Raw genomic sequence first — 115,343 nt, 5'->3', positions numbered from 1 at the left:
AATTTCAATAAACTCACCGTTTTTAATATCTTCAAACCATAAATTAAAAAGTTTATTCAAAAACTCAAAATAGTTATTGCTATCCAAATAATAATCGGAAGCTGATTTTTTTGACTCATTGTATTTAAAATCTTTAATACAAGGTATAAACTGAAGGTATTTGAAATCATTATCCTTATAAAAAGAGTAAATTTCATTAATATGTTTTGAACTTTGTTTAGTCACAACGCACAATATATTAAAATCAACATTATATTTTTTTAATAAATCAATACCATTGATTACTTTATCAAAAGTACCATCTTTATTATAATCAACTCTATATAAGTCATGAATATCTTTAGGTCCATCTAAAGAAACTCCAACCAAAAAGTTATTTTCTTTAAAAAATTTAGCATAATTTTCATCTATATTTATTCCATTTGTTTGTATTGAATTTATTATTTTAATATTTTTAGTATTAAACTCTTCTTGAAGTAAAATTACTTTTTTATAAAAATCAAGACCTACTAATGTGGGTTCGCCTCCCTGAAACATAAAATTACAAGTTTTTATATCTTTATTTAATGAACTTTCAATAATCTTTTTCAATGTACTTTCATTCATAAAACTATGGCTGAAAACATCTCTATTTTTAGATGAATCCTTGTAAAAACAATAGTTACAGTCAATATTACAACTACTTGAGCTAGGCTTAATTAGTATTGTCATGTTCATAAAATCCTCCCCAATAAAACATTCTAATTAGACTATAACATACAAATAATACCAAAATCTATTTAATACAAAAAAACAAAACGTAAGAACAAAATTGCAAATACATATCCATTACAAAAATATACAATAGGAGTATAAAGGTTAATAAGGGGGCAGACATTAATGGAAAAAGTAATAGAAAAATTATTAGGTATAGAAGTTGAAAAATTAGAGGAATGCAAAGGTTTAAATACAGCTAAAGAAATAGTACAACAACCAGATGCATGGAGAGAGGCTGTAAAAAATTTAGTAGATAATAAAGATGCAATAAAGTCATTTATGGATAAATTTATGGCAAAAGATAATTTTAGAATAATATTAACAGGTGCTGGAACTTCAGCATTTGCAGGTGAAACTTGTGAACCATACTTAACAAGTATTATAAATAAGAGAGTAGAAGCAATAGCTACAACTGATTTAGTTGCAAGTCCTAAAAACTATTTTATAAAAGATATACCAACACTTTTAGTCTCTTTTGCAAGATCTGGAAATTCTCCTGAAAGTGTGTTTGCAGTAGAATTAGCAAATCAATTAGTAGATGACATATATCAAGTAGTAATAACTTGCAATGAAGAAGGAAAACTTGCTAAAAATACAAGAGAAGATGAAAAAAGTTTATTACTTTTAATGCCATCTCAAACTAATGATTTAGGATTTGCAATGACAAGTAGTTTTACAACAATGGTTATGAGTGCTATGGCAGTATTTAATATAGATAATATAGAAAATTATGCAAAGGATGTTGAATTATTAGCATCTTCAGTAGATAAATTTTTAGAAGAAAATGCTAATAAAGTAAATGAACTAGTAAGTGAAAAGTTTGAAAGAATAGTATATCTAGGTTCAGGAACTTCTAAAGGTATAGCAAGAGAAAGTGCCCTTAAAGTACTTGAATTAACAGCAGGAATTGTTAATGCAAATTACGATACACCACTTGGATTTAGACATGGTCCAAAGTCAGTGATAGATGATAGTACAGTTACTATTATTTATATATCAAATGATGAATATACTAGAAAGTATGATTTAGATTTAACTAAAGAAATGATACATCATAGAAAAGAAGACAAAGTAGTAGTTGTTGGATCAAATATTGATAAGGAAATACTAAATAAATCAAATTATAACTTTGATTTAGAAAAAATAAATTATAGTGTTAAAAATGAAGCATTACTTCCACTTCAACAGATAATGTTTGGACAATTATTATCATTCTTAAAGTCAGTTAACTTAGGAATAACGCCAGATAATCCATGCCCAACAGGTGAAGTAAATAGGGTAGTTCAAGGGGTAATATTACATGAATTAGATAAATAAAATTAGTTATTAGCATTTAATCAAGTTATTCAAATGATCTATAAAAAAGGTCCATTGCTAAAAAATTATAACACACAGGGGGATTTAAAAATGAGTTTAATATCAACAAAACAAATGTTACTTAAGGCACAAGAAGATGGATATTCTATTCCAGCCTTTAATATACACAATCTAGAAACTATACAAGTAGTACTACAAGCTGCAAGTGATTTAAAATCACCAGTAATACTAGCAGCAACTCCATCAACTGTAAAATATGCTAATGAAAATTATTTATTAGCAATAATAGAAAAAGCAAGTGAAATAAATGATATACCTGTAACGTTTCATCTAGATCATCATGAGAATGTAGAAGATATAAAAAGAATAATAACACTTGGATGCAAGTCGGTTATGATAGATGCATCTAAGTATGAGTTTAATAAAAACGTTGAAATAGTTAAAGATATAGTAGACTTTGCTCATAAATATGGTGCAACAGTTGAAGCGGAATTAGGTAAATTAGGTGGAATTGAAGATGATTTAGTAGTAGATGAAAAAGACTCTTATCTTACTGATCCCAATGAAGCAGTAGAGTTTGTAAAATTAACAGGAGTTGATTCACTAGCCGTAGCAATAGGAACTGCTCATGGATTATATAAAAGTGAACCAAAATTAGATTTTGATAGATTAGAGAAAATAAGATCTATGGTAGATGTACCTTTAGTACTTCATGGAGCATCAGGTGTTCCTTATGAAGCAGTGCAAAAGGCAACAGATCTTGGAATATGTAAAGTAAATATAGCAACAGAACTTAAAATACCATTCTCTAGTGCTATAAGAGAATATTTTAAAGAAAATCCAGGGGCATCAGACCCAAGACAATATTTAGTTCCAGCTAAAAAGGCTATGTATGATGTAGTAGTTGAAAAAATAAAAATGTGTAAGAGTGAGAACAAAGCTTATGCTTACAATAATAACATTTAATCCATCAATAGATAGACTATATAAATTAGATACATTTGAAATTGGGTCTGTACAAAGGGCTAATTTTGTAAATCCTACTGCTGGAGGAAAAGGTTTAAATGTTGCTAAAGTTGTAAAAAAATTAGGGGAAATACCAACTTGTCTTGGTTTTTTAGGTGGATTTAATGGAAATTATATAGAAAGTGAAATAGAAAAAATAGGTCTTAAAAATGAGTTTACAAAAATAGATGGAGAAACTAGAATCTGTTTAAATATTATAGATAAAAATGGAGTAAGCACAGAAGTTTTAGAAAAAGGGCCTACAGTTAATGAGAAAGACATAAAGATATTTGAAGATAAATTAGAAGAAGTTTTAAAAGATACAAAGGTATTAGTTGCATCAGGAAGCCTATTAGATGGTTTACCTAAAGAATATTATTCAAAGATTGGTAAATTATGCAATGCTAAAGGCATAAAGTTTATATTAGATACCAGTGGGCAGTCTTTAGAGCTAGCCATTGATTATAATATATATTTAGTAAAACCAAATCAATATGAACTAGAATATTTAACTAAATCAAAAATAAACTCTAAGGAAGATGCAATAAATGCAGCTAGAAATTTAATAGATAGAGGTATAGAAAATGTATGTGTATCTATGGGCAAAGATGGAATGATTCTTTTAAATAAGGATAGTGTATATGAAGTTGAAATACCAAAAATAGATGCATTAAATCCAGTTGGAAGTGGAGATTCATCAATAGCAGGATTTGCATATGGAGTAATTAAAAATTATGACTTAGAAAAATGCTTAAAATTAGCTAATGCATGTGGAATGTCTAATGCACTTTATATGGAAACTGGAAATATAGAACTAGATGATATTAAAAATTTTAAAAGTTCTATAAAAATAAATAAATATAAAAATAGTGGATTCAATGTATAAAAATAAGTCATCGATATGTGATTCAAGTAAAAATAGTTTATAAAGTAGCAAATATAGTACATAAAGTCTTAATAAACATATGTATTATATTTGCTAAAATTATATTATAGTGATTTTAAATTAATACAAAAGATTTTTATAAATAGGGGGAATTTTATGTATTATATAGGCATTGATGGTGGAGGAACTAAGACAAGTTTTACATTAATAAATAAAGATGGATTAAAGTTAGGTCAATATATTACAGGAACAACACACTATGAACAAATTGGTTTTGAAGGTGTAGAAAATGTTTTAAAAGAAGGTTTTGATTTATTAATATCAAGTTTAGATATAGATAGAAAAGATATAGATGCAATATTTTTAGGAATTCCAGGGTATGGAGAAGTAAAAAGTGTTAAATCAAAACTTGATAAAATAGTTGAAAATTTATTTGAAGATATAAAATTTAAAGTTGGAAATGATGTTGAAGTAGGACTTTGTGGATCTCTTGCTGGAAAATATGGGATAAATATTGTAAGTGGAACAGGATCAATTGCACTGGGGAAAGATTCTAAAGGAAACTTCACTAGATGTGGTGGATGGGGAGATTACGTAGGAGATGAAGGATCTGCCTATTGGATAGGTAAAAAAACTTTAGAGTTATTTTCAAAAGAATCAGATAAGAGAATTGAAAGAGGGGATCTTTATAATAATATAAGAGAAACATTAAACTTAAGTGATGATTTTGATATAATTGATTATGCAATAAATACTTTAAAGAAAGATAGAACAAAGATAGCTGAGTTTTCAAGTATTTGTTGTGAAAGTGCTAAGGCAGGAGATAAAAATGCCATAAAAATATTTGAAGATGCAGCTTATGAACTAGGTTTATTAGTAAAAATGATAATAAATGAATTGGACTTTGAGAATGAAGTATTAGTATCATACTCAGGTGGAGTATTTAAAAGTGATGAAATAATATTAAACCCATTAAAAGAAGAATTAAAAGAGTATAATGTAAAACTTATGAAACCTGTACTAGGTCCAGATGAAGGGGCGTGCTTACTAGCATATAAATTAGGCGAAAATGTAATAAATGAAGGTATAATAGGAAATTTAAGTAAAGATATAGTGTCACAAACTGTATAATATAATAAAAAGAGGAGTAAGTTTTATTAAAAAGCTTACTCCTCTTTTTATTATTCATAAATAGATTTTGAGTACTCAGTAGGTGAAACTCCAAAGCTTGATTTAAATTTCTTAGAAAAATAATGTATTGATGAAAATCCAAGAATTTCTGAAATTTCACTAAGTGTATATGTAGAGCTTTTAATAAGTTCTTTACTTTTATTAAGTTTTAGTTCATTTATATAATTTTTTACAGTATTATTCATATTCTTTTTAAATAAAGAATGAAGCATAGAAGTACTTATACAAAAATGAGTGCACAAAGTATCAATAGATATTTTTGAATCAATATTATCATATATAAATTTAATAATATCATTTAATAATTGATTTTCATAAGTTTGTTGCATATGAGTAGTAGGCCTTGATTGAGAATAGGAATTTTCTAATCTAAGAGTTTGTATTATAAGCTGCTTTAAATAACAAAGGGCTAAATCATTAGAATATATACTATCATTAGATAGCTCTTTTATAAGATTACTAACTACAGAATAAGATTCTCTTTGAAGATTAAATACCTTATTACACAACAACTCATGATGATTAAAATCCATATTAAAATTAATTGTTAAATAAGAACTACTATTTTTGTCTAATGTAGACTGAGTATGAAACTGTAGTGGGGCATAGAAAATTAAATCTCCTTGTTTTAGTTCATAATCTTTACCATCTACAGTAGTTGATAATACACCTTTATCAACGTAGGTTAGTTCCCAGTAGGGATGAGTTTCACCAGGAAAGTTATAATTAATGCCTTTCTCTTGATAAAACTTAGTATATATTTCATTTATATTTAAAGATGAAGATATAGACGAATATGTATACTCCTCTTCTAAATCAACCAATGGAAATTCATTACAACGTGATGAAATTAAAATTTCTGCTTCATCTGATATAGAAATAAAATTAAAATATACACCTTTTTTTATAGTGATATTTCTATTTATTATAAAAGATTTCATACTACTAATATCAAGTGACACTAAAATCATGACAACACCTTTTGAAACACTAATTATTGTATCATCGTCAGTTATAAGCTTAAAATTTTTAATATTTTTATTACTAAATTTATAATAAGTTGAAGTATTTAAATCTAATTCTTTATAAGTAATACTACCAAAGTATTTAAAACTAGGACTAGTTGTTTTATTGAACACGAAATTATCACCCCCTAAAAAATCCAATTTTAGTATATTTAAATTATATCTATATACCATTAATAAACTCAAGCAAATAATTACAATTAGCTCAAATTTTATTTAAAAAACAAGTAAAGTATGTCCTATAGGACAAAGAATACATATTTAGGAAAATGTTTATTTAAAGCACTTTAGCTTATAAATGTAAAAATTTTCTATATAGGGGTAAGATTAATCTATTTTAATAGAGAATAAATGGGACTACTATTATAGTATAGAAAATTAATTAACTTATAAGAGGGGGAATATATGTGGACGCAAAAACAGTAACACCAAAAAAGCCACAAAATAAAGAGCCTAAATTTAGTAAAATATTAGGAAAAAGTAAAAAACAAAGAAGCCAAAATTTATTTATATTGTGTTGTGTAGCACCAACTGTTTTATTGTTTTTATTATTTAAAATATATCCTATGTTAAATGCAGCTAAAATGTCATTTTATAGATCTACTGGACTTAGTAGTAATCCTACATTTATAGGATTTGAAAACTTTGTAACATTATTTAATGACCCGGTATTTTGGAAGTCATTAGGAAATACGTTCTTTATATTAGGATTATTTCCAATAATTACTATGTTGCTTGCACTATTCTTTGCAGTAATACTTACACAAGGAAAAATATTCGAATGGGAGAAAACGTTATACCGCTTAGTATTCTTTTTACCAAATGTATTATCTATGGTAGTTATCGGTATGTTATTTATGTATATATATGACTTTAATTTAGGTATATTGAACTCATTCTTAGACTTTATAGGAATGGGAATGTTAAAGAGAACTTGGCTTGGAGAAAGTAATACAGTATTATGGGCATTAGTATTTACAATGGTATGGCAAGCCACAGGTTATTACATGGTAATGTATATATCAGGAATAAATAGAATACCTCAAGATTTATATGAGGCAGCAACACTTGATGGAGCAAGTAAAATAAAACAATTCTTTATAATAACTCTTCCATTAATATGGGAAGTAGTGAGGGTTACAATTACATTCTTTATAACAGGTGCATTTAATTTAAGTTTCATATTTGTAAAAGTAATGACAAAGGGTGGACCTGATAATGCATCATCAACATTATTAAATCAGATGGATACTCAAGCATTTATGAATGCAAATTACGGATATGCTATGGCAATATCAGTGGTAGTATTTGTTATAGCGATAGCACTTGCTTTAATAGTTAAAAAGATTACAGAAAAAGAAGTAATTGAATTATAAAGGAGGGGACAAACATTGGTTAGAGATAATAAATTTACAGTAAAAAATGTATTTACAGGAGCAGTTCTTAGAATAATATTAATTTCATTTTTATTTATGGTATTAGTTCCTCTACTTTGGACAGTAATGCAATCATTTAAAACATCACAAGAATTCTTTGCTGATCCATGGGCTCTTCCAGGAGCATATAATATGACAAATTACATAAGTGCTTGGAATAAAGCAAATATGTCAGGATATTTTTTTAACTCAGTATATGTAACACTAGTATCTACAGTATTTTTGATGTTACTAGCAGTTCCTTGTTCGTATTGTTTAGCTAGATTCAAATTCTTTGGAGCAGAGCTTATAATGCTTGCTATGACATTAGGTTTATTTATACAACCAACGTATATATTAGTACCATTATTTTTACTAGTAGCAAAACTTAATTTACTAAATAACCTAACAGCATTAAGTTTAATATACTCAGTGATTCAATTACCTTTTGCAATATTTATCTTAACAGGATTTATAAAAGGAGTTTCAAAAGAATATGAAGAAGCTGCTGTAATAGATGGATGCACAAGACTTCAAACTATAAGACATGTTGTACTTCCAATGATAAAACCAGGAGTACTTACAGTTTTAATATTTAACTTTATGGGGTTTTGGAATGAGTATGCAATGGCATTTACACTACTTACAGATGATACTAAAAAGACGTTACCAGTTGGTCTTCAAAACTTAATGGAAGTTCAAAGATTCTCTACTGATTGGGGTGCATTATTTGCAGGTATGGTAATAGTAATTATACCAACAGTAATAGTGTATGCATTACTTAATAAGAAGCTTACAGAAGCAGTTAATGTTGGAGGTCTTAAGGGATAAATATGAAAAAGTCAAATATAATAGTATTTTTTTCAGACCAGCAAAGATTTGATACAGTTGGATGTTATGGGCAAAAATTAGATATAACGCCTAATCTTGATTATATGGCAAGTGAAGGAGTAAAATTTGAAAATGCTTTTACTTGTCAACCTGTATGTGGTCCAGCTAGAAGTTGTATGCAAACAGGAAAATATGCAACGCAAACAGAATGTTTTATAAATGATATAGGACTTAAAGAAGATGAAACTACAATAGCAAAATTATTAAGTGAAGAAGGTTATGAAACTGCATATGTAGGGAAGTGGCATCTTGCATCAACTAAAGATGAATGTGATTTTTCAACTTCTCCAGTTCCAGAAAATAAAAGAGGTGGATATAAGGATTATTGGATGGCATCAGATGTACTAGAATTTACATCTCATGGATATGATGGATATGTCTTTAATAAAGATATGGAGAAGATAGAATTTGAAGGTTATAGAGCTGATAAAATAACTGATTTTGCTCTAGATTATCTAGAAAATAGAAATAAAGAAAAGCCATTTTTATTATTCTTATCACATATAGAGCCACATCATCAAAATGATAGAAAAACATATGAAGGACCAGAAGGATCAAAGGATAAATTTAAAGAATATATCCTTCCACAAGATTTAAAATCTATAGAAGGTGATTATAAGGAAAATTATCCAGATTATTTAGGATGCTGTAAATCATTAGATAATAATCTAGGAAGAATAAGAGAAAAGCTTAAAGATTTAGATATAGATAAAGATACAGTGGTAATTTATACAAGTGACCATGGTTGCCACTTTAAAACTAAAAATAAAAACTTACCTAAAGGTGGAGCAGACGATTATAAGAGAAGTTTTTATGAAAATACTATAAGGGTTCCATTAGTAGCTTATGGTCCAGGATTTGAAGGTGGAAAAGTAATCCATGAATTATCAAGTTTAATAGATATACCTAAGACTATAATAGATATAGCAATGGGAAGTAAACCTGAGTTTATGGTAGGTGTATCTTTACTTGATCTAGTTCATGACAAAACAAATAGAGATGATGTATTTATACAAATAAGTGAAAGCTATGTAGGTAGAGCTCTTAGAACTAAAAAATACAAATATTGCATAATAGATCCAAATAAACACCCTTATGAAGATAGCTATAGCTTAGAATATGAAGAATGCTATCTTTACGATTTAGAGAAAGATCCATTAGAAAAAGTAAATTTAATAGATCATAGAGGTTATGAAGATATTAAAGAAGAACTTAGATTAAGAATAAAAGAATATATAAAAAATATTGAACATATAGATATTAAAATTACAAATAAGAAGTAAAAAAATCTCCCATAAAATTGGGAGATTTTTTATAGACAATGTTAAATTTATTTAACATTGAATTCATTCACCGATTACATCCCCTATTAATATAATAGGTAGATAAAGTTAAACTAATTAAAAAGGGGATGTTTACATGGAATCTTCTATACAAACAATTGCTAGTAATAACTTACTAGTAATTTTTGCGATAGTAGCAGTTACAGGAATAATTTGTTCTAAATTAAGTGAGGTTTTAAAAGTACCGGATGTAGTACTTTTTCTAATAGCAGGTATCCTGGTTGGACCTTCCGTTTTAAAGTTTTTCGACATAAGTCAATATGAAGTTGAAAATCAACTAATATTAACTTTTGGTTCGGCATTTATACTATATTTAGGTGGAAAAGAAATTAGCTTGAAGGTGCTTAAGAATGTAAAGATAAGTGTATTTTTATTATCCACAATAGGGGTATTAATATCAGCATTTATAGTAGGTCAAATAGCTGGAGTAAGTTTTGGGATATCATCAATGACTGCTTTATTAATCGGATCAATAATAGCATCAACAGATCCAGCAACTTTAGTTCCAATTTTCAATCAAGTAAAAATAAAAGATAAAGTAAAACAGACAGTTATAAGTGAATCAGCTTTTAATGATGCAACAGGAGCGATACTTACATCAGCTGTAATTGCTATAATACTGTCTGGAAAATTCTCTTTAACAGAAAATTTATATGAGCTAGGTATAATGGTTGTAGTTGGAGTTTTAGTAGGTGTAGTAACTGGTATAGTTCTTTTAAAACTAGTTAATGATGAACCTTATGGAATTTTTAAAGACTTTGCTCCAATTATATCTATATTATCTGTAATAATAGCATATGAAGTTGCAACTAAATTTGGCGGAAGTGGATATATGGCATGTTTTATAGTAGGTATAATAACAGGTAATAAGAAAAACTTTAAAATATGGCTGTCACAAACATCATACGATGCAGATTGTAATGTTGCAGAAACTTTAGGGACAATTTGTCGTATGTCAATATTTATTATTTTAGGAAGCCAAGTTAATATTCCCATGCTTATAAAATACTTTATACCATCATTAATTGTTGTATTAGGTTTAATGTTTATAGCAAGACCAATATGTGTTTTAGTATGTGTATTATTTGATAGAAAAGCAAAATGGAATAAAAAAGAAATATTATTTATGATGTGGGTTAGAGAGACTGGAGTTATACCAGCAGCACTTTGCGGTATAATAACAGCTATGAAAGTACCTGGATATGAAATAATATCTTCAGTAGTATTTATGACAGTACTAGTTACACTTATTATACAAGGAAGTACGACTAAATTAGTTGCTAAAAAACTTGGAGTTTTAGAAGAACTAGATAAAGACGACAAAATATCTCTATAATAAAATTTATACATTAAGTATAGTCATTAAAATAAAAAATAATTAATTTTTATAATAAAATGCACATATACTAGGAGAAGTAGTAAAAAATAAATAAAAATTAATTTTATTTTTAACCATATTAAAAAGATGTATAAATAAAGGAGATAATTATGCAAAATATAAATCTTATAGGAAAAGCAAAAAATACAAAACTAGAAGATTCTATAAATGAAGTACTTAATAATGAAATTTATTACGCAGCAACACTATCAGCACTTAGTAATATATGTAAAAATGAAAATTATGAGGACACAGCTACAAGCCTAGAAGAAATGGCAATGGATAAAATAAGGAGTGCAGGTAGATATGCTTTACTTAATGGAATGGTTAGTGATGATATAGTTAAAAGCTTATATAAACTTTTAGAACATGAGAAAAATTCATTAGACTTAGTTAATTCTTTAGCTAATAAATCTAAAGAATTAGGACTAAAAGATATAGAAAATGTTATAAACGAGGAATTTATTGCAGAAAAAAACTATGTTAATGATTTAAAAGAACTTATAAGTAAGCATGACAAAAAACTTAGCAAATACTTACTACAAAGGTCAAGATCAGATTACCAATATTAGTATTTAAACTATATATAAATAAAAAACTATAGCTATTTTAAGCTATAGTTTTTTTATGGGTTATAACCTTTAAATAGTGTATAATGAGCGCTATAAAGAATTTTATAAAAGTAATCGGAGTTGAGTTTATGTTTGTTTTATAAAAAGCAACAGATAAAAATTTTATTATAGGAGATATAAAAATGATTAGAAAATTAGAAAATAGAGATATAGAAGTTATTATGGATATATGGATAGATTCAACTATAAAAGCGCATGATTTTATAGAGGAAAGTTACTGGATAAATAATTATAGCGTAGTTAAGGATGTATATATACCTATGTCTGAAGTTTTTGTATATGAAGAAGATAATAATATATATGGATTTATAAGTATTATAGAAAAGAAATTTATAGGAGCATTGTTTGTAGATATTAATAAACAAGGCTTAGGTATAGGAAGTAAATTAATAGAATTTGCATTAGATAAATACATACAGTTAGATTTAGCTGTTTATAAAGATAATAAAGAATCAGTTGAATTTTATAAGAAAAAAGGATTTGAAGTAATTTTAGAACAAGAAAATGAAGATTCTAACTTTATGGAGTATACAATGAGATATAAAAAATAATTATTAGTATGGTTAATTTTAATACAGAATTGTTTATGACCTTTGCGTTCTAGAAGTATAGATGATATAATTTTTGTGATATGCTTTAAGCATAATATAAAAATATAAATTATTAAAATAATATAAACTATTAATATAAAGGAGGCTATTTATGCAAAATAAACCAGTGCTAGTTATTGTTTCTGGCTCCGTGCAAAGACTGTAATACATATACAGAACTAAACTTTGTTCGGAGCCGAAATTAAATTCGGTTAAGTTTTTTTGTGCAGTCTTTGCTTCATTATTTACGAACTAAAAAGTAGATAGGAGCGAGAATTATGAAATATGAAAAAGCACAAAATATATTACCTGAAGATGTTATTGAATTAATTCAAGAATATATAGATGGTGGATATTTATATATACCTAGAAAGTCTAGTAATAAAAAATCTTGGGGAGAAAGTAGTGGAACTAAGAATGATTTAAAGAAAAGAAATGTAGAGATTTTTAACAAATATAAAGAAGGTATATCTGTTAAAGAACTTACTAAGCACTACTACCTTACTGAAAATAGTATTAGAAGAATTATTAGGCAAGAAAAACAAATAGTATAAATAAAAAGTGCCTCAATATTATAATATTGAGGCACTTTTTATTTATACTATCATTATACTAAAAGTCTATATTAATAATTAGAAAAAACTACGTTTTTTTCAATAATCCCTAGGTGGAAAAGTTATATAGCATAATACTATCAAATAAGAGTCAAGAAATTTATTTATAAAAATTATTGTCTCTAAGCATCTGAGCACATTTACGGTTAGTTAAAAATTGCTTCAATTCAGTTAAGCACAAAAACAAAATAGCTCTATTCTCAAATTCCATTCTGTTTATAGGTAGTGGTTGATTTTTCATATTTAGCATTAGTCTATCCAATTCTTCAAGAAGTAAATTTACAGTTTCAGCTTCAAATGCAGTATGACCTATTTTATGTATAAAAGCAGACAGAATATGAGCTTGTGGCGGTGCACAACTTAATTGTGATACATGACTATACAAGTTTTCTAAGATATCTCGTTGGCTTTTTATAATATCCATATGGTCTAAGAAAAATCTAGTGTCACTTAATAAACTATTGTTAATATTATCATAAGCTTCGGAAATACTACTATCAATAAGTAAGTTTAAGGTATGTAAATCCTTATTATATCTATTTTCATTTTTAGGATTTACAATAAGATCTGCAATATCTATAAGTACAGTGCTTACTTCTTCTTGTAACTTTTTTTGACCCTCATATATTTTATTTATATTTGTTGGAATATACATATTTATTATGACGCCTATTCCAGCACCTATTACAAATATTCCAGCTTCGTTTAAAATCCATCTAGCAGATATTTCTCCTTGAAGGAAGTAATGGGATGCAATAACTACACACATAGCAATAACATCTTGGATTTTTAACAAGAAACAAAGAAATATAATTATAAATATAAATATTGAAAATGAAGTCAAATGGTATCCTAAAATATTAAAACATAAGTAGGAAAAAATAGTGCATAAAAGAAAACCATAAACCTTTCCGATAGTACCTTTAAGAGTTTCTTTTTTAGTATTTTTTACTGTAAGTAAGACTATAACTCCAGCAACCATTGAGTATTCTAAGTTTAATAACCAAGCAATAAATATAGCAAGGGAACTTCCAAGGGATAATTTTATTACTTTAAGTGCATTAATTTTATTCAAGCATAAACCTCCTATAGATAAATATAATAATGACAATTTTACCATAAAACTTATATGGTTTAAAATAGAGTTAGATATATTTTACCATTTTTTACAATCACCTAGTTATATAAAATCAATGCTAAAAATCTAAGTTGGATTATGTCCAATTTATACTGTGAATCGTCTCCCACATTGAAATTCATGGAAAACTTATTAGCTTTTATTGCTTAATTCTGGTACACTTAAATAACATGAATTAAAGAAAGAGGTGTTTGTCATAAATAATTATAAAACAACAGAAAATAAGTATGAAACTCAAGGTTCAGTTACCCTTATAACAATACTTAAAAAAAATAATACTGAACTTGTGGCTAAAATAGATACTGAAGATTTAGAAAAAGTACAAGCAATGGGAATTTGGTTTGCTGAGTGGCACAAAGACTTTAATAGCTACTTAGTTCAAAACTTAACTATAACTAAAGAGAATAAGAAAATAAAAAGTACTAAGAGAAATCTTCAATCAGTAATATTAGATACGCAAGCATCAGCTCCAATCAGACATATAAATGGAGATACATTAGACAATAGAAAATGTAACTTAGAACTTGTTGATACAAAAGAAAAAAATGCATATGAAGTTATAGACGATGAAACTATAGCTGTAATATTAAGAGACAAATATGGTAAAATTCAAGAAAAAGCTTTAGTATCATTTAAAGATTTAGATAGAGTAATAAATAAGAGATATACATGGATTTGCCACAAGGGTTCTAAGCAACCTCAAGTAATAGCTCATACTCCAAATGGTAAGGTTCACATGGCAGATGTTATAATGAAGCCAGGTGAAGATGAGAGAGTTTATCATATAAATCTAAACCCATTAGATAACAGAAGAAAGAATTTAGAAAATAAAAGTAAATAATTGAAATCCATAAATATCTATATCCAAAGGATATGGGTATTTTTATATGTTTAGGATTTAGTAAATTATTACTACCTTACTGAACATAGTATTAGAAGAATTATTAGATAAGAAAAACAAATAGTATAAATAAAAAGTGTCTCAAGTTAATTTTATAATTATTGAGATACTTTTTATTTATGAGGATACTATATTTAGAGTCTATATTACTACAGAAATATTTGTAAACTTGGATATTATATTCTTAAATGATATGATTTAAACATGAAAAGTCAAAGCAAGAAATGAGGAATGAAAATGAGTATTTTAACAGTTGAAAATATGAGCCATGGGTTTGGGGATAGAGAAATATTTAAAGGTGTATCATTTAGATTATTAAAAGGAGAACATGTAGGGCTTGTTGGAGCAAATGGGGAAGGTAAATCAACTTTTATGAATATAATTACCGATAAAGTAATACCTGATAGCGGAAATATACATTGGAATAGCAAAATAAGTGTTGGATATCTAGATCAACACACTAACCTAAAAGAAGGAAAATCTATAAGGGATACTCTAAAGGAAGCATTTTCTGATTTATTTTGTATTGAAACTGAACTTAATAATATGTATAATCAAATGTCTTTTATGGATATAGAACAAATGAATAAAACAATTGAAAAAACTACTGAATTACAAGATTTTTTAATTAATAATGAATTTTATAGTATAGATTCAAAAGTAGAATCAGTTGCACTTGGTTTAGGTCTTAGAGATATTGGATTAGACAAAGATGTTTCAAAGTTAAGTGGAGGTCAAAGGACTAAGGTATTATTAGCAAAATTACTTTTAGAAAAGCCAGACATACTATTGTTAGATGAACCTACAAACTATTTAGATGAAAATCATATAGAATGGTTAAAAAAATATTTACAAAATTATGAAAAAGCTTTTATATTAATATCTCACGATTTAGATTTCTTAAATAGTGTTGTAAATGTAATATGTCATCTTGAAAGTAAATCACTAACAAGATATGTTGGTGATTATGAAAGTTTCATAAAGGTATATGAAACAAATAAACTTCAATTAAGGGCAGCATACAATAGACAAGTAGAAGAAATTTTAAAGCTTGAAGAATATATTGCAAAAAATAAATGCAGAGCATCAACAAGTAAAATGGCAAAATCTAGACAGAAAAGATTAGATAAAATTGATAGAATAGAAATATCCAAACATAAGCCAAATCCAAAATTTAAATTTGTAGAGTCTAAGGAATCAGGAAAGGTTATATTTGAGACAAGAGATTTAGTTATAGGATACGATAAACCTTTAAGTAAGCCTATAAATATAAAAATGGAAAGAGGGCAAAAGATTGCTATAATTGGTTCAAATGGAATAGGAAAAACAACATTATTAAAAAGTTTAATGGGAATTAATAAGCCTATAAGTGGAGAAGTAAAAATTGGAGAGTATCAAGAAATAGGATATTTTGAACAAGAAACAAAAATAGAAAATGATAATACTGCTTTAGAAGAAATATGGAATGAATTTTATAAATGTAATAGATATGAAATTAGAAGTATGCTAGCTAGATGTGGACTAACTAACGAGCATATAGATAGCAAAGTAAACATATTAAGCGGTGGAGAACAATCAAAAATTAGGCTGTGTAAGCTTATAAATAAACCAAGTAATATATTAATTTTAGATGAACCGACAAATCATTTAGATATAGATGCAAAGAATGAATTAAAAAAGGCATTAAAAGAGTATAAAGGAAGTTTGATTTTAGTATGTCATGAGCGTGATTTTTATAAAGATATTGTAAGTGATGTATTAAACTGTGAAAACTTAAAAATATAAAAAATACCCCCTAGTTAATAACTTATACTATGGGGTATTATTATATTGTAAACAAATAAGAAAACATAAAAGGATGTGCATTATGAATAAAAGGCTAATAGTAATAGACTTTGAAGTTCTATCAAATGCTAACTTCTGGATGTGCTGTATGAAAGATGTAAAAAGTGGATTAGAACATACAATAGTTAATGATAGAAATGAATTCTTAAGAGTGTTTAATAAAAATAGAAATAATATATGGCTAGGGTACAATATAAGAGGGTATGATCAATGGATCATGAAGGCTTTACTGGCTAATCTAAACCCTTGTATGGTATCAGATAAAATTATTAAAGAAAAACTTTCAGGATGGCAGATAGATAGATCTTTAAATAGCCAGGAACTATTCTTCTTTGAATTAGGAGATGGATTTAAAAGTCTTAAAGAGCTAGAGTTATTTATGGGTGAGAGTATAGTAGAAAGTAGTGTATCTTTTGATCTAAAAACTTATCCAAGCAAAGAAGAAATAGAAGAATTAACAAGTTATTGCCTACATGATGTTAGAATGACATTAAAGGTTTTTAATGAATTAAAACATGAATATGAAGCTCAAGAAGCATTAATAAATTATTTTAACTTAGAAGAAAGCTTTTTTAATAAATCAAAAGCTCAATTAAGTAGTTCAATACTAGGGGCTAAAAGACCAAATTTTGAAAGAAACGATGAATTTGATTTTAATATAATAGATACATTAGAATTTAGTAAGTATGATTTTGTAAAAAAATGGTATGAGGATTTTAATAATAGAGATTATAAAAAAGGTCTAAAAATAAATGTATATAATGTAGAAACAGATTTTGGTTGGGGTGGACTTCATTCTGCTAGAAAAAAATATAATAAAGATGGATTTATTGTAAACAGTGATGTAAGTTCATTTTATCCATCAATAATAATTAACTATAATCTATTAAGTAGGAATGTATCAAAACCTGAAAAATATAAACAAATAAGAGATACTAGAATAGAGCTTAAAAAAAATAAAGACCCTAAAGAGTATCCATTAAAAATAGTCTTAAACTCAGTTTTTGGAGCATCAAAAGATAGAAATAATGATTTATACGATCCTCAAGTTGGAAATGCAATATGTGTAAACGGTCAATTATTATTACTTGACTTAATTGAAAAAGTTGAACTTGAATTTGAAGATAATGCAGAGTTTATACAGGGAAATACAGATGGTGTTATGTTTAGATTCAATAGTAAAGAAGATGTAGATAAATATTTAAAGATTTGTGAAGATTGGTGTAGTAGAACAAAAATGGACTTAGACCATGATATGATAGAAAAAGTTATTCAAAAGGATGTTAATAATTATATATTTATACAAAAAGATAAAAGAGTAAAGAGTAAGGGAGCCTATGTTAAAAAATTAAGTTTACTAGATAATGATTTACCAATCGTTAATAAAGCATTAAAAGAATATTTGATTAATAATGTAAGTATAGAAGATACTATATTAAATTGTAATAGTCTAATAGACTTTCAAAAGTGTATCAAAATAACTGGTGCTTATAAACATGCTTTATATGGACAGGAGAAGATAAACTTAAAAGTAATAAGAGTATTTGCAAGTAAATTAGCAAGCGATCCTTGTATAATGAAAGTTAAAGAAGATTTTAAAAATCCTGAGAAAATAGGGAATACACCAGATAGGGTATTTATAGTAAATGATAATATAATGGATATGAAAATACCTTCTAAACTAGATAAGTCTTGGTATATTAATTTAGCGAAGAAAAGATTAGAAGACTTTGCACCTGAGCCAGAGATAACTTTATTTGATTTATTAAATTAAATAAATATAAACTACCTGTAAAATAAGCGTATTAAAATTTATTTTACAGGTATCTATTTTAAAGTTAACTTTCTTCTATAGCTTTATTTTTATCATTGTGTTTATTATTTAAAATTGATGGAAAAAGTGAAGCTATAGATCCTAAAATAATAAATATAATTCCAAGAATCATATTAAAAGGGATAGATTCATGTATAAGTAAAAATGCAAGTATAGGAGATAAAACAGGTTTAAAGAAAAATACTAATGATGCTGTATTAGCAGAAGTTTCTTCCATAGCTTTAAAATAAAGAGCATAACCAACCCCTGTAATAAATACAAAAATGTAAATTACATAAAGGGTATTACTTAATGTGTACCCTGTAAAGAATGGAATATTTGAAAATACTCCTAAACTATTAGAATTAAGTAAGCTTGAAACAAAGTCAAATTTAGTTAAGAGAGAAAGAATTATCATTTCTAAACTACCAAATATAAAACTAAAGCAAGTAACAGCAAGTCCACCAAATTTTATGCATTTCTTTTTACCTAAAACCCCGTAAATAGCAAAAGTTATAGCAGATAATAAAGTTAATAACACTCCATTTAGATTTAAGTTTGTATGAAGAGGATTTATTATAATTAAAATTCCTAAAATCTCTAAAATTAAGGATAAAATATTATTTTTATGAATATCTTCTTTTAATAATATATATGCAAAAAACATTACAAAAACAGGGTTACAACTAAATAATACAGCAACTACGGAAGCTTTACTTGTAGATACCGCAAGTTGATAAAAAGTCATACTTACAACTACACACATAAATCCTAAAAATGAAAAATATTTTAAATCAGATAAATTTAAAGAAACTGATTTTTCTTTTAGAGATTTCAAAGCAAAAGGAAGTAAAACTATGCCTCCTACTAAAAAACGAGTCATAGATAATTGTATTGGGTTAAAACTAGATCCCACTGTCTTTAGCGCAATCTCCATAGTACTAAATAAAAAAGTAGATAAAGCTATATATACATATCCCTTTTTCATAAAAACACCCCCTAATAACTATACTAATACTGTTTATATAAATATGTGATAGTGATTAATCTATATTAGTTAGAAATTTAAATAACAATCTTAAAATGTAATAAATATAAATAAAAATTATTGAGTAATATATAAGTAAATGATACACTTTAAATTAGCGACCGACTGGTCGGTCGGAAAAATTATTAGGGAGAATTTTATATGTTTTCAAAATTTAGCGTAAAAAGGCCTTTTACAGTTTTTGTATCAGTAATACTAGTTATTATTTTAGGAGCAGTATCTTTTACAGGAATGACAACAGATTTATTACCTAAAATAGATTTGCCATATGTTATTGTAATGACAACATATCCGGGAGCAAGTCCTGAAAAAGTAGAAGAATCAGTAACAAAACCATTAGAAAAAGTTTTAGCAACAACTAATGGTATCGAGGATATTAATAGTGTATCGAGTGAAAATTCAAGTATGATTATGCTTGAATTTAATCAGGGTATGAATATGGATAGTGCAATGATTGATTTAAGTGGAAAAATAGACTTAGTAAAATCACAATTATCTGATGAAGTAGGTACACCTACACTTATGAAAATGAATCCAGATATGATGCCTATAATGGTAGCAAGCGTGGATATAAATAATCAAGATATAAAAGAAATATCTAGTATAGTAAAGTCAGATGTAATACCAACTTTTGAAAGAATAGATGGGGTAGCTTCAGTTGATGCAACAGGATTATTAGAAGAAAGTATAAAAATAACTCTAGATGATAGCAAAATTGAAAATCTTAACAATAAGTTAAAGAACTCTATTGATTCAAAAATGGCATCATCTAAAGCTGAATTAAATAGTGCAAAGAAAAAAATAGCTGATGGTAAAGTTCAATTAGAACAACAAAGTAAAGATAAAAATCAAGAACTTTCAAGTGGAAGTAGTGCAATACAGGAAGGTAAGGTAAAACTTCAAAGTGCGCTTAGCCAATTACCTACTGCACAAAAAGAATTAGAAAATCAAAAGAATCAGTTAATAAGTCAAAAGAATTCATTAGAAGAAATAATTAAGAAGCAAGAAGAAAATAAAATAGAAATAAGTGATAAACAAAAAGAAGCTTTATTACAGCTTGAATCCGGAATTAAAGTTTTTGATGAAAAACTAAACGAAATTAATTCTCAAAAGTCATCTTTAGAAAAACAACTAAAAGAATTAAATGATAAAGAGAAACAATTAGAAGCTGGTAAAGCTACCTTAAACTCAGAACTAAATAAAGCATCAGCTACACTTGCAACTAGTGAAGCAGAGCTTGAAAAGTCATCTAAAGAACTTGAAAAAGCACAGGAAGAAGCTTATAAAAATGCAGATTTAGGAAAGAACATAACAAAAGAAAATTTAAGCCAAATACTAGCAGCTCAAAACTTTTCAATGCCAGCAGGTTATATTAGTGAAAATGAAGAGCAATACATAGTTAAAATAGGAGATAAAGTTTCAAATATAGAAGATTTAAATAAATTAGTACTACTTAATATTGATGGAGTAGGAGAAATAAAAGTTGAAGATGTAGCCAATGTTACCCTTACTGATAATGCAGATAAAATGTATGCAAAAATTAATGGTAATGATGGAATAATACTATCTTTCCAAAAGCAAAGTACATCATCTACATCAGAAGTTTCCAAGAGAATTAATGAAAATATAAAAAAACTTACAAGTGAAAATAAAGATATGCATATAACTCCCCTACAAGACCAAGGTGTATATATTGATATAGTTATTAAATCAGTTTTAAGTAATCTTGTATTAGGTGGATTGCTTTCAGTAGTTATACTATTTGTATTCTTAAAAAGTATTAGACCAACAATAATAATAGCATTTAGTATTCCAATAAGTGTACTATTTGCAATTACTATGATGTATTTTAGTAACGTAACAATGAACATTATATCTCTGTCAGGATTAGCACTTGGCGTTGGAATGCTTGTTGATAATAGTATAGTAGTAATTGAAAATATATATAGATTAAGAAATGAAGGTATGAATGCTGTAAAAGCTTCAGTAAAAGGAGCAAATCAAGTTGCAGGAGCAATATTTGCATCAACACTAACAACAGTATGTGTATTCTTACCAATAGTATTTACACAAGGATTATCTCGTCAGCTATTTACAGATATGGGTCTTACAATTGCATGTTCATTAATAGCAAGCTTAATAGTGGCACTTACATTAGTTCCATCAATGTCATCAACAATGCTTAAATCAAATATTCAAAAAGAACATAAATTATTTGATAAGTTTGTAAATTTATATGAAAAATTACTTAAAATAAGCCTTAAACATAAATTTATAGTACTAATAGGATCTTTAGTTTTACTTATAGGAAGTGCAGTTTTAATTATATCTAAAGGAACTATATTAATGCCTGAAAGTGATAGTACACAATTATCGGTTACTTTAGAAATGCCAAAAGGGTCAAAAGCACAAGATACAAGAGATATGAGTGAAGTTATAATTGATAGGATTACAAAAATTGAAGATGTAGATACAGTTGGAGCACTTCAAAGTAATGGAGAATTTTCTATGTTTGGAGGAGGTAAAAATAGTGTATCTTTCTATGTTTTATTAAAAGAGGGTAAGAAATTATCAAGCCAAGAAGTAGCAGATATAATAACTAAAGAAACATCAGACTTAAAAGCAGATATAAAAGTTAATTCTTCAAATATGGATATGTCAGCATTAGGCGGCTCAGGAATCCAAGTAACAGTAAAAGGAAATGATTTAGATAAACTAAAAGATATAGTTAAAGATGTAACTGATATTTTAGAAAAAACAGAAGGTACAACTGAAATAGATAATGCTTTAGGAGATGGAAATAAAGAAACAAAAATTACTGTAGATAAAGAAAAGGCTATGGCGTATGGTCTGACAGTAGCTCAAGTTTACCAAGAAGTATCAAAGGCATTAAAAAATGAGAACACTGCAACTACATTAAATGTTGGTTCAGATGAATATTCAGTAATTGTAGTAGATGATAAAAAAGATACATTAAGTAGAGAGAGCTTATCAGGATATAAAATAAAAACTGGGAAAGAGAATAAAGAAGTTGAAATTAAATTAAGTGACATAGCTACAATTAAAGAAGTAGAAAGTCTTGAATCTATAAAGCATGAAAGACAGGTAAGAAATATAGAAATAACTGCATCAATAGATAAAAAACATAATATTGGATTAATAAGTAAAGAAGTTGACTTAAAATTAAAAGAGTATAATTTGCCTAATGGATATAGTATAGAAATGGGTGGAGAAAAAGAATCTATGGATAGCGCTTTTGGTGATTTAATTAAAATGATTACATTAGCCATAGTATTTATATACTTAATAATGGTAGCACAATTCCAATCATTATTATCTCCATTTATAGTATTATTTACAATTCCACTTGCATTTACAGGAGGATTTTTAGGACTTTTAATAACAAATTTTGAACTAAGTATGATATCCATGTTAGGTTTTTTAATGCTTGCAGGTATAGTAGTTAACAATGGTATAGTATTTGTTGATTATGTAAATCAGTTAAGACTTACTGGAATGGATAAGAAAAAAGCATTAATAGTAACAGGAAGAACAAGAATAAGACCAATACTTATGACAGCACTTACAACAATACTTGGGCTTTCAACTTTAGCACTAGGAATAGGAACAGGAGCTGATATGATTCAGCCAATGGCAATAGTTACAATTGGAGGGCTTAGCTATGCAACAATTTTAACACTATTTGTAGTTCCGATTATGTATGATATACTTAATCGTAAAGAGTTAAAACCAATCATAATAGATGAGGAGGATATGTAGTGGAAAATAACACTCACTCTGAAAAAGAAATACTGATTTTCAATGCAGTAACTAAGCTTATGCATGAAGGTATTAAACTTCATACAGTTAAAGTAGCTGATATTGCAAAGGAAGCTGGTATTGGTAAAGGCACTATTTACGATTACTTTAAATCTAAAGAAGAAATTTTAGAAAAAGCATTACTCTATAATATGAATATAGAACTATCTGAAACTTTAGAAAAGATTAATGAAAAAGATGGTTTTAAAAATAAATGTTATATTGCTTTAGATATAGTTGCAAAAGGTGCAAGAGATTACAGCTCTGCTACAAATATATTATTTTCTAATTTAAGCCATCATGAGTTTAAAGAAATCCTAGAAAATAATAAAGAATATATTAATAGCAGATATAATTTGTTAAAAGGAACAATAGAAGATATAGTGTCACTTGGGGTATCAGAAAATATAATTAAAGAACAAGAAGATAAAGAATATCAAATTATGGTATTTGAAAGTGTAGCTATGGGATTTGGAAATACTATGTGTATTAACAAAGAAGAAGATAAAGAAAAAATTGAAAAAGCTAAATATAGGGCATATAAACTACTTCTAAAGGGATTAAATTAATAAAAAATCGTATCTTAACAGATACGATTTTTTTGTATTAATTTTAAAGATTATATTGTATAATGTATTAAGGGGACTTATATGTTTAGCTTTACATATATTTGAAGTCTCTTTTTTTATATAATAAAAATAAGATAAAATTAAATATAAAGCTTAAAGGAGAAACAATGCTATTTAAAGATTTAGATATAATAGAGCCTATTAAAAAGGCATTAGAAGAAGAGGGATATAAAAAACCAACACCAATACAAGAAAAGTCTATACCATATTTATTACAAGGACATGACTTACTTGGATGTGCTCAAACAGGTACAGGAAAAACAGCATCTTTTGCTATTCCAATATTACAAAATATATATAAAGATAAAAATTCATCAAAAGGGATAAAAGCAGTAATATTAGCACCTACTAGAGAACTTGCCATACAAATAGAGGAAAACTTTGAAATTTACTCAAAGTATATGAATATAAAGAACCTAGTTATTTTTGGTGGAGTATCTCAAAATCCTCAAACAAAGGCATTAAAAGAAGGGGTAGATGTATTAATAGCTACTCCGGGTAGAATGCTTGATTTATATAATCAAAAGTTTATAGATTTAAGAAATGTAAAATACTTTGTACTTGATGAAGCAGATAGTATGCTTGATATGGGTATGATTCATGATGTAAAAAGAATAATAAAGCACATGCCGACTAAGCGTCAAAATATATTTTTCTCAGCAACTATGCCAAAAGAAATATCAAAACTAGCAGATTCTATATTTAAAAAACCTAAAAAAGTAGAAGTTGCACCAGTATCATCTACTACTGAAACTGTTGACCAAAGTATATACTTTGTAGGTAAAAAGCAAAAGAAAGATTTACTTATAGACTTATTAAAAGATAAATCTATGGAATCTGTATTAGTATTTTCCAGAACAAAGCATGGAGCGAATAAAATTACAACACAACTTATAAACTCTGGTATACAATCATCTGCTATTCATGGGAACAAGTCTCAAAATGCTAGACAACTTGCTTTAAATAATTTTAAAGAAGGTAAAATAAGAGTATTAGTAGCAACAGATATAGCAGCAAGAGGAATTGATATAGATGAACTATCTCATGTAATAAACTATGATTTACCAGAAGTTTCTGAAACTTATGTTCATAGAATAGGTAGAACAGGAAGAGCTGGTAAAAGTGGAGTAGCTATTTCGTTTTGTTCTATGGAAGAAAGAGATCTTCATAAGTCAATAGAAAAGCTTATAAAGAAAAAAATAAGAGTGATAAAAGACCATTCTCAAAGTGCAAGCGCAAATGATGTTTCAACAAATGATAAAAAGAAAGATAATGATAGAAATAACAATAAGAAAAGCACTACTAGTAATAAAAAAAATATTTCTAACAAAAATAATAAAAATTGGAAGCAATATAGAAAGAAGGATGTTAAAAAAGTTAGTGGCAAATAATATATTTTGCATAGGTATTATGTAAAATATTACAAAAGTGAAAATAGTCATATTTTATTCTACTATATTTATAGAAAAAAAAATCCCTTTTATTTAATATATATAATATAAAGTATATTAATAAAGGGGATTTTTATTATGATAAATAGAATAGTTTTAAATGAAACATCTTATCATGGATCAGGAGCTATAAAAGAAATAGTGAGTGAGGTAAAAGGTAGACGTTTAAATAAAGCGTTTATATGTACTGACCCAGATTTAATTAAATTTGATGTATCAAAAAAAGTTACATCTATATTAGATGAAGCTAATCTTACATACGAAATATACTCTGATATAAAAGCAAACCCGACAATAGAAAATGTACAATCAGGTATTAAGGCTTATAAAAATTCAGGAGCAGATTATGTTATAGCTATTGGTGGTGGGTCTTCTATGGACACTGCAAAAGCTATAGCTATAATTATAAATAATCCTGAATTTGAAGATGTAAGAAGTCTAGAAGGTGTTGCTCTTACTAAAAATAAATGTGTACCAATAATAGCAGTTCCAACAACAGCAGGTACAGCAGCAGAAGTTACTATAAACTATGTAATAACAGATGTTGAGAAAAATAGAAAATTTGTATGTGTAGATACTCATGATATACCAGTAGTGGCAATAATTGATCCAGAGATGATGGAAAGTATGCCCAAAGGTCTTACAGCTGCTACAGGAATGGATGCTCTAACTCATGCAATCGAAGGATTTACAACGGCTGCTGCTTGGGAAATGACTGATATGTTTCATATAAAGGCTATAGAGATAATAGCTAAAAGTTTAAGAGGCGCAGTTGAAAATACTAGAGAAGGCAGAGAAGGAATGGCACTTGGTCAATATATAGCAGGTATGGGATTCTCAAATGTTGGTTTAGGAATAGTTCACTCTATGGCACATCCTTTAGGTGCATTATATGATACACCTCATGGTGTAGCAAATGCGATATTACTTCCTACAGTTATGAAATATAATGCTGAGGCAACTGGAGATAAGTATAAGTACATTGCATCAGCTATGGGAGTTGAAGGAACCGAAAATATGAGTATTGAAGAATATAGAAAGGCTGCAATAGATGCAGTTAAGAAACTTTCTAGTGATGTTGGAATACCTCATAATTTAAAAGAAATAATCAAAGAAGAAGATATTAATTTTTTAGCAGAGTCTGCATATGCAGATGCGTGTAGACCAGGAAATCCAAAAGATACATGTGTTGAAGATATAGTAAATTTATATAAGTCTTTAATATAGCCACAGTGTATTTATTCTAAATAATGTAAAAATAAGTTAATAAAAATACCTCTAGATATCTAATTGATACCTAGAGGTATTTTTATTATAAGTATAACAATTAGACAAAATACTACATAAAATATTATGAAACAAAAATATTTATAGTAGGTGATTTAATTGGAAAATATGTGTTTCTTTGGTTTAAATGGTGAAATTATTACTAGAGATAGCTATGATTATGATTATTTAAGACAAGTGTGGAATAGATCAATACAAAAGTACCCAATAGCTATAGTATATTGTGAAAATTATCAAGATGTAAGTGATGCTATACTTTGGGCTAAAAGTAGATGCGTTCCTATTAGGGTACAATCAGGAGGACATAATTATGAAGGATACTCAACGGGAAATAATGTATTAGTTATAAATATAAGTAGAATGAATAGCATGAAAATAAATTATGTGAATAATACTGTTAAAATAGGTGGAGGTGTAACTAATTCACAATTATATAACTATGTTTCTAGTCAAGGATACCCATTTCCAGGAGGAACTTGTCCAACAGTTGCAGTTAGCGGATATAGTCTTGGAGGAGGATGGGGCTTATCTTCTAGAAAATTAGGTCTCGGATGTGACAGTCTTGTAGAGATAGAATTAATGAATTATAATGGAGATTTATTAGTTGCAAATGAATATATAAATCAAGACTTATTTTGGGCAGTTAGAGGTGCTGGTGGAGGTAACTATGGAGTTGTAGTATCAATGACCTTTAAATTACCAAATAAAGTAGGAAATGTCACATTGTTTGAAATTTATTACCCCAAAGCTAGTATAAACACTCAATGTATATTTTTTGACACATGGCAAAGGTGGATTAGTAAAGTTGATAATGATATAAATATGAGAGCAGGAATATATAATACTTTAGATAGCGGAATGTATGTTTATGCAATAGGAATTTGCTATAAAAATCTATACGAAACTCAAAGACTATTGCAACCATTTTATCAAATACAAGGATCTAATATTAGCCTAAAATATATAACTTTTTTGGAGGCTGTAAATGAAGTGGGTGAAATATATCCTAAATATGAATATTTTAAATCTACAGGTAGATTTGTAGAGAGAGATTTTTCTATAGATGAGATAAAACAAATAGTATCTATTATAAATACTAAAAGACCTGAAGGTTCTATTTTAACATCAGTCAATATGTATGGATTAGGAGGTAAAGTATCTCAAGTTGGTAAATATAATACAGCATTTTACTATAGAGATGCTAAGTATATACTGTTGCTACAATCAGTGTTTGAAAATAATTATTATAAACAAGATAATTATAGGTGGGTATATAATAATTATCCATATATATATAATTTAACTAATGGATCTTATGTTAACTTTCCTTATGATAAGCTTTATGATTATAAATTTGAGTACTATGGAAATAATGTTTTTAGATTGGAGTATATAAAATATAAATATGATCCATGTAATATATTTAGTTTTCCCCAAGGTATAGGTAATAAAAAATAGATTCTTAATATAAAAAATTAAAATAAGTACCTGTGATATGAGTTTATCTAAGGTACTTATTTTAATTTTTTATATGTAATAACATGCTGTAAATACAGTAGTTATCTTATAATGAATTAATATATTTAAATATAAAAATTATTAAAAGTAACCATAAGGGCGATCTTCTTTAATGTTATTAGATAGTAAATATTTTAAATATTTTTTAGGTGTAGTTCCTTTATATTTTTTAAAGGTTTTAATAAAATAACTTACATCATTAAATCCACAGTTAAGCCCAATTTCTGTAATAGGCGAGTCAGTAGTTATAAGTTGTTCACAAGCACTTTCAATACGGTAATAATTTAAATACTCAATGGGTGTTTTATTGGTCATTTCATAAAAAAATCTGCAAAAATATTTTGGAGTCATACATGCTTCTTTAGATAAATCTTCAAGAGATAAAGGTGCCCAATATTTATCTTCTATTAAAGATACCACCTTTTTAAATTGTAGAACTCTTTCCTGATTTTTTTTAGTATCTTTGTTTTTACTTATGTATAATTCATGCTCTAAAATAATTCCTAATAAGTGGTATAAGGACCCTTGAGTAATAAATTCATGGCCAATTTTTTTTGATTTCATTGATTCAAATAAATTACCTAAGCATACTTTCAAGTTACATATATCAGTAGGAAGTTTAGGGAGAACTATTTTTTTTTGATTTATAATATCTTGTATTTGTTTTGTACATGCATTATTTTGTTTTAAAAGTAACTTCATATCAAATACGATACATTCATAAATACAATCTTTAGGTGTACCTCCATGAAAAATGCCATCATGTATAAAAACTACATCTCCTTTTTGTGCTAATATTTTCTCATCATTAGTAACTAGCAAAAATTCTCCTTCTAAAATTCTTATTATTTCATACTCAGTATGCCAATGGTATGGCATGTTATATCTAGGATGGCTTGGAGTAACATGATAAAATTCTATTGGAAAATCAAAAGTACCATGTTGTTTATTCTCTTTATAATCAAAATATTTCAAAGTACTACCTCCTATTTATAAAAAAGTGAATATTATTATATTTTCTGACTATTATATCGCAAGAAAACGTTTATTATAAAGTGTATAATTTAATTAAGAAAGTTAAGTATGAAGAAATTAACCAATTATGTGTAAAATCAAATAAAAATAAATTAAATAAATTGGGGGAGGAATTATTATGGCAAAGAGCAGATTAGTAGGAGAATATCCAGTAATAGGGATAAGACCAACAATTGATGCTAGAAAAGGAGTATTAGATGTACGTGGTTCACTTGAAGAACAAACAATGAATATGGCAAAATCAGCAGCTAAATTATTTGAAGAAAATTTAAAATATTCTAATGGAGAGTCTGTAAAAGTTGTTATAGCAGATACTACAATAGGTAGAGTTCCGGAATCAGCAGCTTGCGCAGATAAATTTAGAAGAGAGGGCGTAGATATAACTCTTACAGTTACTCCATGTTGGTGCTATGGTTCAGAAACAATGGATATGAACCCTATGACTATAAAAGGAGTATGGGGATTTAATGGAACTGAAAGACCAGGAGCAGTTTACCTTGCATCAGTTTTAGCAACGCATGCTCAAAAAGGTCTTCCTGCATTTGGAATATATGGACATGATGTACAAGATGCAGATGCAACTGATATCCCGGAAGATGTTAAAGAGAAATTATTAAGATTTGGTAGAGCCGCAGTGGCAGCAGCCTCTATGAGGGGGAAATCTTATTTACAAATAGGTTCGATATGTATGGGTATAGGTGGTTCTATAATAGATTCAGCATTTATGGAAGAATACTTAGGAATGAGAGTAGAATCAGTTGATGAAACAGAAGTAATAAGAAGAATGAGTGAAGACATATATGATAAAGCTGAATTTGAAAGAGCTTTAAAATGGACTAAAGAAAAGTGTATAGAAGGGTTTGACACTAACCCTGATTATGTTCAAAAAAGCAGAGAGCAAAAAGATGAAGACTGGGAATTTGTAGTTAAAATGATGTGTATAATAAAAGACTTAATGAATGGAAATGAAAACTTACCAGATGGATGTGAAGAAGAAAGGTTAGGGCACAATGCAATAGTGGCAGGTTTCCAAGGTCAAAGACAGTGGACTGATTTTTATCCAAACTGTGACTTCCCAGAAGCATTACTTAACACTTCATTTGACTGGGATGGAGTTAGAGAACCTTATATATTAGCTACTGAAAATGATGTATTAAATGGTATAAGTATGTTATTTGGAAAATTATTAACTAATACTGCGCAAATATTTTCTGATGTGCGTACTTATTGGAGTCCAGATGCAGTTAAGAACGCTACAGGATATGAACTAGAAGGTGTAGCTAAAGAATCTGATGGATTTATACATTTAATAAACTCAGGAGCATCTTGTCTTGATGCTTGTGGTCAAGCAAAAGATGAAAATGGAAATGGAGTAATGAAAGCTTGGTATGATGTAACTAAAGAAGATCAAGAAAATATACTTAAATCAACTACTTGGAATCCTGCAAATAACGGATATTTCAAAGGCGGTGGATATTCTTCGAGATTCTTAACAGAAGCTGAAATGCCAGTAACTATGATCCGTTTAAATTTAGTCAAGGGACTTGGACCTGTTGTTCAATTAGTTGAAGGATACACTGTAAATCTTCCACATGAAGTATCAGATAAATTATGGAAGAGAACTGACTATACTTGGCCTTGTACTTGGTTTGCGCCAAGACTTACAGGAAAAGGTGCATTTAAATCAGCTTATGATGTAATGAATAATTGGGGAGCTAACCACGGAGCAATAAGCTATGGTCATATAGGGGCAGATATAATCACTTTATGTTCTATATTAAGAATACCAGTAAGTATGCACAATATAGAAGAGGAAAAAGTATTTAGACCATCTTGTTGGAATGCATTTGGAATGGATAAAGAAGGTCAAGATTATAGAGCTTGCAAAGCTTATGGGCCAATGTATAAATAAAAAATTTAGCAGGTGATACTATGGAAAATAAAAAACAAGTCTTAGCTTTTGATTTTGGTGCATCTAGTGGAAGAGCCATGCTTGGTGTATTTGATGGGACCAAAATAGATATAAAAGAAATTCATAGATTTTCAAATGACCCTGTAATTTTAAATGGAACAATGTACTGGGATGTACTTAGACTTTTCTTTGAAATAAAGCAAAGCCTAGTAAAATCAAAACAATTTGGTAAAATTGATAGCTTAGGTATAGATACTTGGGGAGTTGATTTTACACTACTTGATGAATATGGTCAACTACTTGAAAATCCAATTCATTACAGAGATGGAAGAACATCTGGAATGATAGAGAAAAGTTTTGAAAAAATATCTAAAGATAGATTTTATGATATAACGGGAAATCAATTTATGGAGATAAATACAGTATTTCAGTTATTATCATTAAAAGAAAAAAGATTACATCTGCTGCAAAGTGCAGATGTGATGCTCCTAATGCCTGATTTATTTAACTATTTATTAACAGGTAAAAAAGTAACAGAAAGCTCAATTGCATCAACAACTCAATTATTTGATGCAAAAAATAGAAGCTGGTCCCATGAAGTAATAGATTCTTTGGGATTACCTAAAAAGCTATTTACAAAAATAGTGCCAAGTGGAACTGTAATAGGAAAAATATCAGAGGATATAAGTGAAGAACTTAAAATAGATATGTTAGATGTAATTGCAGTAGCAGGGCATGATACACAAAGTGCATTAGTTTCTGTTCCAGCAAAAGAAAAAGATTTTATATTTTTAAGCTGTGGAACATGGTCCTTACTTGGAAGCGAAATTGATGAACCGATTATTAATGAAAAATCAAGATATTATAATATAACGAATGAAGGAGCTTATGGAGATAAGTCATCTTTCTTGAAAAATATTATAGGTCTTTGGTTAATACAAGAAAGTAAAAGGCAATGGGAAAGAGAAGGAAAAGAATATAGTTTTACAGAGCTAGAAGATATGGCAAAAGAATCTAAATCTTTTAAATGCTTTATAGATCCAGATGACCCAGTATTTGTACCATCTGGAAATATTCCTCAAAGAATAAAAGATTACTGTTTAAAAACTAATCAAGAAGTACCAGAAAATGAAGGTGAAATTGTCAGATGCATAAATGAAAGTTTAGCAATGAAATATAGATACTCATTAGAAGAAATAAAAGATTGCACCAAAAAAGAATATCAAGATATGTATATTGTAGGTGGAGGAACTCAAAGTAAATTACTATGCCAAATGACAGCAAACTCATGTAACTGTAAAGTTTTTGCAGGTCCTATTGAAGCTACTGTACTAGGAAATATAGCAATACAATTAATGGCAAGTGGAGAAATTGAAAATTTAGGTAAAGCTCGTGAAATAATAAGAAACTCTCAAAAGATATCTTACTACATGCCAAAAGATTTTAATTCATGGAATGTTTTTTATGAAAAGTTTAAAGATGTTATTAAATCTAAGGAGGTAGCTAAATGTTAAAAGGAGTGCCACAAATACTATCACCAGAATTATTAAAGATATTATGTGAAATGGGTCACAGTGATCAAATAGTAATAGCTGATGGGAATTTTCCTACTGAAAGTATAGGAAAAGATTGTAAAGTAGTTCGTTGTGATGGACACGAAATACCAAAATTATTAGAATCAATACTTAAAGTATTTCCACTAGATACTTACATAGAAAGGCCAGTTAAATTAATGGAAGTTATGCCAGGAGATACAGTCAAAACACCTATATGGGATGAATATAAAACCATTATAAGCAAATACGATAATAGAGGAAATGAAGCTATTGGAACAATAGATCGTTTTAAATTCTATGATGAAGCAAAAGATGTTTATGCAATAATAGCAACTGGAGAAAAAGCACTTTACGCAAACGTTATATTACAAAAAGGTGTAGTAGTAGAATAATAGCTAAATTAGGGAGGCAAATATTATGGAATGTACAAAGAATTTAGAATATATGGAAGTTAGAGAACAAATGTGTGATGTATGTCATAAGATGTGGCAATTAGGATGGGTTGCAGCAAATGATGGAAATGTAACTGTAAAATTAGAAGATGGAACTTTTTTAGCAACACCTACTGGAATAAGTAAAAGTTTTATAACTCCAGAAAAATTAGTTCATATAGATGCTAATGGGGATGTTCTTGATGGAGAGGAAGGAGCAAAACCTTCTTCAGAAATAAAAATGCATTTAAGATGTTATCAGGAAAGAGAAGATGTAGGAGCAGTAGTTCATGCTCATCCTCCAACAGCAACTGGATTTGCAGTAGCTCAACTTGATATGGATAGATACACAATGATTGAAACAGTAATAGCAATTGGGTCTATACCAGTTACTCCATATGGAACTCCATCTACACATGAAGTTCCAGATGCTATAGCTCCATATTTAGAGGAACATGATGTTTTACTATTATCTAACCACGGAGCATTAACTGTTGGTTCAGATTTAATAACTGCTTACTATAGAATGGAGACATTAGAATTATTTGCAAAGATAAGCTTAACAGCACACTTACTAGGAGGAGAAAAAGAAATATCAAAAGATAATATCAATAGATTAATAGGTATGAGAAATGGATATGGAGTTACAGGTAGACACCCAGGATTTAAACGCTATAGAAAAATAAATAAGTGTAAGTAAGCTTTAGCAGTGATTGATGAGTAAAATTTATCCATCACTGCTAGATTAAAACTTTATAAATGTATAGGGGGAAAATTTATGGAAGGTAAAGCTAAAAGTGTAGACAATATTTCTGTCGTTCCGAAAAAATACAGAATTCATTTTATAATGCTTATATCATGTTTTGTACTTTGGGGATTATTAAATAATATGACTGATAATCTTGTACCAGCCTTTGGAAAAATATTTATGCTAGAAGCGGCGGATGCTTCACTTACTCAAGTAGCATTTTACGGATCATATGCAGTACTTGCATTACCAGCGGCAATTTTAATAAAGAAATATTCATACAGACATGGTGTGTTAGTAGGCCTTGGATTATATATAATTGGAGCTATAGGATATATACCAGCAGCAATGTTACAAAATTTTAATTTATTCTTAGCATCAGTGTTTGTTTTAGCGGGAGGTCTTTCTATATTAGAAACTACTTGTAATCCATATGTAATTTCATTAGGGGATGAAGAGACTAGTGTTCGTCGCCTAAATCTAGCTCAAGCGTTTAACCCCTTAGGTTCTTTAACGGGTATTATATTAGCTAAATACTTAATATTAGGAAATTTAAATTCTGCAACTTATGAAGAACGTATTGCAATGAGTCCAGAAGCTTTAAGTACAATACGTAGTAATGAGTTATTATGGGTATGTGTACCATATGTAGGATTAGTTATAATAGCTATAGTAATTTGGTGTTTCTTCAAGAAAAATAAAGATTTGGAAAAAGATACTTCAGCAGAACTTCACATAGTACATTCAATAAAAAAACTTATTAAAATACCACGTTATACATTTGGCGTAATAGCTCAATTTTTCTATGTTGGAGTTCAAATAGCTGTTTGGACTTGGACTATAAAATATGTAATGACTACACTAGGACTTGATGAAGCAGCGGCAGCAGAGTACTATCTTATAGCAATAATATCATTTATAATATGTCGTTGGATATGCACAGCCTTAATGAAATACATAGACCCAGCTATAATGATGGCGGTGTTTGCAATAGGTGGTATAGCTTGTAGTTTAGGAACAATATACTTACCAACATATCAATCAGTGTGGTGCTTAGTTGGAATATCAGCTTGTATGTCATTAATGTTCCCAACAATTTATGGTATAGCACTTAAAGATTTAGGTGAAGAAGTTAAAGTTGGTGCTGCAGGACTTATAATGGCAATACTTGGAGGAGCAGTTATAACACCTATTATGGGAAAATTTATAGACAATGGTGCTTTATCTAATATAGTTCCATCTTTTACAGGTGCAGAAGCAGCTGTTCGTTCATCATTTTTAGTACCGGTAATATGTTTTGCAGTAGTTCTTATTTACTCATTATGTTTTAGAACTAAAAAAGAAGCATAATAAAATACTATAATTAAAACTTAATAAAATTAATTTATATAATAAAAATCGTATCTTAATAGGTACGATTTTTTATTGGAAATATTAGCTATTAAAAAAATTAAGTGTGTTTAATATTTTTAAATGAAAAATATTAAATATCGTATATATATAACTAGAGTGACATAAACTACAATAAAAGTAAGTAATCTAACTAAAATAGAGAGGAGAGGATTAATTTATGGGTAAAAAGTTAAATAAAAATACTAAAAATGTATTATTAGGTGTAGGTTCAATCGCAGGAATAGCCACACTAGCTATAATAGGAGTTAAAAAATTTAAAGAAAAACATAAAATAATAGTAAGGTCGATTCCATTTCAAAACAATAATGACAAACAAGTTTACTTTGTAGGAGGAGGTCTAGCTTCTCTAGCAGGAGCAGCATATCTTATAAGGGATTGTAATTTTAAAGGTGAAAATATACATATTATAGAAGGAATGAAAATACTAGGTGGTAGTAATGATGGTGCAGGAGATGTTACCAATGGATTTATATGCCGTGGTGGTAGAATGCTAAATGAAGAGACATATGAAAATTTCTGGGAACTATTTTCAAGCATTCCATCAATAGATTCACCAGGTATGAGTGTTACAGAAGAAATTCTTAATTTTGATCATTTACATCCAACGCGTGCACAAGCTAGACTAGTTGATAAAGATGGAGTTATACAAGATGTAACTAGTATGGGATTTAATAATGCAGACCGTATGGCTCTTGGAAAATTAATGATTACTGCAGAAGAAAAATTAGATGATATGACTATAGAACAATGGTTTAAACATACACCACATTTCTTTACAACAAACTTTTGGTATATGTGGCAAACAACCTTTGCGTTTCAAAAATGGTCAAGCTTATTTGAATTCAAACGTTATATGGAACGTATGATATTTGAATTTTCTCGTATAGAAACATTAGAAGGGGTTACACGTACTCCTTATAATCAATACGAATCAGTAATACTTCCGTTAAAAGAATATTTAGATGAATTTGGAGTTGATTTAAGTATAAATGCTACTGTAACAGATTTAGACTTTAAAGAAGGAGATGAAATTACAGTAACTAAAATTCATATAGAAGACGAAAATGGGAAAAAAGTTATTGAATTAAATCCAGGAGATGTTTGTATTATGACAAATGCTTGTATGACAGATAGTGCTACATTAGGAGATTTTAATACGCCAGCAGAGTATAATCCTAATAAGCCAATATCTGGTGAATTATGGTCAAAGGTAGCTAAGAAGAAACCAGGTTTAGGAAATCCAGAACCATTCTTTGGTAATCCAGATCAAACAAATTGGGAAAGTTTCACAGTTACTTGCAAAGGTAATAAATTGCTAAAATTAATAGAAAAATTCTCAACTAATATTCCAGGAAGTGGAGCATTAATGACATTTAAAGATTCAAGTTGGTTAATGAGTATAGTGGTTGCAGCACAACCACATTTTAAAAATCAAACTATGGATACGACAATTTTCTGGGGATATGGGTTATATACAGATAAGGTAGGTGACTATGTAAAGAAACCAATGCGCGAATGTAGTGGTAAAGAAATGCTAATAGAATTATTATATCATTTGCACATGGAAGATAAAATTGAAGAGATTATGGAAGATGTTATAAATGTTATTCCATGTATGATGCCTTATATAGATGCACAATTCCAACCTCGCAAAATGAGTGATCGTCCAAACGTTGTGCCAAAAGGATCAACTAACTTTGCTATGATTAGTCAATTTGTTGAGATTCCAGAAGATATGGTATTTACGGAGGAGTATTCTGTTCGTGCAGCAAAGATTGCTATATACACTTTATTTAATGTAGCGGATAAGAAAATATGTCCAGTGACACCTTATAAAAAAGACCCTAAAGTATTACTACAGGCACTAAAAACTTCTTATAGATAAAGTTAAAATGATAATATGTATTTAGTACTATATGTCTTTTATAATTTAAAGTTTAATAGCAAAATTTACAAAAGTAAATATAGTATAAAATACATATCATATAAGCAAATTATAATAGAAATTTAAAACATTAAATTTCATAAACTTTAGGAGGTTATTTATGTCAAATAAACCAGCAAATCCAAATGCAAAACAAGCCTTAAATCAAATGAAGCTAGAAATAGCAAATGAAATAGGAATGGATATGAATAATATAAATGGAGCAAGTAAAACTGCTCAACAAAATGGTCAAATAGGTGGGCGCGTTGGTGGAGCTATGAGCAGAAAGTTAGTTGAAATGGGAGAAAAAGAACTGCTTAGAAGATATGGTGGTCAAGAATAATATCAATAAAAATATGGTAGAGAAAAATCTCTACCATATTTTTAATTACTTTACTTTATTAAAAAGCCAGAAGTAATATTTTGTAAATTATGATAAAATGGTTATGTTATTAATAAAAATAATAGCTATAAATTACTAAATAATAATCCTCAAATTTTAAATAAGTAAATAGTAATATATAAGGAGAATAACAATGAAATTATTTATGGAAAAAACAAATGTACAAAAATTTAGTAGTACAAAAGAATTTGTAGAAGAATTTCAAATAGGAGAAGATGATTTTATACTTGTGAGTAAGAGACTTTATGAAAAATACTTTGGTTTATTAGATATAAAAGCAACTGTAATATATAAAAATAAATATGGAGCCGGAGAGCCTACAGATATAATGATGGACAGTTTACTTGAAGATTTTAATAAAAGTAACTGTAAAAGAATTATTGCAATTGGTGGCGGTGCAGTAATTGATATGGCAAAAATACTTGTATTAAAAGATGGAAAATCTGCTGATGATATTTTTAATAAAAGAATTCCTCTTCAAAAAGTAAGACAATTAATAGCGATTCCAACTACATGTGGAGCAGGATCAGAAGTTTCAAATATAAGTGTTACAGAGATGACAAAATTAAATTCTAAATTCGGTCTAGCTATAGACGAGCTATATCCAGATTATGCTGTTCTTATTCCGGAACTTTTAACGGACCTTCCATATAAATTTTTCGCTACAAGTGCAATTGATGCACTTATTCATGCAATAGAATCATTTATGTCACCAAAAGCAAATATGTATACTGAAGTATTTAGCAAACAAGCAATGGAAATGATTTTAGAAGGATTCAAAAAAATTGCAAAAAATGGTAAAGATGCACGATTCTCAATCCTTGACCAATTTCTTACAGCAAGTAATTTAGCAGGAATAGCATTTAGTAATGCTAGTAATGGAGCAGTACATGCTATGAGTTATCCTTTAAGTGGATGTTATCATGTGCCTCATGGTGAAGCTAATTATTTATTCTTTATAGCTGTATTTAAAGAATACAATTCTAAAAATCCAAATGGAAAGATAAAAATACTAAATGATCTTTTAAGCAATATATTAGATTGTGATGTTCATGAAGTATATGAAAAAATTGAAGAATTATTAGATAAGATTATAACTAGAAAGAATTTAAGAGAGTATGGAATGAAAGAAGAAGATATAGAAAGCTTTGCAGCAAGTATTGTTGAAAATCAACAAAGATTACTTAGTCAAGGATATGTTCAATTTTCAGAAGAGGAACTTGCAGGTATTTATAGAAGACTATTTTAAAATTATATAAAGATTACATACAAAATAGGTCTGAGTTTAAGTTCAGACTTATTTTTATACAATATATTAGGACATATATAAATAATAAAAAAATAATTAATATAGTCTATAAGGGGTATAAGTATAAAAATAAGATATTATGATTTTGGAATAATATAAAACTTAAAATAATGTGTTAGATAGTTACAAAAAAGTACCTAATTGCATAAGAAAACATACAGTATTAATATTATTACATAAAGAAGAATAAATTAAAAATTATAGGAGAGTGAACCTTATGGCACAAATAATAAAAACAAATGAATTTTTAAATAGAGTTGAAAATAAAGATGGGATAGTAGTAGTAGACTTCTTTGCAACTTGGTGTGGACCATGCAAAATGTTATCACCAGTATTTGAATCATTAGGAAATGATATGGAAAATGAAGCAGACTTTTTAAAAGTTGATATAGATCAAAGTATGGAATTAGCAGAAAAATTCCAAGTAACTACAGTACCAACAGTAATAGTATTTAAAGAAGGAAAAGAAATGGATAGATTAGTAGGATTTATACCTAAAGAAAACTTAAAAAACAAAGTAGAGTCATACTTATAAGATAAAATGTAATTTAACTAGTTACAAAAAAGTGCCTAGTTGAATAGAGATATATATAGTAGTAATCTAATTATAGAGAGAAAAATAAATCAAAAACTATAGGAGAGTGATCATTATGGCACAAATAATAAAAACAAATGAGTTTTCAAATAGAGTAGAAGATAAAAATGGGATAGTAGTAGTAGACTTCTTTGCAACTTGGTGTGGACCATGTAAAATGTTATCGCCAGTATTTGAATCATTAGGAAATGATATGGAAAATGAAGCAGACTTTTTAAAAGTTGACATAGATCAAAGTATGGAATTAGCAGAAAGATTCCAAGTAAGTACAGTACCAACAGTAATAGTATTTAAAGAAGGAAAAGAAATGGATAGACTAGTAGGATTTATACCTAAAGAAAACTTAAAAAACAAAATAGAATCATACTTATAAAATAAAAAAACTCATTTAAATAAATGAGTTTTTTTATTTTATATATGCTAGTTACTAAAAAGTAACTTATTAAATAATAGCATCTAATTTGATATATTGTTAATAGACACAAAATAGACATAAGGAGAAGGACCATGATAAGTAAAAATATAAAGATTTCAGCAGGCCTGGCAATAGTGGGTACTGCTATATCAATACCTTATACATATGCTAATAATCAAGAAGGAATAGTAAACACAAGTGTTTTAAATATAAGAACTGGACCTAGCACAGATTACAATGTAATATATAAAGCAAAAAAGTCTGAAAAAGTAAGTATTATAGAAAATAATAATGGGTGGCATAAGGTAAAGTTATCAAATGGAAAATTAGGATGGGCAAGTTCTAATTATATAAAAATATCACAAACTAATTCAAACTCGAATGACACAGTACAGAATAACTCAGTAAGTTTGTCTGGACAAAAAGGTAAAGTAAATGTTAGTTCAAAGTTAAACTTAAGAAAAGAAGCCTCAACGAATTCTTCGATAATTACTAAACTAAGTAACGGGCAAGTTGTTAATCTATTAGAAAAAAGTAATGGATGGTACAAAGTAAAATTATCAAATGGACAGGTAGGATGGGCAAGTTCTGATTATATAAATTTATATAAAGTAGAAAGCAATAATAAACCAGCGGAATCTGATAATGAATCAAAACCTCAATTAAATAAAGTACAAGCAATAGTAAAAAAAGCTCATGAACAATTAGGAAAGCCATATGTATGGGGAGCAGAAGGACCAAATAGTTTTGACTGTTCTGGGCTAGTTCATTATGTATATGGTCAACATGGAATAAAAACACCGAGAGTATCAAGAGATCAATATAAAGCAGGAAAATCTGTAAGTCAATCGAATTTACAACCTGGAGATTTAATTTTTTCTAGTACAGATGGAAGTGGAAGAGTAACTCATGTTGGAATCTATGTAGGAGAAGGTAAAATGATACATGCCCCTAATTCTAAAGGTGTAGTAAAAAAAGTAGATATAAACGCATCTTATTGGCAAAAGGCATATGTTGGAGCTAAAAGGATAATATAGATGGAGGAAACATGTTTAAATTAATAGATATAGAGTCGAAAAAAATAATTGATAAATATTTTGATTTAGTAGATTATGAAGCCTGTGAATATTGTTTTACGACTTTATATATGTGGAAAGACTTATATAATATAAAATACTACCAAGAAGAAAAATTTATAATAATATCTGGAGAGTATGAGGGAAAATTTTTCTTCATACAACCACTTGTATCTAAAGATAATATAGAGTATGCTATGCATTTTATACTCAATTATTTTAAAGAGAATAATAAAAAACTAATTTTAAAAGCAATAACAAAAGATTTTATAGATTATATAGAAAGTGAATATCCAAATAAATTTAATTATATGGAAGATAGGGATAATTTTGATTATGTTTATGAAGGTGAAAGTTTAAGAACTTTAGTCGGAAAGAAAAATCAAAAGAAAAGAAACCACTTAAATTATTTTTTAAAAGAGTATGATAATATTGAATATAAATCATTAAACGAAAGTAATTTTAATGAATGTATAGAATTATTAGATAGTTGGATGGATAATAAAGAAATAGATAAAGAATTAGAAACTGAAAAAAAAGCTATAGACAAAATATTTAAAAACTATAAATATTTAAAAGATAAAATAAAAGTTGGAGGAATATATATTGATAATAAATTACAATCATTTTCTATAGGTGAAATACTGACTGATGATATGGCATTAATACACATTGAAAAAGCCAATCAAGATATTAGAGGTTTATATCAATATATTAATCAACAATTTATAGTTAATGAATTTAATGAAGCTAAGCTTATAAATAGAGAAGAAGATTTAGGAATAGAAGGTCTTAGAAAAGCAAAGCTTTCATATCATCCAATAAAATTTACTGAAAAATACACAATAACAGTGTTATAAATAAAAAAGAGCATATATCTATGCTCTTTTTTATTTATATAAATTAGGTTACTAATAAGTGCCTAATTGTTGGATATAAAGACAATTGTTATAGTCAATATATAAATTAACTAAAGAAAGGCTAATTAATGTAATTAGACAATAGGTGAAATTATGAGATATGATATAGCAATAGTTGGTAGTGGTCCTGCAGGACTTGCAGCAGCAGTAAATGCAAAAATTAGAAATAAAAACATAATTGTATTTGGAAATGACAATATAAGTGCAAAGCTTGTAAAAGCGCCATCAATAGATAACTACTTAGGTATTAATAATATAAGTGGATTAAACTTAAAAAATAAATTTAAAGAGCATATAGATGAGATGGGTATAGAAATAACTGAAAAAAGAGTTAACAATATATACAGTATGGGTGAGTACTTTGCAATAACTTGTGGTGATGATATGTATGAAGCGACTACAGTTGTATTAGCAACTGGTGTAGAGTATGGAAAAATGTTAAAAGGTGAAGAAGAATTTTTAGGAAAAGGTGTAGGATACTGTGCAACATGTGACGCAATGCTATATAGAAATAAAGATGTTGCAATAATAGGACATAATCATGAAGCAGAAGAAGAAGCAAACTTTTTAAGTGAAATAGCAAAAAGTGTTACTTATATACCTATGTATAAATTAGAAAGTAAGCTTAATGACAGTATAAATATAATGGAAGATAGACCAGTAGAAATAAAGGGAGATAAATTAGCTAATAAATTAGTATTAAAAAATAGTGAACTAGATATAGATGGTATTTTTATAATAAAAGATAGTGTTTCTCCAAAATATATGGTTCCAGGATTAGAAGTTGAAGAACCTCATATAAAATGTGATAAAGACATGAAGACTAATATTGAAGGTTTATATGTGGCAGGAGATTGTGCTGGTAAGCCATATCAATATTTAAAATCAGCAGGGCAAGGTCAAACTGCAGTATCTAGTGCTATTTCATACTTAGATAAAAAAAGGATTAAAAATAAAATGGCTGTAAACGCTTAATATAATTAACAAAAACTCATTGGCACTTTGCTAATGAGTTTTTTATTTGAAAACTAACTTACAAATGGTATAATATAAAAAATTAATAAATGACAAAGTTAATTAAATGGGAGGATATAAAATGCAAAACATGTATAGTATAGATGAAATAATATATGATTGTCCAGTGGAAGCTTTATCTAGTATATTAGGGAAAAAATGGGTTGCAGGAATAATATGGGAGCTTCAAAATAAAAAAGTTAGATTTGGAGAGTTACAAAGAAGCCTTGAAGGATGTAGTAAAAAGATGCTAACACAACAACTTGAATTATTAATAAATAATGACATTGTAGTTAATGATAAAAAAATAAGCAATAATGCTGTGGAATCTACTTATTACCTGAGTGAATCAGGATTAGCATTACTTCCTATTATGGAGACAATGATTTATTGGAGCAATAGTAACCTTGCTTGTGGTAAATAAAAAATTGAATACTAAGGGTAGTTACAAAAAAGTGCCTAATTGAGACCAAGACCCTTCCTTGCTATATTATATGTATAAGATAAATACGAAATATTATATAGTAAGGAAGGGTTGATTAATATGACAAAGAAATTTGATGCCATAATAATAGGATTTGGAAAAGGTGGAAAAACATTAGCTGGAGACTTAGCTAATAGGGGACAAAAAGTAGCTTTAATAGAAAGGTCTTCAAAAATGTATGGAGGAACTTGTATAAATCAAGCATGTATACCTACTAAGATTTTAGAAAATGAAGCTAGTATAATAAGAAGAGAAAATATAAATGAATATGATAAAATGAAAGTTAAATATGAAGAATCAATAAACAAAAAAGAAACTTTAATTACTAAATTAAGAAATGCTAATTATAATAAATTAAATTCAAATGAAAATATAACTATATTCACAGGACAAGGTTCATTTGTAGATGAAAGAACTGTTGAAGTTAACACGATAGATGGAGAAACTCTTTTATTAGAAGGGAAAAAAATATTTATAAATACAGGATCAAAACCATTTATCCCGAATATAGCAGGAATCGAAAATTCTAATATAGTTCATACAAATGAAACTATAATGAATTTAAAAGAATTACCTAAAAAAATGACTATAATAGGTGCAGGCTTTATAGGTTTAGAGTTTGCAGGCATATATAGTTCATTTGGAAGTCAAGTAACTGTTATAAATACTCATAGCACTATATTACCTAAAGAAGATGAAGAAGATACTAATGAAATAATAAATATATTACAAAAAAGAAATGTAAGATTTATAAATGAAGTATCTATAAAAGAAATAATAGAAGAAAATAAATTAGCTAAGTTAGTATATATACAAAATGGTGAAGAAAAAGAGTTATCAAGCGATATAGTTTTAGTGGCTACAGGTAGAAAAGCAAATACTGAAGGATTAAAGTTAGAAAATGCGGGTATAAAGTTAGACACTAGAGGATTTATAAAAGTAAATGATGTATTAGAAACAAATGTAAAAAATATATGGGCATTAGGTGATATAAACGGTGGACCACAATTTACTTATATATCATTAGATGATTATCGTGTAATAATTGACCAATTATTTGGAGATAAAAGTAGAAAAACTAGTGATAGAAAGAATGTTCCAAGTGCACTGTTTATAGACCCAGCATTCTCTAGGGTGGGATTAAATATAAAAGAAGCTAAAGAAAAAGGTTACAATGTATTAGTGGCAAAAATGGCTACAGAAGCTATACCAAGAGCTAAGCAAATAGGAAAAACTGAGGGTTTTATAAAAATAGTAATAGATAAAGATAGTGAAAAAGTTTTAGGTGCTACTATGATTGCCCATGAATCTAGTGAAATGATTCATCTTATACAATTAGCAATAGATTTAGACGTTAAATACACTTATTTAAGAGATAGAATATATGCACACCCAACTATGACAGAATCTCTTAATGATATATTATCATCAGCGATGATAAAAGAAGTATAGTATTAAATTAATAATTTAGAGGAGTATATAATGGAAAAAATAAACTTAGTTGTGGTGTTTTTAGAAGGAATATTATCCTTTTTCTCGCCGTGTATATTGCCTATACTACCAATATACTTAAGTATGCTATCAAACAGTAGTATAAACAATTTAAAAGATGAACGTACTAGATTTACAAGTAGTTTACTGTTTAAAAATACCTTATTCTTTACATTAGGTATATCAACTACATTCTTTATATTAGGATCATCAGTAAATGCTTTAAGCTCATTTTTTAATACTAATAAGGATATAATAATGTCAATTGGTGGTCTTGTTATAGTCTTTATGGGTATGTTTTATATGGGTCTTATCAAATCATCTTTATTAAATAGAGAAAAAAGATTTAATATGAAAGCTAAGGAAATGAATCCTATTTCATCATTTTTATTAGGATTTACATTTAGCTTTGGATGGACGCCATGTATAGGACCGATACTTGCATCTGTGCTTATAATGTCATCAAGTTCTAATAGTGTAGCTACGTCAAATTTACTTATAGCAGTTTATACTATAGGCTTTATACTACCTTTTATACTAGTATCATTATTTTATAATAAATTGTTCAAAACAATAGATAAAATAAAAAACTATATGGATGTAATTAAAAAAATTGGTGGAGTTATACTTATAGTATCAGGGTTAGTTATGTTTGCAAATGGATTTGATGGAACTATTAATCATTTCAATGCATCAAATAAAAGTAAAGTTGAAAACAACCAAAATCAAAATGATAAAGAAAATAGTGAGAAAGTAAAAGCTTTAGATTTCAATTTATATGACCAATATGGAAAAGAACATAAATTAAGTGATTATAAAGGAAAAACTATATTTTTAAATTTCTGGGCTACATGGTGTCCTCCTTGTAGAGAAGAAATGCCATATATAGAAGAATTATATAAAGAGTACAATAAAAATAATGATGATGTTGTAATACTTGGAGTAGCATCTCCGAATTTAGGAAATGAAGGTAGTCAAGAACATATAAAAAGCTTCTTAACTAAAGAAGGTCATACTTTCCCAGTAGCATTTGATGATGGTGGAAGTTTAGTCTACCAATATGGAATAAATGCATTCCCATCAACATTTATAATAGATAAAGAAGGATATATAACTCAATATGTCCCAGGAGCAATGAATAAAGAAACTATGAAACAACTTATAGAAAGCTTTAGATAAAGGTGATTTTATGAAGATAAATATAAAAAAGCTTAGTAATTATTTAATGAATACAGGGATATTATTATCCCTGTATAGTTTATATGTGCTATATTATAGCAGAAAAAGTATGCCCCCAGGAACATGTCCTATTGATGAAAATAATAATTTATTATATGTATCAATAATCATATCAGCTTTAGGTTTTATAACATCATTTATTCAAAGTAAAGAAGAATAAAATATATAAATTAGACATTATGAAAGGAGGAAGCAATATGAACTCAACATTTTTTTCACAATTTCTTATGGTAACAAATATATTAACATTAGTTTCAATAGTAATATTAATAGGACTATTCTTTATAACTAAAAAGTTAAGTAAAAAGGTAAATTTCACAAAGTTGATGATAATATCAACTTTATTAGGTATAGGACTAGGGGTGGTAATTCAGTGTATAGCAAGATTTCCTAAAGATCCAAGTACTATAACATGGTTAAATGAAGTAAACAAGTGGTATGGACTTATAGGATACGGATTTATGGATATATTAAAAATGCTTGTAGTACCACTTGTATTTGTATCGATAATAAGAGTTATTATGAATTTAAAAGAAGGCGAAGATATAAATAAATTGACTTTAAGAACAATAATAATGTTACTTGGTACAACAGCAGTAGCAGCAATTATCGGAATTATTATAGGTAATTTATTTAAATTAGGAGTTGGGCAACAAGTAGCAGTAGCTAGTGATGAGATGAAAGAGATAACTCCAGTAGTAGATACACTAAGAAGTTTATTACCATCAAATCCAGTAAAAGCAATGGCTGATGCTAATATAGTAGCAGTAGTAATATTTGCAGCATTTATTGGTTTAGCTATAAAAAGATTAAATAAAAAATATTCGGATGTAATAAAGCCTTTTGTAGATTTAATAGAAGCTTTTTATAAAATAATTGTTAGTGTATCTATAACTGTTATAAAGTTTATGCCATACGCAGTTATAGCTCTTATGGCAAATACAATAGTAGGTCGTGGAATTAGTTCTATATTTGGTGTAATAGACTTTATAATAGCTTTATATATAAGTGTATTTATAATGTTTATAATACATTTAATTATAATAAGTTTAAATGGTATGAATCCTATAAAATATATAAAAAATGTTTCAAAACCTCTTATACTGGCATTTACATCAAGATCAAGTGTAGGTACACTTCCTGTAACTATAGAAGCTCTAACTGATAATGTTAAGGTAGATGAAGGTATAGCAAGTTTTGTAACTAGTTTAGGTTCTAATATGGGGATGAATGGATGTGCAGGTATTTATCCATCATTAATGGCAGTAACTATTGCAAATATGTCGGGTACGCCTATGGACTTTAGTTTCTATGCAATGTTAATAATTGTAGTGACAATTAGTTCGCTAGGAATAGCTGGAATACCAGGAACAGCTTCTATGGCTGTATCAGTTGTAATATCAGGTATGGGAATGGGAGCATATTTCCCACTTGCAGGAGGTATATTAGCTATAGACCCTATATTAGATATGGGTCGTACTATGCTTAATGTAAATGGTAGTATGACATCAGCAGTGACTGTTGCAAATTCATTTAATAAAATAGATAAAAATAATATAAAATATGACAAATAAAAAACTACTGATTTTATTATCAGTAGTTTTTATTATATAAATTACTTAATTTATATTCTATAATCAACATCGCCTAATACATAGTATTCATTACTGTGCTCCAAAACATCATTTTTATTCATTGCCTCTAGTACAACTTTTTGACGAGCCATAGCTTTATTATAATGACTACTTAAAGCGTATCCATTTGGAGATTGAGGAAGCCCTGCTAAAATAGATGCTTCATTTAAATCTAAATTATTAGGCTCAGTGCCAAAGTAACCTTCACTAGCTTCTTTTATACCTATATAATTATCACCATAATTTATGATATTTACATACATTTCAAGTATTTCATCTTTAGAATAACTTTTTTCAAGGTCATTAGCTAAAAATACTTCTGATATTTTTCTAGAAAGGTTTTTGTCTGAATCTAAGTAGATATTTTTTGCTAGTTGCTGAGTTATAGTGCTTCCACCTTGAACTATTTTACCTTCAACAACATTATTTATTGTTGCTCTTAAAATTGATATAAAATCTAGACCACCATGTTTATAAAATCTATGGTCTTCAACTGATACAATTCCATCTAAAAAATCTTTATCTATTTTTTCAATGGATGTGTAGTCCTTATCACTTTTAATTTCATTTACTTTTTCCTCTAAACTTATAGAGCTTATTACTTCTTTATATTTATTGTAGCCATCTATAACAGTGCCCCCTACCGATACGCATAAAAGTATCATTAGAGATGCTATTGATAGTGCTAAAATCTTAATTGATTTTTTCATAATAGATACTCCTTTAATCTATGTCATGTGTAACTTATTTTTATATCTATTTGTTTTATAAAGATATTATACACGGATTTTAGACAAAAATCCTTAAATATAACTTAAATTTATATTACAATTTTGACATATAAAGTTAAAATTGATTTAAGGTTGAGTAACTATTTAAAGTCAACTATAGAGGAATTATATCCTAGATAGTATAATTTCATTAACTTTATACTTAATACTATACTCAGAAAATATAGTCAAAGTTTCATGAAGACCAATGCTAGATATTATACCCATAGCACTTAAAAAATTAACACCTGACAATTCAGAAATCATAGGGGCAAATCCTATTGAGCTTAAAAATGCAGCACCATCAAGAGATTTTTCTAAAGTATATTTACATCTATTTCTATTAGAGTCACTTATAACAATATTATTAAGAGGTTTTAAAGTTTTAATAATTTTCTCATCATTAATTATAATATGACTTTTTTTATTCTTAAGAGCAGTTTGTAGCTCTGATTTATTATTTATTTTATACATATTAATTACTTCCCTTCAAATAAAGATAATAAAGATTTTTTTAATTTAAGAAACATTATATCATGAATTATATAAATTATAGATTTAATAATTTAAATATAAGAGAATTGGAAAGGAAAAAAGATAAACTTTATTTAATTAATATTAAGTATAAGTAGTGATATAATTATTTTATATAGTCATAAAAATAGGGGGAACTATTATGGGATTATGTAAAGATGAGATGAAAAAATTAATAAATGGGGAAGTAGAATCTGTACATATAATTTCTGAATTTGAAACACTTCAAGGTATATCTACATCAATACAAGTATGGAATTATGATAATGAAAAAGATATTATATCATATACTACAATTACAAAATCTAACGCTAAAAAACCATATTTTATTAAGATAAAAAATGGAGCAGACTTTGTAAATAAAAAATATGTAGGCGAAAGTTTGACAGATGATGCTAAACTTACACTTACTACTAAAGAAAAAGCATTAGAACTTTTACAAAAATTACAGCAAGATAAGTAAATAGTAGATTTTAAAATTACAAATTTAGCACATACTAAATCTAAATAAGATGAAATGGAGTATATGCTATGAGTAATAAAACAAAAAGAACTCTTATGATAATGAAACGTTTATATAAGGATGGAAATAAAACCGTATATTCATTGAGTGATAAAAATGGATATATAAAAGCAAAGCTTGCAAATAAAGGAAAGTTAGATATAGGACAAGTAATAGAAATAGAAGATAATAATGAATATATAGTTGATGTTTCAAATTATAAAATAATAACAGACTATAAGCTAGAGGACTATCTTCCAACTTCTAAAATGCCAATAGAAGATATTATGGATGAGATAGAAGAAATAAGTAAAGAGTATATTACATCACCTCAAGCAGTTAAATTAAATGATTATTTTTTTAAAGATGAAGAGTTTCTAGCAAAATTTAAAAAGTGCATAGGTGGAGTATCTATGCATCATAATTATATAGGTGGTTTAGCAGAACATACTCTTCATGTAATGCATTTAACTCAAATATTTTGCGAAATTTATCATTGTAGGCGACCAGAAATAGCGATTTTAAGTGCAAAACTTCATGATATAGGTAAAATACATGAGCTTTTCTATGAAGGACCCTTTAAGTATACATTAGAAGGTGAATTAGAAGGGCATATTGTAATCGGTGTTCAAATGATAGATAGAGCATTAAGGGAATGTGGTAATGTATTTAGTGAAGATTTTATAAGAAGAGTTAAGGGTTGTATAACTCAACATCATGGAAAAATAGAATATGGTTCTCCAAAAGCTGCAAATATGGAAGAGTCATTTATATTAAACTATGCAGATAGTATAGACGCAACTTTAAATAAAATAAATCAACTTAAGGAAAGTTGCGAAAAAGATAATTGGTCTGAATATGAAAGAAAATTAGATACAAGGCTTTATTTATAAATTATAAAAATGTAGATGATTCTGCATTTTTATAATTTACAAATTCCGAGTAGATAAAATCCATTAAAAAACAACAAAAATACGTACATAAAATACAAAAATAATAAAAATGTTAGTTATTATTCGCATTTCATCTAGGAAATAATACAAGATATGATATAATTATATGTGTTTAAAATAAATACATTAAGGGAGGAAAGTATGTTTACGCTTATAGATATTGCACAGCCAACTACAGTAGAAGAAGCATACTCATTGCTAACTAAAAGAAAAAATAATCAACTAATAGGTGGTAGTGGATTTTTAAGAATGGGGAAAAAAAGAATAGGTACAGGTATAGAATTATCTAGCCTAGGATTAGATTACATAAAAGAAGATGAAGAATATATAGAAATTGGTGCTATGACAACTCTTAGAAGTCTAGAAACAAGTTCTATAATAAAAAATAATTTTGGAGACATAGTAGCAAATTCTGTAGCCGATATAATAGGTGTTCAATTTAGAAATGTAGTTACTATAGGAGGGACTGTATTTTCTAAATATGGATTCTCTGATTTAATAGTAGCATTACTTTCTTTAGATACGGAAGTGGAGTTATATAAAGGTGGAAGAATATCTTTAGATGAGTTTTTAAATAAAGAATATGAAAAAGACTTATTAACTAAAGTTTATATAAAGAAAAATAATAAAAAAGCCTCATATAAATCTTTAAGAAATGCTAAAAGTGATTATCCATTAGTAAACGTATCTGTTTCAAAAATAGATGATATATTTAAAATATGTGTTGGGGCTAGACCACAAAGGGCAGTAGTTGCAAATGGTGCTAGTGAATTTTTATCATCTAATAAATTAACTGAAGAAAACATAGAAAAATCAGCTCAAATTGCAGTAGATGAATTAATATTTGGATCTAATATGAGAGCATCTAAAGAATATAGATATGCTATGGCTAAGGTGCTTATAAAAAGAGCAATAATGGAGGTAATCTAAGTGTTAGTAGAACTTAAAGTAAATGGAAAAAAAAGAAAAGTTGATATAGATTGTGATGAATATCTTGTTGATACACTTAGAAAATTAGGTAACTTAAGTGTTAAAAGAGGATGTGATACAGGGTGTTGTGGACTTTGTTCTATATGGATAGACAAAAAGCCAACGCTATCTTGTGCAACTTTGACAGTTAGAGCTTTAAATAAAGAAATAGTAACAATAGAAGGGTTAGAAAAAGAAGCAGAAGAATTTGCTAAGATATTAGTAAGTGAAGGTGCAGAACAATGTGGATTCTGTTCACCAGGATTTATAATGACTGTTCTTGCAATGAAGGAAGAATTAGAAAATCCAACAGAAGAAGATATAATACATTATTTAACTGGAAATCTATGTAGATGTACAGGGTATATGGGTCAGCTAAGAGCAATCAAAACTTATCTGGGGGTAAAGTAATATGAGTTTAATAGGAAAAAGTGTACCAAAAACTGATGGTTTAGCAATCGCAACGGGGAAACCAGTTTATACTGATGATTTATCATCTAAGGATGCTTTAATAGTAAAAATACTTAGAAGTCCTTATGCTAATGCAAAAATAAAGAATATAGATACAAAAAGAGCATTATTAGTTCCTGGCGTAGAATGCGTATTAACATATAAAGATGTTCCAGGTACTAGATTTACTCTAGCTGGTCAATCATATCCAGAACCATCTCCATATGATAGATTAATACTTGAAGATAGAGTTAGATATGTAGGGGATGAAGTAGCAATAGTGGCTGCAATAGATGAAAAAAGCGCGAATAAAGCGCTTAAAATGATAAAAGTAGAATATGAAGTTTTAGATGCAGTTATAGATTTTGAAACTGCTATAGATAATAAAGTTATAGTACATGAAGAAGAGCGCCATTGCAATTTTGATATAGGAATGCAAAGAGAAAGAAACATAGTTTCAACTCATAAATATGAAAAAGGTAATATAGAAGAAGTAATAAAATCTTGTGATGTAGTAGTTGAAGAAACTTACTACACACAAGCGCAGGCACAGGCTATGATGGAAACATATAGAGCATATAACTACTTAGACCATATGGGAAGGTTAGTGGTAGTTAGTTCAACTCAAATACCTTTTCATGTAAGAAGACATTTATCACGTGCTTTAAATATGCCATCTAGTAAAATAAGAGTTATCAAGCCTAGAATAGGTGGAGGTTTTGGTGGTAAGCAAACTGCATGTGTAGAAATATTTAGTGCACTAGTTACTTTAAAAACTAAAAAGCCTGCTAAATTAATTTATGATAGACATGAGACCTTTAACTGTTCAAATAGTAGACATGCCATGAAATTAAATGTAAAAATAGGTGCTACAAAAGATGGTGTAATAAAAGTTATAGATATAGATGCACTTTCAGATACAGGGGCATATGGAGAACATGCTTCAACAACATTTGGATTAGTTGGAGAAAAAACAATGCCTTTATACAATAAATTAGAAGCATCAAGATTTAAAGGTTACGTAGTTTATACTAATAAAATGCCAGCTGGAGCATTTAGAGGATATGGAGCTACTCAAGGTTGTTTTGCAGTTGAATCAACAGTAAATATGCTAGCTAATAAATTAAATATGGATCCAACTGAACTAAGACTTAAAAACATAGTAAAAGAAGGCGAAACTGCTTTTGCTTATAATAAGGCAATAAACTCAGTTGATTTAGAAGCTTGTATTAAAAAAGGAAAAGAAATGATAGGATGGAATGAAAAATATCCATCTAAAGACTTAAGAAATGGAAAAGTAAGAAGTGTTGGTATGGCACTTACTATGCAAGGGTCTGGTATTGCAAATATAGATACATCATCAGTTGAAGTTAAATTAAATGATGATGGAAACTATACATTATATGTAGGTTCAACAGATATGGGAACAGGAAGCGATACAATACTTGCACAAATGGCGTGTGATATACTTGAAGTTTCAATGGATAAAATAACTGTAGTATCTGCGGATACTGATATAGTGCCTTACGATCCAGGTTCATATGCATCATCTACAACTTATGTAACTGGGATGGCTGTAGTTAAAGCATGTCAACAGTTAAGGGATAAGATAATTACAGTAGGTGCAGAAAAGCTTGAAGTAGAAAAAGAATTCGTTGAATTTGATGGAGATAAAGTTGTATGCCAGGATAAAAGTATATCTGTATTTGAGATTGCTACTGATTTTACAGTTGGACCTAATAAAAACCAATTAATAGGGTTTGCATCTCATGGTAGTCCAGTTTCACCTCCGCCGTTTATAGCAGGATTTGTTGAAACTGAAACAGATAAAGAAACTGGAAATGTTGAAATAATAGATTATGTAGCAGTAGTTGACTGTGGTACTGTTATAAATAAAAACTTAGCAACTATACAAACAGAAGGTGGAATAGTTCAGGGAATAGGACTTGCTTTATTTGAAGAAGTTAGATACACAGAAAATGGACAAATGGATACTAATACATTTATGCAATATAAAATACCTGCTAGATGTGATGTTGGTAAAATAAGAGTTGATTTTGTAGAGACTCATGAACCAACAGGACCATTTGGAGCTAAGTCAATAGGAGAAGTTGTTGTTAACAGCCCCGCACCAGCAATACAAGATGCAATATATAATGCAGTGGGGGTTAGAGTAAATAAACTTCCTATAACACCAGAAAAGATATTTATGAAAATGAATAATATGTAAAGTTAAAAAAGCTACTGAATATTTATTCGGTAGCTTTTTTAAGGAAGTATATTGGATTTTTAATCTGATTCATAATTAGTGCTAGCAATTTCGGGAGTAGTAAAGTTACTATCACAAAATTCGTCAGTTGTACCAACTTTGTGATTTACTACTGATTTTGATTTCCACTTACCTTTTTTATAATAAATTACAGTAATTATAAAACCAATAATCCATCCAACAGGGATACCAATCCAAATACCATTAACACCAAATATTTTAGAAAACAAGTAAGCAGCAGGTATTCTAGCTATCCATAGAGATACTATAGAACTTATCATTGCGAACAGAGAATCACCAGCACCCTTTATAGCGCTTGAAAGTATAAATGATGTACATATAAAAACAAAAAATGGTCCAGTAATCATTAAATAAGAAGAACCTATAGATACTACATCAGCATCAGAATTAAATAAAGATATTAAGTTTTCTTTAAATACAACAAATATAATAATTACGAATATTGATATTCCTAAAGACATTTTTAAAGATGAACGTACACCATTTTTTACTCTATTCATTTCGCCAGCACCCATATTTTGTGCAACAAATGTAGAAATAGCAGCACCTAAATTCATAATAGGTAAAGAAATAAATGTTTCAACTCTAGAACTTGCTCCAAAAGCTGCCATAGCAGATGTACCATAACCATTAACTAAAGACTGTAGAGCTATATTTCCAAATGAAAATAGCATTTGTTGAATACCACTAGGTATTCCTAGTCTTAGACCAGTTTTAAATATACTATGATTATAAACTATTCCTTTAATTCTAAATTTTAATACCTTATGCTTTTTATTAAGATAAATAACACTGGTTATAAAAGATACACCTTGAGCTATTATTGTAGCAAGTGCTACTCCTTCAACACCCATGTTAAATTTAATAATAAATAATATATCTAACAAAATATTTAAAACAGTAGCTATTATTAAAAAGTAAAGAGGAGTAGTTGAATCTCCAAGTCCTCTTAATATTGCACTAACTGAGTTATAGCCAGCTGAAAATAATGTTCCTAAAAATATTACTATTAAGTATAGCCTAGACTGTTCATATACTGCATCAGGAGTATTCATAAATTTCAATAAAATACCAGCACATGTAATACCAATTATAGTTATTATAATAGAAGTTATGAATACGAAAATATATGTAGTATCAATAGTAGCTTTAACATTTTTAATATCTTTAGAGCCGTAATATTGAGATATTAATATAGAAAAACCAAGACTTACCCCTAAAAGTAAAGATGTAAGTAAAAACATTATAGGATTAGCACCAGACACTGCAGCCATAGCATCTTTTCCAATAAATTGACCAACAATTATACTATCAGCGGTATTATATAATTGTTGAAATAAACTACCAATTAACATTGGCATTGTAAATAAAAATATGGATTTTCCCTCATCACCGGTAGTCAAATCTTTCATCTAATTCCCCCAATTTATTATTATTTAAATTAATTATATACTAAAATTATACTACATTTATTTATTGATATCTAAATATTTTGAAAAATCTATATAAAAATAATAAGAATTTTAAAATTAAAAATGTGAAATAATAAGAAAGAAATAAAATCAAAAAGGATGTGGCATTGTGACTCATAGAAAAAGACCAAGTACAAGAAAAATGGAAGATTACCAAAAAACTAAATTAGAATTTGCAAAAGAATTAGGAATTAATGGCCCAAACAATACAGAAGTTAATGCAAAAATAGCTTCTCAGGGTGAAGCGAAATATAGTACTAAAACTATGGTTACTAGACATAACCATCATAATGACCAAAAAACTGCAAGAGAAGACTAAAAGCAAAAAATAGGAACTTATATAAGTTCCTATTTTTTATATGACTAAGATTTAATTTTTTTACAGTTATTACAAATTCCTTTAAGTGTTATATTTGATGATGTTACATCAACTCCGAGTTCATTTGATAGTGTTATATTTAGATTATCTAAAACTTTTGAATCTAAATCATAAATTTCACCACATTTTTCGCATATAAGGTGATAATGACTATCAAGGTTTCCATCAAATTTATCAGGATACCCAGGTATGCTAACTTTTCTTATAAATCCATGTTCTACTAATTGAGCTAAATTTCTATAAACAGTTCCTAAACTTAAATTAGGGTTATCTTTTTTTAGATATGTGTAAATAAAGTCGGCAGTAGGGTGTACTCGGTTTTCTAATACAGTATTTAAAATTAATTCCCTTTGTTTTGAAAATTTCATAATATCACCTACTCTATATAAATATTATATCTTAAAATATACCACATATCATAGGTTTTTAAACATAAATATATTAATAATTTAAGCTTTTTATTTTGAAGTACTTAATTATTTGTTGGTTTATTCTTTCTTTTTATATATTTTCTCTTTATTTTTTTTACTTTTTTCTTAGGATTGCTACTACATCTATCAAATACATCTTCTACTATTTCATCGGAAGAATTTTGATTTTCTAATTTTTCCCTACACGCTATCCGTATTTCAGAAGATAAGGCTAATTCTTCACCTAAAGAAACTAAAAAGGAGCCTAATATACCTAAATCTTCATCATTTTCAATTTCTTGTGAAATTATAGCTGCAAATATAGTTACTAATACTAAATATTGATTAGCCAACCCATTGCAGCATTTTTCTATATCATAGCCTCTATGTATACTCTTAATTTTAGGCATAATACCTCCAATCGTTATGTAGTAATATTTTACAATATGAATATAACATTAAAAATGTTACTATAAATTAAAAAATAGTTTGAATTTATAAATATTATGGTATATACTATCTTAGTAAACTTAATAAGACAGTTCGTAAGCCTCCTGTCTATAAATAAAACTACGGTAAAAAACATTTATACAATGTTATAATTATTGTACAAAAAACCGTAGATACACATTACGGTTTTATTTTTTTGCTAGTAAATTAGGCTAAAAAATAATTTAGTAGGAGATTTAAAATGAGACAAAATACAAAGAAATTAACAACTTTAGGACTAGTAGCTGCATTATACGCAGTAATTACATTAGCGTTAAGTGGTATAAGCTATGGACCTATACAATTTAGAATGGCAGAAGTAATGGTTTTATTACCTTTACTTGGTAAAGAGTATATATTAGCGTTAACTATTGGATGTTTTTTAGCTAATGTCATAGGCCCATATGGTGTACCTGATATAATATTTGGAACATTAGCAACATTTATAAGTACGTATTTAGTTTACTTAACAGGAAAAACTATGAAAGATAAAAAAGTACATTTATTAATAGCATCATTGTGGCCAACTATAGTAAATGCTATAATAATAGGTATAATGTTAAATAAATTCCTTGGATTCCCATTAATACTTTCTATGTTACAGGTAGGATTTGGACAATTTGTGGTAATAACTATAATAGGTGTTCCTTTATTTAATATGATAGAGAAAAAATATGGTAATAAATTAAAGAGTTTATTATAACAAAATTTAATAGTTAATCGTTAAGGAGAAATTATGAAAGAAGCACAAAGCTCTAAAATAATAGGAATAGGTCAAGAAGGTATAAATACCCTAGATTCTATAACTAATAAATTGAATAAAAATATTGATTTAGAAAAAATAAATATAAATCAAGATGTAGACAAAGAATATGTAAGAACTCTTTTAGATGGGGTAGATGTATTATTTTTGACTTATTCAATTGAAAATAAAAAAGCATGTGAAATAGTAAAAGCTATTGGATATATGGCTGGTGAAAGAAGAGTACTATCTATTGGATTAAATTCAGCAGATAAAATAAATAAAGATGAATTTAATATAGATAGAGAAATTAATATATGTGATGAAAATATAGATAATTTACTATGCTTAATAAATATGATGCTAGATTCTATATTAGATACTTGCATGATAAATATAGATTTAACAGATCTTAAAGAAGTTTTAGCCTCAGATAAAGGAATAAAATATTCATATAATGAATTTGAAAGTACTAAATCTCATGAAGAAATAGTTAAAAATTTATTTGATAATATGAATCAAAGTGGAGAAGAACTTACAGGCAAAAAAGGTATTATACTTTTAGAAATGGGATCAAATGATTTTAAACCAGAAGATATGATTAGTTTAAATAATTTATTAACTTTAATACAAGACTCTTGTGAGGATACTTATGAATCAATATTCTCAATGAACTTAAAGGATAATTTACAAGGAAAAATAAAAGTTGGCTTAATATACAACTAAATAAAAAAGAGATACATTAAATTTATTGAGTGTATCTCTTTTTTATTTATTAAAAAATTATATATATAGAATAAGAAGTCGTATTTTGTGAAATTATAATATAAAAAGTATGAAAGGATGATTATATGCAAAAGAATACTACTAAAAGATGTACAGATGAAAATACATCTTTAAGAGATTTAGTTAACCATGCAAATACACCTTTAGAAATAGCTAAAGAAATAGCTGATGGTGAAAGAGTTTCTAAAAAAATACAAAAGCAATCATCAGTTCCGTTTCACAAAGAAGCGCCTCCATATGATGAAAAATAATAAAAAGCCGTAATTAAATTACGGCTTTTTATTTGAGTTAGAAATAATTTTGTATATTAATCTTTATATTTAAGAATATTATAAAGCTACATGTTAATAATTTAATATATAAATTATTAATAAGGAGAAACTTATGATAAGGAATAGAAAAGTACAAGAACCAATAGTAGCTATAACAAAAGCAATGACAGAAAGTAATTCTTTAAAAAAAGCACTAGACTTACTACCAATAGATAAAATAATAAATGAAGGAGACAAAGTCGTAATAACTCCTAATTGGGTTAATGATAATGGTCCAAAATCAGCAGCAACAGTTGGACCTAAAACATTAAAAACATTAATACAATATGTAAAAGAGAAAAATCCTTCAAAAATATACATAGCAACAGGTTCAGGTGGATGCAAAACTACAGATGTAATGGAAAAAGTAGGTTATGATAAAGTTATAAAAGAAGAGGAAGTAGAATTTATAGATTTAAATTATGGGCCTTATATAGATTTAAATTTAAATCATGAAATAATAAAATCAACACCTATAAATAAAGTAATAAATGAAGCTGATGTTATAATTTCATTTACTCAGTTAAAACAACATGAAGAAGCAACTGTAACTGCAAGTTTAAAAAATATAGCTATGGGATGGCCACCAGCCGAAATTCATGGTTATCCTAAAAAACAAACAGGAATACATGAAGATTTACATGGATTTATAAGAGCTATAATGAATAAAATACCAATTGATTTAGCAATAGTAAGTTGTGACAAAGCTATGATTGGAACAGGACCTTCTAATGGAATGGCTGTAGATACACAAGGACTTATAATAGCATCAACAGATCCTTTAGCAGCAGATGCGATAGGATCTAGATTATTAGGTTTTTTACCTCAAGCAGTTTGTTATATATATGGATTATATAAGGATAAACTTGGGGAAGTAAAACCAGAAAATATGACTATAAAAGGTATAGATTTGCAAGAAGCAGAAACAATGTTTAGTAAAGCGGCATATGGAAGTAAAAATGTTATGCTTGACAGAGATAAAATAAAAGATATACATGGAGAATAAAAATAAATAGTATATTGACAATATTTTACGTAAATAGTATATTAAAAATATTAACACAAAGTGGTGTTGAAAGAGCAAAGAAGCTCCATAGACTTATGTCTATGGAGCTTTTTGTTTATTAATTTTAAAACTTATAAATAAATATTGATAAAGGGAGAGATAAAAATGTATAATTTTGAAGTTAAGACAAAAATAAAATTTGGAAAAGATTCATTAAAGTATCTTGAAGAAATAAAAGGGAAAAAAATATTAGTAATAACAGATCCATTTATGGTTAAGTCAAATACAATAGATAAAATACTAGTACATCTTGTAAACTCTTCATATGAAGTTTTTAGTGATATAGTTCCGGATCCACCAATAGAAACTATTGTAAGTGGAGTAGAAGTGTTTAATAGAGTAACGCCAGATGTTATTATAGCTTTAGGAGGAGGATCAGCTATAGATGCTTCAAAGGCTATAATGGACTTCTCTAAAAGAATACTAAAAGTATCTGACGTAGAATTTATAGCTATTCCAACAACAAGTGGTACAGGTTCTGAAGTAACATCTTTTTCTGTAATAACAGATAAACAAAAAGGGGCTAAGTATCCATTAGTTTCAGTTGAACTTATTCCAAATATAGCAATATTGGACCCTGAATTAGTAAAAACAGTACCTAACTTTATAACCGCGGATACAGGTATGGATGTTCTTACTCATGCAATTGAGGCATATGTCTCAACAGATGCAAATGATTTTTCAGATGCACTTGCTGAAAAAGCTATAAAACTTGTGTTTGAATATTTAACTAAAGCTTATAAAGATGGAAACGACTTATGTGCTAGAGAAAAAATGCATAATGCATCATGCTTAGCAGGACTTGCATTTAATCAAGCGTCACTTGGTATAAATCACTCTATAGCTCATGCAATAGGAGGTAAGCTTCATGTACCTCATGGTAGAACAAACTCAATATTATTACCACATGTAATAGAATTTAATGCTGGGATAGAAGGATATAGTAATGCTAAGTACTCTGAGACTGCTCAAAAGTATGCTCAAATAGCTGAGTTATTAGGATTAAATAATTCTAATGCAAGAATAGGTGTAAAAAGCTTAATCAATGAAATAAAGAAAATGCAAAAAGAAATGAATATGCCACAAAATCTAAGTCAGTGTAATGTGAATGTATCAGATGTAAGTAGTGTTGAAGATGATATAGCTGTTTTAGCAATAAAAGATGCATGTACTATTACAAATCCAAAGCAAGTTACAGAAAAAGATATAATAGACATATTAAATAAAATCAAGTAATACAAAGCGTCAAAAACATTCTAAAATCGTCAAATTCATTCAATAAAGGAAAATGTTTTTATAAAATTGTAATTATATATTGACAAATATAAAACAAAAAATTATAATAAAAGTATCACAAAGGCGTGATAACTTATTTGAAAGCAATGAGGCTTCTTGAAGATATGTATTTATATGTCTTTTGGAAGCCTCTATTTAGTTATAAAAAGTTATTAAAGAAAGCAGGGTATAAATTGGCAGAAGATACTAAACAAAGAGTCATTCAAGAATATGTTCCAGGTAAACAAGTTACACTTGCTCATATTATAGCTAATCCTAATGAAGATATATATAAGAAATTAGGACTTGTTATTGACAAAAAAGATGCAATTGGTATTTTAACAATAACGCCGAGTGAAGCATCAATAATAGCAGCAGATGTTGCAACAAAAGCATCAGGCGTATCATTAGGTTTTATAGACAGATTTAGTGGATCTTTAGTTGTTACAGGAGATGTAAGTTCTGTAGAATCTGCACTTGATGAAGTGTTACAAGTTTTAGGAGATATGTTAAACTTTACATCTACTAAAATAACGAGGACATAATAATGAAAAATATAATTTTTATGGGAAAGACAGGCAGTGGTAAAACTACTTTATGTCAAAAATTAGATCAACTAGAAATTAAATATAAGAAAACTCAATCAGTAGAACTTTATAACAATGCAATAGATACTCCAGGAGAGTATATGGAAAACAGATCATTATACAATGCTTTAATAACTACATCAGTAGATGCAAAAGTTATAGCAATAGTATATGATTGTACACAAGAAGAAAACTATATAGCACCAGGTTTTTCCAGTATCTTTTGTAAAGAGGTGATTGGAGTTATAACTAAAATTAGTAAAGCTAATAGTGAAGAACAAATAAACTTAGCTCAAGAAAGATTAGAATTAGCTGGAGCTAGTAAAATATTTAAAGTAGATACTATAGAAAATATAGGACTAGATGAACTACTTGAATACTTAAGTGAACTTTAATAGTAAACATAATTTTTTAGATATGTTATACAATTAAAAAATATATTTGTAAATACTATTAAGTATTTACAAATATATTTTAAGCGAGGGAAATGTTATGGAGAAGAAAATACTGTTAGTTGATGATGAACCACTTATAAGAATGGACATAAAAGATACACTAGAAGATAGAGGATACAACATAATAGGAGAAGCTTGCGATGGATTCGAAGCTGTTGAAATGTGCAAAAAATATAATCCTGATTTAGTGATTATGGATATAGATATGCCAATTTTAGACGGTATAAAAGCAGGTAAAATAATATCTAAAGAAAATTTAGCAGGTGGAGTACTGTTACTAACTTCTTTTGAAGACGAGGACCATATCCAAAAGGCTAAAAATATTGGAGCTTTTGGATATTTAGTAAAGCCAGCTAGTGAAAAGATATTAATACCTACAATAGAAATGTGTTTATCAAAAGTAGATGAATTTGAAAAAATGAAAAAAGACTTAGAAAAAGTCAACTCTAAGCTAACTGAAAGAAAGATAATTGAAAGAGCAAAAGGAATACTTATAAAAGAGTTTAATATAATAGAAGATGAGGCTTATAATAGGATAAGAAAACTTAGCATGGATAAAAGAACAACCATGGTTGAAATAGCTAAAATGATTATCATTGGATATGATGAATAAAATGATAAGAGAGATATGTAGAGAACATACACATTTAAGTGGATGTGAAATTGAAAAAATTATAGAAGTTTCAAAATCTTTAGACTTAATGGCAAACTTATATAACAGTGATGTTTTTATAGATGTATTAAGTAAAGATAAAAATGAAGCTTTTGTTGTATCTCATGCTAAGCCTAAAAATAAATCTCTATATAAAGAAATCGTTATAGGTAAAAGAGCTTTAAATGAAAATGAACCAGGAGTAATAGAAACGCTGAACACAGGTATTACAACAAGGAATATAAAAGCTCTGACACAAGAATGTAAGGTTGTAAGCCAAACTATACAACCTATAAACTTAAATGATAAAGTTATAGCAGTATTAATAGTCGAAGAAGAGCTTGTTCTTAAATCAGTAGCAGTAAGAGAAGCTCATCATAGAGTTAAAAATAATCTTCAAACTATAATATCGCTTCTTAGAAAGCAAAGTAGAATATCTAATAATGAAGAAGTTAAAAATTGTTTAGATAATATAACAAATAGAGTATTTGCAATATTATCAACACATCATTTATTATCAAAAGAAGTTAATAATAATATCTCTATACTAAGTGCAATGAATCTATTAGTAAGCAATATCCAAGGTGGCTATTGTGACAATAAAGAGATAAATATTTGCATAGAAGGAGAAGATTTCAAAATAAATGGTGAAAAGGCAACTGCATTATTATTAGTTATGAATGAAGTTATACAAAATTGTTATGACCATGCTTTTGAAGGACGAGAACATGGAAATATAAAAATAGCAGTAAATAAAGAAAATGATTATAAAAGTATAGTTGTTATTGATGATGGAATAGGATTTCAAGAAAAATATGTAAATGAAGAAAGTTTGGGAACCTATATAATTGATAGCTATATAAAACAAGTATTAAAAGGAAATATCGAAAGAGATTCAAATGAAAGAGGAACAAAAATTTCAATAAAAATACCATCTACAAATTAATATATAAAACTAATAACTAAATCTACAAAGTAGTAGTGTTAATTGAGCAAAGGGGCTTAAGGTTATTAATAAATTAGGTAAATTTATACTTATATTTATTATAGCTTTAAGCCTCTTTGCTTGTTTAAGACATACTTTGAGTATGGAGGTGAAATAAATGAGAGAAGAGTTATTAAGTGTTGGTATTGATATTGGAACAAGTACCACACAGCTTATATTTTCAAAACTAATAGTTGAAAATATGGCATCAAGTTTTTCAGTACCTAGAATAAGTATTGTTGATAAAGAAATGATTTACAAAAGTGAAGTTTATTTTACTCCGTTGATTTCAAATACTGAAATTAATAGAGAGAAAATAAAAGAAATAGTAGAACTTGAGTATAAAAAAGCTAATATCAACAAAGATGATATTCAAACTGGTGCAGTTATTATAACTGGTGAAACTGCAAGAAAAGAAAATGCAAACGATGTACTTCATAGTTTAAGTGGTTTTGCAGGAGATTTTGTAGTAGCTACAGCTGGACCTGATTTAGAAAGTATAATTTCTGGAAAAGGTGCTGGAGCTCATATTTACTCAAAGGAACATTCAACAACTGTTGTAAACCTAGATATAGGAGGAGGTACAACAAATTTAGCACTTTTTAAAAGAGGTGAAGTTTGTGATACTGGATGCTTAGATATAGGTGGAAGGCTTATAAAAATAGACAAGAGTACTAGAAAAATAACTTATATATCACCAAAGATTGAAAGAATTATAAAAGATAATAAATTCAATCTAAGTGTTGGAAGTATAGCTACTCTAGAAAATATTAGTCCAATAGTTGATATTATGGTTGATTTATTACTTGAAAGTGTTGGTTTAAGAAATCAAAGTGAATTATTTGATTATATAGTTACAAACAAAAATATCAAATTAGATGAACCTATAAAGTGTATATCTTTTTCTGGTGGAGTTGCTGATTATGTTTACTATGATGGAGAAATTGATGATTACTTTAAGTATGGTGATATAGGAGTTTTACTTGGACAAGCAATTAAAAATTGTGAAGAGTTTAAAAAACTTGAAATTGTAAGATCAATGGAAACTATAAGAGCTACAGTTGTAGGAGCTGGTTCTCACACAACAGAGGTTAGTGGAAGTACAATAACTTACACTAGTGAAGCTTTTCCACTTAAAAACTTACCAGTCTTAAAATTATCAAAAGATGATGAAGCTGGAGATAGCAAGCATATAAGTGAAGCTATAAAAAATAAACTTAACTGGTTTAAATTAGAAAATGATCTTCAAAAAGTTGTGATTGGAATTGAAGGAAAATCTAATCCAAGCTTTTTAGATATACAAACTTATGCAGAGGGCTTAGTCAATGGAATGAAAGAACTTATAGAAAATGATTTACCTTTCATAGTTATTGTAGAAAAAGATATGGCTAAAGTTTTAGGACAAAGTATGTATTCGAAATTAGACTTTAAAAAGCATGTAATATGTCTTGATAGTGTTAAAGTTGAAAATGGAGACTACATAGATATTGGTAAGCCAATAGCAGATGGACAAGTATTACCAGTAGTAATAAAAACACTGGTTTTTAATTAATAAAAGGAGGAAAACAGATGATTTTACAAACAAAATTATTTGGACATACTTATCAGTTTAATGGATTATATGATGTAATGGCCAAGGCTAATGAAGAAAAGTCAGGAGATAAATTAGCTGGTGTTGCAGCAAACTCTTCAGAGGAAAGAGTAGCGGCTAAAGTTGTTTTATCTAACATAAAGTTAGAGGATATAAAAAATAACCCAGCAGTTCCTTATGAAATAGATGAGGTAACAAGAATAATATTAGATGATTTAAATGAAAAGATATATGAAGAAATAAAAGACTGGACAGTATCGGACTTAAGAGAGTGGTTATTAGATTCTAATACTACAAGCGCTGATATAGCAAGAATTTCTAGAGGTTTAACTTCTGAGATGATAGCAGCAGTTGCAAAATTAATGTCAAATATGGACTTAGTTTATGCAGCTAAAAAGATAATAGTAAAAGCTCATTGTAATACAACAATAGGAGAACCAGGAACTTTATCTGCAAGACTTCAACCAAACCATCCAACAGATGATCCAGATGGAATATTAGCATCACTTTTAGAAGGTTTAACTTATGGTATAGGAGATGCTGTACTTGGATTAAATCCAGTTGATGACTCAGTTGAGAGTGTAACAAAGGTGCTTAAGAGATTTGATGAAGTTAAAAAGAAATTTGATATACCAACTCAAATATGTGTACTTGCACACGTTACAACTCAAATGGAAGCTGTAAGAAAAGGTGCTCCAACAGACCTTATATTCCAATCTATAGCTGGTTCTGAAAAAGGAAACGAAGCTTTCGGATTTAATGCAGCGACTATTGAAGAAGCTAGACAATTAGTATTAAAGCAAGGAACTTGCACAGGTCCAAACGTAATGTACTTTGAAACTGGTCAAGGTTCAGAACTTTCATCAGAAGCACATCACGGAATAGACCAGGTTACTATGGAAGCTAGATGTTATGGATTTGCAAAACGTTTTAGTCCATTCTTAGTTAATACAGTTGTTGGATTTATAGGACCTGAATACCTATATGATGCAAAGGAAGTTATGAGAGCTGGCCTTGAAGACCACTTTATGGGTAAATTAAGCGGATTACCAATGGGTGTTGATGCTTGTTATACAAACCATATGAAGGCAGATCAAAATGATATAGAAAACTTAGCTATTTTATTAACTGCAGCAGGATGCACATACTTTATGGGAATACCTCATGGAGATGACGTAATGCTTAACTACCAAACAACAGGATATCATGAAACAGCATCACTTAGAGAGATGTTTGGATTAACTGCAATAAAAGAGTTTGATGAATGGTTAGAAAAGATGGAATTCAGTAAAGATGGAAAATTAATAGAAAAAGCTGGAGATGCATCTATATTATTAGGATAGGAGGTCTAAGTTATGAATGAAAAGGATTTAAAAGCATTAGTAGAACAATTAGTTGGCCAAATGGTTGGTCAAGTTGATACAGACGCTATAAAAGAGGTTGCAAATAAAGTTAGTGAAACTATGGTTGATAAAAACGCTTTTATAGATGATATAACAGAAGTAGATATAAAAAAGCAATTATTAGTTGAAAACCCAAAGGATAGAGAAGCGTACTTAGATATGAAAGCTAAAACTCCTGCGAGAATAGGAACAGGAAGATGTGGTGCTAGATATAAAACAGCTACTGCTTTAAGAGTAAGAGCAGACCATGCAGCGGCTCAAGATTCAGTTTTCTCATATGTATCTGAAGAATTTATAAAAGAAAATAACTTATTTGAGGTAGAAACTTTATGTACTCATAAAGATGAGTATTTAACAAGACCAGATCTTGGAAGAAGATTCTCAAAAGAAACTATAGATAAAATAAAATCTAAATTCGGTACTAACCAAAAAGTATTATTAATGGCTGGTGATGGGTTAAGTTCAGCAGCAATAGAAGCTAACTTAAAAGATATAGTACCATCTATAAAGCAAGGTTTAAAAATGTATGGAATAGATTCTAGTGAAATATTATTTGTTAAACATTGTAGAGTTGGAGCTATGGACCACTTAGGTGAAGAATTAAAAAGTGAAGTTATATGTATGTTAGTTGGAGAAAGACCAGGTCTTGTAACTGCTGAATCAATGTCAGCATACATTGCATATAAACCATTTATAGGAATGGCAGAGGCTAAAAGAACAGTTATATCAAACATACACAAAGGTGGAACTACAGCAGTTGAAGCTGGAGCACATATAGCTGATTTAATAAAAACTATGTTAGAGAAAAAAGCTTCAGGTATAGATCTTAAATAATTCACATAGGAGGAAATTAAAATATGAAAAATGATGCGATACGCCCTAATGTATTAGGAGTTAAGATAATTTCAAATATAAGTCCAGAAATGGCTAAAAAATTAGATTTACAATCACATCACAAAAGTTTAGGTTTAATAACAGCTGATTGTGATGATGTAACATACACTGCACTTGATGAAGCTACAAAGGCAGCTGAAGTAGATGTAGTTTACGCTAAGTCAATGTATGCTGGAGCTGCAAATGCTTCAACTAAACTTGCTGGTGAAGTTTTAGGTATAATAGCAGGACCAAGCCCAGCAGAGGTAAGAAGTGGATTAAATGCAGTTTTAGATTTCATGGAATATGGATCAACTTTCATAAGTGCTAATGATGATGACTCAATAGCATACTATGCACATTGTGTATCAAGAACAGGAACATATCTTTCTAAAGTAGCTGGAATAAGAGAAGGTGAAGCATTAGCTTACTTAGTAGCACCACCACTTGAAGCGATGTATGCTTTAGATGCAGCACTTAAAGCAGCAGATGTAGAGATGTGTGAACTATTTGAACCTCCTACTGAAACAAACTTTGGAGGAGCATTACTTACAGGTTCTCAATCAGCTTGTAAGGCAGCATGTGATGCTTTTGCAGAAGCGGTCAAAGCTGTAGCAGATAACCCAACAGGATTTTAAGGTTAATAAATGATTAATGCTTTAGGATTAGTTGAAACAATTGGTTATGTTGCTGCCATAGAAGCTTTAGATGTTTGTTTAAAATCTGCAAGTGTAAAAGTTGTTGGAATACAAAAGGTTGGACAAGGAATTGTAACAATTGAAGTAACAGGAGATGTTGGAGCGGTAAAATCAGCTGTTGAAGCAGCTTCAGACGCTGTAGACAGAATAGGTACTCTAAGAGCAACTCATGTTATACCAAGACTACACAATGATGTATATGAAACTATCTTCAAAAAAGAAGAAGCAGTTTTTGAGGAAAATACTCAAGTAGAAGTTCAAGAAGAGATTGTTAAAAAAGAAACTCAAGTGGAAATGAAAGAAACATCTATTGAAGAAAATACTCAAATAGAAAATAAAGAAAAAGTAGAAATTTCAAAGAATGAAAATATAGAAAAAATAGAAGGAATTAAAGAAACTATAGAGGTTAAAAAAGAATTACCTGAAGTTAGTAGTGATAAAAAGGTAAGACCTAATTTATCAAAACTTAGCGTTAAGGAACTGAAAAACTTAGCAAAGTCATTAGGATCAAAGATGACTTATAAAGAATTAAACTCTTTAAAGAAAGAAGATTTAATATCTCTAGTTGATAAGTTTTATAGAGAGGATGAATAAAAATGACACTTCTAGATAAAGATTTAGTATCTATACAAGAGGTTAGAACTCTTGTTAAAAGTGCTAAAGTTGCACAACAAAAACTTCAATCTATGAGTCAAGAACAAATAGATAAAATAGTAAAGGCTATAGCTGATGCAGGATATGAAAATGCTGAAAAATTAGCTAAAATGGCAAATGAAGAAACAGGATTTGGTAAATGGGAAGATAAAATAGTAAAAAATGTTTTCGCATCTAAGATGGTTTATGAAAACCTAAAAGATACAAAGACTGTTGGAATAATCGGTGAAGATAAAGAAAATAAAATAATAGAAATAGCAACACCAGTTGGAGTTGTGGCAGGTCTTATACCTTCAACAAACCCAACATCAACTGTAATATATAAAGCAATGATATCTTTAAAAGCTGGAAATGCTATAGTTTTCTCGCCACATCCAAATGCAAAAAAATGTATACTTGAAACTGTAGATATAATAAGAAAAGCAGCAGTTAAAGAAGGTTGTCCAGCTGAAGCTATAGGATGTATAACTACACCTAGTATTCAAGGAACTAATGAATTAATGAAGCATAAAGATACTTCATTAATATTAGCAACTGGTGGAGAAGCAATGGTTAAAGCTGCTTACTCTTCAGGAACTCCAGCTATAGGGGTTGGACCTGGAAATGGACCAGCTTTCATAGACAAAACTGCTGATGTAGCTTTAGCAGTTAAAAGAATATTAGATTCTAAAACTTTTGATAATGGAACTATATGTGCATCAGAACAATCTATAGTAGTAGAAAAATCTATGGAAAATACTGTTGTACATGAATTAAAATCACAAGGAGCTTATCTTTTAAATGAAGAAGAAAGCAAAAAATTATCAAAATTCATAATGAGAGCTAATGGTACTATGAACCCACAAATAGTTGGTAAAAGTGTAGATACTATATGCAAGTTAGCTGACTTAACAAATGTTCCAAGTTCAGCTAGAGTACTAGTTGCTAGGGAAACTAAAGTAGGTCATGATGTAGCGTATTCAAGAGAAAAGCTTACACCAATATTAGCTTTCTATGTTGAAGAAAATATAGATGCGGTAATGACTAGATGTAGAGAAATATTACTAAATGAAGGTGCAGGACATACTTTCTCAATGCATGCAAATAATGAAGAATTAGTAAAAACATTTGCACTACACATGCCAGTATCAAGAGTACTTGTAAATACTCCTTCAGCACTTGGTGGAATAGGTGGTTCAACTAATATGATACCAGCTTTAACATTAGGTTGTGGAGCAATAGGTGGAAGTTCAACATCAAATAATATAGGGGCACTTGATTTAATAAATATTAAAAAAGTTGCTTATGGAGTTAAAGAAATAGAAGAATTAAGAGGAAGTAAACCACAAACTTCAAACTTAAACATAGATTTAAGTGGTAAAGAAGAATTAATAGATATGTTAGTTAAAAGAATTATACAAGAATTAAGATAGTTAAAATTGTTTAAACAAAAAATTAAAATAAATTATAAAATATAAATTTTGGAGGTAATTATTATGGCAAACGCAAACGCATTAGGAATGATAGAAACTAAAGGATTAGTAGGAGCAATAGAAGCAGCAGACGCTATGGTTAAAGCAGCTAACGTTCAATTAGTAGGAAAAGAACAAGTTGGTGGAGGATTAGTTACAGTAATGGTAAGAGGAGATGTTGGTGCAGTTAAAGCAGCTACAGATGCAGGAGCAGCAGCAGCTGAAAGAGTTGGAGAATTAGTATCAGTACACGTTATACCAAGACCACACTTTGAAGTAGACGCTATATTACCAAAATATAGCGAAAAGTAGAAACAAAATATAAAGTAAATATGTGCTACCGATTTAGGTAGCACATTTTATACATCTGATTGGAGGTGTGAGGATATGGCTGTTTTAACAGAAAGTGAAGTTAGAAAACAAGTAGGTGGAAAAGAATTAACTGAGTTTTATGTACAAAAAGGGCGAATAATAACTCCTTCAGCAAAATCTTATTTAAAAGATAGAAATATTGTATTAAAGTATGTTGATTCTTTAGATGAAATTCAAAAAGCTAATGAAAAAGAAGCTATAAAAGAAACTGAAAAAGAAAAAAAATATAAATATGTTACAGTATTTGGAGCTAATTTAGATGAAAAGCCTGAACATATGACTTCTTTAAGAGGAAACTTACTTGTTTTTAAAGATCATAAAACAATAGTTTTAAGAGGTAAGATAGACTCTCTAGAATCAAAGGTTTTAGAAACTCAAATCTTATGTCAAAAAAATGATATGAACAAGTTGCTCAAAGATCTCCAAGAGGTTTTAGATTTTGTAAGAAATATAATGAGATGTGAAGTTTTAGAAGAAAAGTTAGATGACTTTAAACTTTTAGGATTAACACCTCAAGAACTTAGAGAACAATCTCATTATCCTAAAAAGTACTTTGGCATAGGTCATGAATTCCCAAGTTACGAAATGGGAGAGATGGTAGTTGCTATAAATAGTATAAGAAGTCTTACAAGAGAAGCAGAACTTGCTGCATATGAAGCTTTTAAAGGTGAATATGGTCAAGTTGAAAGAGAAGATTTAATTAAAGCGTTAAATAGATTATCCTCAGTATTTTGGATCATGATTTACAAAATTAGGACAAATAAGTATAAATAGTTGGAGGATATCATGGAAGATTTATTAGAAAGCATCGTAGACGAAGTTGTTAATCGAGTAAAAAAAGAAGCTTTTATAGAAGTTGAAGCATCAGGTAGACATATACACTTAAGTAGAAAAGACATAAATGCTTTATTTGGAGAAGGTTACAACCTGACAAAATTAAAAGATTTATCTCAACCTGGTCAATATGCTTGTGCTGAAAGAGTTACAATAAGTGGACCTAAGGGAGAGTTAAAAAATGTTATAGTACTTGGACCTGAAAGAAAAGAAACTCAAGTCGAAGTATCTTTAACAGATTGTTCTTCATTAGGTCTAAAGGCACCTATAAAGCAAAGTGGAGATTTAACTAATACTTTAGGAGTAACAGTATCTACTGACAAAGGAAGTATAACTTTAGAAAAAGGGCTTATGGCAGCTAAAAGACATGTTCATATGACACCAGATGATGCTAAGAAGTTTAATGTTTCTGATAATGAAGTAGTTCAAGTTAAAGTATTTGGACAAAGACCACTAATATTTGATGATGTTATTATCAGAGTAAATGAAAGTTTTGAAACATTTATGCATATTGACTATGATGAAGCAAACGCTTGCGGTTTTTCTAAAGGGTGTTTAGCTAGAATAATAAAAAATAACCTATAAGGCAGGTGCTATTTATGGATTATAATAAGCTGATAGATCTTATAGTTGATGAAATATATAAAAAGATTAATGACTCTAAAGTAAGTGAAGCTAAAAATTTACCTAAGTGTGTAGTTCTTTGGGAAAAAGATGAAAATAGATTTAACTCACTAAAGGATAATTTTGAAGTTTTAAGTTATGATTATAGCATTAAAGAATCAGATATAGTTATAGTATCTAGACTTTGCTTAAGAGGTATTTCTAACTTATCTATTGGAAATTCTACATCTAATGAAGAAAGATTCATACTTAAAATGCTTATGATGGGTAAAAAAGTTTATATAATGGAAGACGGACTTGAATATAAGCGATATAAATCTAGTGCACCAAAAGCACTATACAATAAATATATAGCTTTTGAACAAGAACTTAAAAAGTTTGGTGTAAAGGTTATAAAAGACGTATTCAACATATTAGATGAAAATAAAATCACTTATAAAGAAGAAGTTAATAATTCAAATGAGACTATAATAGATAAAGCTATAGAGGCTATGGATGAAGTTCTTGATTTAAGAAATAAAAAGCTTATATCAGAATCCGACTTAAGAAAGCCACAAATGAATGGAGTTAGCAAAATTTTAGTAGGGAAAAAAAGTATAGTTACTCCACTTGCTAATGATTTTATAAGAATACATCATTTAAAAGTAGATAGGCTATAAAGGAGATATTCTTATGGAAATTGGAAAAGTAGTTGGTAATGTATGGGCAACAAGAAAAGATGAAAAGCTATGTGGACAAAAACTTTTAGTAGTTAAGCTTTTAAAAGATAAGGTAACTTATAAGGATGGATTTTTAGTTGCAGCAGATAATGCTGGTGCTGGTAATGGAGACTTAGTATTAATAACTAAAGGATCTGCAGCTAGAGAATCTTTAGAGCATAAGTCTGTTCCAGTTGATGCAACAATAATTGGTGTTATTGATTCGCTAGAGGTTTGTGATGAGTAAAAGCATTGGTGCTATAGAGTTTAGAAGCATTGCAAAAGGTTTTGAAGTATCTAATGAAATAGTAAAAAAAGCCTCTGTTGAGGTTTTATATTTAAAAAGTATATGTCCTGGGAAATTTATTATAATCATAAGCGGAGATACTGGCGAAGTTAATACAGCTATAGACTATGGAATAAGTATTACAGGTGGATTTATGGTAGATAGTTTTGTTATAAATGCTGTACATGAGGGTATAATAGATGGACTTAAAAATAAATATAAACATACTGAAAATATTAGCTCCATAGGAATTATGGAGACTAATAAAGTATGCGCTGGGTTAAAAGCATTAGATAAAACTTTAAAAAGTAGTGATGTGAATCTTATAAAACTACAACTTTCTTTTGCAATAGGTGGAAAGCTTGTATATATAGTATCGGGAAGTCTAAGTAGCATAAATTATGGAATAGATGAAGCTAAAAATATATTAAAAGTTAAAGACATAGTATGTACATCAGTAATACCATCTGTAGATGAAAAGATAAGAAAAAATTTAATAGGGAGGTAATAGCCATGAGTATAAATGAAATTATAATGTATATAATGGTAGCATTTATGGTATTAGGTGCTATAGACAAATGTATCGGAAATAAATTTGGGCTAGGAGAACAATTTGAAGAAGGTATTATGGCTATGGGTTCACTTGCAGTAGCTATGGTTGGAGTTATATGCTTAGCTCCAGTATTAGCAGATGTACTTAGACCTGTAGTAGTTCCTTTATTTGATATGCTAGGTGCAGACCCTGCCATGTTTGCAGGTTCTATATTAGCAAACGACATGGGTGGAGCACCACTTGCAATGGAACTTGCAAAAGATCCTAATGCAGGTTTATTTGGTGGACTTATAGTAGGAGCTATGATGGGACCTACTATAGTATTTATAATACCAGTGGCACTTGGAATAATCGAGAAAGAAGACCAAAAGTTCTTAGCAACGGGTATACTTGCAGGTATAATAACTATACCAATAGGAGCTTTTGTAGGGGGATTAGTTGCCGGATTTGATGTAATGATGATCGTTAGAAACTTAGTACCAATAATAATCTTTGCAGTAATAATAGTAATTGGACTATTAAAGTTCGAAAATGCTATGATAAAAGGATTCACTTACTTTGGTAAAGGTGTTGTTATAGTTATAACTTTAGGACTTGCAGCAGGAATAGTTGAAGCTTTAACAGGAATAGTTGTAATACCAGGTATGAAACCAATTAATGAAGGTATAGCAACGGTTGGAGAGATAGCAATTGTTTTAGCAGGAGCATTCCCTCTAGTATTTGTTATAACAAAAGTATTTAATAAACCTTTAATGGCTTTAGGAAAATTATTAGGAATGAATGATACATCAGCAGCTGGATTAGTTGCAAGTTTAGCTAACTGCATACCTATGTTTGGTATGATGAAAGATATGGATAATAGAGGAAAGATAATAAACGTTGCATTTTCTGTATCAGCAGCTTTCGTATTTGGAGATCATCTAGGATTTACAGCTGGATTTAATTCAGAAATGATGACTCCTATGATAGTTGCAAAACTAGTTGGAGGAATAACTGCTGTAATAGTAGCTATGGCTTTAGCAAATAAAACACTTAAAAAGGAGAATGCTTAAAATGGATATGAAAAACATAGACAAAGGAATGTTAGAACAATTAGTAAGACAAATACTAGAAGAAAAAATAAATGGAAGCAAAGATAGTGTTGATTTTATAAGAAATAAAGATGTAAGTGGAATAACTTCTATAAAATTACCAACTGTAAAAGTAGACGAGTCAAATAGACTAGATACAGGAAATCCTAATGATGTAGTTTACACAAAAGACTTATTCAATTTAGAAGAAAGCCCAAGATTAGGTTGTGGAGTAATGGAAATGAAAGAAACAACATTTGACTGGACTTTAAACTATGATGAAATAGATTATGTTATAGAAGGAACATTAGATATAGTAATAGACGGAAGAACTGTATCAGCATCTGCTGGAGAGCTAATACTTATACCTAAAGGAAGTAGTATACAATTTTCTGTTAAGGATTATGCAAGATTTATATATGTAACTTATCCAGCTGACTGGGCATCACAAAACTAGTAAATTAGATTATAAAAATGAGGCTATCTCAAAATAGAGGTTAGCCTTATTTTTTATTATTAAATATAATAACTTGACTAGATTAGTTTAGGTGTTGTAGTGTATCAGTAGAGGTGAGTGTATGATTTTAGGAAAAATGTTAGATATAAAAAAAGGCGAAATTATAACAGTTGTAGGAGCTGGAGGAAAAACATCTTTTATTAACTATTTTGCAAAATATTATAAGGATAAATTTAAAGTTTTGTTAACTACAACTACTAAAATATATGCACCAACAGATGAATGTTATAAAGACATATATCTTACTGATAATAAAAATTTACTAGATATTTGCTCAACTAATTCGCCAATACACGTCTCAAATAATATTGTAGTTTACGGTAAGCGTATAAATGAAGAAAATAAAATAATAGGTTTAGATTTTAAAGAACTTGATTTAATAACTCCTAGATTTGATATTACATTTATAGAAGGAGATGGGTCTAAGAGAAAGAAACTTAAAGGTTGGAATAAATTAGAGCCAGTCGTATATACAAATACTACTCAAACAATAGGGATAATAGATATAACATCTCTAGGAATGGATATAAATGAAGAAAATATTCATAGATTAAATGAATTCAAAAAAATAACATATAAATCAGAGGGGATTATTAATATATTTGATATTAAAAATATAGTACTAAATCCTAATGGACTATTTAAATATGCAAAAGGTAAAAAAATACTTTTCATTAATAAAGTAGAAAATATTTATTATGAATATTTAGCAAAAGAATTGATAGATATAATAAATAATGAAAATATTGATATAAGTATTTTTTATGGTAGTATAAAAGAGAATATATTTAAATATTAAGAGAGAGGTAAAATACATGATAAATGCTATAATAATGGCATCAGGTTTATCAAAGCGAATGGGTGAGAATAAGCTATTATTAGATTTTAAGGGAATACCTATGATAGAATATGCATTTATAGAAATAAGTAAATGTTGTTTTAATGAAGTAATAGTTGTAAGTCAATATGAAGATATATTAAGTTTAAGTAAAAAATATAAATTTAAAAGCATATATAATAAAAATGCTTATATAGGTCAAAGTGAATCTATAAAGCTAGGTATTTTAAATTCTTCAAAATGTGATGGATATATGTTTTTTGTTGGAGATCAACCATTTATTGAAAGTTTTTATATAAATAAAATAATAGATAAATTTAATGAAGATAAAAACTATATAATAATACCAAAATACGGAAATAAAAAAGGTAATCCAGTAATATTTCCATATAATAAAAAAGATGAATTATTAAAATTAGAAGATGATGAAAAAGGCAAAAAAGTAGTTAATAAATCTTCAAAAATAAATTATATAGATGTAAGTGAAAATATGTTAATTGACATTGACAATAAAGTAGATTATGAAAAATTTAGAGGTGTGTAAAATGAGACAAATAAAAACAGTGGATGCAGTGGGACAAATACTATGTCATGATATTACTAAAATAATACCAGGAGAATTCAAGGGTAGGGCCTTTAAAAAGGGGCATATTGTTAGAGAAGAAGATATACCAGTATTATTATCTTTAGGGAAAGATAATCTATATGTATGGGAAAAAACTGAAGGTATGGTACATGAAAATGATGGTGCTATATTTTTGAAGGAGATATCAGCTGGAGAAAATTTAGATTTTAGTGAAATAAAAGAAGGTAAAATTGATTTTATAGCATCTATTGATGGTATGCTAAAAATAGATGTTGATACTTTATTTAAACTAAATTGTATTGATGATATTATGATGGCAACACTTCATAATAATTTCGAAGTTAAAAAGGGAACTAAAGTAGCAGGAACAAGAGTAATACCTCTTTTAATAGAAGAAGAAAAATTACAAGAAGCTAAAAACTTAGTTAAGGATAAAAAGATTGTAAGTGTAGTACCATTTAAACCTAAAAAGGTAGGTATAGTTACAACTGGTAATGAAGTATATTATAAGAGAATAGTAGATAAGTTTGGACCTGTTATAAAAAATAAAGTTAGTAAATATAATTGTGAAATACTAGGACAAACTATATGTCCAGATGATAAAGAAATAATTAAAGAAGCTATAAAGGATTTTATAGATCAAGGAGCAGAACTGATATGTTGCACAGGAGGAATGAGTGTAGACCCAGATGATGTTACTCCAACAGCTATAAAAGAAACTGGAGCTGATTTAGTAACATATGGTTCACCAATACTTCCAGGAGCTATGTTTTTACTAGCATATTATGGAGAAGTACCTATAATGGGAATACCAGGATGTGCAATGTATAATAAAACTACAGTATTTGATGTAATCTTACCAAGGATATTAATAGACGAAAAATTAACAAAAGCAGATATTGCATTATACGGTCATGGTGGTCTTTGTATGAACTGTGAAGTATGCACTTATCCTGCATGTAATTTTGCTAAAATATAGTTATTTTAGTGCCCAGATTGGTTGACTAAAATAAGTATTTGTTATATCATAGATGATGTTGAATAATGGAAAAATTAAAACTCAAGATAAGAAAGGAAATAACGCGAATGTTACAAGTTACAAATATTGGACTTAGATTTGGTGAGAAAGAGTTATTTAAAGATGTTAACTTAAAATTCACTAAAGGAAACTGCTACGGGATAATAGGTGCTAATGGAGCAGGAAAATCAACTTTCCTAAAAATATTAGCTGGAGATATAGAACCAAATACAGGAAGTGTATCTATAACAGATAAAGAAAGAATGTCAGTACTTAGACAGGACCACTTCAAATATGAAGAAGATACAGTTTTAAATGTTGTTATAATGGGACATGAAAGACTTTACTCAATAATGCAAGAAAAAGAGGCATTATACATGAAAGAAGACTTCTCTGAAGAAGATGGTATAAAAGCTGCTGAACTTGAAGGTGAGTTTGCTGAACTTGACGGATGGGATGCAGAAACAAATGCAGAAAGAGTATTAATGGGTCTTGGTATAGACAAAGAAATGCATTACAAGCAAATGAAAGAATTAACAGGTGGAGAAAAGGTTAAAGTGTTACTTGCACAAACATTATTCGGTAAGCCTGAAATACTAGTAATGGATGAACCTACAAACCACTTAGACTTCCAATCAATAAACTGGTTAAATAATTTCATAATGGATTTAGAAGATTCTATCGTTATAATAGTATCGCATGATAGACATTTCTTAAACCAAATATGTACAAATATAGTTGACGTTGACTTTGGTAAAATACAAATGTATGTTGGTAACTATGACTTCTGGTATGAGTCAAGCCAATTAGCATTACAATTAGCTAAAGATCAAAACAAAAAAGCTGAAGAAAAGATAGCTCAACTTAAAGAGTTCATCGCAAGATTCAGTTCAAATGCTTCTAAAGCAAAACAAGCAACATCTAGAAAGAAACAATTAGATAAAATAGAATTAGAAGATATACAACCATCAAGAAGAAAATACCCATATGTAGGATTTACTCCTGAAAGAGAAATCGGAAATGAGGTATTAGAAGTTGAAGGATTAACTAAAACTGTAGACGGAGTTAAAGTTTTAGATAATGTATCTTTCAGATTAGATAGAGAAGATAAAGTAGCATTTATGGGAGATGAAATAGCTATAACTACTTTATTCAACATAATAATGGGAGAAGATACTGCTGATAGTGGTACATTTAAGTGGGGAGTAACAACTTCTCAATCTTATCTTCCTAAAAATCATAACCAATTCTTTGATGGAGTTGAATACTCATTAGTTGACTGGTTAAGACAATACTCAGAAGAAAAGAGTGAAAGTTTCATAAGAGGATTCTTAGGTAGAATGTTATTCTCTGGAGAAGAAGCTTTAAAACAAGCTCAAGTATTATCTGGAGGAGAAAAAGTTAGATGTATGTTATCTAAGTTAATGTTATCAAACGCTAACGTATTAGTATTAGATGATCCTACTAACCACTTAGACTTAGAATCTATAACTTCTGTAAACAAAGGTTTAGAAAAGTTCTCTGGAGTTTTAATCTTCAATTCTCATGACCACGAGATGATACAAACTCTTGCAAATAGAATAATAGAGATAACTCCTGGTGGAATAATGGATAGAAAAACTACTCTTGATGAGTATTTAGAGAATAAGGATATACAAAAGCAATTAAAAGAAATGTATGGAGATTCTAAAAAATAATTTTTAGATTATTGTATGTATAATAAATTAAAACTTAATAATTAAGGTTTTGTAATACCTTCTATATTCGATAAGATGAATAACGTCTATGTTCTGCTTTTTCAAATATAGGAGGTATTTTTATATGTATCTAATTAATATTACAGTTAATATTTTAGATGCAAATTTCATACTTATATTCCACCCTATTTTTACTAGATAGCATTAATAATATACCATATTTTGAAGTGTATGTTAAATAAGGTAGGTAATCATATTTTGTATTAAGGCAATAATATATTAATTAGTTGCCTATAAAAACCATAAAAAGTACATAATAATGATTATAATGTAAATTATTGTTAGTTGATATGTTTTAATATGAAATATATAATTTAAAACTAGGGGTGAGTAGATTTATGAAGGAAGAACCATTAGTGGGTATTACCTATGAACTCATATTTCAAATATTTAACACAATAATTTTATTAGCTATATCAGTATTAATCATATATGGTATATATTTTATTACATCTAGAGTTAAAAATAAGAATAAAGGGGACAATAGAATTATTGAATTAGAAAATAGAATAAAAGAACTAGAAGATAAAATAAATAATGATAAAATTTAGATTTGTTTAAATAAAAATTTAATATAATATCAATAAAAATCCTAGGCTATAATCATATATAGTCTAGGATTTTTATTGATATTATATTAATTCATAAAATTAGGTTTTTATTTTTTTACCTAAAGAATCATTTAAACTACAATAATAACTTACTCCGTCTTTAAATTTATCCAATAGATATAGAATATGAACTTTTAAAAGTTTCTCCAACATTTAATTTGTTTATATATTCTTTATCCTTATATTGGATATTAGAATTTATATTATCAGCTAGTCCATGCCACGGCTCTATACATAAGAACGGTGCAGTAGAGTTGTTATTCTTATAATAAGGTGTCCATATACCAACTAATGGGAAATTTTTAAAATCTACTTTAATAAAATCACTACTATTATTAGAGTGTATAGAAATTTCATCTATATTAGTATATATTAGCGCATCATTTTTAAATAAATCAGGAGTCAATTCAAGTCTTTCTATACTACCTAAATTAATAGATTTACCGGAGAAAGGTCCGTTTAATTCGATTTTAGTTACATTATTTCTATGCTTAAACTCAAGATAATAATCTTTCAAAGATTCATTATTACTCATAGGAACATTAAAAGCCGGATGAGCTCCTATTGAAAAGTAGATATCTTTAGAATCTGTATTTTTTACAGTCCATTCTATATTTACACTTGATTGTATTAATGTATATTTTATAACTAATTCAAATGAATATGGATACATTTTTTTAGTGTCACTATTAGATTTTAAAATATAAGATATAAAATTCTCAGTAGAATCTAAAACTTCAAAATCTAAATCTCTTGCAAATCCATGTTGACTCATAGAGTATGTATTACCTTCGATAGTTGTTTTATTATCAATAAGTTTTCCTACAATAGGAAATAAGACAGGTGATTGTCTTCCCCAATATTTACTATCACCAGACCATAAAATATCCTTACTTTGCTTTTTAGAATAAATTCTAGTAAGTTCAGCACCAGATTTTTTAGATTCGATTATCAAATAATCATTTTGTAATTTGTTCATAAAAATCCCCCTTAAAAGTATATATTTTTATTATATATTAAATTATTACAACAATATAGCTTATTTTACAAGAATCAAAAAGGAAACAAATGTATTTATTTTTCATAGTATGTATAAAAAAAGGAGTTTTTGACAATGAATAATAATTCAAAAAATAATATTTCATATAATTATAAAAAACAACAATCTTTAAAATATCGTAGCAGACGAAATAGATCTAAATGCAAGCTTAATCATAATGAATTTTGTAATAATCATTGCTATAATTGTTATAATCATGGGTTTAATTATTCAAATAATAGCCCATGTGTATGCAAAAAAAGAAGACCTGGTTGTTGCAAAATAAATCCATTATGGTGGCTAGTATTTTTACTTTTTATTTAATAATAATTATAGTTAAGATATAAAATGCGTATGACATAAAGTTATACGCATTTTATATCTTACTAATAAAAAAATTTAATTATACAAAGATAATTAAAGTACATATATGCCTGATAAAAATAAAGTTTTATAATGGATAAAATAAAAAAAGTCGATTTAAAACGAAAAAATGTTTTTAATTTAAAATGATTATGATATAATTAATGATAAATATGAGGGAACACGAAATATAATTTAAAAACATTGAATTAAATACGTGTTTAAATATTATTTAAGGGAGAATTATATGATTAAAAAAAATGGAAAGAAAATAGCAGCACTTGCTATTGCAGCAACAATAATTGGTCAAAACATACAACCTATATTTGCGATTGAAAATGTAATTAACCAATTAAGTGAAGTACAACAAACCATTGAAAAAGTAGAAAATAGTGATACTTCAAGTGAAGAGGTTGGAGAAACTTCAAAAGAAGAATCTAATAAGGAAAATGCAGAAGAAGTTATAATAAATGAAGCTAAGCCAGAAGCTTCAGAGGAAAGCAAAAATGAAGTAAATAAAGAAGAAATAAAAGATGTAAAAAAGAAGGCATCAGTAGACTTTTCTATAATGGCTATAAGTGATTTACATGCAAATTTAATGAATTATGATTACTACACAGGAGGAACAACTAATAACTCTGGTTTAGTAAAAGTTTCAACTCTTATAAATCAATATAAAGAAAAAGTAGATAAGAAAAAAGATGATAAAGAAATAGATAATGCCTTAGTAGTAGATAATGGAGATACGATAGAAGGAACTCCTTTAGCTAACTTCTTTGCTAAGAAAAAGCCTGTTAAGCCAGGCACTCAATACCCAGTATATAAAGCATTAGAAGAAGTTGGATTTGATGCTACAACTATAGGTAATCACGAACTTAACTATGGTTTAGATTTTATAAAGCAAATAACAAATGATAATAAGAGAATGGCTACAGTTTGTGCAAATGTAAATGATGCTAAAACTGGAAAGCCTGTATTTAATCCATATAAAATAGTAGAAGAAAAAGTAATAGATTCAAATGGAGAAGAAAGAACACTTAAAATAGGTATAACAGGTGTTGTTCCTCCTCAAGTAATGAATTGGGATGCATTATTATTAAGGGGAAAAATAAATGTTAATGATATGACTGAAAGTATTAAAAAATATGTTCCTCAAATGAAAGCTGAAGGTGCGGATATAGTATTAGTGCTTGCTCATACAGGGTATGGAGACGAGAATACTCCTAATGTAAAAAATAAAGAAAATGCTGGATATGACATAGCGAATGTTGAAGGTGTAGATCTAGTAATAGGTGGACATGTTCACAAATCATTTAAAAAAGAAGTTAAAAAAGCAAATGGTGATATAGTTCAATATATACAGCCGTTAAATAGCGGTAGAGAATTAGGGGTAGCCGAACTAAAAATAGATTTAGAAGAAAATAATGGTAAGATAGAATATAAAATAAATGATGCTACATCAAAAATAGATACTGTAAGTGCTAAAGATGTACCTAATGATGAAGTTTTAGTTCAAAAAGTTAAAGAGTACCACGATGCAACAGAAAACTATGTAAATACTCCATCTGGAGAAATAACTAAAGATTTAAATAGTTTCTTTACACTAGTAGCTGATGATGCATCTGTACAAATAGTAACTGATGCTCAAAGAAAATTTGTTGAAAAAAGCATAAAAGATGGAGAAGAATCTTTAGTTAAATATAAAGATTTACCATTATTATCAGCAGGAGCACCATTTAAAGCAGGAAGTAGTGCAGGAAATTATGTTGATATAAAAGCAGGAGGACTTGCATTAAAAGATCTTTCTAACTTATATAAATACGATAATACTTTAACTGTTATAAAGTTAAAAGGTAAAGATATAAAAGAGTGGTTAGAACTAAGTGCAGTAATGTTTAATACAATAGATACTAACTCTAAAGAAGAACAAGATTTAATAAATAGAGATTTCCCTACTTTTAACTTTGACGTAATAGATGGAGTTAATTATGAAATAGATGTAACTCAAAAGCCAAAGTATGATAAAGATGGAAATGTAATAAATGCTAATTCACAAAGAATAGTGAACTTAACTTACAACGGAAAACCTATAAACTTAGAACAAGATTTCTTAATAGCTACTAATAATTATAGAGCTGGTGGAAATGGATTCCCATGGAATGGAAAACAAGAAATAGTATATAGTGGAACTTATGAAAATAGACAAGCAGTAGCTGATTATATAGAAGCTGCTGGTAAATTAGAACCAACAGTAGATAATAACTGGAAATTTAAATCTGTTGATACAGATGCTAAAGTGATATTTACATCTCATGAAAATGGTGCTAAATATTTAGGTAAACATCCTCAAATAAAAGCGGGAGAAAATATAGGAGATAAATTAGTTAAATATAGCTATGATTTATCATATGTAGTTCCAGGAACTAATGAAAAACCAGAAGAAAATAAACCAGGAACTAATAAGCCTGAAACTAATAAACCAGGTTCAAATAATAACTCTACAACAAATAGTACAGATAATCCTAAAACAGGAGATACTAGTATAATCGGATATGTAGTATTAGGAGGCGCTGCAGCTGCTGGGTTAGCAGTAACTTCAATTAAGAAAAAAAGAAAATAGTTAATTATAAAATTTAAAAAACTCCTTAAAGTAATAATTTAAATAATATTGCTTTGAGGAGTTTTTTTATATAATTTAAAAAAATTGTTACTAATATTAATTTAAAATGGTATAGTAGATTATAACATATAAATTTATTTCACAATAAATGTTAAAAATATAAATTACAGTATATATTTATATTTTAATATGATTATATACTTTATATAGTAAGGAGATGCTAAAATGAAATTAAATAGAAATGATGAATGCTGGTGTGGCAGTAATGCAAAATATAAAAAATGCCACATGGAATTTGATGAAAAATTAGAAACATTAAAAGGAAAAGGATACATAGTTCCAAGCCATGATATTATAAAAACGAAAGAGCAAATAGAAAAAATAAAAGAAAGTGCAAAAATAAATAATGCAGTATTAGATTTAGTAGCAAAAGAAATAAAAGAAGGTATGACTACTGATGATATTGATAAAATAGTACATGACTTTTCAATATCTCAAGGTGCAATACCAGCACCACTTGGATATGGAGGATTTCCAAAGAGTTTATGTACATCAATAAACTCTCAAATATGTCATGGTATACCAAGTAAAGATGTAGTTCTTAAAGATGGAGATATAATAAATGTAGATGTATCAACAATATACAATGGATACTATTCAGATGCGTCTAGAATGTTTATGATAGGGAATGTAAGTGAAGAAGCTAAGAAATTAGTTGAAGTAACTAAAGAATGTTTATATAAAGGAATAGAAGCTGTTAAGCCTTGGGGGCATCTAGGAGCTATAGGAGCAGCTATACAAGAGCACGCTGAAAAAAATGGATACTCAGTAGTAAGAGACTTTGGAGGTCATGGGATAGGGCTACAATTCCATGAAGACCCATTTGTATTTCATGTAGGAAAAAAAGATGAAGGTATGATTTTAGTACCTGGAATGGTATTTACTATAGAGCCTATGATAAATCAAGGAGACTACGAGCTTTACATAGATGCAGAAAATGAATGGACTGCATATACATATGATGGGAAACTATCTGCTCAATGGGAGCATATGATATTAGTAACTGAAGATGGCATTGAAATCTTATCTAAATAAAAAATATATACTTGGTTAAAATAATTATAAAATATTATTTCGAGGTGATATGTTATGAAGAAAGAAAGTAAATGCGAAAGTAACAATCAGTGGGCAGGAGCTAATACTACACTGACTAGCAAAGCAGGAGTCAAAGAAAAAGATGAAAATAATAATCAATGGACTTCTACTAATAAGAAAGCACCAGAAATGTATCAAAATAATTTTAACAAAGGCAAAAATAACAAATAGATATATAAATAAAAAGATATGTTTATAAACATATCTTTTTATTTATATAAAGGTATGTTTATTTACATAAAGGTATGTATATTACTGGAAAATAAGCTTGAATATTTATTTAAGATATAGTATGATATTATTTACAAAGTATTGAAAAATCAACAGTTTAACTAAAGGAGATTGTTATAATGGTAGAGTCATATGCAGTAAGTAGAGCAACACGTCTTCTAATAGTTTTTAGTGTAGTATTTGCAGCTTTAGAGGCAAATGTGGCTTTTTTGGCACCTATAATAACTATAGTTATACCATATAAGTTTATGAGGTATAAGGATGTATCTAAAGAAAAAGAAAATAAAAAGATATTAAATAATTTATTTTTGTTTAATTTAGTTTCATTTTTAGTAGCTATAGTCATTACAAAGAAAATGAATTTAATGATATTGGACTTAATTGTAAATATATTTATAAGTTTTATATGGTATAAAATGATATGTTTTTTTGATAACAAAAAGGAAAATTTATATAAAAATCCAGATATTGTATACAATAAAATGAATAAAAAAATTGATATGTTAGAAAAATTACAAATCCAAACAAAAGAATTAATGGAAAATGCTGAAACAGAAAAAGATAAAATGTCTATACAGTCAAAGCTCGACGCAATACAATATAAAATAGATGAAACTAAAAGACAATTAAGTATAATAAAAAAGCAAGTTGAATTAAAAAATAATAGTGAAAAATAAATTTCAAAACAAAAGCCTTTAGATTGTAAAAATCTAAAGGCTTTTGTGATACAATTTTAAATAAAGCTAAGTAAGCAACTTTTATGGGAAGGGTAATTATATGGTAATTAAATTTAAAAGATTATATAAAAAAGATATTACTGATTTTGAATTAATAGCAAATTGGGATAATCAAGATGATATAAAGTATTTAATTAGGCCTAATTTTATAGAAGGGGAAATAAAAGATATAACATTAAAAGATTTAATAGATAGTATAGTTTATAATCCATATAAATACATATATATTATATCCGTTGATGATAAAAAAGTAGGATATATAAGCATAGACACTAATTTTAATATGTTTAAAAAAGATATAAATAGATCTTGTTGGATAGGAATATGTATAGGTGACATTAGTTATCATGGAAGTGGAATATCAAAAATTGCAATGAAATTTTTAGAAAATAAAGCAAAAAAACTTAATCAACAAAGAATTGAATTAGGAGTGTTTGAATATAACAAAAGAGCAATTAATTTTTATAAAAACATGGGGTATATAGAAATAGGAAAAAATGAAAATTTTGTATATTACAATGGAAAATGGCAAAGTGATATAAGAATGGAAAAATATATATAATAATACAAAATAATTAATACCACTTATATAAACTATATAGGTGGTATTAATTATTATAATTGTTTTAAAATAAAAACATTTTCATAAAAAATAATATTATTTAGTTATTGACTTTATACAGTATATTGTATACAATGTACTTATAGAAAACAAACAAGAAATAATCAATAGGGAAAGAGGCAAAATAGATGATAGTATTAAGAAAAATAGCAAAAACTTTAAAAGGAATATCAAATTACTTATTAGTAAATGAGAGAATTAACAGCCAAAGATGTATGGCGAAAGATATAGATACGACTAGAACTATCTTAGATAATAAATAGTCAAAAAACTTCACAATTATTTTAATTTAACCTCCCCAAAGAGCACTAGTTAATACTAGTGCTTTTTTATTTAAAATTAAAATATATAACTATACAGTAAAAGAAGTATGTTAAAATGGAAGTATATACAAAATTTATTAAATATTAATTGTTTTAGAAGGGAAAGATATTATGGATCAAAATGTAGTATGGGTTAATGAAAAAAAGATAGAAAGAACTATAAAAGCTTTAGAACGTAATAATATGAATGGATATTTAGTTAACAATAAAGACGAACTTTTAGATAAAATACAAGAATTAATTAATGATGGGGACTTAATAGGATGTGGTGGATCTATGAGTTTATTTGAAACAGGAATCATAGATTTTTTAAGAAATGGAAAGTATGAATTCTTAGACAGATACGAAGAAGGTCTTACAGCTAAAGATTTAAAAGAAATGTATAGAAAAACATTTTCAGCAGATGCATATTTCACTAGCACAAATGCAATTACTGAAAATGGAGAACTTTATAATGTTGATGGAAATGGAAATAGAATAGCAGCGATGCTTTATGGTCCAGATAAAGTGATAGTAATAGCAGGAGTAAATAAAATAGTAAAAGATATGGATGATGCTATAAGAAGAAATGAAGAAATCAGTGCACCAGCAAATGCAAAAAGAATAGGTACCAAAACACCTTGTAAGACAGTTGGACATTGTATGGATTGTTCAAGTCCAGAGAGAATATGTTGTGAATATGCTATTATAAAAAAGCAAAGAACCGCTAATAGAATACATGTAATATTTCTAAATGAAAGTTTTGGATATTAATAACAAAGAGTCCTTGTGTATGCATTTAGCCATTGTATATTATAATAAATAAAACTTAAATAATATTAATATAATATATAAATGCTTTGCTATATTAACGTAAGGAGGAAAAATGAAAAAAGTAAAACTAATATATAACCCAAATTCAGGAGAGAAAAGGATTAATAATCAATTAGATGATATTATAAAAGTATATCAAGAAAATAATTATCTACTTATGCCCTATAGATTAAATATAGAAGAACCTATAAGTAAAGCATTTGATGAAATGGATGATACTTACGACCATTTATTATTAGCCGGTGGAGATGGTACTATAGATATGGTATTAAATGCTATTAAAGAATGTAATATAAATTTACCTATAGGTATATTACCAACTGGGACAGCTAATGATTTTGCAAATGCGCTTAAAATTCCAAATAATATTAAAGAAGCTATAGAAAATATTATAAAATCAGAACCTAAAAAAATAGATATAGGTAAAATAAATGATAAATATTTTATAAATGTAGCAAGTGCAGGAATGTTTACTGATGTGTCTCAAAGAATAAATCAGGATTTAAAAAATTACATAGGAAAAGTATCATACTATATAAAAGGTATAGAAGAAGCACTTTATTTGAGAAAATTTAATATAAAAGTACACTCTGAAGAATTAAGCTATAATGGAGATATGTATCTGATGCTAATTTTTAATGGAAAAACAGCAGGAAATATAAATCTAGCTTATAAGGCAGAAATAGATGATGGATATTTAGATGTTATAATTTTTAAAGGTATGCCTATTCCAAAATCTATTCCAGTTTTAATAAGTGTTCTAAGAGGAGAACACTTAGATCACTTAAATGAAAATGAGCTATTATATTTTAAAACAAAAAAATTAACTATTGAGTGTGAAGATGGATTAATAACAGATATAGATGGAGAAAAAGGACCGGATTTTCCACTTGATATTGAATGTATTAAAGATGGAATAGAAATATTAGGATTTGTTAAAGAATAGAGAACAATAATTATTGTTCTCTATTTATTTATAATTAAGTTTTATTTGCCAGGTTTAAAAGAACTCTTTAAAGGTACGACTCTATTAAATACTAGCTTTTCATCAGTAGTATATTTGTTATCTACACTGAAGAATCCATTTCTTACAAATTGGAATTTATCAAAAGCATTTGCAGTTTCAAGTTGAGTTGGTTCTGCAAATCCTTGTAACACTTCTATTGAAGTTGGATTTATTTGTTCTAAGAAGTGCTTACCTTCATTTTCAGGAGCATCATCTAGTATTAAAGGTTCGAATAATCTAAATTCACAAGGAACCGCACTATTAGCTTCAACCCAGTGAATTGTTGCTTTTACCTTACGACCTGTAAATCCTGAACCACTCTTAGTTTCAGGGTCGTAAGTACAGTGAATTTCAACTACATTTCCATTTTCATCTTTTATAACATCGTTACATTTTACAAAGTAAGCTCCTTTTAAACGTACTTCATTTCCTGGGAATAACCTGAAGTATTTCTTTACAGGCTCTTCCATAAAGTCATCTTGCTCTATGTATAACTCTCTACCAAATGGAACTGTTCTAGTTCCCATAGTTTCATCTTTAGCGTTATTTTCTAACTCTATCATTTCAGTTTGACCTTCAGGATAGTTTGTTATAATTAACTTTAATGGTTTTACTACTCCCATTGCAAGAGGTGATTTAGATTGTAAATCTTCTCTTACAAAGAAATCTAACATTTGGCTGTCAACAGTTGAGTCAGCTTTAGATACACCTATTTCAGCACAGAACTTACGTATAGCTTCAGAAGTATATCCTCTACGTCTAAGACCTGCTATTGTAGGCATACGTGGGTCATCCCATCCATCAGTAACACCTTCATCAACAAGTTGCTTTAATTTTCTTTTACTCATAACAGTATTTGTAAGATTAAGTCTAGCAAATTCTATTTGTCTTGGAGTAGATTCCATTTCACATTCAGAAACAAACCAATCATAAAGTGGTCTTTGATCTTCAAATTCTAAAGAACATAAAGAATGAGTTATTCCTTCTATTGCATCTTCTAATGGATGAGCGAATGCATACATTGGATATATACACCATTTATCACCTGTATTATGATGAGTTGAGTGAGAAATTCTATATATTATTGGATCTCTAAAGTTAATGTTTGGAGATGACATATCAATTTTAGCTCTTAAAACTTTTTCTCCATCTTTAAATTCTCCGTTTTTCATTTTTTCAAATAGCTCTAAGTTTTCTTCTATAGATCTATTTCTATATGGACTTTCTTTTCCGGGTTGAGTTAAAGTTCCACGATATTCTCTCATTTCATCTGGAGTTAAATCACATACGTAAGCTTTCCCTTTTTTTATTAAAAGTAATGCTCTTTTATACATTTCATCAAAGTAATTAGATGCAAAATATAAGTTATTCCAATCAAAGCCTAACCACTGAACATCTTCTTTTATAGAATTTACATATTCTACATCTTCTTTAACTGGGTTTGTATCATCGAATCTTAAATTAACTTTTCCGTTAAATTCATTAGCAAGACCGAAGTTAAGACAAATACTCTTTGCATGTCCTATATGTAAGTATCCATTTGGTTCCGGTGGGAAACGAGTTATGATACTATCATGTTTTTTAGTTTCTAAATCATTTATAATAATGTTTTTTATAAAGTTAGATGAATTAGTTTCATTTGACATATTATAATACCTCTCAATTAATTAATTTTTATATAGTACATAAAGATACTATAATCCATAATATTCATTTTAATCTAATATTGGAAAAAAATAAAGATATAAATGCTTTAATTTAAATCTAATTTACATAAAATGTTTATATTCATCATTATTATCAAAGTTAAAATATTTTATGACCATAAAAATAAAATAGTAAAATCTATTTTTAACATATACTGTATAATTAAATATAAGAAATATAATTATATACTAATAATATTTACCTTATATATCAATAATATGGATATAACACACTATATTATTAATATATAAAGAGAGGAGAAATTATGAAAAAAGGTGCAAAAATACTGATATCTATATTGGTTATTTTAATAATAATTACAGGAGGTACATATTACGTATTAATACCAAAAGAAAGAGTCACGCAAAATACTAATAATAAGATTATTACTGAACAAGACTTGTTACAAAATGCTTCTATAGATGAGTTTCAATTAGTTAAGAATCCTCTTAGATTAAAAGGAAAAGTATCTATATCAAGTGATGAGTTTCAAAATATAATTTATACTATTATGAATGAATATAATGTAGAAGATTTCAAACATGCTAATGTAGATATAAATAATAGTAAAGTTAAAATTATGTATCCATATAAAGTTTTAGGATTCATAGATAGTCAATTAGAAGTAAATTTAATCCCAGAAGTTGTTGAAAATAAGTTAAATATCGTGCTTACTGATGCAAAGCTAGGTAAAATAAATATAAGTGATAAAATATTAAAAGAAAGTTTGAAAAAATATAGAGAAAAGATACCTTTTGAAGTAAAAAATAATACGATCATAATAGATAAAAATGATATTTATCCAACGACTCTTAATAAAGTTGAAATAACTGAAAAAGATATATTAATAGATTTAGAAATTCAAGCAAATAATCTTATTGATTTTATATCTAAATACAATATTAATGTTAAGCAGTAATTTTATATACAAATGATATTAAAGTAGGTGCATAGATGGAACAAATATTATATTCACTGTCAGATTACAAGGTATTAGCGATAATAGCAGGATTTATTATAATTAGTGTAGAAACATTTATTCCAGTACTTCCCCTAGTAGCAATAGTAGTAGCCAATGTTTTTATACTAGGGATGTGGCTAGGATTTTTTGTATCTTGGGTAGGATCTAGTTTAGCATCTATCTTATTATATTTTTTAGCAAGCAAATTTTCAAAACATAATATATTTAAAAAATATAAGCACAACAAGAAAGTAAACGAAATAATAACATGGATAAGAAAGCAAGGATTTACCAGTATATTTGTATCGTATTCTTGTCCATTTATACCAGACTTTTTAATAACCATAGCATCTGGCTTGGTACAGTTAGATTTTAAGAGTTTTGCTTCTGGAATGATATTTGGAAAATTTGTTATGTTTTTACTAATAAGCTATGTAGGAGAAGATGTTGGAGCATTTTTCTCAAGTCCAATTAAAATAATAGTATTTTCAATAAGCATTGCTATATCATGGATTATTGGAAACAATGTAAACAACAGAATACATGAAACATATGAAAAAGATAAATAAAAGTAACCAGTATAATTATAAAATTTGAAATATTTAATTCTTTGTGTTAAACTATTATAGTTATACTTAAGTTTATAAATATTAAGGGGGGAAGGTTATGAAGCAGATATATATAATAACGACTTATACTGGAACATTCTTATCATATCTTATAAGAAATATAAGTAAAACCCCATACGCACACGTATCAATAGCCTTAAATCAAGATTTAGCACCGATGTATTCATTTGGAAGGCTAAATCCTAAAACGCCATTATTTGCAGGATTTGTTGAAGAGAATATAAATCAAGGATTATATGCTATTAGAAAAAATACTATGTGTAGGGTGTACTCATTAGATGTAACAGACGCACAATATAATAAGTTATATGATAATATAATGGAAGTAAGCAGAAATAGAAAAAAATATGATTATGATGTTAGGGCGCTCGTATATTTATCTATAAATAAACCAAGAGAAAGAGAATATAAATATGTCTGTTCTCATTTTGTAGCAGATATGTTGCAAAAAAGTGGAATACATATTTGTGATAAAAATTCGTATGAAATAAGACCGAATGATTTTTATGACTTAAATAGTTTAAATTTAGAATATGAAGGTTTATTATCAAGATACTCTACAGAAGAACATTCATATGTGTCAAAAATTGCAAAAGCTTAGAAAAATACCTCTTACAATTAGAAGAGGTATTTATTTTTTTGTAAATTATCTATTATGTTATAATTAAATTAACAATTGTTATATATTGTTCATTAACTAAACTAAATAAATAATTTTAAATTATAGGTTTGTAAAATAGGAGGAAAAATGGACCGAAATTTTATCATAGAAAAAACAAAAGAATTTGTAAAAGAAAAATTATATAATGAAGGTAGTGGACATGATTGGTTTCATATAGAGAGAGTATATAATTTATCAAAATTTTTAGCTGATAAAGAAGGTGCAGATAGTTTTATAGTAGAGCTAAGCTCTTTACTTCATGATATAGAAGATTGGAAATTTTCAAATACTAACGAAACATCTACAAGTTTAATAGAGGAATTTCTTAAAGGATTAGATGTTTCACAAGACTATATTAAAAAAATAACTAATATAATAAAAACAATGTCATATAAAGGTGGTGTTGTTGACTCGACTCAAAATACCATAGAGGGAAAAGTTGTTCAAGATGCTGATAGATTAGATGCGATTGGGGCAATTGGAATAGCTAGAACCTTTACATATGGAGGTTATAAAAATAGGCCATTATACAATCCTTTAGTTAAGCCTATGAAATTTTCATCACTAGAGGAGGTAAAGAATAAAGAAAATTATACTATAAACCATTTTTATGAAAAGTTATTAAAATTAAAAGGCTTAATGAATACAGACTCAGCTAAAGAGATTGCAAATAAAAGACATAAATTTATGGAAATCTTCTTAGATGAGTTTTATAGTGAGTGGAATTTTAAATAGTATATAATTTTATTTATACTTAATCTCCAGTTTATAATTGGTATATATTATAAATCAAGAGAGTAGTAAGATTAAAATCATTACTTTTTTATATTAAAAGATATTTAATAATTCAAAAAAAGCGATATTTCTTAAAAGTATGATAATATTTGTATATAAGTGACGACTTGATATTACAATATAAGGAGATATTATTAAATGAAAAAAATAGGTAAAGCATTATTAATAATTGGATTATTAGTTGCTATAATACTTTCTAATAAATATATTTATTTAGAAGGGAGCTTAGATAATTTAACATCTAATAAAATTTTAGGTAATATTACTCTTGGTAATGGTACAACAGTATATGAAGATTATATAACTAATACTACAAATTTTAGCAAAGCTAATAATAGTCAAAAGTATATAGTAATTCATGATACTGCAAACGAAAGTCCAAAAGCAGGAGCTGATAGTCATAGAAAATACTTCCAAGATAATAATAGACATGTTTCTATACATTACATTGTAGATAAAACTAAAATAATACATGCATTACAAGATAATTATTCGGCACATCATGTAGGGGATAGAGGTAACATCTTAGGAGACAAAACTAATCATACAACAATAGGTATAGAATTATGTGTCAATGACAAAAAAGGATCTGAAGGATGGGAAATGGTAAAAGAGAATTGTGTATATTTAGTAAAAGAATTAATGGAAAAATACAATATACCTGTAGATAGAGTAATTATGCATAAAGATGCATCAGGAAAATTATGCCCAGCACGATTAATAGATAATAATAACAAAGAGTGGAATGAATTTAAAGAAAATTTAGCTAATTCCATATAAATAATATGGTTTCAATTGCTAAGTTATTTTTATGTTAAAAGAACTATAAAATAAAGTATGAATCTTCCTTCAAATAACTTAATTTAATTATCGTATTTGGGGAAGAATACACACTTTATTTTTCATACACTCTAATTCATAGTAAAGATTAATCTCTAAAATGAGTTAACTTGTTTATTATTTTGTATAACTAATTTGATTTAATGTTTTGACTTTTAAAAAATTTGTCAGATTCTTCTTTAACTTCTTTTCTAAGTTTTATTACTCCTATCATATTTGTTGCTATAACACACGCTAATGTAGCATCTAATAAAACTACTATATTATCAAATTTGCATAAAGCTCCTATCATTATAAAACATAGATACACAATTCTTGCTATTTTAGATGCCTTTAATCCAAATAGATATTCTGCTTGTTTTTCCCCATAGAAAATTACAACTATTAAAGTTGATAGAACAAACATCAACATACATATAGTTAAAAATCCTCCACCAAATTTAGTTCCAAATACACTTTGTACTGCAATAGATGGCATAGCGGCTGCTTTGTCAGCTCCAACAGTTGACCATATACCTGTAGTTAAAACTAAAAATGCTGTTATAGTACATATACAAAACGTATCTACTATAATTTCAAATACTCCCCATAATGCCTGTCTAGCAGGAAAATCAGTGACTGCGGCTGAGTGAGCTATTGTTGATGTACCCATACCTGCTTCATTTGAATAAGCACCTCTAGCAGCACCAGCTCTTATTGTTGATGCTAAAACAGAACCTGCAAATCCACCAAATGCTGCTGTAGGAGTAAATGCTCCTTTAAATATTAGAGCAAATGTATTTGGTATACTTTTATAATTTGCTAATATAACTATCAGTGCTATTAAGAAATATGCAACTGCCATAATAGGTACTAATTTCTCTGTAACTTTTGATATCCTTTTAATCCCTCCATATACAACTAATCCAACTATAAGAACAACTGTAATCCCTGTTACAATAGGGTTTATATTTATAGTTGACGCAGTTTGTACAATTGAAGCTGATTGAGTAGCTATTGACGGAGCTATTTCAAGCATTAGGAAAAATGCAAATAATGATCCAAGCAAAGGTAATTTTGCTCCATTTTTAAGGTAATACATAGGGCCACCTACATACTCACCCTCATTATTTTTGACTCTATACTTTATACCCAATATAATCTCAGAATACTTAAGAGCACAACCAAATATAGCTATGATCCACATCCAAAATATTGCACCAGGTCCACCCGTAGCTATAGCTAGAGGAACTCCAACTATATTAGCAGCTCCTATTGTAGATGCTAATGCAGATGTTGCTGCTTGGAATGGAGTTATTGTTCCATTTCCATCACCTTTTTTAAATATTTTTCCAAATGTTTCTTTTAGTATAAATGGTAACTTAGTTATTTGGAAAAAATTTAATGTAAATGACATTATTATGCCACCTCCGACTAATATAATTAAAATCGGATAAAGCCACAACCAATCTATTAGTTGTTTGAACATATCAAACATAAAAAATACCTCCTTAAATTTATATGTTATTTTATATTGTAAAAATATGTATGTTATTTATGTATGTTGTTTTTGTATATAATATAACTTTTTTAAAAATTATATTATATACTGACTATGACGTAACGTACCTTTTGGTATAATAATTGTTAATTATATATTATTTAATTTGGAAAATGGTTTCAGTATGAAAATCATTGTTTCAATCCATTTAAATCTAATTTCAATCCATTTTCTATAAAAAAATACATATTTATGGTAAATTATTGAAGTGAATAAAAATTATTTATTATATAGTTCATCAACTTTTTGAATTATAATATTTTAATGATTAAAATGTAGTAAAATTCATGAAATTGCAGGGAGGTTAAAATTATTTTGAGAAAGTACATAGATTTAATTATAGGGATAGCTATATTTTTTTACTGCATAATGGTTAATATAATTAGTAATAGAATCATAGCATTTAGCGAAATGCTAGGATTTTTAGGTATATTATTAATTATATATCACTTTTTAAAAATAAAACTTAAATCAAATAAATATTTTATTAAAGTAAATAAAATATTAGTGATATTGGTATCAGTAGGATTTATTATATTCATATTTTCTGAGGTTATGATAATTGGTTACCCGAAAAATAATGAGGAAAGTACAGACTATATAATGATATTAGGGGCAGGTTTAAATAACGGTGATCGTGTTAGTCTGACTTTAAAACATAGATTAGACGCTGCTTTAAAATATATAAACGAATCAGGTAGTAAGTCATATGTACTTGTATCAGGGGGGCAAGGGTTAGATGAAACAATATCAGAATCTGAAGCGATGAAGAGATATCTAATAAAAAATGGAGTGCCTAGTGATAAAATAATTAAAGAAGATAAATCAACAAATACCTATGAAAACTTTAAATATTCTAAAGAAAAAATTGAAGAACATAGTAGAAAAAATATAGATAAAAATACTGTAAAAATAGTTACAACTGATTTTCATGCTTTAAGGAGCAATATGCTAGCTAAAAGAAATGGATATGATAATATAAATGTATATTCGAGTAAAACTGTATCATATTTAGTTCCACTATTCTATACACGTGAATCATTAGCATTAGCTAAAAGTTTTATTCTAGATAGATAATTTATTTTTAGTAAATATAGATTTATTTAAAATGCAAAATATAATGTCATTTAGGAAGCTACTAATTTATTCACTTTAGCTAGACCTGATAAAATAGAGTTAAATAGAATAAAAACAGATGAAAAGTATAAATTAGTTATATTAACTAATAGGTTTGATACTATTAGAAGATGCTTAAACTTTATAGATAAACATATTAAGATATTAGCTATCAACAATACATAAAAGAAGATATTCAATCAACTGAGATATCTTCTTTTTTGATGCAAAAACTTGAATCATAGATAAAATAAAAAATAATGTTTATCTAAAGTTAATGATTATATTGTATTAATGCATATTAAAGAAAGATGGGAGATTATGCAAGAGTTTGCTATGATACATAAAGATAAAACTGTGGATTACGACAAAAGATGACATTTTAAATTATTAATAAGCTATATTGTTTAAACATCTACACTATGCAAATATATATTTATTTTTTTGTAGAATATGGATATAATAGTATTAATTACTATTTACTTTGAAAGGAGTATTAAATGAAAAAAGTTTTGCAAACATATGGAATAGCGTTAATAGTTGTAGCCATTTACGCATTCGTTAAATTGCCAGTACTTAGACTAGATTTTATATCATTATTTTCGGTACTTATAATATTCTTTGCTGTAGCAGGAGTATTAGATATGATGTTAGATAGAGGGGAGAAAACATCTAAAATTGCTAAGTATAATTTTACAATAGCAATCGTACTAATAATTTACAGTATAGCAGCTCCATTTATAACATCATCTCCTATATTACATGCAAAAGCATATAGAAATTTAATAGGTAAAGTTGAAGAAAGCAAGTTTGCAGAAGATGTAAGTCCTGTAAGTGTAAAGGATATACGTCTTGTAGATGAAGCTATGGCTATGAAGTTAGGGGATAAAAAGCTTGGAGAGGTTCCTGCTATAGGTAGTGTTTCAAAACTTGGAACTTTCCATATTCAAAGTGTAAAAGGAAATTTATACTGGGTAGCACCGCTAGTACATAGGGATATAATTAAATGGATAACATCATTAGATGGTACAAATGGATACGTAATGGTATCTGCAAGTAACCCTCAGGATGTTAGATTAGTTCAAGAAATTGATGGAAAGCCTATAAAAATAGTATATCAACCAGAGGCTTATTTACTTCAAGATTTACATAGACATATGTATGTAAATGGTCTTATGAATATAGGTATGAGTGACTTTACTTTAGAAATAAATGATGAAGGTAGACCATATTGGGTAACAACACTATATGAACATAGCGTAGGATATGGTGGTTCTGATGCTACAGGAGTAGCAACTGTTGATGCTGAAACAGGAGAAATAAAAAAATATAATATAAAAAATACCCCAGAATGGATTGATAGAATACAGCCACAAGACTTTGTTGTTAACCAAATAAATGACTGGGGATTATATATTAAAGGATTTTTAAATTCAGTAATATCAGAAGAAGGTGTTTTAGTTCCAACAGAAGGAACCTCTTTAATTTATGGAAATGATAATAGAGCATACTGGTATACAGGCATAACGTCTTCAGGAGGAGATGAATCAACGATAGGATTTATGTTAGTTGATAGTCGAACTAAAGAAGCTAAGTTATATAAACAACCAGGAGCTACAGAAACAGCAGCTATGAGATCTGCAGAAGGTAAAGTTCAAGAGAAAAATTATGAGGCTACATTCCCTGTAATGTATAATATATTAGGAACTCCTACATATGTATCATCATTAAAAGATAAAGCAGGACTTGTTAAGATGGTAGCGTTTATATCTGTTGAAGATTTTAGTGTACTTGGTCTAGGAGAAACAAAAGAAGAAGCTCTTAGAAGCTATAGAGAAGCATTATCATCAAAAGGTAATAGTATAAAACTTGAAGATGATACAACTACACAAGATTTAGAAGGCACAGTTGTAAGAATTAGTCCAGATGTTAAGAGTGGAAATACATATTACTATATGACAGTAAATTCAAATGAAAATATTATATTTAATGCAACATCTAAAATATCTACAGAAATACCACTTACTAATGTTGGGGATAAAGTAAAAATATCTTTCCAAAAAGGTGAAAAAGGATTAGTAGATATAATAAAATTTGATAACCTAAATATTGGTAATATAGATACTAAAAATAAAAATAATGCTACACCAACTGAAAAAAATGCAGAAGAAAAATTAGCACAATAGATATTAAAGAAAAATCGCATGTAACATGCGATTTTTTTATGTAAAAAATGTAAATTTTATAATCCTATCTTAATATAATAGTATTACGACTTGATACACTAAATAACTTCAAGGAGACTAGACAAAATGATAGGAATTGAGAAGGAGATATTAATTTTAATAAGTAGGGTTAGATGTATGACGGAAAACCAAGTTGGAAAAGTTTTTGGGACAAGGAGAAAATATGGAAGAAAGCCGTTTAAAAAAACATTGAGAAAAATGTGCAATGAATATACACTTAGAAAATATCCATGTAATATAAATTATCCAGGATATAGAGATAACTCTTATATATATTATCTAAACGGAAGTAAAATGTATAGTGGTGAAGAATTATTGAAAGCAGTTATAGGAAGTGAATTAGCTATTAAAATTGATATGGGTGGATACAATTTAAAAAGATTTTATAGAAACGTTTCAGTCGATAATAGAAAATATGATTTATTTATAGAATATATAAACCATTATGGAGAACAAAAACAAATACTTGTAGATATAGACTTAGATGGAGAAGTGGATATATCTAAATATGAAAATTTAGAAGAGAAAATTATGAATTCTACAATACCATTTTTCGAAACCCCAAAGGTTTTAATAGTTACATCATCCAATATAGAAACTATATTACCCAAAAAAGAACTCTTTAATATAGAGTGTTTAGATTTAAATTTAAATAAATTGTTTAGACATATATAAAAAAATAAGCCTATTTTTAAATAGGCTTATTTTTTTATTCTTAATCTTATATATTTTTAAATTTACTATTTAAATTTTATAAAAATGCAAATCATAATAATAAATATTAAAAATAGAAAAGAGGTTCAAAAATGGGAGAAATGAATACAGCAGCAGTAAGTTCAAATGAACTACTTTTAATAATGGCATCTATATCTGTAATTGGTGTAATAGGAGGATGGATAGGTGAAAAATTAAAATTACCAGATGTAGTTATATTTTTGATTTGTGGAATAGCATTTGGACCAACCTTTTTTAATATAGTTAACATAGAATCTTTTCCTGTAGTAAATGAAATAATTTTAACATTTGGGTCTGCATTTATACTTTATGAAGGTGGTAGAGAAGTGAAACTTAAAGTATTAAATAAAGTAAAAATAACAGTAGGTCTTTTATCATCATTAGGTGTATTTATAAGTGCAGGTATAATAGGCTTAAGTTCTTATTATATATTGAATTTACCAATAGGAGTTAGTTTTCTTTTAGGAGCGACAATCGCATCAACAGATCCAGCCAGTTTAATTCCAGTTTTTAAGCAAGTACCAATTAAAAATAAGTTAAAACAAACAATAATAAGTGAATCAGCGTTTAATGATGCATTTGGAGCAATACTATTTACTTCTATTCTTACAGGTATAACATTATCTAAACAAATGGGTTTATTAGAGACAACATTTCAATTAATATCTATGATAGTAATTGGCGTATTAGTAGGAACAGGAGTAGCGCTTATAGGTATAGGCTTATCTTCAGATAAAAAATATGGTATTTTTAATGATTATGCTCCAATAATATCAGTAATTATGGTTATATTTGCCTACGAGATATCAGAAAGATTTGGTGGGAGTGGATATATGTCAGTCTTTATTGCAGGTCTTATAGCAGGAAATAAAAAACGATTTGGGTTATGGATACCTGATGAAAATTATATATCAGGAGTATATTTTAGAGAGAATATATCCACTATTGCAAGAATGGCTATATTTATAATTTTAGGTACACATTTAGATGTAAGCTCTTTACTAAAATATGGCTTAGGCTCAATTTTAATAGTATTAATACTTATATTTATAGCAAGACCTTTAGTAGTTTTAATTTGTACAGCATTTGATAAAGAAGCTAATTGGACTAGAAATGAAAAAATATTTATGATGTGGGTTAGAGAAACGGGAGTAATACCAGCAGCTTTATCAGGAATTATAGTGTCGATGAAAGTTCCAGGTTATGAAATTATTTCAGCAACTGTATTTATGACAATAATAATAACATTATTACTACAAGCAAGTACTACAAATATTGTAGCTAAAAAATTAAATGTATTGGAAGAAAATTAAAATATCATATCTCAAATATTTAATATTAAAGTTTAAAAAAATAGTATATAAAAAGACAAAATATGTTTTTTATATACTATTTTTGATATTTTCTCCTATAAAAAGGATAATTATGATAAAATTTATATTAGATAATGAGGAGGGATTTGATGAAACAAAAAATAATTTTACTTGTAGCACTATTATCAATATTTTTAACTGGATGTTCAAGTGAAGATGAAAATAATCTAGTTGAACAAGGAAAAAATGCTTTAGAAAAGCATAAATATAGTGATGCAAGAGAATTCTTATCACAAGCATTAGAAGTTGATAGTGCTGATGAAAATGCAAGAGCCATGTATATGCAAGCTATGAGAATGGAAAATACAGATAAATATAAAGAACAAGGTAATTATAAAAAAGCAATAAAAGAACTTGAATTTTTAGAAAAAATAAAGGGTGGTTCTTCAACTATAAAAAGTGAAGCTTCGAACTTAAAAAAAGAACTTGAAAAGTTAAATGAACAATATAAACAAGAACAAGAAGAAAGAAAAGAAAATGCTAAATTAACTTCAAAGAAAGATAAGCGTAGGGTAGAAAGAGATGCGCTTAACTCTATTAAAAGAGAAGAACCTAAAAAAGAAGCAATTACTGAAGAAAAAACTGAAGAAAAGCCAGAATCTAAGCCTGAGGAAAGTAAACCAGAGTCTAAACCTGAAACAGTAGTCCAAGAAAAGCCTTCAGTTCAAGAAACACCACAAAATCAAGATGCGCAACAAAGCTCACAAGTACAATAAAAAAGTTATCTCATTTGAGATAACTTTTTTATTGTACTAAATATATTAGTTTGAATCTTTAAAATCAATTCTTTTATTAATATATTTATCTATTGAAATTTTTATAACAGCAGCTAGTGGAACTCCTAAGAATACTCCAACAAGACCAAATAATGATCCTCCAATTAAGACTGCTGAAATTATCCAAAGAGCGCTGAGTCCAATTTGATCACCCATAACTTTGGGACCGATAAAATTTCCGTCTAGTTGTTGAAGTATTAGTACGAAGACAAAAACCCAAAAAGCTTTTACAGGATCGTACACTAAAGTCATAAGAATTGGAGGTACGGCACCAATAAATGGTCCAAAATAAGGTATTATATTAGTTAAGAATATTATAAAAGATAAAAATAAAACATTTTCAATTTTTAATATAAATTTAAATCCGATAAATGCAAGGACACCAATTATAAGAGAATCTATTATTTTTCCTATTATATAGTTATAAAAAATATCATTAGATATTTTAAAAAACTCTACTGTTTCATCAGCTCTTACTTTAGGTACTGAAGCATAAAGGATTTTTTTTAATCCTCTTCCAATTTTCTCTTTATCATATAACATATATATAGATAAAATTACTCCCATTACTATATTGAATAATACAGATGTTATAGTAAATATATAAACTATTAAATCTGAAGATATTCGTGAAAACATATCAAGTAGCTTTTGAAGTATAGCATTTAAATTATTTTGAATATGAGGGATAGCCATTTCTAATACCTTTGTCTCAGACATATGCCTATTTAAAAAATCATTTAACATATTTATATAATTAGGTATTTCCTGTATTAAAGTATTTAGTGCATCAATTATAGATGGAATTATAAGCTTAAAACCTATAATAATTAAAAGAAAAACTATTATATATGATATAAGTATACTTAATAGTCTATGTGATTTTAGATTTTTTTCAAAAAACATCATCATAGGATTTATTAACAATGAAAATAGTATTCCTAGTAAAAAAGGGCTAAAAAATGATATAAAACCACTAATTCCAGAAATAAATTTCATGGGAGCATCAATTGCTTTATAAATCAGAATTGATATAAAAGCTATGAATATACAATATTTTATATTTTCTTTTGAAATCATAATACCTCCTATTTATAATGTTGATTAATCTAAATGATTATATAAAATCTATTAACAAATAAATCTGCTAATATTAAGTAAAGTAATTGTTAATATTTATATGATTTACAGTTGTAATGTAGTATATTATTTCCAATTTATATATTAAATATTTTATTATTTTGAAATAGTAATTTTAAAAAATTATTAAAGCTAAGCCTAAATAAAAAAATTAGTCTATATAATCTAAAATGAAATTTTTATGAATTTTTTGTATAAATACTAAAAAAATCCTCAAAAAAATAGTATTATAAATCTTGAGGAGGGAAGCTTAGATGGAGAATATAGTTTTAGAATTTGATAAGAGAACGATAACAAAAGAAGAAATGAGTCAACGTGCTAAATACTATGCAAAAAAGGCTGATGAAGGTATTAAGTTATATTCAGAAGGTAATAAAATAGAAGCCATGCAAATACTTAGAGAATTAAGAAAATTTTTGAAAGCTGAGTATTCTTACTATAGCAAAGATTCTGTAGATAAATATATTAAAGAAAACTATTTATATAAAATTTATAAGCAAGGGTTAAGTGAAGCTTACATAAATCAAAATTATCCAAAAGCATACCATCATTTACATAGTAACTTATGTGATATTGGAGACTACATATCTAATTATGATATGAATATATTTTTTAATGAAGAATAATACAAAGGACTCTTTTATAGAGTTCTTTTTTATTTAGCTAGTAAAGAAAATTTAATAAATTTATATAAAATTATCGTTTACAGATACTCTGGATAGATATAAAATAAAAAGGTTAGAAGTTAAATCAATTTATAAAAACAAATTACTTATAGAAGAAGGTGGAATTATGAGAATTAATAAATATATAGCATCTTGTGGTGTTGCATCAAGAAGAAAAGCTGAGGAAATAATACTTGAAAAAAGAGTAAAAGTTAATGGTAAAGTTGTTGAGGAGTTGTCATTTAATATAGATGAAAAAAATGACCTAGTAGAAATAGATAATATAACAATTGGAATTAATGAAAATTATATTTATATAGTTTTAAACAAACCAGAAGGTTATATTACAACTGTAAAAGACCAATTCGATAGACCGAGTGTATTAGATTTAGTATCTGATATTAAAGAAAGAATTTATCCAATAGGAAGACTTGATTACGAAACTAGTGGTCTTTTAATTCTTACTAATGATGGTGATTTAACTTACAAATTAACTCACCCAAAACATGAAGTTGCAAAGACTTATATAGCAAGAGTTAAAGGTATACCTTCAAGTGAAAAAATGAAACAGTTTGAAGAAGGTTTATATATAGAAGATTATAAAACTGCTCCTGCAAAAATAAGAATAATAGATAAAAATGAAGAAAAAAATTATTCTATATGTGAAATAAAAATACATGAAGGAAGAAATAGACAAGTTAGAAAAATGTGCAAATCAATAGGCCATCCAGTTCAAAGACTAAAAAGAGCTGCTATGGGTAAAATTACTCTAAAAGGAACTGAAATCGGAAAATATAGACACTTAACTTCTGAAGAAATAGATTATTTAAAAGCAATAAAATAGAGGTGTATTATGATAAAAGCTAAATATTTAACTAAAGTCACAGATATAAATAAATTATATTTAGAACAAGTAATAAAAGAAGGAGATATTGTAGTAGATGCCACTATGGGAAATGGATATGATACAAAGTATCTAGCACAAAAAGTTGGAGAGAATGGTTTTGTATATAGTTTTGATATACAAAAAGATGCAATTAAATCTACACAAAAGAAATTAGTAAAAGAAAACCTACAAGATAGAGTAAAACTAATATTAGATGGCCATGAAAATATGGACAAATATATTGAAAGGAAAGTTTCATGTGTTTTATTCAATTTGGGATATTTACCAAGGTGCGAGCATATGATTATAACAAAGCCAAATACAACAATAAAAGCTATTAAGCATAGCTTAAGCCTATTAAAACCTCATGGAGTAGTAAGTATTGCAATTTATACAGGACATCCTGGAGGAATGGAAGAAAAAAATAGTGTATATGAATTTGTTAAATCCCTAGACCAAAGTGAATTCAATGTATTAGAATGTGGTTTCATAAATCAAATAAACAATCCTCCTCAATTAGTTTTAATAGAAAAGAAAAAAGAGTATTAAAAGCCATGCTTTAAGCATGGCTTTTTTGAATGAATACTTTAAAAAATAAGGGTATTAATATAAATCATAAAGATAAAATAAATAATAAAAAATAGATAATAATACATATGTAAGTGTTTTTAAAGATACAACCTTACCTAAATATACGGATGAGTATAATAACTTATTAATATAATACTTGCTGAAGGTGCAATTATATCTAAATTAAATGTTATTCAAATTCAATCATATGGACAAGAGGCAAGAGCTAGGTTCATCAAATCAGAAGTAATTATAAATAATGAAGAAATAAACTTTCCTAAAATTATAAATCTGAATATTTTAGTATGTTTGACAGAAAAATCTTTAAATGAGTACTTAAAAGATATAGATAAAGATGATATAATAATAGCTGATAGCAGTATAGGGGTAAAATATAGAGACAATACTAAATTTTACAAAATTCCTGCAATAGAGTCTTCGAAAGAAGCCGTTGGAAGCAATATATCAGCTAGCATGGTGGCACTGGGGGTAATTAGTGGAATAATAAAAGAGATAGATAAAGAAAATATCAAAAAATCAATAATAAAAAGAGTCCCAAAAGGAACAGAAAAATTAAATATAACTGCTTTTAAAAAAGGAATTAGTCTTTTAAAAAATAGTAATATTAAATAGTTATATTAATAAAAGGAGAAATTTATGGACGATACGAAAAGCTTAAAAGATAGTAAGCAATTGATATCTAGTATACAATCTCAATATCCGAGATTTAGTAAAGGGCAAAAACTTATAGCTAAATATATATTAGCAAATTATGACAAGGTTGCATTTATGACAGCCTGTAAATTAGGTGACACAGTTGGGGTTAGTGAATCTACAGTTGTAAGATTTGCAAACACTTTAGGTTACTCTGGGTATCCAAAGTTGCAAGCTGCACTTCAAGAGCTTATAAAAAATAAATTAACTACAGTACAGAGAGTCGAAATGGCTAAAGAATATAATGATGATTCAGTCATACTTAATAAAGTATTAAAAAGTGACATAGATAATATAAGAACTACGTTAGAAGAAATTGATAAAAAAGCTTTTGAAGAATCATCGACACAGTTATTAAAAGCAAAAAAAATATATATATTAGGTATGAGAACGTCCTTTGCAATTGCTCAGTACCTAGGGTTTTATTTAAATATAATTCTTGATAATGTTCAAATAATTAGAATGGATATGGGAGATGCATTTGAACAGGTAGTAAGAGTTGGAGAAGGGGATGTAGTACTTGCCATAAGTTTCCCAAGATATTCTAAAAAATCTTATCAAATAGTAAACTATGCAAAAGAAAAAGGAGCACATATAATATCATTAACAGATAGTTTATTTGCACCAGTAGCATCGCTTGCTGACAATACACTTTTAGTAAAAAGTAATATGGCATCATTTGTTGATTCATTAGTTCCCGCTTTAAGTGTAGCTAATGCTCTTATAATTTCAGTTGGAATGAAGGAAAAAGAAGATATAAAAGAATGCTTTGATGATTTAGAAAAAATTTGGGAAAGGTATTCTGTTTATGAGTAGAATAGCTTACTCATATAAGATACGTTACTAGAATATATCAGTATTTAGCGACTGTTTAAATGCATTTAGTGGAAACTAAAATACTGTAATATAAAATAGCGACTGACAGTTAAACTGACAATTTATAAATATAGACTTAATGTTTAGTTTATATTTGTCAGTTTAAAACTGACAGTCGTTCTTTATTATTTAAATAACATATTACTTAGAGTATTACTTGCTTCTTTATCCGTTTTTTCAAAAAATGATTAAATCCAGCTAACAAATATGTTAGCTGGAACAATTAGATGCGGAAGACAATTGGAGATGGCTTTAAACCTGAAAGCTTATATATATTATAACCATTTTCATAGAAATGATTCATATTATAATAATTTTATTATAAAGTAATTTTACTTATTTGAATATATTAATAATGATAGCTAACCGATAATACAATGGAGATAAAAATGATAATAAAATCATATAAAATTTATATCAATATATATAAAAGGATAGCAAAACTTTAAAGTTTTGCTATCCTTTTTTTATTATTTCATTAATTTATACTCTTTATATATAGGATATTTTTTAGTTAATTTAAGAACTAAATCCTTAGCTAGGTTTACATTTCTTTGAGTTATACACAAGTCTATAGCTTCTGCTATTATAAGCATATCTTTTTCATCCATTCCTCTAGTAGTAACTGATGGAGTTCCTATTCTTATACCACTAGTTATAAATGGTCCATTAGGATCAAATGGAATTGTATTTTTGTTAACTGTTAAATAAGCTTCATCTAGCATTTTTTCTGCTTCTTTCCCTGTTATATTTTTATTAGTTAAATCTATAAGTATAAGATGATTATCAGTTCCTCCACTAATCACATCAAATTTTCTATTTATTAACTCATTCGATAAAGATTTAGCATTTTTAACTACTTGGTTTTGATAATTTTTAAATTCATAACTTAAAGCTTCTTTAAAAGCTACAGCTTTTGAAGCTATTATATGCTCAAGTGGGCCACCTTGTATCCCGGGAAATATTGATTTATCTATTAAATTAGCATATTCCTTTTTACATAGTATAAACCCACCACGTGGACCCCTTAATGTTTTATGCGTTGTTGATGTAACAAAATCCGCAAATTCGCATGGATTTTGATGAAGTCCCGTTGCAACAAGTCCAGCTATATGAGCCATATCTACCATAAGTAATGCTCCAACTTCATCTGCTATTTCTTTAAACTTCTTAAAATCTATTTCTCTAGAATAGGCACTTGCTCCTGCAACTATTAATTTAGGATTAACTTGATGAGCTAATTTTCTTACCTCATCGTAATTGATTAATCCATCATTTTTATTAACTCCATACTCATAGAAATTAAAATATTTACCTGATATATTTACAGGAGATCCGTGAGTTAAGTGTCCTCCTTGAGATAAATTCATTCCCATGACTTTATCTCCTGGATTTAAGATAGCAAAATACACTCCCATATTAGCGTTCGCGCCAGAATGTGGTTGTACATTTGCATGCTCCGCATTAAATAATTTCTTAAGTCTTTCTATTGCTATAGTTTCTATTTCATCTATATGTTCACATCCACCATAATATCTTTTACCAGAATAACCTTCAGCATATTTATTTGTTAAATGACTGCCCATAGCCTCCATAACAGGAACGGAAACTATATTCTCTGAAGCTATTAACTCTATGTTTCTTTCTTGTCTTTCTAATTCTTTTTTCATACTTTCATATATTTCTTTATCAAAATCTCTTAAATTTTCAAACATCTAATCACCCTTTCATTGCTAAAGATATTAATATTTATATCCGTTTATTTTATATTAAAACTAAATTTTCGAATAATGTCGTAAAATATAATATTAATTTCAATCAATTAACTAGTGCATGCCGAACAAATAAAGATTATATATAGAATATTAATAGTTCAATTTATTTATATATAATCAGTAATCAGTAATTATTTATTTTATATGTTGGCATATTAAAGAAAAGAGTGTAAATTTTATAAAGATAAATAATTCGTATAACCCTAATGATATGGTTAGAATAATAGAAATTAGTTGATTTGATTTTTATAGATGAGCATATAACTATACTTCAGAGATATACACTAAATACTAAATCGACTATAATTTAACTGACAATTGCTAAATTTACAGTTGAAACTGACAACTTGATGACTAAAGAGTAAAAGGATTTCTATAATAAGAATGAAAAAAGAACATGAGATGCCTGTAAGTAAAAATGAAAAAGAAAAGGTTAGTGCCATTTAAGAGGCTTTATTAAAAGGTGAAGATATTAGTAAGCTATTGTAAAAGATATAATATATGGTAAAATATTAATTGAAATATACTTACTTGGGGGGATAAAATAATGGGGAGAAAAGAAAAAATAAAGAAGCCATTTTATAAAAAGGCATGGTTTTGGATTATTGCAGTTATTATTATAGCAGGTTTTGCAGGTTCAGGAGCTGATGAAAGTCCAGAAACTTCCAATCAAGCTAGTAACATAGAAAGTATTGAAGAAAGCAAAAATGTAGAAGATAGTAAAAAAGAGAAAAACAAAGTAAATTATGATAATTTCATGAAAATCGAAATGGGTCAGTCACATAAAGATGTAATTGCTTTAATAGGAGAAGGTGAGGAGCAAACATCATCAGAAGTTAGTGGAATAAAAACTGCTATTTATACATGGAATGGGGATGGAATATCAAACATGAATGTAACTATTCAAAATGGTGTTGTTGCAGGAAAAGCTCAAGTCGGATTAAAAAAGGCTGACTCTGATATAACTTTAGAAAAATATGAAAAGGTAAAAGAGGGTATGAGCTATGAGGAAGTAAAAAATATTCTAGGTGAGGGAGAAATATCTTCTGAGACTAAAATGGCGAATATAAAATCTGTAATTTATTCGTATATAAATAAAGATGGCTCAAATGCAAACTTTACATTTACTAATGATAAATTACAAATGAAGGCTCAATTTAACTTAAAATAAGTAAATATAATAAATTCAAATATAGATAAAAAGCATTCAGTTAATAGGAATGCTTTTTTTATGCAACAAAGTAGGTGGATTAATATTAAATGTTAACGGTATAATCCCTAAGAAAGCTCAGCCATTATACTATGAAGATTTATTTAGAAGGTTAATAGAAGGATTTAAGTGCCATCGATAGATGCAATTAATAGCATTATCGATTCTATCTGGGCTAGTATTAATGCAGCACAATCGGTAACTAAATCTATAGTTGTTCCTAGCAGCAAAACAGTTAATAGTACAGTAAATAATTCTAGTACTCGTAACTTTAATGTTAAATAAGTACTACCAATAACAGGAGATATAATAACTGATAACAAAGTTGATTTAGATAGAAAGAGAGTTTATTTAAGTAAAATACTTAATACTAAGTTAGATGCCGAATTAATTTATACAAACAATGCTTTAGCAAGAAAAGTTAAATGTATTGTACAAGATGTGAATTTTCCAAAAGCCTGAAGGTAATATGAAAAACTTTTTAATTCAATTTTTTAAAAAAGAAGAAATAGCTCTATGGCAAGGCGACTTTGAGTTTGAACTTGAAATTCCAGAGGAAGGGATAGAAGTTGGCATAGAGTTAGTAATATTATTTGTAAAATACTTTAAATAAAAATCTAGCTAACATAACTTTAGAAGTATCTAAAATGAAAGGCGATATGTAATTATGTGGAAGAATACTATTAAAGCTTGGTATAAGGAAAGCTTATATAATAATGAGGATGTAGTAGTAAAGATGATAACAACTGAAGAATATAAAGAAATAACTAACGAGGACTACATAGCATAGTTCTTTTTTTATACAAAAATTTAGGAGGATAAAAAATATGGATTTTACAACATTAGTACAAAGTGTAGGTATAATCCAATAGCTTGTTGTGTAGCTCTTGGATTATACCTTAACAATAAAGATAAAGCAAACAGATAAAGAGAAGATAAAATAATCCAAAACTACTAGCAACAAATGAACAATTAGCAGTAAGTGTAAAAGTAATAGCAACAGATTTGAAGGCAGATATAAATAGAGTGGAATTAAAAGCAGAAGAAAAATTAGAAAATTCAGAAGAATTAGAAAAATATGTAACAATTTGTAAAAATAAGTCATATTTAATAACACTAGGAGGTGGTATTAATGGAAATAAAACAAAATTTAGTTAATCCTAACAAATATAGTATAAAGTGCCCATACACAATGAATCCAGAATATGTAACTTTTCATAACACAGACAACGATGCTCCTGCAAAAAATGAAGTGAGCTATATGATAAATAATAATAATCAAGTATCTTTTCATGTTGCTGTAGATGATTTAGAGGCTATACAAGGCATTCCATTTGATAGAAATACTTGGAATGCAGGAGATGGTAATGGTACAGGCAATAGAAAAAGTATAAGTGTAGAAATTTGCTACAATAAATTAGGTGCTAATAATATTAAGTTTAAGAAAGCAGAAGAGAATGCAGTAAAAATATGCGCTCAACTATTAAAACAGTTTAATCTAGGTATAGATAAATTAAAGCCTCATAAATATTGGAGTGGTAAAAATTGTCCAAGCACAACCAATCATCAAGAATTTATAAATAGAGTAGATAAGGAGTTAAAATCAATGACGCAAACTAAAAAATATAAGAATTGTATTTTATATGGAAATGATATAGATAAAGTTGCAGCAGAAATATTAAGCTGGAGTAAAGAAGATTGTATAGTTAAAAATGTAAAGAATCATATTCCTTGGGAAGGATATAACCTATTTGTTGTAGGTGGTCCAGCAAAAATAGAACTTGAAAAAATGAAAACAGAGGAAAAGTATACAACTATAGCTGGAAATGATAGATATGATACAGTTAGAAAATGCTTAGAATTTATAGAAAAATAAATATGTTATAATAATTATATTAAGAGATTAATTATCAACCCTACCTAACAAGGATATGTTAGTAGTTTTCGGTCTAAACCGTATAGAAGGTAGCCACCCAACGGCTACCTTTTTATAAACTAAAATATAATGTTAATAAAATTACAAATAATGCTATCTCTATGATTAGAACTAATTTACTAAAACTCTTCAATATTATATTCAACAATTCCATATTTACACCTCTTATTTTTAAGAGTGTCCATTCTTCTGAATGTTAAACCTAAATGAAGCAACTATAGCTGAAAATAATTTACTTGATACATTTTAAATAGTTGTATAATCTTTACTATTTAAAATGTAAAACAATTTTATATTTAGTTAGATTTTATCAATATACTACCATTAGCACACAAAAAATAACCATTGGAGCACAATATATAGTTTATTTAAATTATTAATGTTAACATGTTGAATAACATAGGATGACCATACTTTTTTATTTCAGGAGGATTTTTATGGGAATGTATTTTACTATTGCAGATAATATTGATTGTGCTTTTAGAAAGAAGAAATTTGCTATACTTGATGACGATATGGATCAGTTAATCTTTAAAAATAAAGATGCTTTTGGAAGTTCAGTTGACGTTTTTATAGATTTAGATCCTTACGGAGATAAAATATTTATATATGATGAAATTGAATTATTATTGGTAGCATCTGAAGCACTACTAAAAAATGATATTATAGATTATTTAGATTCTAAAGGTGAGTTTAAAAATTATGATGTAGATAAAAGAAGATTCATTGAATTTGCAAACTCAATGATATTAATGTGCAATAGCGCTTTAGAAAGTAATAGTAAGATAGTTAGTCTTGGCGACTAATTCAAAATATCGTTAAAATAATATAGTTAGAAATTCTTAATCTATAAAATTTTAAGTAAATTAATAAATTGTTAAAAATATGGCTTTAATAACATCTTTTTTATTTTACTATATTTTACATACTGAATAATCATTCATACATTCGGCAACAAATTTGTTTCTTTATATTTTAAATTAATTTTTACAGATAGCAAGGATAAAGTATTATTAAATTAGTAATATTTTATAAGGAGGTTAGATTTTATTGAAAGTTTATTTATATGCAATATTAATATTGCTACTTATGATACTAGCAGTAGGTTGGGTTTTTGTAGATAACTTTAAAGACTTTTATGATGGATTTAGCAAAGTTGAAAATAAATCTCTTAGAATTGTTTTTAGTATAATAGCAGCAGCCATTATGCTTATTCTTTTGGCATTACCATATTTTTTGGTTTAAAAGTCAATTTACTTTGATTTTAAGAACATTAACTTTATTATAAATAATAAAATAAGCTATATTTTAACGCATTAATTTTAATATTATATATAATTATTCAAAATTAAATATATACAAACTATAGATACTATGATAAGTATCATAGTATCTAACATTAATTCTATCAAAATAGCCCATCTTAAAAGATTTATTTCCATAAAAACAAAAATTATGTCACAAATTTTAGAATATCAACGTTATATATGTAAGTATAATTAAAAAAATAAGGGGGAGTAATGAAACTAAAATTATTTACAAGAATAACTTTTGCTCTAGCATTAATTTCAGGATTTTTTTCTTTAATATTAATTTTAGATTTTTTTGGTATAAGTCTAGATAAAAACATGAATTTAATTAGTAATTCTGAATCGAGTAATGTTATTAACAAAAATGGGCAAAGTATTACGCTTGATACTATTCGAGGATATTTCAAAGTAAATGAAAATAAGGAAACTTATGGAACTTATATCGACAAAGGGGATGGAGAGTTTGAAGAACCGGATTTAATGGAAGTATTAGGAGACAATGATGTAGAAGGATATGTAAGAAAATCTGACTTATATGATGAAGCTAACCAGCCTAATAACCCAGAAGAAGCTATTGTTTACATGGAAAAGAGGGAAAAAGAAGGACCTAGAGTAATTCCTGTTTACAAAAAAGATGGGAAAACTATAATAGGACAATATACATTACAATAAATTAATTAGATAGTAGTATATAGATTTAAAATTATTTAAAGGTAGCTTTTTTATTAGATATCTTATTTTTGTGTAGAAAAATAAAAAAAACAGACAATTAATTACAAAATTAAACATATGTAATATTATATACTGTATCTTGATATTTAAAATATTAGCAGGGAATAAATGAAAATATCTAAGAAATTATTATCATGGGGGTTAACATTATCATTAGCATCAGGTTATGCATCGAGTATTGATACGGCATATCAAATGTATCCGAAATAAAATGTGGTAAATATATACGAAACAGCTACAAAGATAGCAGATAATCAGGATTATACAATTGCTATATTAGTAAATTCAGATAAAAGTCTAGCAGATGGGCTAAGCGATAGTGGATTATATGGAGCAGTAAATGCACCAATACTTTTAGATAAGAAAGATACAGTACCAAATGAAACACTATCTAGACTTAAAAATGTAGAGAATGTATACATAATAGGTAGACCAAATGCAATTAGTTTGAAAGTAGAAAGTCAATTAAAGTATAAAAGAAATAGAAAGAATACAAGCAAATAACAGAATAGAAACTAGTTAATATAAATGTATGTAAAGGAACTATTAAAAGTTGTATCTTCTAATAGAAAATTTAATTTTTATATGATAAAATTTAAAACTTGTAATTAATTTTAATGTATTATATAATAATAAAAA

The 115,343-nt window shown here is 27.8% G+C and carries 120 protein-coding genes (1 of these 120 running past the window's edge); 105 read left to right on the top strand and 15 right to left on the bottom strand.

Annotated features, from left to right (window positions below; all coding sequences use genetic code 11):
• Positions 1-717 carry the 5' portion of an anaerobic sulfatase maturase gene (locus JNUCC81_RS09965; RefSeq protein ID WP_454093324.1) on the bottom strand. The gene continues 399 nt to the left of window position 1, outside the view, so the window shows 717 of its 1,116 coding nt (coding positions 1-717); the start codon lies at positions 715-717; its stop codon lies beyond the left edge, outside the window.
• Between the two features lie 162 nt (positions 718-879).
• Between JNUCC81_RS09965 and JNUCC81_RS09960 the strand changes: the two genes are divergently transcribed.
• From JNUCC81_RS09960 to JNUCC81_RS09945, 4 genes are all read left to right on the top strand, one after another.
• Positions 880-2,073, top strand: a complete 1,194-nt coding sequence (locus JNUCC81_RS09960) for an SIS domain-containing protein (protein ID WP_454093323.1) — start codon at positions 880-882, stop codon at positions 2,071-2,073.
• A gap of 90 nt (positions 2,074-2,163) precedes the next feature.
• Positions 2,164-3,039: a tagatose bisphosphate family class II aldolase gene (locus JNUCC81_RS09955; RefSeq protein WP_454093322.1), complete on the top strand. Its 876-nt coding sequence runs from the start codon at positions 2,164-2,166 to the stop codon at positions 3,037-3,039.
• A complete protein-coding gene (pfkB, locus tag JNUCC81_RS09950) occupies positions 3,002-3,964 on the top strand; it encodes a 1-phosphofructokinase (protein ID WP_454093321.1) in 963 nt (320 codons plus the stop codon). Before JNUCC81_RS09955 ends, pfkB begins: the two co-directional genes overlap by 38 nt.
• A gap of 156 nt (positions 3,965-4,120) precedes the next feature.
• Positions 4,121-5,095 (top strand): N-acetylglucosamine kinase, encoded by a 975-nt coding sequence (locus JNUCC81_RS09945; RefSeq protein ID WP_454093320.1) that lies wholly within the window; start codon positions 4,121-4,123, stop codon positions 5,093-5,095.
• A gap of 50 nt (positions 5,096-5,145) precedes the next feature.
• Here the strand turns inward: JNUCC81_RS09945 and JNUCC81_RS09940 are convergent, their stop codons facing one another.
• A complete protein-coding gene (locus JNUCC81_RS09940) occupies positions 5,146-6,294 on the bottom strand; it encodes an AraC family transcriptional regulator (protein ID WP_454093319.1) in 1,149 nt (382 codons plus the stop codon).
• Positions 6,295-6,587: 293 nt separating this feature from the next.
• Between JNUCC81_RS09940 and JNUCC81_RS09935 the strand changes: the two genes are divergently transcribed.
• The 7 genes from JNUCC81_RS09935 to JNUCC81_RS09905 all read left to right on the top strand — a co-directional run bounded on the left by JNUCC81_RS09935 (position 6,588) and on the right by JNUCC81_RS09905 (position 12,983).
• Complete coding sequence (locus JNUCC81_RS09935; protein ID WP_454093318.1) at positions 6,588-7,556, top strand: carbohydrate ABC transporter permease; 969 nt, start codon at positions 6,588-6,590, stop codon at positions 7,554-7,556.
• A gap of 15 nt (positions 7,557-7,571) precedes the next feature.
• A complete protein-coding gene (locus JNUCC81_RS09930; protein ID WP_454093317.1) occupies positions 7,572-8,426 on the top strand; it encodes a carbohydrate ABC transporter permease in 855 nt (284 codons plus the stop codon).
• A 2-nt stretch (positions 8,427-8,428) separates the two neighbouring features.
• On the top strand, positions 8,429-9,769 hold the full coding sequence (locus JNUCC81_RS09925) for a sulfatase-like hydrolase/transferase (RefSeq protein ID WP_454093316.1): 1,341 nt from the start codon (positions 8,429-8,431) through the stop codon (positions 9,767-9,769).
• A gap of 136 nt (positions 9,770-9,905) precedes the next feature.
• Positions 9,906-11,165: a cation:proton antiporter gene (locus JNUCC81_RS09920; protein ID WP_454093315.1), complete on the top strand. Its 1,260-nt coding sequence runs from the start codon at positions 9,906-9,908 to the stop codon at positions 11,163-11,165.
• Positions 11,166-11,317: 152 nt separating this feature from the next.
• The gene (locus JNUCC81_RS09915) at positions 11,318-11,779 is read left to right on the top strand and encodes a hypothetical protein (RefSeq protein WP_454093314.1); all 462 of its coding nucleotides are present in this window, start codon (positions 11,318-11,320) and stop codon (positions 11,777-11,779) included.
• A 182-nt stretch (positions 11,780-11,961) separates the two neighbouring features.
• Positions 11,962-12,390 carry an N-acetyltransferase gene (locus JNUCC81_RS09910; protein WP_454093313.1) on the top strand — a complete coding sequence of 143 codons (429 nt, stop codon included), beginning with the start codon at positions 11,962-11,964 and terminating at the stop codon, positions 12,388-12,390.
• Positions 12,391-12,707: 317 nt separating this feature from the next.
• Positions 12,708-12,983 carry a CD3324 family protein gene (locus JNUCC81_RS09905; RefSeq protein WP_454093312.1) on the top strand — a complete coding sequence of 92 codons (276 nt, stop codon included), beginning with the start codon at positions 12,708-12,710 and terminating at the stop codon, positions 12,981-12,983.
• A gap of 160 nt (positions 12,984-13,143) precedes the next feature.
• Here the strand turns inward: JNUCC81_RS09905 and JNUCC81_RS09900 are convergent, their stop codons facing one another.
• The gene (locus JNUCC81_RS09900) at positions 13,144-14,118 is read right to left on the bottom strand and encodes an aromatic acid exporter family protein (protein ID WP_454093311.1); all 975 of its coding nucleotides are present in this window, start codon (positions 14,116-14,118) and stop codon (positions 13,144-13,146) included.
• Positions 14,119-14,368: 250 nt separating this feature from the next.
• On the opposite strand from JNUCC81_RS09900, the gene JNUCC81_RS09895 reads away from it, so the two are divergent.
• The 3 genes from JNUCC81_RS09895 (at position 14,369) to JNUCC81_RS09885 (ending at position 18,701) form a co-directional block, all read left to right on the top strand.
• A complete protein-coding gene (locus tag JNUCC81_RS09895) occupies positions 14,369-15,022 on the top strand; it encodes a hypothetical protein (protein ID WP_454093310.1) in 654 nt (217 codons plus the stop codon).
• A 297-nt stretch (positions 15,023-15,319) separates the two neighbouring features.
• Positions 15,320-16,867, top strand: coding sequence for an ABC-F family ATP-binding cassette domain-containing protein (locus JNUCC81_RS09890; protein WP_454093309.1), 1,548 nt, complete (start codon positions 15,320-15,322; stop codon positions 16,865-16,867).
• Between the two features lie 82 nt (positions 16,868-16,949).
• Positions 16,950-18,701 (top strand): hypothetical protein, encoded by a 1,752-nt coding sequence (locus JNUCC81_RS09885; RefSeq protein WP_454093308.1) that lies wholly within the window; start codon positions 16,950-16,952, stop codon positions 18,699-18,701.
• A gap of 64 nt (positions 18,702-18,765) precedes the next feature.
• Here JNUCC81_RS09885 and JNUCC81_RS09880 read toward each other — a convergent pair whose 3' ends face one another.
• Positions 18,766-19,728, bottom strand: a complete 963-nt coding sequence (locus tag JNUCC81_RS09880) for a DMT family transporter (RefSeq protein ID WP_454093307.1) — start codon at positions 19,726-19,728, stop codon at positions 18,766-18,768.
• Positions 19,729-19,929: 201 nt separating this feature from the next.
• Here JNUCC81_RS09880 and JNUCC81_RS09875 point away from each other — a divergent pair, with 201 nt between their 5' ends.
• The 5 genes from JNUCC81_RS09875 to JNUCC81_RS09855 all read left to right on the top strand — a co-directional run bounded on the left by JNUCC81_RS09875 (position 19,930) and on the right by JNUCC81_RS09855 (position 28,432).
• A complete protein-coding gene (locus JNUCC81_RS09875; RefSeq protein WP_454093306.1) occupies positions 19,930-23,568 on the top strand; it encodes an efflux RND transporter permease subunit in 3,639 nt (1,212 codons plus the stop codon).
• Positions 23,568-24,176: a TetR/AcrR family transcriptional regulator gene (locus JNUCC81_RS09870; protein WP_454093305.1), complete on the top strand. Its 609-nt coding sequence runs from the start codon at positions 23,568-23,570 to the stop codon at positions 24,174-24,176. Before JNUCC81_RS09875 ends, JNUCC81_RS09870 begins: the two co-directional genes overlap by 1 nt.
• Before the next feature lie 167 nt (positions 24,177-24,343).
• A complete protein-coding gene (locus JNUCC81_RS09865) occupies positions 24,344-25,627 on the top strand; it encodes a DEAD/DEAH box helicase (protein WP_454093304.1) in 1,284 nt (427 codons plus the stop codon).
• Positions 25,628-25,765: 138 nt separating this feature from the next.
• On the top strand, positions 25,766-26,914 hold the full coding sequence (fucO, locus tag JNUCC81_RS09860; RefSeq protein WP_454093303.1) for a lactaldehyde reductase: 1,149 nt from the start codon (positions 25,766-25,768) through the stop codon (positions 26,912-26,914).
• Positions 26,915-27,082: 168 nt separating this feature from the next.
• Entirely contained in the window at positions 27,083-28,432 is a 1,350-nt protein-coding gene (locus tag JNUCC81_RS09855; RefSeq protein WP_454096389.1) for an FAD-binding protein, read from the top strand.
• A gap of 141 nt (positions 28,433-28,573) precedes the next feature.
• Here JNUCC81_RS09855 and JNUCC81_RS09850 read toward each other — a convergent pair whose 3' ends face one another.
• Positions 28,574-29,467: an AraC family transcriptional regulator gene (locus tag JNUCC81_RS09850; protein WP_454093302.1), complete on the bottom strand. Its 894-nt coding sequence runs from the start codon at positions 29,465-29,467 to the stop codon at positions 28,574-28,576.
• 178 nt (positions 29,468-29,645) lie between these two features.
• On the opposite strand from JNUCC81_RS09850, the gene JNUCC81_RS09845 reads away from it, so the two are divergent.
• From JNUCC81_RS09845 to JNUCC81_RS09765, 17 genes are all read left to right on the top strand, one after another.
• The gene (locus JNUCC81_RS09845; RefSeq protein WP_454093301.1) at positions 29,646-31,439 is read left to right on the top strand and encodes an L-fucose isomerase; all 1,794 of its coding nucleotides are present in this window, start codon (positions 29,646-29,648) and stop codon (positions 31,437-31,439) included.
• 20 nt (positions 31,440-31,459) lie between these two features.
• Complete coding sequence (locus JNUCC81_RS09840; protein ID WP_454093300.1) at positions 31,460-32,953, top strand: rhamnulokinase; 1,494 nt, start codon at positions 31,460-31,462, stop codon at positions 32,951-32,953.
• Positions 32,947-33,387 carry an RbsD/FucU family protein gene (locus JNUCC81_RS09835; RefSeq protein WP_454093299.1) on the top strand — a complete coding sequence of 147 codons (441 nt, stop codon included), beginning with the start codon at positions 32,947-32,949 and terminating at the stop codon, positions 33,385-33,387. Before JNUCC81_RS09840 ends, JNUCC81_RS09835 begins: the two co-directional genes overlap by 7 nt.
• 25 nt (positions 33,388-33,412) lie before the next feature.
• Positions 33,413-34,126, top strand: a complete 714-nt coding sequence (locus tag JNUCC81_RS09830) for a class II aldolase/adducin family protein (RefSeq protein ID WP_454093298.1) — start codon at positions 33,413-33,415, stop codon at positions 34,124-34,126.
• A 78-nt stretch (positions 34,127-34,204) separates the two neighbouring features.
• Positions 34,205-35,524 (top strand): L-fucose:H+ symporter permease, encoded by a 1,320-nt coding sequence (gene fucP, locus JNUCC81_RS09825; RefSeq protein ID WP_454093297.1) that lies wholly within the window; start codon positions 34,205-34,207, stop codon positions 35,522-35,524.
• A 220-nt stretch (positions 35,525-35,744) separates the two neighbouring features.
• On the top strand, positions 35,745-37,472 hold the full coding sequence (locus JNUCC81_RS09820) for an oleate hydratase (protein WP_454093296.1): 1,728 nt from the start codon (positions 35,745-35,747) through the stop codon (positions 37,470-37,472).
• A 160-nt stretch (positions 37,473-37,632) separates the two neighbouring features.
• A complete protein-coding gene (locus JNUCC81_RS09815; protein ID WP_042274249.1) occupies positions 37,633-37,854 on the top strand; it encodes an alpha/beta-type small acid-soluble spore protein in 222 nt (73 codons plus the stop codon).
• Positions 37,855-38,047: 193 nt separating this feature from the next.
• Positions 38,048-39,163: a 4-hydroxybutyrate dehydrogenase gene (locus tag JNUCC81_RS09810; RefSeq protein WP_454093295.1), complete on the top strand. Its 1,116-nt coding sequence runs from the start codon at positions 38,048-38,050 to the stop codon at positions 39,161-39,163.
• Positions 39,164-39,440: 277 nt separating this feature from the next.
• A complete protein-coding gene (gene trxA / locus JNUCC81_RS09805) occupies positions 39,441-39,758 on the top strand; it encodes a thioredoxin (RefSeq protein WP_454093294.1) in 318 nt (105 codons plus the stop codon).
• A 115-nt stretch (positions 39,759-39,873) separates the two neighbouring features.
• Complete coding sequence (trxA, locus tag JNUCC81_RS09800) at positions 39,874-40,191, top strand: thioredoxin (RefSeq protein ID WP_454093293.1); 318 nt, start codon at positions 39,874-39,876, stop codon at positions 40,189-40,191.
• Positions 40,192-40,325: 134 nt separating this feature from the next.
• Complete coding sequence (locus tag JNUCC81_RS09795) at positions 40,326-41,270, top strand: C40 family peptidase (RefSeq protein ID WP_454093292.1); 945 nt, start codon at positions 40,326-40,328, stop codon at positions 41,268-41,270.
• Between the two features lie 11 nt (positions 41,271-41,281).
• The gene (locus JNUCC81_RS09790; RefSeq protein WP_454093291.1) at positions 41,282-42,169 is read left to right on the top strand and encodes a DUF2156 domain-containing protein; all 888 of its coding nucleotides are present in this window, start codon (positions 41,282-41,284) and stop codon (positions 42,167-42,169) included.
• Between the two features lie 153 nt (positions 42,170-42,322).
• Positions 42,323-43,204 carry an NAD(P)/FAD-dependent oxidoreductase gene (locus tag JNUCC81_RS09785; RefSeq protein ID WP_454093290.1) on the top strand — a complete coding sequence of 294 codons (882 nt, stop codon included), beginning with the start codon at positions 42,323-42,325 and terminating at the stop codon, positions 43,202-43,204.
• A gap of 121 nt (positions 43,205-43,325) precedes the next feature.
• The gene (locus JNUCC81_RS09780) at positions 43,326-43,667 is read left to right on the top strand and encodes a winged helix-turn-helix transcriptional regulator (RefSeq protein WP_454093289.1); all 342 of its coding nucleotides are present in this window, start codon (positions 43,326-43,328) and stop codon (positions 43,665-43,667) included.
• Between the two features lie 120 nt (positions 43,668-43,787).
• On the top strand, positions 43,788-45,179 hold the full coding sequence (locus JNUCC81_RS09775; RefSeq protein ID WP_454093288.1) for a dihydrolipoyl dehydrogenase family protein: 1,392 nt from the start codon (positions 43,788-43,790) through the stop codon (positions 45,177-45,179).
• 30 nt (positions 45,180-45,209) lie between these two features.
• Positions 45,210-46,397 (top strand): redoxin family protein, encoded by a 1,188-nt coding sequence (locus JNUCC81_RS09770; protein WP_454093287.1) that lies wholly within the window; start codon positions 45,210-45,212, stop codon positions 46,395-46,397.
• Positions 46,398-46,654: 257 nt separating this feature from the next.
• On the top strand, positions 46,655-48,031 hold the full coding sequence (locus tag JNUCC81_RS09765; RefSeq protein WP_454093286.1) for a cation:dicarboxylate symporter family transporter: 1,377 nt from the start codon (positions 46,655-46,657) through the stop codon (positions 48,029-48,031).
• Between the two features lie 50 nt (positions 48,032-48,081).
• Here JNUCC81_RS09765 and JNUCC81_RS09760 read toward each other — a convergent pair whose 3' ends face one another.
• Both JNUCC81_RS09760 and JNUCC81_RS09755 read right to left on the bottom strand, forming a co-directional pair.
• A complete protein-coding gene (locus JNUCC81_RS09760; protein WP_454093285.1) occupies positions 48,082-48,801 on the bottom strand; it encodes a transglycosylase domain-containing protein in 720 nt (239 codons plus the stop codon).
• Between the two features lie 186 nt (positions 48,802-48,987).
• Entirely contained in the window at positions 48,988-49,335 is a 348-nt protein-coding gene (locus JNUCC81_RS09755) for a hypothetical protein (RefSeq protein ID WP_454093284.1), read from the bottom strand.
• Positions 49,336-49,537: 202 nt separating this feature from the next.
• On the opposite strand from JNUCC81_RS09755, the gene JNUCC81_RS09750 reads away from it, so the two are divergent.
• The 5 genes from JNUCC81_RS09750 (at position 49,538) to JNUCC81_RS09730 (ending at position 54,499) form a co-directional block, all read left to right on the top strand.
• A complete protein-coding gene (locus tag JNUCC81_RS09750) occupies positions 49,538-49,858 on the top strand; it encodes a hypothetical protein (protein ID WP_454093283.1) in 321 nt (106 codons plus the stop codon).
• A gap of 68 nt (positions 49,859-49,926) precedes the next feature.
• Positions 49,927-50,790, top strand: coding sequence for an HD domain-containing protein (locus JNUCC81_RS09745; RefSeq protein WP_454093282.1), 864 nt, complete (start codon positions 49,927-49,929; stop codon positions 50,788-50,790).
• Between the two features lie 201 nt (positions 50,791-50,991).
• Positions 50,992-51,780, top strand: coding sequence for an FAD binding domain-containing protein (locus tag JNUCC81_RS09740; protein WP_454093281.1), 789 nt, complete (start codon positions 50,992-50,994; stop codon positions 51,778-51,780).
• On the top strand, positions 51,781-52,230 hold the full coding sequence (locus tag JNUCC81_RS09735; RefSeq protein WP_454093280.1) for a (2Fe-2S)-binding protein: 450 nt from the start codon (positions 51,781-51,783) through the stop codon (positions 52,228-52,230). It begins immediately after the preceding gene.
• Between the two features lies 1 nt (position 52,231).
• On the top strand, positions 52,232-54,499 hold the full coding sequence (locus tag JNUCC81_RS09730) for a xanthine dehydrogenase family protein molybdopterin-binding subunit (RefSeq protein ID WP_454093279.1): 2,268 nt from the start codon (positions 52,232-52,234) through the stop codon (positions 54,497-54,499).
• Between the two features lie 59 nt (positions 54,500-54,558).
• On the opposite strand, the gene JNUCC81_RS09725 is transcribed toward JNUCC81_RS09730, so the two are convergent.
• Positions 54,559-55,971 carry an MATE family efflux transporter gene (locus JNUCC81_RS09725; RefSeq protein WP_454093278.1) on the bottom strand — a complete coding sequence of 471 codons (1,413 nt, stop codon included), beginning with the start codon at positions 55,969-55,971 and terminating at the stop codon, positions 54,559-54,561.
• 169 nt (positions 55,972-56,140) lie between these two features.
• On the opposite strand from JNUCC81_RS09725, the gene JNUCC81_RS09720 reads away from it, so the two are divergent.
• On the top strand, positions 56,141-56,350 hold the full coding sequence (locus JNUCC81_RS09720; protein ID WP_454093277.1) for a hypothetical protein: 210 nt from the start codon (positions 56,141-56,143) through the stop codon (positions 56,348-56,350).
• Between the two features lie 44 nt (positions 56,351-56,394).
• Here the strand turns inward: JNUCC81_RS09720 and JNUCC81_RS09715 are convergent, their stop codons facing one another.
• Together JNUCC81_RS09715 and JNUCC81_RS09710 are read right to left on the bottom strand one after the other, a co-directional pair.
• Positions 56,395-56,778, bottom strand: coding sequence for a Fur family transcriptional regulator (locus JNUCC81_RS09715; protein WP_208331523.1), 384 nt, complete (start codon positions 56,776-56,778; stop codon positions 56,395-56,397).
• 104 nt (positions 56,779-56,882) lie between these two features.
• Entirely contained in the window at positions 56,883-57,230 is a 348-nt protein-coding gene (locus tag JNUCC81_RS09710; protein ID WP_454093276.1) for a hypothetical protein, read from the bottom strand.
• A 281-nt stretch (positions 57,231-57,511) separates the two neighbouring features.
• Here JNUCC81_RS09710 and JNUCC81_RS09705 point away from each other — a divergent pair, with 281 nt between their 5' ends.
• The 28 genes from JNUCC81_RS09705 (at position 57,512) to JNUCC81_RS09570 (ending at position 80,542) form a co-directional block, all read left to right on the top strand.
• Positions 57,512-58,012 carry a QueT transporter family protein gene (locus tag JNUCC81_RS09705; protein WP_454093275.1) on the top strand — a complete coding sequence of 167 codons (501 nt, stop codon included), beginning with the start codon at positions 57,512-57,514 and terminating at the stop codon, positions 58,010-58,012.
• A 33-nt stretch (positions 58,013-58,045) separates the two neighbouring features.
• Positions 58,046-58,777: a cell division protein gene (locus tag JNUCC81_RS09700; protein ID WP_454093274.1), complete on the top strand. Its 732-nt coding sequence runs from the start codon at positions 58,046-58,048 to the stop codon at positions 58,775-58,777.
• 125 nt (positions 58,778-58,902) lie between these two features.
• Positions 58,903-59,088: a hypothetical protein gene (locus JNUCC81_RS09695; RefSeq protein WP_454093273.1), complete on the top strand. Its 186-nt coding sequence runs from the start codon at positions 58,903-58,905 to the stop codon at positions 59,086-59,088.
• 133 nt (positions 59,089-59,221) lie between these two features.
• On the top strand, positions 59,222-60,154 hold the full coding sequence (locus JNUCC81_RS09690; RefSeq protein WP_454093272.1) for a DUF362 domain-containing protein: 933 nt from the start codon (positions 59,222-59,224) through the stop codon (positions 60,152-60,154).
• Positions 60,155-60,319: 165 nt separating this feature from the next.
• On the top strand, positions 60,320-61,450 hold the full coding sequence (locus JNUCC81_RS09685; protein ID WP_454093271.1) for a 1-propanol dehydrogenase PduQ: 1,131 nt from the start codon (positions 60,320-60,322) through the stop codon (positions 61,448-61,450).
• Between the two features lie 233 nt (positions 61,451-61,683).
• Positions 61,684-62,034 (top strand): ethanolamine utilization microcompartment protein EutS, encoded by a 351-nt coding sequence (gene eutS / locus JNUCC81_RS09680; protein ID WP_042274214.1) that lies wholly within the window; start codon positions 61,684-61,686, stop codon positions 62,032-62,034.
• A 2-nt stretch (positions 62,035-62,036) separates the two neighbouring features.
• A complete protein-coding gene (locus JNUCC81_RS09675; protein WP_042274190.1) occupies positions 62,037-62,471 on the top strand; it encodes a EutP/PduV family microcompartment system protein in 435 nt (144 codons plus the stop codon).
• 97 nt (positions 62,472-62,568) lie between these two features.
• Complete coding sequence (locus JNUCC81_RS09670) at positions 62,569-63,144, top strand: ANTAR domain-containing response regulator (RefSeq protein ID WP_208331516.1); 576 nt, start codon at positions 62,569-62,571, stop codon at positions 63,142-63,144.
• Positions 63,134-64,129: a sensor histidine kinase gene (locus tag JNUCC81_RS09665; protein WP_454093270.1), complete on the top strand. Its 996-nt coding sequence runs from the start codon at positions 63,134-63,136 to the stop codon at positions 64,127-64,129. The genes JNUCC81_RS09670 and JNUCC81_RS09665 overlap by 11 nt, the downstream gene beginning before the upstream one ends.
• A gap of 157 nt (positions 64,130-64,286) precedes the next feature.
• Complete coding sequence (gene eutA, locus JNUCC81_RS09660) at positions 64,287-65,720, top strand: ethanolamine ammonia-lyase reactivating factor EutA (RefSeq protein WP_454093269.1); 1,434 nt, start codon at positions 64,287-64,289, stop codon at positions 65,718-65,720.
• A 17-nt stretch (positions 65,721-65,737) separates the two neighbouring features.
• Complete coding sequence (locus JNUCC81_RS09655; protein ID WP_208331514.1) at positions 65,738-67,102, top strand: ethanolamine ammonia-lyase subunit EutB; 1,365 nt, start codon at positions 65,738-65,740, stop codon at positions 67,100-67,102.
• A 12-nt stretch (positions 67,103-67,114) separates the two neighbouring features.
• Positions 67,115-67,996, top strand: coding sequence for an ethanolamine ammonia-lyase subunit EutC (gene eutC, locus JNUCC81_RS09650; RefSeq protein WP_454093268.1), 882 nt, complete (start codon positions 67,115-67,117; stop codon positions 67,994-67,996).
• Between the two features lie 23 nt (positions 67,997-68,019).
• Entirely contained in the window at positions 68,020-68,673 is a 654-nt protein-coding gene (gene eutL / locus JNUCC81_RS09645) for an ethanolamine utilization microcompartment protein EutL (RefSeq protein WP_454093267.1), read from the top strand.
• A gap of 9 nt (positions 68,674-68,682) precedes the next feature.
• Entirely contained in the window at positions 68,683-69,327 is a 645-nt protein-coding gene (locus tag JNUCC81_RS09640; RefSeq protein ID WP_454093266.1) for a BMC domain-containing protein, read from the top strand.
• A 2-nt stretch (positions 69,328-69,329) separates the two neighbouring features.
• A complete protein-coding gene (locus JNUCC81_RS09635) occupies positions 69,330-70,799 on the top strand; it encodes an acetaldehyde dehydrogenase (acetylating) (protein ID WP_454093265.1) in 1,470 nt (489 codons plus the stop codon).
• Between the two features lie 63 nt (positions 70,800-70,862).
• Positions 70,863-71,150: an ethanolamine utilization microcompartment protein EutM gene (gene eutM / locus JNUCC81_RS09630; RefSeq protein ID WP_042274179.1), complete on the top strand. Its 288-nt coding sequence runs from the start codon at positions 70,863-70,865 to the stop codon at positions 71,148-71,150.
• Between the two features lie 75 nt (positions 71,151-71,225).
• On the top strand, positions 71,226-71,984 hold the full coding sequence (locus JNUCC81_RS09625; RefSeq protein WP_454093264.1) for a cobalamin adenosyltransferase: 759 nt from the start codon (positions 71,226-71,228) through the stop codon (positions 71,982-71,984).
• 12 nt (positions 71,985-71,996) lie between these two features.
• A complete protein-coding gene (gene eutD / locus JNUCC81_RS09620; protein ID WP_454093263.1) occupies positions 71,997-72,629 on the top strand; it encodes an ethanolamine utilization phosphate acetyltransferase EutD in 633 nt (210 codons plus the stop codon).
• 14 nt (positions 72,630-72,643) lie between these two features.
• Positions 72,644-73,327 carry a TIGR02536 family ethanolamine utilization protein gene (locus JNUCC81_RS09615; RefSeq protein ID WP_454093262.1) on the top strand — a complete coding sequence of 228 codons (684 nt, stop codon included), beginning with the start codon at positions 72,644-72,646 and terminating at the stop codon, positions 73,325-73,327.
• Positions 73,328-73,340: 13 nt separating this feature from the next.
• Positions 73,341-73,613: a EutN/CcmL family microcompartment protein gene (locus tag JNUCC81_RS09610; RefSeq protein WP_208331507.1), complete on the top strand. Its 273-nt coding sequence runs from the start codon at positions 73,341-73,343 to the stop codon at positions 73,611-73,613.
• A complete protein-coding gene (locus tag JNUCC81_RS09605; protein ID WP_454093261.1) occupies positions 73,606-74,160 on the top strand; it encodes a BMC domain-containing protein in 555 nt (184 codons plus the stop codon). The genes JNUCC81_RS09610 and JNUCC81_RS09605 overlap by 8 nt, the downstream gene beginning before the upstream one ends.
• Positions 74,161-74,165: 5 nt before the next feature.
• Positions 74,166-75,257, top strand: a complete 1,092-nt coding sequence (gene eutH / locus JNUCC81_RS09600) for an ethanolamine utilization protein EutH (protein WP_454093260.1) — start codon at positions 74,166-74,168, stop codon at positions 75,255-75,257.
• A gap of 1 nt (position 75,258) precedes the next feature.
• A complete protein-coding gene (locus JNUCC81_RS09595) occupies positions 75,259-75,732 on the top strand; it encodes a cupin domain-containing protein (protein WP_147568513.1) in 474 nt (157 codons plus the stop codon).
• A gap of 121 nt (positions 75,733-75,853) precedes the next feature.
• The gene (yqeC, locus tag JNUCC81_RS09590; RefSeq protein ID WP_454093259.1) at positions 75,854-76,591 is read left to right on the top strand and encodes a selenium cofactor biosynthesis protein YqeC; all 738 of its coding nucleotides are present in this window, start codon (positions 75,854-75,856) and stop codon (positions 76,589-76,591) included.
• 16 nt (positions 76,592-76,607) lie between these two features.
• Positions 76,608-77,174, top strand: a complete 567-nt coding sequence (mocA, locus tag JNUCC81_RS09585; protein ID WP_454093258.1) for a molybdenum cofactor cytidylyltransferase — start codon at positions 76,608-76,610, stop codon at positions 77,172-77,174.
• 1 nt (position 77,175) lies between these two features.
• Positions 77,176-78,195, top strand: coding sequence for a molybdopterin-binding protein (locus tag JNUCC81_RS09580; protein ID WP_454093257.1), 1,020 nt, complete (start codon positions 77,176-77,178; stop codon positions 78,193-78,195).
• A gap of 107 nt (positions 78,196-78,302) precedes the next feature.
• Positions 78,303-79,931 carry an ABC-F family ATP-binding cassette domain-containing protein gene (locus tag JNUCC81_RS09575; RefSeq protein WP_454093256.1) on the top strand — a complete coding sequence of 543 codons (1,629 nt, stop codon included), beginning with the start codon at positions 78,303-78,305 and terminating at the stop codon, positions 79,929-79,931.
• A gap of 398 nt (positions 79,932-80,329) precedes the next feature.
• Positions 80,330-80,542, top strand: coding sequence for a hypothetical protein (locus JNUCC81_RS09570; RefSeq protein WP_454093255.1), 213 nt, complete (start codon positions 80,330-80,332; stop codon positions 80,540-80,542).
• Positions 80,543-80,708: 166 nt separating this feature from the next.
• Here the strand turns inward: JNUCC81_RS09570 and JNUCC81_RS09565 are convergent, their stop codons facing one another.
• The gene (locus JNUCC81_RS09565) at positions 80,709-81,581 is read right to left on the bottom strand and encodes an aldose 1-epimerase family protein (RefSeq protein ID WP_454093254.1); all 873 of its coding nucleotides are present in this window, start codon (positions 81,579-81,581) and stop codon (positions 80,709-80,711) included.
• 135 nt (positions 81,582-81,716) lie between these two features.
• On the opposite strand from JNUCC81_RS09565, the gene JNUCC81_RS09560 reads away from it, so the two are divergent.
• From JNUCC81_RS09560 to JNUCC81_RS09520, 9 genes are all read left to right on the top strand, one after another.
• The gene (locus JNUCC81_RS09560) at positions 81,717-81,965 is read left to right on the top strand and encodes a hypothetical protein (RefSeq protein WP_454093253.1); all 249 of its coding nucleotides are present in this window, start codon (positions 81,717-81,719) and stop codon (positions 81,963-81,965) included.
• 286 nt (positions 81,966-82,251) lie between these two features.
• The gene (locus JNUCC81_RS09555; protein ID WP_454093252.1) at positions 82,252-84,624 is read left to right on the top strand and encodes a bifunctional 2',3'-cyclic-nucleotide 2'-phosphodiesterase/3'-nucleotidase; all 2,373 of its coding nucleotides are present in this window, start codon (positions 82,252-82,254) and stop codon (positions 84,622-84,624) included.
• 225 nt (positions 84,625-84,849) lie between these two features.
• On the top strand, positions 84,850-85,719 hold the full coding sequence (locus tag JNUCC81_RS09550) for a methionyl aminopeptidase (RefSeq protein WP_454093251.1): 870 nt from the start codon (positions 84,850-84,852) through the stop codon (positions 85,717-85,719).
• A gap of 54 nt (positions 85,720-85,773) precedes the next feature.
• Positions 85,774-85,950: a hypothetical protein gene (locus JNUCC81_RS09545; protein ID WP_454093250.1), complete on the top strand. Its 177-nt coding sequence runs from the start codon at positions 85,774-85,776 to the stop codon at positions 85,948-85,950.
• Between the two features lie 179 nt (positions 85,951-86,129).
• Positions 86,130-86,687, top strand: a complete 558-nt coding sequence (locus tag JNUCC81_RS09540; protein WP_454093249.1) for a hypothetical protein — start codon at positions 86,130-86,132, stop codon at positions 86,685-86,687.
• 100 nt (positions 86,688-86,787) lie between these two features.
• Positions 86,788-87,309, top strand: coding sequence for a GNAT family N-acetyltransferase (locus tag JNUCC81_RS09535; protein WP_454093248.1), 522 nt, complete (start codon positions 86,788-86,790; stop codon positions 87,307-87,309).
• A 188-nt stretch (positions 87,310-87,497) separates the two neighbouring features.
• Positions 87,498-87,632 carry a hypothetical protein gene (locus tag JNUCC81_RS09530; protein WP_286183933.1) on the top strand — a complete coding sequence of 45 codons (135 nt, stop codon included), beginning with the start codon at positions 87,498-87,500 and terminating at the stop codon, positions 87,630-87,632.
• A gap of 171 nt (positions 87,633-87,803) precedes the next feature.
• A complete protein-coding gene (locus JNUCC81_RS09525; protein WP_454093247.1) occupies positions 87,804-88,445 on the top strand; it encodes a lactate utilization protein in 642 nt (213 codons plus the stop codon).
• Positions 88,446-88,557: 112 nt separating this feature from the next.
• Entirely contained in the window at positions 88,558-89,451 is an 894-nt protein-coding gene (locus JNUCC81_RS09520; RefSeq protein WP_454093246.1) for a YegS/Rv2252/BmrU family lipid kinase, read from the top strand.
• A 41-nt stretch (positions 89,452-89,492) separates the two neighbouring features.
• On the opposite strand, the gene JNUCC81_RS09515 is transcribed toward JNUCC81_RS09520, so the two are convergent.
• Complete coding sequence (locus JNUCC81_RS09515; RefSeq protein WP_454093245.1) at positions 89,493-91,157, bottom strand: glutamine--tRNA ligase/YqeY domain fusion protein; 1,665 nt, start codon at positions 91,155-91,157, stop codon at positions 89,493-89,495.
• A 326-nt stretch (positions 91,158-91,483) separates the two neighbouring features.
• Between JNUCC81_RS09515 and JNUCC81_RS09510 the strand changes: the two genes are divergently transcribed.
• The 5 genes from JNUCC81_RS09510 (at position 91,484) to JNUCC81_RS09490 (ending at position 95,044) form a co-directional block, all read left to right on the top strand.
• Complete coding sequence (locus tag JNUCC81_RS09510) at positions 91,484-92,137, top strand: hypothetical protein (RefSeq protein WP_454093244.1); 654 nt, start codon at positions 91,484-91,486, stop codon at positions 92,135-92,137.
• A gap of 35 nt (positions 92,138-92,172) precedes the next feature.
• A complete protein-coding gene (locus tag JNUCC81_RS09505; protein ID WP_208331489.1) occupies positions 92,173-92,748 on the top strand; it encodes a TVP38/TMEM64 family protein in 576 nt (191 codons plus the stop codon).
• Positions 92,749-92,845: 97 nt separating this feature from the next.
• Positions 92,846-93,409, top strand: coding sequence for a hypothetical protein (locus tag JNUCC81_RS09500; protein ID WP_454093243.1), 564 nt, complete (start codon positions 92,846-92,848; stop codon positions 93,407-93,409).
• Between the two features lie 147 nt (positions 93,410-93,556).
• Positions 93,557-94,204 (top strand): HD domain-containing protein, encoded by a 648-nt coding sequence (locus JNUCC81_RS09495; RefSeq protein WP_454093242.1) that lies wholly within the window; start codon positions 93,557-93,559, stop codon positions 94,202-94,204.
• A gap of 198 nt (positions 94,205-94,402) precedes the next feature.
• The gene (locus JNUCC81_RS09490) at positions 94,403-95,044 is read left to right on the top strand and encodes a peptidoglycan recognition protein family protein (protein ID WP_454093241.1); all 642 of its coding nucleotides are present in this window, start codon (positions 94,403-94,405) and stop codon (positions 95,042-95,044) included.
• A 190-nt stretch (positions 95,045-95,234) separates the two neighbouring features.
• Here JNUCC81_RS09490 and JNUCC81_RS09485 read toward each other — a convergent pair whose 3' ends face one another.
• A complete protein-coding gene (locus JNUCC81_RS09485) occupies positions 95,235-96,581 on the bottom strand; it encodes an alanine/glycine:cation symporter family protein (protein WP_454093240.1) in 1,347 nt (448 codons plus the stop codon).
• A 378-nt stretch (positions 96,582-96,959) separates the two neighbouring features.
• On the opposite strand from JNUCC81_RS09485, the gene JNUCC81_RS09480 reads away from it, so the two are divergent.
• The 5 genes from JNUCC81_RS09480 to JNUCC81_RS09460 all read left to right on the top strand — a co-directional run bounded on the left by JNUCC81_RS09480 (position 96,960) and on the right by JNUCC81_RS09460 (position 102,830).
• Positions 96,960-97,721: a YdcF family protein gene (locus JNUCC81_RS09480; protein ID WP_454093239.1), complete on the top strand. Its 762-nt coding sequence runs from the start codon at positions 96,960-96,962 to the stop codon at positions 97,719-97,721.
• Between the two features lie 539 nt (positions 97,722-98,260).
• Complete coding sequence (locus JNUCC81_RS09475) at positions 98,261-99,946, top strand: hypothetical protein (RefSeq protein ID WP_454093238.1); 1,686 nt, start codon at positions 98,261-98,263, stop codon at positions 99,944-99,946.
• Positions 99,947-100,072: 126 nt separating this feature from the next.
• Positions 100,073-100,681, top strand: a complete 609-nt coding sequence (locus tag JNUCC81_RS09470; RefSeq protein WP_208331483.1) for a hypothetical protein — start codon at positions 100,073-100,075, stop codon at positions 100,679-100,681.
• A gap of 131 nt (positions 100,682-100,812) precedes the next feature.
• Positions 100,813-102,054 (top strand): cation:proton antiporter, encoded by a 1,242-nt coding sequence (locus JNUCC81_RS09465; RefSeq protein WP_454096358.1) that lies wholly within the window; start codon positions 100,813-100,815, stop codon positions 102,052-102,054.
• Between the two features lie 149 nt (positions 102,055-102,203).
• A complete protein-coding gene (locus JNUCC81_RS09460; protein ID WP_454096357.1) occupies positions 102,204-102,830 on the top strand; it encodes a hypothetical protein in 627 nt (208 codons plus the stop codon).
• 45 nt (positions 102,831-102,875) lie between these two features.
• Here JNUCC81_RS09460 and JNUCC81_RS09455 read toward each other — a convergent pair whose 3' ends face one another.
• A complete protein-coding gene (locus tag JNUCC81_RS09455) occupies positions 102,876-103,970 on the bottom strand; it encodes an AI-2E family transporter (protein ID WP_454096356.1) in 1,095 nt (364 codons plus the stop codon).
• Between the two features lie 314 nt (positions 103,971-104,284).
• Here JNUCC81_RS09455 and JNUCC81_RS09450 point away from each other — a divergent pair, with 314 nt between their 5' ends.
• The 5 genes from JNUCC81_RS09450 (at position 104,285) to JNUCC81_RS09430 (ending at position 107,681) form a co-directional block, all read left to right on the top strand.
• Positions 104,285-104,656 carry a hypothetical protein gene (locus tag JNUCC81_RS09450; protein WP_454096355.1) on the top strand — a complete coding sequence of 124 codons (372 nt, stop codon included), beginning with the start codon at positions 104,285-104,287 and terminating at the stop codon, positions 104,654-104,656.
• Between the two features lie 166 nt (positions 104,657-104,822).
• Positions 104,823-105,539, top strand: coding sequence for a pseudouridine synthase (locus JNUCC81_RS09445; protein ID WP_454096354.1), 717 nt, complete (start codon positions 104,823-104,825; stop codon positions 105,537-105,539).
• 9 nt (positions 105,540-105,548) lie between these two features.
• On the top strand, positions 105,549-106,130 hold the full coding sequence (locus JNUCC81_RS09440; protein WP_454096353.1) for a tRNA (mnm(5)s(2)U34)-methyltransferase: 582 nt from the start codon (positions 105,549-105,551) through the stop codon (positions 106,128-106,130).
• Positions 106,131-106,295: 165 nt separating this feature from the next.
• Positions 106,296-106,784: a 2-oxoacid:acceptor oxidoreductase family protein gene (locus tag JNUCC81_RS09435; RefSeq protein ID WP_454096388.1), complete on the top strand. Its 489-nt coding sequence runs from the start codon at positions 106,296-106,298 to the stop codon at positions 106,782-106,784.
• A gap of 24 nt (positions 106,785-106,808) precedes the next feature.
• The gene (locus JNUCC81_RS09430; RefSeq protein WP_454096352.1) at positions 106,809-107,681 is read left to right on the top strand and encodes a MurR/RpiR family transcriptional regulator; all 873 of its coding nucleotides are present in this window, start codon (positions 106,809-106,811) and stop codon (positions 107,679-107,681) included.
• Between the two features lie 530 nt (positions 107,682-108,211).
• On the opposite strand, the gene JNUCC81_RS09425 is transcribed toward JNUCC81_RS09430, so the two are convergent.
• Positions 108,212-109,456, bottom strand: a complete 1,245-nt coding sequence (locus tag JNUCC81_RS09425) for a serine hydroxymethyltransferase (RefSeq protein WP_454096351.1) — start codon at positions 109,454-109,456, stop codon at positions 108,212-108,214.
• Between the two features lie 607 nt (positions 109,457-110,063).
• On the opposite strand from JNUCC81_RS09425, the gene JNUCC81_RS09420 reads away from it, so the two are divergent.
• From JNUCC81_RS09420 to JNUCC81_RS09370, 11 genes are all read left to right on the top strand, one after another.
• Entirely contained in the window at positions 110,064-110,687 is a 624-nt protein-coding gene (locus JNUCC81_RS09420) for a DUF3862 domain-containing protein (RefSeq protein WP_454096350.1), read from the top strand.
• 168 nt (positions 110,688-110,855) lie between these two features.
• Positions 110,856-111,011, top strand: a complete 156-nt coding sequence (locus JNUCC81_RS09415) for a hypothetical protein (RefSeq protein WP_454096349.1) — start codon at positions 110,856-110,858, stop codon at positions 111,009-111,011.
• A 9-nt stretch (positions 111,012-111,020) separates the two neighbouring features.
• Entirely contained in the window at positions 111,021-111,188 is a 168-nt protein-coding gene (locus JNUCC81_RS09410; RefSeq protein ID WP_454096387.1) for a hypothetical protein, read from the top strand.
• 7 nt (positions 111,189-111,195) lie between these two features.
• Positions 111,196-111,339, top strand: a complete 144-nt coding sequence (locus JNUCC81_RS09405; RefSeq protein WP_454096348.1) for a hypothetical protein — start codon at positions 111,196-111,198, stop codon at positions 111,337-111,339.
• A gap of 54 nt (positions 111,340-111,393) precedes the next feature.
• Positions 111,394-111,516: an XkdX family protein gene (locus JNUCC81_RS09400; RefSeq protein ID WP_454096347.1), complete on the top strand. Its 123-nt coding sequence runs from the start codon at positions 111,394-111,396 to the stop codon at positions 111,514-111,516.
• Positions 111,517-111,731: 215 nt separating this feature from the next.
• Positions 111,732-111,884 carry a hypothetical protein gene (locus tag JNUCC81_RS09395; RefSeq protein WP_454096346.1) on the top strand — a complete coding sequence of 51 codons (153 nt, stop codon included), beginning with the start codon at positions 111,732-111,734 and terminating at the stop codon, positions 111,882-111,884.
• The gene (locus tag JNUCC81_RS09390; protein WP_454096345.1) at positions 111,859-112,602 is read left to right on the top strand and encodes a peptidoglycan recognition protein family protein; all 744 of its coding nucleotides are present in this window, start codon (positions 111,859-111,861) and stop codon (positions 112,600-112,602) included. The genes JNUCC81_RS09395 and JNUCC81_RS09390 overlap by 26 nt, the downstream gene beginning before the upstream one ends.
• A gap of 497 nt (positions 112,603-113,099) precedes the next feature.
• On the top strand, positions 113,100-113,468 hold the full coding sequence (locus tag JNUCC81_RS09385) for a hypothetical protein (RefSeq protein ID WP_454096344.1): 369 nt from the start codon (positions 113,100-113,102) through the stop codon (positions 113,466-113,468).
• A gap of 244 nt (positions 113,469-113,712) precedes the next feature.
• Positions 113,713-113,907, top strand: coding sequence for a hypothetical protein (locus tag JNUCC81_RS09380; protein WP_454096343.1), 195 nt, complete (start codon positions 113,713-113,715; stop codon positions 113,905-113,907).
• Positions 113,908-114,182: 275 nt separating this feature from the next.
• Positions 114,183-114,644 (top strand): hypothetical protein, encoded by a 462-nt coding sequence (locus tag JNUCC81_RS09375; protein WP_454096342.1) that lies wholly within the window; start codon positions 114,183-114,185, stop codon positions 114,642-114,644.
• A 273-nt stretch (positions 114,645-114,917) separates the two neighbouring features.
• On the top strand, positions 114,918-115,208 hold the full coding sequence (locus tag JNUCC81_RS09370; RefSeq protein WP_454096341.1) for a cell wall-binding repeat-containing protein: 291 nt from the start codon (positions 114,918-114,920) through the stop codon (positions 115,206-115,208).
• Positions 115,209-115,343 lie beyond the last annotated feature (135 nt).

The organism is Faecalimicrobium sp. JNUCC 81, from assembly GCF_053667625.1.
This window is presented reverse-complemented; position numbering and strand designations above follow the sequence as displayed.

Coding starts and splice junctions, on each gene's coding strand:
- JNUCC81_RS09770 (WP_454093287.1), top strand. CDS start 45,210: ATGGAAAAAATAAACTTAGTTGTGGTGTTTTTAGAAGGAATATTATCC.
- JNUCC81_RS09960 (WP_454093323.1), top strand. CDS start 880: ATGGAAAAAGTAATAGAAAAATTATTAGGTATAGAAGTTGAAAAATTA.
- JNUCC81_RS09460 (WP_454096357.1), top strand. CDS start 102,204: ATGAAACAAAAAATAATTTTACTTGTAGCACTATTATCAATATTTTTA.
- JNUCC81_RS09555 (WP_454093252.1), top strand. CDS start 82,252: ATGATTAAAAAAAATGGAAAGAAAATAGCAGCACTTGCTATTGCAGCA.
- eutA (WP_454093269.1), top strand. CDS start 64,287: ATGAGAGAAGAGTTATTAAGTGTTGGTATTGATATTGGAACAAGTACC.
- JNUCC81_RS09820 (WP_454093296.1), top strand. CDS start 35,745: ATGGGTAAAAAGTTAAATAAAAATACTAAAAATGTATTATTAGGTGTA.
- eutC (WP_454093268.1), top strand. CDS start 67,115: ATGAATGAAAAGGATTTAAAAGCATTAGTAGAACAATTAGTTGGCCAA.
- JNUCC81_RS09705 (WP_454093275.1), top strand. CDS start 57,512: ATGAGACAAAATACAAAGAAATTAACAACTTTAGGACTAGTAGCTGCA.
- JNUCC81_RS09835 (WP_454093299.1), top strand. CDS start 32,947: ATGTTAAAAGGAGTGCCACAAATACTATCACCAGAATTATTAAAGATA.
- JNUCC81_RS09405 (WP_454096348.1), top strand. CDS start 111,196: ATGAAAAACTTTTTAATTCAATTTTTTAAAAAAGAAGAAATAGCTCTA.
- JNUCC81_RS09755 (WP_454093284.1), bottom strand. CDS start 49,335: ATGTATAAAATAAATAATAAATCAGAGCTACAAACTGCTCTTAAGAAT.
- JNUCC81_RS09915 (WP_454093314.1), top strand. CDS start 11,318: ATGCAAAATATAAATCTTATAGGAAAAGCAAAAAATACAAAACTAGAA.
- JNUCC81_RS09675 (WP_042274190.1), top strand. CDS start 62,037: ATGAAAAATATAATTTTTATGGGAAAGACAGGCAGTGGTAAAACTACT.
- JNUCC81_RS09890 (WP_454093309.1), top strand. CDS start 15,320: ATGAGTATTTTAACAGTTGAAAATATGAGCCATGGGTTTGGGGATAGA.
- trxA (WP_454093293.1), top strand. CDS start 39,874: ATGGCACAAATAATAAAAACAAATGAGTTTTCAAATAGAGTAGAAGAT.
- JNUCC81_RS09560 (WP_454093253.1), top strand. CDS start 81,717: ATGAATAATAATTCAAAAAATAATATTTCATATAATTATAAAAAACAA.
- JNUCC81_RS09610 (WP_208331507.1), top strand. CDS start 73,341: ATGGAAATTGGAAAAGTAGTTGGTAATGTATGGGCAACAAGAAAAGAT.
- JNUCC81_RS09575 (WP_454093256.1), top strand. CDS start 78,303: ATGTTACAAGTTACAAATATTGGACTTAGATTTGGTGAGAAAGAGTTA.
- JNUCC81_RS09775 (WP_454093288.1), top strand. CDS start 43,788: ATGACAAAGAAATTTGATGCCATAATAATAGGATTTGGAAAAGGTGGA.
- eutL (WP_454093267.1), top strand. CDS start 68,020: ATGAAAAATGATGCGATACGCCCTAATGTATTAGGAGTTAAGATAATT.
- JNUCC81_RS09455 (WP_454096356.1), bottom strand. CDS start 103,970: ATGATTTCAAAAGAAAATATAAAATATTGTATATTCATAGCTTTTATA.
- JNUCC81_RS09540 (WP_454093249.1), top strand. CDS start 86,130: ATGGTAGAGTCATATGCAGTAAGTAGAGCAACACGTCTTCTAATAGTT.
- JNUCC81_RS09700 (WP_454093274.1), top strand. CDS start 58,046: ATGAAAGAAGCACAAAGCTCTAAAATAATAGGAATAGGTCAAGAAGGT.
- JNUCC81_RS09440 (WP_454096353.1), top strand. CDS start 105,549: ATGATAAAAGCTAAATATTTAACTAAAGTCACAGATATAAATAAATTA.
- JNUCC81_RS09945 (WP_454093320.1), top strand. CDS start 4,121: ATGTATTATATAGGCATTGATGGTGGAGGAACTAAGACAAGTTTTACA.
- JNUCC81_RS09535 (WP_454093248.1), top strand. CDS start 86,788: ATGGTAATTAAATTTAAAAGATTATATAAAAAAGATATTACTGATTTT.
- JNUCC81_RS09920 (WP_454093315.1), top strand. CDS start 9,906: ATGGAATCTTCTATACAAACAATTGCTAGTAATAACTTACTAGTAATT.
- JNUCC81_RS09465 (WP_454096358.1), top strand. CDS start 100,813: ATGGGAGAAATGAATACAGCAGCAGTAAGTTCAAATGAACTACTTTTA.
- eutD (WP_454093263.1), top strand. CDS start 71,997: ATGGAAGATTTATTAGAAAGCATCGTAGACGAAGTTGTTAATCGAGTA.
- JNUCC81_RS09710 (WP_454093276.1), bottom strand. CDS start 57,230: ATGCCTAAAATTAAGAGTATACATAGAGGCTATGATATAGAAAAATGC.
- JNUCC81_RS09715 (WP_208331523.1), bottom strand. CDS start 56,778: ATGAAATTTTCAAAACAAAGGGAATTAATTTTAAATACTGTATTAGAA.
- JNUCC81_RS09510 (WP_454093244.1), top strand. CDS start 91,484: ATGAAAAAAGGTGCAAAAATACTGATATCTATATTGGTTATTTTAATA.
- JNUCC81_RS09750 (WP_454093283.1), top strand. CDS start 49,538: ATGGGATTATGTAAAGATGAGATGAAAAAATTAATAAATGGGGAAGTA.
- JNUCC81_RS09740 (WP_454093281.1), top strand. CDS start 50,992: ATGTTTACGCTTATAGATATTGCACAGCCAACTACAGTAGAAGAAGCA.
- JNUCC81_RS09840 (WP_454093300.1), top strand. CDS start 31,460: ATGGAAAATAAAAAACAAGTCTTAGCTTTTGATTTTGGTGCATCTAGT.
- JNUCC81_RS09495 (WP_454093242.1), top strand. CDS start 93,557: ATGGACCGAAATTTTATCATAGAAAAAACAAAAGAATTTGTAAAAGAA.
- JNUCC81_RS09955 (WP_454093322.1), top strand. CDS start 2,164: ATGAGTTTAATATCAACAAAACAAATGTTACTTAAGGCACAAGAAGAT.
- JNUCC81_RS09390 (WP_454096345.1), top strand. CDS start 111,859: ATGGAAATAAAACAAAATTTAGTTAATCCTAACAAATATAGTATAAAG.
- JNUCC81_RS09605 (WP_454093261.1), top strand. CDS start 73,606: ATGAGTAAAAGCATTGGTGCTATAGAGTTTAGAAGCATTGCAAAAGGT.
- JNUCC81_RS09665 (WP_454093270.1), top strand. CDS start 63,134: ATGATGAATAAAATGATAAGAGAGATATGTAGAGAACATACACATTTA.
- JNUCC81_RS09470 (WP_208331483.1), top strand. CDS start 100,073: ATGATAGGAATTGAGAAGGAGATATTAATTTTAATAAGTAGGGTTAGA.
- JNUCC81_RS09810 (WP_454093295.1), top strand. CDS start 38,048: ATGAAATTATTTATGGAAAAAACAAATGTACAAAAATTTAGTAGTACA.
- JNUCC81_RS09580 (WP_454093257.1), top strand. CDS start 77,176: ATGAGACAAATAAAAACAGTGGATGCAGTGGGACAAATACTATGTCAT.
- JNUCC81_RS09565 (WP_454093254.1), bottom strand. CDS start 81,581: ATGAACAAATTACAAAATGATTATTTGATAATCGAATCTAAAAAATCT.
- JNUCC81_RS09530 (WP_286183933.1), top strand. CDS start 87,498: ATGATAGTATTAAGAAAAATAGCAAAAACTTTAAAAGGAATATCAAAT.
- JNUCC81_RS09545 (WP_454093250.1), top strand. CDS start 85,774: ATGAAGAAAGAAAGTAAATGCGAAAGTAACAATCAGTGGGCAGGAGCT.
- JNUCC81_RS09695 (WP_454093273.1), top strand. CDS start 58,903: ATGCAAAAGAATACTACTAAAAGATGTACAGATGAAAATACATCTTTA.
- JNUCC81_RS09640 (WP_454093266.1), top strand. CDS start 68,683: ATGATTAATGCTTTAGGATTAGTTGAAACAATTGGTTATGTTGCTGCC.
- JNUCC81_RS09570 (WP_454093255.1), top strand. CDS start 80,330: ATGAAGGAAGAACCATTAGTGGGTATTACCTATGAACTCATATTTCAA.
- eutH (WP_454093260.1), top strand. CDS start 74,166: ATGAGTATAAATGAAATTATAATGTATATAATGGTAGCATTTATGGTA.
- JNUCC81_RS09780 (WP_454093289.1), top strand. CDS start 43,326: ATGCAAAACATGTATAGTATAGATGAAATAATATATGATTGTCCAGTG.
- JNUCC81_RS09420 (WP_454096350.1), top strand. CDS start 110,064: ATGGGGAGAAAAGAAAAAATAAAGAAGCCATTTTATAAAAAGGCATGG.
- eutM (WP_042274179.1), top strand. CDS start 70,863: ATGGCAAACGCAAACGCATTAGGAATGATAGAAACTAAAGGATTAGTA.
- mocA (WP_454093258.1), top strand. CDS start 76,608: ATGATAAATGCTATAATAATGGCATCAGGTTTATCAAAGCGAATGGGT.
- JNUCC81_RS09765 (WP_454093286.1), top strand. CDS start 46,655: ATGAACTCAACATTTTTTTCACAATTTCTTATGGTAACAAATATATTA.
- JNUCC81_RS09790 (WP_454093291.1), top strand. CDS start 41,282: ATGTTTAAATTAATAGATATAGAGTCGAAAAAAATAATTGATAAATAT.
- fucP (WP_454093297.1), top strand. CDS start 34,205: ATGGAAGGTAAAGCTAAAAGTGTAGACAATATTTCTGTCGTTCCGAAA.
- JNUCC81_RS09520 (WP_454093246.1), top strand. CDS start 88,558: ATGAAAAAAGTAAAACTAATATATAACCCAAATTCAGGAGAGAAAAGG.
- JNUCC81_RS09525 (WP_454093247.1), top strand. CDS start 87,804: ATGGATCAAAATGTAGTATGGGTTAATGAAAAAAAGATAGAAAGAACT.
- JNUCC81_RS09505 (WP_208331489.1), top strand. CDS start 92,173: ATGGAACAAATATTATATTCACTGTCAGATTACAAGGTATTAGCGATA.
- JNUCC81_RS09625 (WP_454093264.1), top strand. CDS start 71,226: ATGGCTGTTTTAACAGAAAGTGAAGTTAGAAAACAAGTAGGTGGAAAA.
- yqeC (WP_454093259.1), top strand. CDS start 75,854: ATGATTTTAGGAAAAATGTTAGATATAAAAAAAGGCGAAATTATAACA.
- JNUCC81_RS09475 (WP_454093238.1), top strand. CDS start 98,261: ATGAAAAAAGTTTTGCAAACATATGGAATAGCGTTAATAGTTGTAGCC.
- JNUCC81_RS09760 (WP_454093285.1), bottom strand. CDS start 48,801: ATGAAAAAATCAATTAAGATTTTAGCACTATCAATAGCATCTCTAATG.
- JNUCC81_RS09445 (WP_454096354.1), top strand. CDS start 104,823: ATGAGAATTAATAAATATATAGCATCTTGTGGTGTTGCATCAAGAAGA.
- JNUCC81_RS09490 (WP_454093241.1), top strand. CDS start 94,403: ATGAAAAAAATAGGTAAAGCATTATTAATAATTGGATTATTAGTTGCT.
- JNUCC81_RS09830 (WP_454093298.1), top strand. CDS start 33,413: ATGGAATGTACAAAGAATTTAGAATATATGGAAGTTAGAGAACAAATG.
- JNUCC81_RS09885 (WP_454093308.1), top strand. CDS start 16,950: ATGAATAAAAGGCTAATAGTAATAGACTTTGAAGTTCTATCAAATGCT.
- JNUCC81_RS09925 (WP_454093316.1), top strand. CDS start 8,429: ATGAAAAAGTCAAATATAATAGTATTTTTTTCAGACCAGCAAAGATTT.
- JNUCC81_RS09515 (WP_454093245.1), bottom strand. CDS start 91,157: ATGTCAAATGAAACTAATTCATCTAACTTTATAAAAAACATTATTATA.
- JNUCC81_RS09670 (WP_208331516.1), top strand. CDS start 62,569: ATGGAGAAGAAAATACTGTTAGTTGATGATGAACCACTTATAAGAATG.
- JNUCC81_RS09375 (WP_454096342.1), top strand. CDS start 114,183: ATGAAACTAAAATTATTTACAAGAATAACTTTTGCTCTAGCATTAATT.
- JNUCC81_RS09635 (WP_454093265.1), top strand. CDS start 69,330: ATGACACTTCTAGATAAAGATTTAGTATCTATACAAGAGGTTAGAACT.
- JNUCC81_RS09385 (WP_454096344.1), top strand. CDS start 113,100: ATGGGAATGTATTTTACTATTGCAGATAATATTGATTGTGCTTTTAGA.
- JNUCC81_RS09795 (WP_454093292.1), top strand. CDS start 40,326: ATGATAAGTAAAAATATAAAGATTTCAGCAGGCCTGGCAATAGTGGGT.
- JNUCC81_RS09430 (WP_454096352.1), top strand. CDS start 106,809: ATGGACGATACGAAAAGCTTAAAAGATAGTAAGCAATTGATATCTAGT.
- JNUCC81_RS09550 (WP_454093251.1), top strand. CDS start 84,850: ATGAAATTAAATAGAAATGATGAATGCTGGTGTGGCAGTAATGCAAAA.
- fucO (WP_454093303.1), top strand. CDS start 25,766: ATGATAAATAGAATAGTTTTAAATGAAACATCTTATCATGGATCAGGA.
- JNUCC81_RS09400 (WP_454096347.1), top strand. CDS start 111,394: ATGTGGAAGAATACTATTAAAGCTTGGTATAAGGAAAGCTTATATAAT.
- JNUCC81_RS09875 (WP_454093306.1), top strand. CDS start 19,930: ATGTTTTCAAAATTTAGCGTAAAAAGGCCTTTTACAGTTTTTGTATCA.
- JNUCC81_RS09450 (WP_454096355.1), top strand. CDS start 104,285: ATGGAGAATATAGTTTTAGAATTTGATAAGAGAACGATAACAAAAGAA.
- JNUCC81_RS09685 (WP_454093271.1), top strand. CDS start 60,320: ATGTATAATTTTGAAGTTAAGACAAAAATAAAATTTGGAAAAGATTCA.
- JNUCC81_RS09745 (WP_454093282.1), top strand. CDS start 49,927: ATGAGTAATAAAACAAAAAGAACTCTTATGATAATGAAACGTTTATAT.
- JNUCC81_RS09595 (WP_147568513.1), top strand. CDS start 75,259: ATGGATATGAAAAACATAGACAAAGGAATGTTAGAACAATTAGTAAGA.
- JNUCC81_RS09865 (WP_454093304.1), top strand. CDS start 24,344: ATGCTATTTAAAGATTTAGATATAATAGAGCCTATTAAAAAGGCATTA.
- JNUCC81_RS09655 (WP_208331514.1), top strand. CDS start 65,738: ATGATTTTACAAACAAAATTATTTGGACATACTTATCAGTTTAATGGA.
- JNUCC81_RS09485 (WP_454093240.1), bottom strand. CDS start 96,581: ATGTTTGATATGTTCAAACAACTAATAGATTGGTTGTGGCTTTATCCG.
- JNUCC81_RS09880 (WP_454093307.1), bottom strand. CDS start 19,728: ATGAAAAAGGGATATGTATATATAGCTTTATCTACTTTTTTATTTAGT.
- JNUCC81_RS09855 (WP_454096389.1), top strand. CDS start 27,083: ATGTGTTTCTTTGGTTTAAATGGTGAAATTATTACTAGAGATAGCTAT.
- JNUCC81_RS09615 (WP_454093262.1), top strand. CDS start 72,644: ATGGATTATAATAAGCTGATAGATCTTATAGTTGATGAAATATATAAA.
- JNUCC81_RS09425 (WP_454096351.1), bottom strand. CDS start 109,456: ATGTTTGAAAATTTAAGAGATTTTGATAAAGAAATATATGAAAGTATG.
- trxA (WP_454093294.1), top strand. CDS start 39,441: ATGGCACAAATAATAAAAACAAATGAATTTTTAAATAGAGTTGAAAAT.
- JNUCC81_RS09845 (WP_454093301.1), top strand. CDS start 29,646: ATGGCAAAGAGCAGATTAGTAGGAGAATATCCAGTAATAGGGATAAGA.
- JNUCC81_RS09785 (WP_454093290.1), top strand. CDS start 42,323: ATGAGATATGATATAGCAATAGTTGGTAGTGGTCCTGCAGGACTTGCA.
- JNUCC81_RS09815 (WP_042274249.1), top strand. CDS start 37,633: ATGTCAAATAAACCAGCAAATCCAAATGCAAAACAAGCCTTAAATCAA.
- JNUCC81_RS09910 (WP_454093313.1), top strand. CDS start 11,962: ATGATTAGAAAATTAGAAAATAGAGATATAGAAGTTATTATGGATATA.
- JNUCC81_RS09730 (WP_454093279.1), top strand. CDS start 52,232: ATGAGTTTAATAGGAAAAAGTGTACCAAAAACTGATGGTTTAGCAATC.
- JNUCC81_RS09905 (WP_454093312.1), top strand. CDS start 12,708: ATGAAATATGAAAAAGCACAAAATATATTACCTGAAGATGTTATTGAA.
- JNUCC81_RS09500 (WP_454093243.1), top strand. CDS start 92,846: ATGAAGCAGATATATATAATAACGACTTATACTGGAACATTCTTATCA.
- JNUCC81_RS09725 (WP_454093278.1), bottom strand. CDS start 55,971: ATGAAAGATTTGACTACCGGTGATGAGGGAAAATCCATATTTTTATTT.
- JNUCC81_RS09690 (WP_454093272.1), top strand. CDS start 59,222: ATGATAAGGAATAGAAAAGTACAAGAACCAATAGTAGCTATAACAAAA.